This window comes from Haemophilus influenzae, assembly GCF_900475755.1.
Classification (GTDB): Bacteria; Pseudomonadota; Gammaproteobacteria; order Enterobacterales; family Pasteurellaceae; genus Haemophilus; species Haemophilus influenzae_D.
Window position 1 is genome coordinate 1,038,084 of sequence record NZ_LS483411.1, and the last position, 115,343, is coordinate 1,153,426.

General features: G+C 38.4%; 89 protein-coding genes, 3 tRNA genes, 3 rRNA genes, 1 other RNA gene, 9 pseudogenes and 1 riboswitch (2 of these 106 cut by a window edge). Of the genes and pseudogenes, 66 read left to right on the forward strand and 39 right to left on the reverse strand.

Annotated elements, in window-relative coordinates; all coding sequences use genetic code 11:
* From DQN24_RS05180 to DQN24_RS05230, 11 genes and pseudogenes are all read left to right on the forward strand, one after another.
* Window positions 1-1,030: ribosomal RNA gene (locus DQN24_RS05180) — 16S ribosomal RNA — on the forward strand (it extends 509 nt beyond the left edge of the window).
* A 79-nt stretch (window positions 1,031-1,109) separates the two neighbouring features.
* A tRNA-Ile gene (locus tag DQN24_RS05185) sits at window positions 1,110-1,186 on the forward strand.
* A gap of 85 nt (window positions 1,187-1,271) precedes the next feature.
* A tRNA-Ala gene (locus DQN24_RS05190) sits at window positions 1,272-1,347 on the forward strand.
* Between the two features lie 402 nt (window positions 1,348-1,749).
* Window positions 1,750-4,648 (forward strand): 23S ribosomal RNA (locus DQN24_RS05195).
* Between the two features lie 198 nt (window positions 4,649-4,846).
* A 5S ribosomal RNA gene (gene rrf, locus DQN24_RS05200) occupies window positions 4,847-4,962 on the forward strand.
* Together the 16S, 23S and 5S rRNA genes with 2 tRNA genes alongside form the textbook arrangement of a ribosomal RNA operon.
* Before the next feature lie 268 nt (window positions 4,963-5,230).
* A complete protein-coding gene (locus tag DQN24_RS05205) occupies window positions 5,231-5,458 on the forward strand; it encodes a hypothetical protein (RefSeq protein WP_111695492.1) in 228 nt (75 codons plus the stop codon).
* Window positions 5,459-5,467: 9 nt separating this feature from the next.
* On the forward strand, window positions 5,468-5,980 hold the full coding sequence (locus tag DQN24_RS05210) for a hypothetical protein (RefSeq protein WP_041175358.1): 513 nt from the start codon (window positions 5,468-5,470) through the stop codon (window positions 5,978-5,980).
* Between the two features lie 263 nt (window positions 5,981-6,243).
* Window positions 6,244-7,173 carry a LysR family transcriptional regulator gene (locus DQN24_RS05215; RefSeq protein WP_021035420.1) on the forward strand — a complete coding sequence of 310 codons (930 nt, stop codon included), beginning with the start codon at window positions 6,244-6,246 and terminating at the stop codon, window positions 7,171-7,173.
* Window positions 7,174-7,182: 9 nt separating this feature from the next.
* Window positions 7,183-7,902: pseudogene (gene azlC, locus DQN24_RS05220) on the forward strand (azaleucine resistance protein AzlC).
* Window positions 7,899-8,228 carry a branched-chain amino acid transporter permease gene (locus tag DQN24_RS05225; RefSeq protein ID WP_005670246.1) on the forward strand — a complete coding sequence of 110 codons (330 nt, stop codon included), beginning with the start codon at window positions 7,899-7,901 and terminating at the stop codon, window positions 8,226-8,228. The pseudogene azlC and the gene DQN24_RS05225 overlap by 4 nt, the downstream one beginning before the upstream one ends.
* Before the next feature lie 102 nt (window positions 8,229-8,330).
* Window positions 8,331-8,564: a YgjV family protein gene (locus tag DQN24_RS05230; RefSeq protein WP_005632089.1), complete on the forward strand. Its 234-nt coding sequence runs from the start codon at window positions 8,331-8,333 to the stop codon at window positions 8,562-8,564.
* A gap of 75 nt (window positions 8,565-8,639) precedes the next feature.
* Here the strand turns inward: DQN24_RS05230 and prfC are convergent, their stop codons facing one another.
* Entirely contained in the window at window positions 8,640-10,220 is a 1,581-nt protein-coding gene (prfC, locus tag DQN24_RS05235) for a peptide chain release factor 3 (protein ID WP_021035419.1), read from the reverse strand.
* A 230-nt stretch (window positions 10,221-10,450) separates the two neighbouring features.
* Between prfC and DQN24_RS05240 the strand changes: the two genes are divergently transcribed.
* From DQN24_RS05240 to DQN24_RS05270, 7 genes are all read left to right on the forward strand, one after another.
* Window positions 10,451-11,239, forward strand: a complete 789-nt coding sequence (locus DQN24_RS05240; protein WP_005667099.1) for an SDR family oxidoreductase — start codon at window positions 10,451-10,453, stop codon at window positions 11,237-11,239.
* Between the two features lie 79 nt (window positions 11,240-11,318).
* Entirely contained in the window at window positions 11,319-13,298 is a 1,980-nt protein-coding gene (gene rnb / locus DQN24_RS05245) for an exoribonuclease II (protein ID WP_021035418.1), read from the forward strand.
* A 426-nt stretch (window positions 13,299-13,724) separates the two neighbouring features.
* Entirely contained in the window at window positions 13,725-20,930 is a 7,206-nt protein-coding gene (locus DQN24_RS05250; protein ID WP_111695493.1) for a YadA-like family protein, read from the forward strand.
* Window positions 20,931-21,166: 236 nt separating this feature from the next.
* Complete coding sequence (gene pxpB, locus DQN24_RS05255) at window positions 21,167-21,808, forward strand: 5-oxoprolinase subunit PxpB (RefSeq protein ID WP_021035416.1); 642 nt, start codon at window positions 21,167-21,169, stop codon at window positions 21,806-21,808.
* Window positions 21,805-22,734 (forward strand): 5-oxoprolinase/urea amidolyase family protein, encoded by a 930-nt coding sequence (locus DQN24_RS05260; protein ID WP_021035415.1) that lies wholly within the window; start codon window positions 21,805-21,807, stop codon window positions 22,732-22,734. Before pxpB ends, DQN24_RS05260 begins: the two co-directional genes overlap by 4 nt.
* Window positions 22,721-23,458 carry a 5-oxoprolinase subunit PxpA gene (gene pxpA / locus DQN24_RS05265; protein ID WP_021035414.1) on the forward strand — a complete coding sequence of 246 codons (738 nt, stop codon included), beginning with the start codon at window positions 22,721-22,723 and terminating at the stop codon, window positions 23,456-23,458. The genes DQN24_RS05260 and pxpA overlap by 14 nt, the downstream gene beginning before the upstream one ends.
* A 43-nt stretch (window positions 23,459-23,501) precedes the next feature.
* On the forward strand, window positions 23,502-24,695 hold the full coding sequence (locus DQN24_RS05270; RefSeq protein WP_111695494.1) for an NRAMP family divalent metal transporter: 1,194 nt from the start codon (window positions 23,502-23,504) through the stop codon (window positions 24,693-24,695).
* A gap of 80 nt (window positions 24,696-24,775) precedes the next feature.
* Here the strand turns inward: DQN24_RS05270 and argG are convergent, their stop codons facing one another.
* From argG to erpA, 5 genes are all read right to left on the reverse strand, one after another.
* Window positions 24,776-26,110, reverse strand: coding sequence for an argininosuccinate synthase (gene argG, locus DQN24_RS05275; protein WP_021035412.1), 1,335 nt, complete (start codon window positions 26,108-26,110; stop codon window positions 24,776-24,778).
* A gap of 176 nt (window positions 26,111-26,286) precedes the next feature.
* Window positions 26,287-27,159, reverse strand: a complete 873-nt coding sequence (locus DQN24_RS05280) for a phosphoribosylaminoimidazolesuccinocarboxamide synthase (RefSeq protein WP_021035411.1) — start codon at window positions 27,157-27,159, stop codon at window positions 26,287-26,289.
* A gap of 165 nt (window positions 27,160-27,324) precedes the next feature.
* Window positions 27,325-29,673: a penicillin-binding protein 1B gene (mrcB, locus tag DQN24_RS05285; RefSeq protein WP_050949442.1), complete on the reverse strand. Its 2,349-nt coding sequence runs from the start codon at window positions 29,671-29,673 to the stop codon at window positions 27,325-27,327.
* A 6-nt stretch (window positions 29,674-29,679) separates the two neighbouring features.
* Entirely contained in the window at window positions 29,680-30,033 is a 354-nt protein-coding gene (locus tag DQN24_RS05290; protein ID WP_021035409.1) for a YacL family protein, read from the reverse strand.
* 1 nt (window position 30,034) lies between these two features.
* Window positions 30,035-30,379 (reverse strand): iron-sulfur cluster insertion protein ErpA, encoded by a 345-nt coding sequence (erpA, locus tag DQN24_RS05295; protein WP_021035408.1) that lies wholly within the window; start codon window positions 30,377-30,379, stop codon window positions 30,035-30,037.
* Window positions 30,380-30,515: 136 nt separating this feature from the next.
* Between erpA and map the strand changes: the two genes are divergently transcribed.
* Window positions 30,516-31,322, forward strand: a complete 807-nt coding sequence (map, locus tag DQN24_RS05300) for a type I methionyl aminopeptidase (protein WP_021035407.1) — start codon at window positions 30,516-30,518, stop codon at window positions 31,320-31,322.
* A 92-nt stretch (window positions 31,323-31,414) separates the two neighbouring features.
* A complete protein-coding gene (gene glnD, locus DQN24_RS05305) occupies window positions 31,415-34,006 on the forward strand; it encodes a bifunctional uridylyltransferase/uridylyl-removing protein GlnD (protein WP_021035406.1) in 2,592 nt (863 codons plus the stop codon).
* A gap of 101 nt (window positions 34,007-34,107) precedes the next feature.
* On the opposite strand, the gene DQN24_RS09090 is transcribed toward glnD, so the two are convergent.
* Entirely contained in the window at window positions 34,108-34,272 is a 165-nt protein-coding gene (locus DQN24_RS09090; protein ID WP_231902247.1) for a tetratricopeptide repeat protein, read from the reverse strand.
* A gap of 523 nt (window positions 34,273-34,795) precedes the next feature.
* On the opposite strand from DQN24_RS09090, the gene wecA reads away from it, so the two are divergent.
* Complete coding sequence (gene wecA / locus DQN24_RS05315; RefSeq protein ID WP_111695495.1) at window positions 34,796-35,863, forward strand: UDP-N-acetylglucosamine--undecaprenyl-phosphate N-acetylglucosaminephosphotransferase; 1,068 nt, start codon at window positions 34,796-34,798, stop codon at window positions 35,861-35,863.
* 127 nt (window positions 35,864-35,990) lie between these two features.
* Here the strand turns inward: wecA and DQN24_RS05320 are convergent.
* Window positions 35,991-36,066 (reverse strand) — tRNA-Gly (locus tag DQN24_RS05320).
* A gap of 93 nt (window positions 36,067-36,159) precedes the next feature.
* Window positions 36,160-36,708, reverse strand: coding sequence for an oligoribonuclease (gene orn, locus DQN24_RS05325; RefSeq protein ID WP_021035403.1), 549 nt, complete (start codon window positions 36,706-36,708; stop codon window positions 36,160-36,162).
* A gap of 70 nt (window positions 36,709-36,778) precedes the next feature.
* Between orn and rsgA the strand changes: the two genes are divergently transcribed.
* The 9 genes from rsgA (at window position 36,779) to DQN24_RS05370 (ending at window position 45,689) form a co-directional block, all read left to right on the forward strand.
* Complete coding sequence (gene rsgA / locus DQN24_RS05330; protein WP_021035402.1) at window positions 36,779-37,819, forward strand: small ribosomal subunit biogenesis GTPase RsgA; 1,041 nt, start codon at window positions 36,779-36,781, stop codon at window positions 37,817-37,819.
* A 158-nt stretch (window positions 37,820-37,977) separates the two neighbouring features.
* On the forward strand, window positions 37,978-38,235 hold the full coding sequence (gene ptsH, locus DQN24_RS05335; RefSeq protein WP_005654341.1) for a phosphocarrier protein Hpr: 258 nt from the start codon (window positions 37,978-37,980) through the stop codon (window positions 38,233-38,235).
* Between the two features lie 79 nt (window positions 38,236-38,314).
* Window positions 38,315-40,042, forward strand: a complete 1,728-nt coding sequence (gene ptsI / locus DQN24_RS05340; RefSeq protein WP_011272760.1) for a phosphoenolpyruvate-protein phosphotransferase PtsI — start codon at window positions 38,315-38,317, stop codon at window positions 40,040-40,042.
* Window positions 40,043-40,101: 59 nt separating this feature from the next.
* Window positions 40,102-40,602 carry a PTS glucose transporter subunit IIA gene (gene crr / locus DQN24_RS05345; protein WP_005688036.1) on the forward strand — a complete coding sequence of 167 codons (501 nt, stop codon included), beginning with the start codon at window positions 40,102-40,104 and terminating at the stop codon, window positions 40,600-40,602.
* A 137-nt stretch (window positions 40,603-40,739) separates the two neighbouring features.
* Window positions 40,740-40,835, forward strand: a complete 96-nt coding sequence (locus tag DQN24_RS05350; RefSeq protein WP_005688034.1) for a hypothetical protein — start codon at window positions 40,740-40,742, stop codon at window positions 40,833-40,835.
* A gap of 114 nt (window positions 40,836-40,949) precedes the next feature.
* Entirely contained in the window at window positions 40,950-41,315 is a 366-nt protein-coding gene (locus tag DQN24_RS05355; protein ID WP_005688032.1) for a YgiW/YdeI family stress tolerance OB fold protein, read from the forward strand.
* 63 nt (window positions 41,316-41,378) lie between these two features.
* Window positions 41,379-42,044 (forward strand): response regulator, encoded by a 666-nt coding sequence (locus DQN24_RS05360; protein WP_014550655.1) that lies wholly within the window; start codon window positions 41,379-41,381, stop codon window positions 42,042-42,044.
* Window positions 42,041-43,396, forward strand: coding sequence for a quorum sensing histidine kinase QseC (qseC, locus tag DQN24_RS05365; protein ID WP_021035401.1), 1,356 nt, complete (start codon window positions 42,041-42,043; stop codon window positions 43,394-43,396). The genes DQN24_RS05360 and qseC overlap by 4 nt, the downstream gene beginning before the upstream one ends.
* 265 nt (window positions 43,397-43,661) lie before the next feature.
* Window positions 43,662-45,689, forward strand: a complete 2,028-nt coding sequence (locus DQN24_RS05370) for a BCCT family transporter (protein WP_041175356.1) — start codon at window positions 43,662-43,664, stop codon at window positions 45,687-45,689.
* 36 nt (window positions 45,690-45,725) lie between these two features.
* On the opposite strand, the gene DQN24_RS05375 is transcribed toward DQN24_RS05370, so the two are convergent.
* Entirely contained in the window at window positions 45,726-47,201 is a 1,476-nt protein-coding gene (locus DQN24_RS05375; protein ID WP_021035399.1) for a leucyl aminopeptidase, read from the reverse strand.
* Window positions 47,202-47,308: 107 nt separating this feature from the next.
* On the opposite strand from DQN24_RS05375, the gene lptF reads away from it, so the two are divergent.
* From lptF to metE, 3 genes are all read left to right on the forward strand, one after another.
* Window positions 47,309-48,412 (forward strand): LPS export ABC transporter permease LptF, encoded by a 1,104-nt coding sequence (gene lptF / locus DQN24_RS05380; RefSeq protein WP_005664886.1) that lies wholly within the window; start codon window positions 47,309-47,311, stop codon window positions 48,410-48,412.
* Window positions 48,409-49,485 carry an LPS export ABC transporter permease LptG gene (lptG, locus tag DQN24_RS05385; protein WP_021035398.1) on the forward strand — a complete coding sequence of 359 codons (1,077 nt, stop codon included), beginning with the start codon at window positions 48,409-48,411 and terminating at the stop codon, window positions 49,483-49,485. Before lptF ends, lptG begins: the two co-directional genes overlap by 4 nt.
* A gap of 193 nt (window positions 49,486-49,678) precedes the next feature.
* Window positions 49,679-51,949 (forward strand): 5-methyltetrahydropteroyltriglutamate--homocysteine S-methyltransferase, encoded by a 2,271-nt coding sequence (metE, locus tag DQN24_RS05390; protein WP_021035397.1) that lies wholly within the window; start codon window positions 49,679-49,681, stop codon window positions 51,947-51,949.
* Between the two features lie 649 nt (window positions 51,950-52,598).
* On the opposite strand, the gene DQN24_RS05395 is transcribed toward metE, so the two are convergent.
* Both DQN24_RS05395 and DQN24_RS05400 read right to left on the reverse strand, forming a co-directional pair.
* Window positions 52,599-53,609: a phage portal protein gene (locus DQN24_RS05395; protein WP_021035396.1), complete on the reverse strand. Its 1,011-nt coding sequence runs from the start codon at window positions 53,607-53,609 to the stop codon at window positions 52,599-52,601.
* A 9-nt stretch (window positions 53,610-53,618) separates the two neighbouring features.
* Window positions 53,619-55,400: pseudogene (locus DQN24_RS05400) on the reverse strand (terminase large subunit domain-containing protein).
* Between the two features lie 168 nt (window positions 55,401-55,568).
* Between DQN24_RS05400 and DQN24_RS05405 the strand changes: the two are divergent.
* The 13 genes and pseudogenes from DQN24_RS05405 to DQN24_RS09100 all read left to right on the forward strand — a co-directional run bounded on the left by DQN24_RS05405 (window position 55,569) and on the right by DQN24_RS09100 (window position 61,457).
* Window positions 55,569-56,375 carry a GPO family capsid scaffolding protein gene (locus tag DQN24_RS05405; protein ID WP_111695496.1) on the forward strand — a complete coding sequence of 269 codons (807 nt, stop codon included), beginning with the start codon at window positions 55,569-55,571 and terminating at the stop codon, window positions 56,373-56,375.
* 21 nt (window positions 56,376-56,396) lie between these two features.
* Window positions 56,397-56,579, forward strand: a pseudogene (locus tag DQN24_RS05410) (P2 family phage major capsid protein); the annotation flags it as partial.
* Window positions 56,578-56,715: pseudogene (locus DQN24_RS09230) on the forward strand (terminase); the annotation flags it as partial. The pseudogenes DQN24_RS05410 and DQN24_RS09230, both read left to right, overlap by 2 nt.
* 292 nt (window positions 56,716-57,007) lie before the next feature.
* Window positions 57,008-57,514, forward strand: coding sequence for a head completion/stabilization protein (locus DQN24_RS05420; protein WP_111695497.1), 507 nt, complete (start codon window positions 57,008-57,010; stop codon window positions 57,512-57,514).
* Window positions 57,514-57,723, forward strand: a complete 210-nt coding sequence (locus tag DQN24_RS05425; protein WP_042603529.1) for a tail protein X — start codon at window positions 57,514-57,516, stop codon at window positions 57,721-57,723. Before DQN24_RS05420 ends, DQN24_RS05425 begins: the two co-directional genes overlap by 1 nt.
* Window position 57,724: 1 nt before the next feature.
* Window positions 57,725-57,946, forward strand: a complete 222-nt coding sequence (locus tag DQN24_RS05430) for a phage holin (protein WP_048949896.1) — start codon at window positions 57,725-57,727, stop codon at window positions 57,944-57,946.
* Window positions 57,939-58,457 carry a lysozyme gene (locus DQN24_RS05435; RefSeq protein WP_111695498.1) on the forward strand — a complete coding sequence of 173 codons (519 nt, stop codon included), beginning with the start codon at window positions 57,939-57,941 and terminating at the stop codon, window positions 58,455-58,457. The genes DQN24_RS05430 and DQN24_RS05435 overlap by 8 nt, the downstream gene beginning before the upstream one ends.
* Window positions 58,442-58,787 (forward strand): annotated as a pseudogene (locus DQN24_RS05440) (chemotaxis protein). Before DQN24_RS05435 ends, DQN24_RS05440 begins: the two are co-directional and overlap by 16 nt.
* Window positions 58,702-58,965: an Rz1-like lysis system protein LysC gene (lysC, locus tag DQN24_RS05445; protein ID WP_041175355.1), complete on the forward strand. Its 264-nt coding sequence runs from the start codon at window positions 58,702-58,704 to the stop codon at window positions 58,963-58,965. Before DQN24_RS05440 ends, lysC begins: the two are co-directional and overlap by 86 nt.
* Window positions 58,962-59,174, forward strand: a pseudogene (locus DQN24_RS08990) (TraR/DksA C4-type zinc finger protein); the annotation flags it as partial. The gene lysC and the pseudogene DQN24_RS08990, both read left to right, overlap by 4 nt.
* 83 nt (window positions 59,175-59,257) lie before the next feature.
* A pseudogene (locus DQN24_RS05455) lies at window positions 59,258-59,678 on the forward strand (phage virion morphogenesis protein).
* Between the two features lie 91 nt (window positions 59,679-59,769).
* Window positions 59,770-60,165, forward strand: coding sequence for a hypothetical protein (locus tag DQN24_RS09095; protein ID WP_227894314.1), 396 nt, complete (start codon window positions 59,770-59,772; stop codon window positions 60,163-60,165).
* A 278-nt stretch (window positions 60,166-60,443) separates the two neighbouring features.
* Window positions 60,444-61,457: pseudogene (locus tag DQN24_RS09100) on the forward strand (phage tail tape measure protein).
* A gap of 383 nt (window positions 61,458-61,840) precedes the next feature.
* Here DQN24_RS09100 and DQN24_RS05465 read toward each other — a convergent pair.
* The 9 genes from DQN24_RS05465 to sohB form a co-directional block, all read right to left on the reverse strand.
* A complete protein-coding gene (locus DQN24_RS05465) occupies window positions 61,841-63,214 on the reverse strand; it encodes a sodium-dependent transporter (RefSeq protein WP_041175354.1) in 1,374 nt (457 codons plus the stop codon).
* A gap of 58 nt (window positions 63,215-63,272) precedes the next feature.
* Window positions 63,273-63,908 carry an endonuclease III gene (nth, locus tag DQN24_RS05470; protein WP_005631918.1) on the reverse strand — a complete coding sequence of 212 codons (636 nt, stop codon included), beginning with the start codon at window positions 63,906-63,908 and terminating at the stop codon, window positions 63,273-63,275.
* Window positions 63,909-64,087: 179 nt separating this feature from the next.
* Window positions 64,088-64,795: an electron transport complex subunit E gene (locus DQN24_RS05475; protein WP_021035384.1), complete on the reverse strand. Its 708-nt coding sequence runs from the start codon at window positions 64,793-64,795 to the stop codon at window positions 64,088-64,090.
* Between the two features lies 1 nt (window position 64,796).
* On the reverse strand, window positions 64,797-65,420 hold the full coding sequence (rsxG, locus tag DQN24_RS05480; RefSeq protein WP_021035383.1) for an electron transport complex subunit RsxG: 624 nt from the start codon (window positions 65,418-65,420) through the stop codon (window positions 64,797-64,799).
* Window positions 65,420-66,496, reverse strand: a complete 1,077-nt coding sequence (gene rsxD, locus DQN24_RS05485; protein ID WP_041175353.1) for an electron transport complex subunit RsxD — start codon at window positions 66,494-66,496, stop codon at window positions 65,420-65,422. The genes rsxG and rsxD overlap by 1 nt, the downstream gene beginning before the upstream one ends.
* A 4-nt stretch (window positions 66,497-66,500) precedes the next feature.
* A complete protein-coding gene (gene rsxC, locus DQN24_RS05490) occupies window positions 66,501-69,107 on the reverse strand; it encodes an electron transport complex subunit RsxC (protein ID WP_111695499.1) in 2,607 nt (868 codons plus the stop codon).
* The gene (gene rsxB / locus DQN24_RS05495) at window positions 69,108-69,689 is read right to left on the reverse strand and encodes an electron transport complex subunit RsxB (protein ID WP_005631904.1); all 582 of its coding nucleotides are present in this window, start codon (window positions 69,687-69,689) and stop codon (window positions 69,108-69,110) included. It lies immediately after the preceding gene.
* An 87-nt stretch (window positions 69,690-69,776) separates the two neighbouring features.
* Window positions 69,777-70,355: an electron transport complex subunit RsxA gene (gene rsxA, locus DQN24_RS05500; RefSeq protein WP_005631902.1), complete on the reverse strand. Its 579-nt coding sequence runs from the start codon at window positions 70,353-70,355 to the stop codon at window positions 69,777-69,779.
* A 283-nt stretch (window positions 70,356-70,638) separates the two neighbouring features.
* Window positions 70,639-71,700 (reverse strand): protease SohB, encoded by a 1,062-nt coding sequence (sohB, locus tag DQN24_RS05505; protein ID WP_021035375.1) that lies wholly within the window; start codon window positions 71,698-71,700, stop codon window positions 70,639-70,641.
* A 199-nt stretch (window positions 71,701-71,899) separates the two neighbouring features.
* Here sohB and DQN24_RS05510 point away from each other — a divergent pair, with 199 nt between their 5' ends.
* Window positions 71,900-72,565 (forward strand): curli polymerization inhibitor CsgI-related protein, encoded by a 666-nt coding sequence (locus tag DQN24_RS05510; protein ID WP_105894267.1) that lies wholly within the window; start codon window positions 71,900-71,902, stop codon window positions 72,563-72,565.
* A gap of 67 nt (window positions 72,566-72,632) precedes the next feature.
* Entirely contained in the window at window positions 72,633-74,789 is a 2,157-nt protein-coding gene (gene yccS, locus DQN24_RS05515) for a YccS family putative transporter (RefSeq protein ID WP_111695500.1), read from the forward strand.
* A gap of 97 nt (window positions 74,790-74,886) precedes the next feature.
* Here the strand turns inward: yccS and DQN24_RS05520 are convergent, their stop codons facing one another.
* A complete protein-coding gene (locus DQN24_RS05520) occupies window positions 74,887-75,429 on the reverse strand; it encodes a KdsC family phosphatase (RefSeq protein ID WP_111695501.1) in 543 nt (180 codons plus the stop codon).
* A gap of 9 nt (window positions 75,430-75,438) precedes the next feature.
* Window positions 75,439-76,374 carry a KpsF/GutQ family sugar isomerase gene (locus DQN24_RS05525; RefSeq protein ID WP_012054716.1) on the reverse strand — a complete coding sequence of 312 codons (936 nt, stop codon included), beginning with the start codon at window positions 76,372-76,374 and terminating at the stop codon, window positions 75,439-75,441.
* A gap of 170 nt (window positions 76,375-76,544) precedes the next feature.
* Here DQN24_RS05525 and rnpB point away from each other — a divergent pair.
* Window positions 76,545-76,921, forward strand: an RNA gene (gene rnpB, locus DQN24_RS05530) — RNase P RNA component class A.
* 76 nt (window positions 76,922-76,997) lie between these two features.
* Here rnpB and ytfE read toward each other — a convergent pair.
* A complete protein-coding gene (gene ytfE / locus DQN24_RS05535; RefSeq protein ID WP_111695502.1) occupies window positions 76,998-77,669 on the reverse strand; it encodes an iron-sulfur cluster repair protein YtfE in 672 nt (223 codons plus the stop codon).
* A 315-nt stretch (window positions 77,670-77,984) separates the two neighbouring features.
* Window positions 77,985-78,125: riboswitch (molybdenum cofactor riboswitch) on the forward strand.
* On the opposite strand from ytfE, the gene moaA reads away from it, so the two are divergent.
* From moaA to moaE, 4 genes are all read left to right on the forward strand, one after another.
* Window positions 78,114-79,127, forward strand: a complete 1,014-nt coding sequence (gene moaA, locus DQN24_RS05540; protein ID WP_105892996.1) for a GTP 3',8-cyclase MoaA — start codon at window positions 78,114-78,116, stop codon at window positions 79,125-79,127. It overlaps the preceding riboswitch by 12 nt.
* A gap of 90 nt (window positions 79,128-79,217) precedes the next feature.
* Window positions 79,218-79,700, forward strand: coding sequence for a cyclic pyranopterin monophosphate synthase MoaC (gene moaC, locus DQN24_RS05545; RefSeq protein WP_005642378.1), 483 nt, complete (start codon window positions 79,218-79,220; stop codon window positions 79,698-79,700).
* A 1-nt stretch (window position 79,701) separates the two neighbouring features.
* Entirely contained in the window at window positions 79,702-79,947 is a 246-nt protein-coding gene (gene moaD, locus DQN24_RS05550; protein WP_005654167.1) for a molybdopterin synthase sulfur carrier subunit, read from the forward strand.
* Window positions 79,948-80,400 carry a molybdopterin synthase catalytic subunit MoaE gene (gene moaE / locus DQN24_RS05555; protein ID WP_111695503.1) on the forward strand — a complete coding sequence of 151 codons (453 nt, stop codon included), beginning with the start codon at window positions 79,948-79,950 and terminating at the stop codon, window positions 80,398-80,400.
* Between the two features lie 54 nt (window positions 80,401-80,454).
* On the opposite strand, the gene DQN24_RS05560 is transcribed toward moaE, so the two are convergent.
* The gene (locus DQN24_RS05560; RefSeq protein WP_111695504.1) at window positions 80,455-83,100 is read right to left on the reverse strand and encodes a PqiB family protein; all 2,646 of its coding nucleotides are present in this window, start codon (window positions 83,098-83,100) and stop codon (window positions 80,455-80,457) included.
* Window positions 83,084-84,334: a paraquat-inducible protein A gene (locus tag DQN24_RS05565; RefSeq protein ID WP_111695505.1), complete on the reverse strand. Its 1,251-nt coding sequence runs from the start codon at window positions 84,332-84,334 to the stop codon at window positions 83,084-83,086. The genes DQN24_RS05560 and DQN24_RS05565 overlap by 17 nt, the downstream gene beginning before the upstream one ends.
* 183 nt (window positions 84,335-84,517) lie before the next feature.
* Between DQN24_RS05565 and proQ the strand changes: the two genes are divergently transcribed.
* From proQ to odhB, 9 genes are all read left to right on the forward strand, one after another.
* Window positions 84,518-85,156, forward strand: coding sequence for an RNA chaperone ProQ (proQ, locus tag DQN24_RS05570; protein WP_038439689.1), 639 nt, complete (start codon window positions 84,518-84,520; stop codon window positions 85,154-85,156).
* Between the two features lie 27 nt (window positions 85,157-85,183).
* Window positions 85,184-87,265, forward strand: a complete 2,082-nt coding sequence (gene prc, locus DQN24_RS05575) for a carboxy terminal-processing peptidase (protein ID WP_172453977.1) — start codon at window positions 85,184-85,186, stop codon at window positions 87,263-87,265.
* A gap of 73 nt (window positions 87,266-87,338) precedes the next feature.
* Window positions 87,339-88,808, forward strand: a complete 1,470-nt coding sequence (locus DQN24_RS05580) for a L,D-transpeptidase family protein (protein ID WP_111695507.1) — start codon at window positions 87,339-87,341, stop codon at window positions 88,806-88,808.
* 15 nt (window positions 88,809-88,823) lie between these two features.
* Window positions 88,824-89,384, forward strand: a complete 561-nt coding sequence (locus DQN24_RS05585) for a YcbK family protein (RefSeq protein WP_005632553.1) — start codon at window positions 88,824-88,826, stop codon at window positions 89,382-89,384.
* Window positions 89,385-89,435: 51 nt separating this feature from the next.
* Window positions 89,436-90,191: a TatD family hydrolase gene (locus DQN24_RS05590; RefSeq protein ID WP_111695508.1), complete on the forward strand. Its 756-nt coding sequence runs from the start codon at window positions 89,436-89,438 to the stop codon at window positions 90,189-90,191.
* Between the two features lie 9 nt (window positions 90,192-90,200).
* A complete protein-coding gene (locus tag DQN24_RS05595; RefSeq protein ID WP_111695509.1) occupies window positions 90,201-90,869 on the forward strand; it encodes an MBL fold metallo-hydrolase in 669 nt (222 codons plus the stop codon).
* Window positions 90,870-91,217: 348 nt separating this feature from the next.
* Window positions 91,218-92,303: a YadA family autotransporter adhesin gene (locus DQN24_RS09115; RefSeq protein WP_021035359.1), complete on the forward strand. Its 1,086-nt coding sequence runs from the start codon at window positions 91,218-91,220 to the stop codon at window positions 92,301-92,303.
* A gap of 196 nt (window positions 92,304-92,499) precedes the next feature.
* On the forward strand, window positions 92,500-95,307 hold the full coding sequence (gene sucA, locus DQN24_RS05605; RefSeq protein ID WP_041175350.1) for a 2-oxoglutarate dehydrogenase E1 component: 2,808 nt from the start codon (window positions 92,500-92,502) through the stop codon (window positions 95,305-95,307).
* Between the two features lie 106 nt (window positions 95,308-95,413).
* Window positions 95,414-96,643, forward strand: a complete 1,230-nt coding sequence (gene odhB / locus DQN24_RS05610) for a 2-oxoglutarate dehydrogenase complex dihydrolipoyllysine-residue succinyltransferase (protein WP_021035357.1) — start codon at window positions 95,414-95,416, stop codon at window positions 96,641-96,643.
* Between the two features lie 114 nt (window positions 96,644-96,757).
* Here the strand turns inward: odhB and nrdB are convergent, their stop codons facing one another.
* From nrdB to DQN24_RS05640, 6 genes are all read right to left on the reverse strand, one after another.
* Complete coding sequence (gene nrdB, locus DQN24_RS05615) at window positions 96,758-97,888, reverse strand: class Ia ribonucleoside-diphosphate reductase subunit beta (RefSeq protein ID WP_005650087.1); 1,131 nt, start codon at window positions 97,886-97,888, stop codon at window positions 96,758-96,760.
* Window positions 97,889-98,030: 142 nt separating this feature from the next.
* Entirely contained in the window at window positions 98,031-100,301 is a 2,271-nt protein-coding gene (gene nrdA, locus DQN24_RS05620; RefSeq protein ID WP_041175349.1) for a class 1a ribonucleoside-diphosphate reductase subunit alpha, read from the reverse strand.
* A gap of 254 nt (window positions 100,302-100,555) precedes the next feature.
* Entirely contained in the window at window positions 100,556-101,137 is a 582-nt protein-coding gene (gene dolP, locus DQN24_RS05625; RefSeq protein WP_021035355.1) for a division/outer membrane stress-associated lipid-binding lipoprotein, read from the reverse strand.
* Between the two features lie 56 nt (window positions 101,138-101,193).
* On the reverse strand, window positions 101,194-101,778 hold the full coding sequence (locus tag DQN24_RS05630) for a D-sedoheptulose-7-phosphate isomerase (RefSeq protein ID WP_021035354.1): 585 nt from the start codon (window positions 101,776-101,778) through the stop codon (window positions 101,194-101,196).
* Window positions 101,779-101,790: 12 nt separating this feature from the next.
* Window positions 101,791-102,150: a YraN family protein gene (locus DQN24_RS05635; RefSeq protein WP_054249404.1), complete on the reverse strand. Its 360-nt coding sequence runs from the start codon at window positions 102,148-102,150 to the stop codon at window positions 101,791-101,793.
* Entirely contained in the window at window positions 102,150-103,877 is a 1,728-nt protein-coding gene (locus tag DQN24_RS05640; RefSeq protein WP_021035352.1) for a penicillin-binding protein activator, read from the reverse strand. The genes DQN24_RS05635 and DQN24_RS05640 overlap by 1 nt, the downstream gene beginning before the upstream one ends.
* Window positions 103,878-103,948: 71 nt before the next feature.
* Between DQN24_RS05640 and rsmI the strand changes: the two genes are divergently transcribed.
* From rsmI to DQN24_RS05655, 3 genes and pseudogenes are all read left to right on the forward strand, one after another.
* Complete coding sequence (rsmI, locus tag DQN24_RS05645; protein WP_111695510.1) at window positions 103,949-104,800, forward strand: 16S rRNA (cytidine(1402)-2'-O)-methyltransferase; 852 nt, start codon at window positions 103,949-103,951, stop codon at window positions 104,798-104,800.
* Between the two features lie 101 nt (window positions 104,801-104,901).
* Window positions 104,902-106,350: a metalloprotease TldD gene (gene tldD / locus DQN24_RS05650; RefSeq protein WP_111695511.1), complete on the forward strand. Its 1,449-nt coding sequence runs from the start codon at window positions 104,902-104,904 to the stop codon at window positions 106,348-106,350.
* A 115-nt stretch (window positions 106,351-106,465) separates the two neighbouring features.
* Window positions 106,466-107,017 (forward strand): annotated as a pseudogene (locus DQN24_RS05655) (NlpC/P60 family protein).
* A 69-nt stretch (window positions 107,018-107,086) separates the two neighbouring features.
* On the opposite strand, the gene fbp reads toward DQN24_RS05655, so the two are convergent.
* Window positions 107,087-108,088 (reverse strand): class 1 fructose-bisphosphatase, encoded by a 1,002-nt coding sequence (gene fbp / locus DQN24_RS05660; RefSeq protein WP_111695512.1) that lies wholly within the window; start codon window positions 108,086-108,088, stop codon window positions 107,087-107,089.
* Between the two features lie 234 nt (window positions 108,089-108,322).
* Between fbp and truA the strand changes: the two genes are divergently transcribed.
* Window positions 108,323-109,132 (forward strand): tRNA pseudouridine(38-40) synthase TruA, encoded by an 810-nt coding sequence (truA, locus tag DQN24_RS05665; RefSeq protein ID WP_111695513.1) that lies wholly within the window; start codon window positions 108,323-108,325, stop codon window positions 109,130-109,132.
* Between the two features lie 92 nt (window positions 109,133-109,224).
* Here truA and DQN24_RS05670 read toward each other — a convergent pair whose 3' ends face one another.
* The 6 genes in view from DQN24_RS05670 to DQN24_RS05695 are tightly spaced (at most 3 nt apart) and all read right to left on the reverse strand, a layout consistent with a single transcriptional unit that may run on beyond the window.
* Window positions 109,225-110,241, reverse strand: coding sequence for a YeiH family protein (locus tag DQN24_RS05670; RefSeq protein ID WP_111695514.1), 1,017 nt, complete (start codon window positions 110,239-110,241; stop codon window positions 109,225-109,227).
* Window positions 110,238-111,062 (reverse strand): ATP-binding cassette domain-containing protein, encoded by an 825-nt coding sequence (locus DQN24_RS05675; protein WP_050847548.1) that lies wholly within the window; start codon window positions 111,060-111,062, stop codon window positions 110,238-110,240. The genes DQN24_RS05670 and DQN24_RS05675 overlap by 4 nt, the downstream gene beginning before the upstream one ends.
* Window positions 111,062-112,111 carry an oligopeptide/dipeptide ABC transporter ATP-binding protein gene (locus tag DQN24_RS05680; protein WP_005657080.1) on the reverse strand — a complete coding sequence of 350 codons (1,050 nt, stop codon included), beginning with the start codon at window positions 112,109-112,111 and terminating at the stop codon, window positions 111,062-111,064. The genes DQN24_RS05675 and DQN24_RS05680 overlap by 1 nt, the downstream gene beginning before the upstream one ends.
* Window positions 112,112-112,114: 3 nt before the next feature.
* A complete protein-coding gene (locus DQN24_RS05685; RefSeq protein WP_021035345.1) occupies window positions 112,115-113,002 on the reverse strand; it encodes an ABC transporter permease subunit in 888 nt (295 codons plus the stop codon).
* Window positions 112,992-113,957 (reverse strand): ABC transporter permease, encoded by a 966-nt coding sequence (locus tag DQN24_RS05690; protein WP_005653118.1) that lies wholly within the window; start codon window positions 113,955-113,957, stop codon window positions 112,992-112,994. Before DQN24_RS05690 ends, DQN24_RS05685 begins: the two co-directional genes overlap by 11 nt.
* On the reverse strand, window positions 113,957-115,343 hold the 3' portion of the coding sequence (locus DQN24_RS05695) for an ABC transporter substrate-binding protein (protein ID WP_111695515.1). 308 nt of this gene lie beyond the right edge of the window; the window shows 1,387 of its 1,695 coding nt (coding positions 309-1,695); its start codon lies off the right edge, out of view; it ends in the stop codon at window positions 113,957-113,959. The genes DQN24_RS05690 and DQN24_RS05695 overlap by 1 nt, the downstream gene beginning before the upstream one ends.

The following is a 115,343-nucleotide window of genomic DNA, read 5'->3' on the forward strand; positions in this document are numbered from 1 at the left end:
CTCCGTGCCAGCAGCCGCGGTAATACGGAGGGTGCGAGCGTTAATCGGAATAACTGGGCGTAAAGGGCACGCAGGCGGTTATTTAAGTGAGGTGTGAAAGCCCCGGGCTTAACCTGGGAATTGCATTTCAGACTGGGTAACTAGAGTACTTTAGGGAGGGGTAGAATTCCACGTGTAGCGGTGAAATGCGTAGAGATGTGGAGGAATACCGAAGGCGAAGGCAGCCCCTTGGGAATGTACTGACGCTCATGTGCGAAAGCGTGGGGAGCAAACAGGATTAGATACCCTGGTAGTCCACGCTGTAAACGCTGTCGATTTGGGGGTTGGGGTTTAACTCTGGCGCCCGTAGCTAACGTGATAAATCGACCGCCTGGGGAGTACGGCCGCAAGGTTAAAACTCAAATGAATTGACGGGGGCCCGCACAAGCGGTGGAGCATGTGGTTTAATTCGATGCAACGCGAAGAACCTTACCTACTCTTGACATCCTAAGAAGTTTGCAGAGATGCGAATGTGCCTTCGGGAACTTAGAGACAGGTGCTGCATGGCTGTCGTCAGCTCGTGTTGTGAAATGTTGGGTTAAGTCCCGCAACGAGCGCAACCCTTATCCTTTGTTGCCAGCGATACGGTCGGGAACTCAAAGGAGACTGCCAGTGATAAACTGGAGGAAGGTGGGGATGACGTCAAGTCATCATGGCCCTTACGAGTAGGGCTACACACGTGCTACAATGGCGTATACAGAGGGAAGCGAAGCTGCGAGGTGGAGCGAATCTCATAAAGTACGTCTAAGTCCGGATTGGAGTCTGCAACTCGACTCCATGAAGTCGGAATCGCTAGTAATCGCGAATCAGAATGTCGCGGTGAATACGTTCCCGGGCCTTGTACACACCGCCCGTCACACCATGGGAGTGGGTTGTACCAGAAGTAGATAGCTTAACCTTTAGGAGGGCGTTTACCACGGTATGATTCATGACTGGGGTGAAGTCGTAACAAGGTAACCGTAGGGGAACCTGCGGTTGGATCACCTCCTTACAGAAGACGAGAGACAGCGAGTGCTCACACAGATTGGCTGATAGTTGTAGACAAATGAGCAGAAGAAAACATTACCCTTGGGTCTGTAGCTCAGGTGGTTAGAGCGCACCCCTGATAAGGGTGAGGTCGGTGGTTCAAGTCCACTCAGACCCACCACTCTGAGAGTGGATAAAGGCGTAATGGTCAATCATTTATTATAAAAATATTAACTAATTAATATAATAAATGATGAATGATAAATGGGGATATAGCTCAGCTGGGAGAGCGCCTGCCTTGCACGCAGGAGGTCAGCGGTTCGATCCCGCTTATCTCCACCACTTATCATCGTTAAGTAAATTAGAAAAAGACAAAGTAATAAGGTATTGAGATAGTATTAAGCTATTTTAAATATTAGGTTATTTTATTCTTAGTTTTAAGTTTAATTTTAAATTTAATTTTTTTAGTTTATTTAACGATGATAACTGAAAAGTTTTATCAACTGTTCTTTAAAAAATTGGAAACAAGCTGAAAACAAGAGATTTTCGAGAGAAAGTCTGAGTAGGCAAGACAGGAAAGTGAGAGGAGGGAACTGAGAAGGAAACTCTAAAAACAAAACCTGTTTTGCATAAAATCTTGATTGAACAAAAGCAATCAAGTGTTTAGTTGAATGAAAATACGCATCAAATTGACCGTACTTTGAAGTGAAAACTTAAAGTGATTGAAAACATTTGAGGTTGTATAGTTAAGTGACTAAGCGTACAAGGTGGATGCCTTGGCAATCAGAGGCGAAGAAGGACGTGCTAATCTGCGAAAAGCTTGGATGAGTCGATAAGAGGCGTTTAATCCAAGATATCCGAATGGGGAAACCCAGTAGATGAAGAATCTACTATCAACAAGTGAATACATAGTTTGTTGAGGCAAACCGGGAGAACTGAAACATCTAAGTACCCCGAGGAAAAGAAATCAACCGAGATTTCGTCAGTAGCGGCGAGCGAAAGCGAAAGAGCCAGTAAGTGATAACAGTATGGTTAGGAGAATGTGTTGGGAAGCACAATCAAAGAGGGTGATAATCCCGTATCTAAAAACCATATTGTGGTACTAAGCTAACGAGAAGTAGGGCGGGACACGTGATATCCTGTTTGAAGAAGGGGGGACCATCCTCCAAGGCTAAATACTCCTGATTGACCGATAGTGAACCAGTACTGTGAAGGAAAGGCGAAAAGAACCCCGGTGAGGGGAGTGAAATAGAACCTGAAACCTTGTACGTACAAGCAGTGGGAGCCCGAAAGGGTGACTGCGTACCTTTTGTATAATGGGTCAGCGACTTATATTTTGTAGCGAGGTTAACCGAATAGGGGAGCCGAAGGGAAACCGAGTCTTAACTGGGCGAATAGTTGCAAGGTATAGACCCGAAACCCGGTGATCTAGCCATGGGCAGGTTGAAGGTTGGGTAACACTAACTGGAGGACCGAACCGACTAATGTTGAAAAATTAGCGGATGACTTGTGGCTGGGGGTGAAAGGCCAATCAAACCGGGAGATAGCTGGTTCTCCCCGAAATCTATTTAGGTAGAGCCTTGAGGTGACACCTTTGGGGGTAGAGCACTGTTTCGGCTAGGGGTCCATCCCGGATTACCAACCCGATGCAAACTACGAATACCAAAGAGTGATACTCAGGAGACACACGGCGGGTGCTAACGTCCGTCGTGGAGAGGGAAACAACCCAGACCGCCAGCTAAGGTCCCCAAGTCTATATTAAGTGGGAAACGAAGTGGGAAGGCTTAGACAGCTAGGATGTTGGCTTAGAAGCAGCCATCATTTAAAGAAAGCGTAATAGCTCACTAGTCGAGTCGGCCTGCGCGGAAGATGTAACGGGGCTGAAATATAGCACCGAAGCTGCGGCATCAGGCGAAAGTCTGTTGGGTAGGGGAGCGTTCTGTAAGCGGATGAAGGTTAATCGAGAGGTTAGCTGGACGTATCAGAAGTGCGAATGCTGACATAAGTAACGATAAAACGGGTGAAAAACCCGTTCGCCGGAAGACCAAGGGTTCCTGTCCAACGTTAATCGGGGCAGGGTGAGTCGGCCCCTAAGGCGAGGCTGAAAAGCGTAGTCGATGGGAAACAGGTTAATATTCCTGTACTTGGTAAAGCTGCGATGTGGGGACGGAGTAGGTTAGGTTATCGCACTGTTGGATATGTGCGTTTAAGTTGGTAGGTGGGAAGTTTAGGCAAATCCGGGCTTCTATTAAACACTGAGAGATGATGACGAGGCTCTACGGAGCTGAAGTAACTGATACCACACTTCCAGGAAAAGCCACTAAGCGACAGGCTTTACTAAACCGTACTGAAAACCGACACAGGTGGTCAGGTAGAGAATACTCAGGCGCTTGAGAGAACTCGGGTGAAGGAACTAGGCAAAATAGCACCGTAACTTCGGGAGAAGGTGCGCCGGCGTAGATTGTAGAGATTTACTCTCGAAGGTTGAACCGGTCGAAGTGACCCGCTGGCTGCAACTGTTTATTAAAAACACAGCACTCTGCAAACACGAAAGTGGAGGTATAGGGTGTGATGCCTGCCCGGTGCTGGAAGGTTAATTGATGGTGTAATCGCAAGAGAAGCACCTGATCGAAGCCCCAGTAAACGGCGGCCGTAACTATAACGGTCCTAAGGTAGCGAAATTCCTTGTCGGGTAAGTTCCGACCTGCACGAATGGCATAATGATGGCCAGGCTGTCTCCACCCGAGACTCAGTGAAATTGAAATCGCCGTGAAGATGCGGTGTACCCGCGGCTAGACGGAAAGACCCCGTGAACCTTTACTATAGCTTGACACTGAACATTGAATTTTGATGTGTAGGATAGGTGGGAGACTAAGAAGTAGTCACGCCAGTGATTATGGAGTCATCCTTGAAATACCACCCTTTAACGTTTGATGTTCTAACGAAGATTGCGGAACGCGGTCTCGGACAGTGTCTGGTGGGTAGTTTGACTGGGGCGGTCTCCTCCCAAAGCGTAACGGAGGAGCACGAAGGTTTGCTAATCACGGTCGGACATCGTGAGGTTAGTGCAATGGTATAAGCAAGCTTAACTGCGAGACAGACAAGTCGAGCAGGTACGAAAGTAGGTCATAGTGATCCGGTGGTTCTGAATGGAAGGGCCATCGCTCAACGGATAAAAGGTACTCCGGGGATAACAGGCTGATACCGCCCAAGAGTTCATATCGACGGCGGTGTTTGGCACCTCGATGTCGGCTCATCACATCCTGGGGCTGAAGTGGGTCCCAAGGGTATGGCTGTTCGCCATTTAAAGTGGTACGCGAGCTGGGTTTAGAACGTCGTGAGACAGTTCGGTCCCTATCTGCCGTGGGCGTAGGAGAATTGGTTGGGGCTGCTCCTAGTACGAGAGGACCGGAGTGGACGCACCACTGGTGTTCCGGTTGTGTCGCCAGACGCATTGCCGGGTAGCTAAGTGCGGAAGAGATAAGTGCTGAAAGCATCTAAGCACGAAACTTGCCAAGAGATGAGTTCTCCCTGTCTTTAAGACAGTAAGGGTTGTTTAAGACGAAGACGTAGATAGGTCTGGTGTGTAAGTGATGTGAGTCATTGAGCTAACAGATACTAATTGCCCGAGAGGCTTAACTATACAACGCTCAAGTGTTTTTGAGAAAAGAGCGAAAGAGAAGAGTAGACAAACAACTTAAATATAGAAGACTTAATAGAAAGGAAAAATAGAAAGAAAATCGAGTTCAGCTTGTTGCCGATAAGAAGAAGAGAGACGAAAAGCGAAAAAAGTGAAGTCGTAAAAGAGAAGAAACAAAGAGAGAAGTTATTAAAGAATTATCCCGGCGGCGATAGTGCGGTGGAACCACCTGAGACCATACCGAACTCAGAAGTGAAACGCTGTAATGCCGATGGTAGTGTGGGGTTTCCCCATGTGAGAGTAGGGCACCGCCGGGTTATCAAATAAAAATCTAAATCACATAAAAAAAGAAGAACCCCAGTCGAAAGGCTGGGGTTTTTGTTTTTTACAAATAGATATACCTGAAAAGATTTTTCAAAACCCTATTTCTTTTTTACCCATGTCCTTTGTATCCTTCCCATTTTTATCATTCTAATCAGAACAAAAATAAAGTATTTTTCACTTTAGTATACTAAAGTCCTTAGATATTGACATATCTAAGGAAACATACTGCTAAGAAACAATTTAACTTTGGAGAGGTTTAGAATGGAAACGTCATACGAATTATTGAATCGAGTCGTGCAATCTAAAATTGTGATTTTAAAAGAAGAAGCCCATCTTTCAGACAAAGAAAAAAAAGCTAGCGTTTTGTTACATTACACAAAGCGAACGATTGATAAATCTATGAAAAGGATTATTGCTGAAAATCCAGATTATCATATTATTTATCGATGTGAAATCAATGCGGTTATTTTGCATATCAAGGTTAAATAAGGAGAAGTTATGAATAATAATCAAGGATTTGAAAATATTAAAACACAAATGTCTGAGTTTATTTCTCTTAAGAAAGAAATAGGCATAATAGAGTTTATTATTTATAGTACAATTTCCATTTCATTATTCTTTCTTCCTTGGAGTCAATCTTACCCACTGAAACACTATTTATTTGATGGTAATGTTAATTCAGTTATAGTTTGGGGATTGATGATTGTAATGATAGTTTCTGCTATTTGTTTTATTATATTTTCAATGCAACGTTTAAATTCATTAAAATTAAATAGAAATATTGCTTATATATTTCTATTTACCACTCTATTGCTTATGTTGATAAATATAATAAATCCTGCTCTGGGTATTAAAGCTTATTCAGGAGTGTTTAATCATGAATTTTGGAATGGAATATATAAGTTTGTTAGTAATATGACTGATTATTCTGAGATTCCTGCAACTATATTATCTTTTATTTCTACTATCTTGATTCTTCTATTATCCGTTTTAAAAGGTATTGATAAATGATTTTCATATCTCATGTATATCAGAAATGAAACGCTGTAATGCCGATGGTAGTGTGGGGTTTCCCCATGTGAGAGTAGGGCACCGCCGGGTTATCAAATACAAATCTAAATTACATAAAAACAGAAGAACCCCAGTTTAAGGACTGGGGTTTTGTATTTTAACTAAAATAATTATCCAAATAATTAATTTTATTAATTAGCATATTTCTAATTTTAAGGTATTATACTGATTCTCTAATTCTTAATTTTATATGAATATTATTAATGAAACCAACCTTTCTAGAATTTAGACATCTTAAAACTTTATTGGCTTTAAAAGAGACAGGCAGTGTTTCTCTAGCTGCAAAGCACGTATATTTAACCCAATCAGCACTTTCTCACCAAATTAAATTAATAGAAGAACAATTTGGCTTGCCTTTATTTGAGCGTAAAAGTAATCCACTTCGTTTTACTTCAGCGGGAGAGCGTTTAATTCGTCTTGCGAATGAAGTAATGCCGAAAGTGATTGATGCTGAACGTGATCTTGCACGGGTAAAACACGGCGATGCAGGACAATTACGTATAGCGGTGGAATGCCATACTTGTTTTGATTGGTTAATGCCAGCGATGGACGAATTCCGTCAGCATTGGGGGCTAGTAGAATTGGATATTGTATCTGGCTTTCATACGGATCCCGTTGGCTTATTACTTTCCCATCGAGCAGATTGGGCGATAGTATCAGAAGTAGAGCATAATGATGATGTTATTTTTAAACCGCTCTTTTCTTATGAAATGGTTGGAATTTGTTCAAAAAATCATTCTTTAGCAGAAAAAGACATTTGGGAAGCAGAAGATTTTATTGATGAAACTTGGGTAACTTACCCCGTACCTGACGATATGTTAGATCTATGGCGTAAAGTGCTTAAACCAAAAGGCATTAATCCTACTCGCCGTACAACAGAACTTACTATTGCAATGATTCAACTTGTTGCGAGCAAACGCGGTATTGCCACAGCGCCTTATTGGGCGGCCTTGCCTTATTTGGAAAAAGGTTATGTCGTAGCAAGAAAAATCACAAAAAGTGGCTTATACAGCAACTTATATGCCGCGATTCGCAAAGAAGACGAATCCCTTTCTTATTTGGAAGATTTTTATCAAACAGTCAAATCTCAAAGTTTCTCAACTTTACCCGGACTTTCTGTTTTAAATTTATAGACGTAATTAATGGATTTATCTCAACAAAATCAACAGCCTAACCCAATTACTGAAGCGGCTAAGGCTGCTTTTCCCTACAGCGTACCAATGATTGCAGGATTTTTATTTCTTGGCATAGCATATGGTATTTATATGAAAGCACTTGGTTTCGGATTTTTATATCCCACTTTAATGGCTTTACTGATTTATGCGGGTTCTGTTGAATTTATTGCGGCAGGCGCACTTATCGCACCTTTCTCTCCAATCAGCGTATTATTAATTACCTTAATGATTAGTGCCAGACAAATTTTTTATGGCATATCAATGTTAGAAAAATATGGCATACATATAGGAAAAAAACGCTGATATTTAATCACAACACTGGTAGATGAATCTTTTTCCTTAAATTATATGGCAAAAATCCCACCGCACTTAGATAAAGGCTGGTATATGTTTTTTGTGAGCTTATATTTGCATATTTATTGGGTGTTTGGTGCAGTAATGGGTAACTTATTTGGCACTGTTTTACCTTTTAATTTAAAAGGCGTGGAATTTTCAATGACCGCACTATTCTTAGTTATTTTTGCAGAAAATTGGCTAAAAGAAAAATCTCACGAAAGCTCTCTATTAGGTTTAGGCATTGCATTTGCTTTTTTACTTATTATAGGAAAAGAATATTTTTTAATTCCAACATTAATTAGCATTTGGTTAATTTTAACTATGCGAATAGCTAAATTAGAAACAAAATGACACTAACAGAACAAATTATTACCATCGGAATTTGTATAGTCGCGGTACAATTTACACGTTTATTACCATTTTTTGTGTTTCCTGTTAATCGCCCCATTCCACAATATATCCGTTATCTCGGAAAAGTTTTACCTCCAGCAATGTTTGGTATGCTTGTCGTTTATTGCTATAAAAATATTGATATTTTAACTGGCTATCACGGTATTCCTGATTTGCTTGCAGGGATAGTCGTGCTTGGCTTACATTTCTGGAAGAAAAATATGTTTCTATCTATTGCCGTAGGCACACTTTTCTATATGGCTCTTGTTCAACTTATTTTTATATAATTTTCCCTTGCAAACGGTTGCTTCTTTTTCTTATCTTTTCCTTGCATTAAAAATCTTTTATCATAGCCAATGTTTTTATTTTTAATCAAAGAGAACAACATAATGGACTTTAATTTTATTGAGTTTTTAGGTTATATGGCGACTTTTTTTGTTGCTGCATCTTTCTTATTTAAATCTATTGTGCATTTACGCATTGTAAATAGTATCGGCGCGATTTTATTTGTTATTTACAGCTTAATTATCACAGCATATCCCGTTGCATTATTAAATGCGTTTTTAGTTGTGGTAAATATTTATCAACTTTGGCGATTAAAACAAGAAAACCTCTCTAAATAAAAGAAAAGCGTTGAATTAAATTTCAACGCTTTTTTTCTGGAAAAGTGCGGTAGAATTTTACCGCACTTTGTTATTTTAATGCTCCCGCGTTTTATAAAACGCCACATCGGGATAACGTTCTTGGGCTAAATTTAGATTTACCATTGTTGGCGCAATATAGGTTAAATTATCGCCGCCATCTAAGGCTAAATTTTGCTCGTTTTTACGTTTAAATTCTTCAAATTTTTTCCCATCGGCACATTCCACCCAACGAGCTGTGGCAACGTTTACATTTTCATAAATTGCTTCTACGTTATATTCAGTTTTTAGACGAGAAACCACCACATCAAACTGCAACACACCCACAGCACCCACAATTAAATCGTTGTTTAATAATGGACGAAACACTTGCACTGCACCTTCTTCAGAAAGTTGCACCAGGCCTTTTAACAGTTGTTTTTGTTTAAGAGGATCTTTCAAACGAATGCGACGGAATAACTCTGGCGCAAAGTTTGGAATGCCTGTAAATTTCAGCGTTTCGCCTTGCGTGAAAGTATCGCCAATTTGAATGGTACCGTGATTATGCAAACCAATAATATCGCCTGCGTAAGCTTCTTCAGCGTGAGCGCGATCGCCCGCCATAAAAGTAAGCGCATCAGAAATAACCACATCTTTTCCAATGCGGACGTGTTTAAGTTTCATCCCTTTTTCATATTTGCCCGAAACCACACGCATAAACGCCACTCTGTCACGGTGTTTCGGATCCATATTAGCTTGAATTTTAAACACAAAACCACTGAATTTTTCTTCCGCACTTTCCACCGTTCTTGTATCCGCTTGACGAGATTGTGGTTTCGGAGCCCAATGCGTTAAGCCATCAAGGAAATGATCCACCCCAAAATTGCCTAATGCCGTCCCGAAAAATACTGGAGTAAGTTCCCCTTTAATAAACGCATCTTGCTCAAATTCATTACTCGCGCCTTGCACCAATTCTAATTCATCACGAAGCTGTTGTGCCAAATCATCGCCAACAGCAACGTCTAATTCAAGATTATTCAAGCCTTTAACAACACGAACTGCCTGAATGGTTGAACCCTGCCCTGATTGATATAAATAGGTTTCATCTTTTGCAAGATGATAAACGCCCTTAAACAACTTCCCACAGCCAATTGGCCAAGTAATTGGCGCACAACGAATTTTCAACACATTTTCCACCTCGTCCAACAATTCCATCGGATCACGAATATCACGGTCGAGTTTATTCATAAACGTGATAATTGGCGTATCACGTAAACGTGTGACTTCCATCAACTTAATCGTACGTTCCTCCACCCCTTTGGCAGAGTCAATAACCATCAAACAGCTATCCACAGCTGTTAAAGTGCGGTAAGTATCTTCAGAGAAATCTTCGTGTCCGGGGGTATCGAGCAAATTCACTAAACAATCATTATAAGGAAATTGCATCACAGAAGTGGTAATCGAAATTCCACGTTGTTTTTCCATTTCCATCCAGTCAGATTTTGCGTGAGCCGCCGAGCCTTTGCCCTTGACCGAGCCAGCGGTTTGAATTGCATTGCCGTATAAAAGTACTTTTTCAGTAATCGTTGTTTTGCCCGCATCAGGGTGGGAAATAATCGCAAAAGTGCGACGTTTATTCACTTCTTGAGGATAAGCCATAATCTTCTCTTATTCATTCAAATTGTATTAAAAAATCGGCGTATTATCCTTGAAAATAGCGTGTTTTGCAAAAACACCTTATATAGAACCCTACAATTTTACAAATTTATAATGGAACACCGCGTGGGTTTTAGCCCACGCGTTTAATTTAAAAATTGGTCGGCTTTGTATAAAAACAAATTTTCGCTTATACTACGCAAGTTTTTTACGCTAACAACATAGGAAAAATTATGGGTTTCTTAACAGGTAAACGCATTTTAGTCACAGGTCTTGCAAGCAATCGTTCCATCGCTTACGGGATCGCAAAATCAATGAAAGAACAAGGCGCAGAACTTGCTTTCACTTATTTAAACGAAAAATTACAACCGCGTGTAGAAGAATTTGCCAAAGAATTTGGTTCTGACATCGTGCTTCCTTTAGATGTGGCAACTGATGAAAGCATTCAAAATTGCTTCGCAGAATTAAGCAAACGTTGGGAAAAATTTGATGGTTTTGTTCACGCAATCGCATTTGCACCGGGCGATCAACTAGACGGCGATTACGTCAATGCCGCAACCCGTGAGGGCTACCGCATCGCACACGACATCAGTGCATACAGCTTCGTCGCAATGGCACAAGCGGCACGCCCTTATTTAAACCCAAATTCAGCATTATTAACCCTTTCTTACTTAGGTGCAGAACGTGCAATTCCTAATTACAACGTAATGTGCCTCGCAAAAGCCTCTCTTGAAGCCGCAACGCGCGTAATGGCAGCAGATCTAGGCAAAGAGGGCATTCGCGTAAACGCTATTTCAGCAGGCCCAATCCGCACTTTAGCTGCATCAGGCATTAAAAACTTCAAGAAAATGCTTTCTACCTTTGAGAAAACCGCTGCATTACGTCGCACTGTGACTATCGAAGATGTGGGTAACTCAGCGGCATTTTTATGCTCTGATTTAGCCTCTGGCATTACAGGCGAAATTGTTCACGTTGATGCAGGTTTCAGCATTACGGCAATGGGTGAATTAGGCGAAGAATAATTTTTCTTTCATTCATTTTAGGCAGGCTTTCAGTCTGCCTTTTCGCTTTTTTAAAATATAACTATGTTTCAAAATACCTATGTTTCAAGATAATCCTCTACTCGCACAACTTAAACAACAAATCCACGACAGCAAAGAACAGGTTGAGGGCGTGGTAAAAAGCACAGATAAAGCCTACGGCTTTTTAGAGTGCGATAAAAAAAACTATTTCATCGCACCGCCATCAATGAAAAAAGTGATGCACGGCGACAAAATCAAAGCCACCATTGAAAAACAAGGCGACAAAGAACAAGCCGAGCCAGAAGCCTTAATTGAGCCAATGCTCACACGTTTTATCGCAAAAGTGCGGTTCAATAAAGACAACAAATTACAAGTGCTGGTCGATCACCCAAGCATTAATCAGCCCATTGGCGCGCAACAGGCGAAATCCGTTAAAGAAGAACTGCAAGAGGGCGATTGGGTCGTCGCAAATTTAAAAACCCATCCATTGCGTGACGATCGCTTTTTCTACGCCACCATTAATCAATTTATTTGCCGAGCTGATGACGAATTTGCCCCTTGGTGGGTCACATTAGCACGTCACGAACAATCCCGCTATCCCGCGCAAGGCGTAGAACATTATGAAATGTTAGATCAAAAAACACGTGAAAATCTGACCGCACTTCATTTTGTAACCATTGATTCCGAAAGCACAATGGATATGGACGACGCTTTATATATCGAACCCATCACACAAAACAGCGTGCAAACAGGCTGGAAACTCGTGGTCGCCATTGCCGATCCCACCGCTTACATCGCCTTAGATTGCCAAATTGAACAAGAAGCGAAACAGCGTTGCTTCACAAATTATTTACCGGGCTTTAACATTCCAATGTTACCCCGTGAATTATCAGATGAATTATGCTCTTTAATCGCCAATGAAACCCGCCCCGCACTGGTTTGTTATATCGAAACCGATCTTGCAGGCAACATCACAGCCAAACCGCATTTTGTTTCCGCTTATGTGCAATCTAAAGCCAAACTGGTTTACAACAACGTCTCAGACTACTTAGACCAAACCCAAAACGTGTGGCAGCCAGAAACGCCAGAAATTGCACAACAAATTCATTGGTTACATCAATTTACCAAAGCACGCATACAATGGCGTAAAACCCATTCCTTACTCTTTAAAGAAAAGCCTGATTACGCCTTTGTGCTGGCAGAAAACGGCAAAGTGCAAGAAATCAAAGCAGAATATCGCCGCATTGCCAATCAAATTGTGGAAGAAGCAATGATTATCGCCAACATCTGTGCTGCCCAATTTTTACACGAACAGGCAAAAACAGGCATTTTCAACACCCACAGCGGTTTTGATAAAAAATACTTAGAAAATGCGCACAATTTCTTAATGGCAAATTTAGCCAATGAACAAAATCAAGCAGAACTGGCAGAACGTTATTCAGTAGAAAACTTAGCAACATTAAACGGCTATTGCCAAATGCGCCACGACATCGACCATCTAGAAAGTGATTATGTAGCCCTACGCCTACGCCGTTATTTAACCTTCTCCGAATTTAAATCAGAATTAGCACCGCACTTCGGGCTGGGGCTAGAGGGCTATGCCACTTGGACATCCCCAATTCGTAAATATTCTGACATGGTTAATCATCGCTTAATCAAAGCCGTGCTGGCAAAACAGCCTTGCGAAAAACCACAAAATGAAGTTTTAGCACGTTTGCAAGAAGCACGCCGCCAAAATCGCCTCGTCGAACGTGATATTGCCGATTGGCTATATTGCCGTTATCTTTCGCCGAAAGTGGCTGAAAATGTGGAATTTAATGCAGAAGTGCAAGATGTAATGCGGGCAGGCTTACGCGTACAACTGCTCGAAAATGGTGCATCGCTATTCATTCCTGCTGCCACCTTGCACAACAACAAAGAAGAAATACAACTAAACCCTGATGAACTCGCTCTTTACATAAAAGGCGACCGCACTTATAAAATCGGCGACATGGTAAAAGTGAAACTCACAGAAGTGAAAGAAACCACACGCAGCATTGTCGGCGAAATCGTTCAATAAATTGCCGTTCCCTTTTGCCTAAAACCTGCTTTCAATGCCAGAAAGCAGGTTTTTCTTTTAATTTTTACCGCACTTTTCAACAAAAAACACCTAAAATGAGTCATGATTAATCTTTTTTCTTGCTAAAAAGAAATAAAAGATAAATAAACCTAAACCTTATTTTAAATAAAAAATAAATTAACTTATCTGAAAAGATTTGATTTTTGTGTAAATATTTGTTTTTTTATTTTTTTATTTTATTTTATTTTATTTTTTTTTTTTTTTTTTTTTTTTTTTTTTTTTTTTTTTTTTTTTTTTTTTTTTTTTGAGGCTAAATTTTTCGCAAAATATCACTTTTTTATTCTCCAAATATAGAATAGAATGTGCGCGATTTCACTAAGAAAAGTATATTTATCATTAATTTTATTAAATATAAGGTAAATAAAAATGAACAAAATTTTTAACGTTATTTGGAATGTTGTGACTCAAACTTGGGTTGTCGTATCTGAACTCACTCGCACCCACACCAAATGCGCCTCCGCCACCGTGGCAGTTGCCGTATTGGCAACCCTGTTGTCCGCAACGGCTGAAGCGAACGATACTTTAACGATTGGCGGAAATACACCTGCTACGGGTGGTACTGCAACGCCAAAAGTAAATGTCACTAGCACGGCAAATGGCTTGAATTTTGCACAAGAGGGTAAAACAGGTAAGGAAGCTTACGTTCATTTAAATGGCATTGGCTCTACCTTGGCTGATACTATCACGGGTACAACAAAAACTGCAACTAACGGTGTGGCTGTTGAAAATCATAATCGTGCTGCGAGTGTAGCTGATGTGTTGAATGCAGGTTGGAACATTAAGGGGGTTAAACCTAACGAGACAACTTCTGATAATGTTGATTTTGTCCGTACTTACGACACGGTTGAGTTTTTAAGTGCAAATCCAGAAACCACGACTGTTACTGTAGAAAGTAAAGATAGCGGAGTTAGAACTGAAGTTAAAATCGGTGCGAAGACTTCTGTTATCAAAGAAAAGGACGGTAAGTTGGTTACTGGTAAAGAAAAAGGCGAGAATGGTTCTTCTACAGACGAGGGCAAAGGCTTAGTTACTGCAAAAGAAGTGATTGATGCTGTGAACAATGCTGGTTGGAGAATTAAAACAACAGCTAATGGTCAAGCTGATAAGTTTGAAACTGTCACATCAGGCACGAATGTAACCTTTGCTGATGGTAATGGTACAACTGCGGAAGTGACCAAAGATAACAATGGCATTACTGTTAAATATAATGCAAAAGTTGGCGATGGCTTGAAGATTGATAACATTAGCAAAAAAATCGTTGCAGATACGACCGCACTTACTGTGAATGATGGTAAGGACGTTAATAATCCGAAAGGTAAAGTTAAAGAGCTTGCTTCTGATGACGAGAAGAAAAAACTTGTTAAGGCAGGCGATTTAGTTGATGCGTTAAATAAATTAAGTTGGACTGCAAAAGCTGATAAAGAAGACGGCGGCGAGGTAGATAATACAAAAGCTGCAAACGGTCAAGAAGTCAAAGCGGGCGAAACGGTAACCTTTAAAGCGGGCAAGAACTTAAAAGTGAAACAAGATGGTGCGGACTTTACTTATTCACTGAAAGATACTTTAACGGGCTTAACGAGCATTACTTTAAATGACGCTACAGCTAATGGCGGAAATGGTGCGAAAACCGAAATTACCAAAGACGGCTTAACCATCACGCCAGCAACTAACGCAGGTGTAACAGCTAAAGAAGAAGATAAAATCAGCGTAACCAAAGATGGCATTAAAGCGGGTGGTAAAGAAATTACCAATGTTGCGAGTGCTTTAAAAACTTATGGGCAAGCTAATGCACAAGCTCAACCTCAGCCTGCAGATAACACTGTTGATAAAGCTAAACAAAATTTAGTTGATTTGAGTAGCGTTACAACACCTGCAGTAGGTGGTGCTACAACAAATGACGAGCTAGCTAAAAAAGCTGCCACTGTAGGCGACTTGGCAGGCTTGGGCTGGGTGCTTTCAGCTGATAAAACCACGAAAGATGGCGGCGGTGTTGAAGATAAGGCATTCCACGCAGCGGTTAAAAACGCCAATGAAGTTGAGTTCAAAGGTAAGGGTGCGGCGACTGTATCTGCGAAATCTGATAACAACGGAAAATATACTGTAACTGTTGATGTAGCAGAAACCCAAGTTGGCGACGGTCTTGAGAAAGCTGATGGCAAGATTAAACTCAAAGCAAGCACGGATACCAATAATGTTTTAACGGTTAATGGTAACGGTGCGTCTGTTACTAAAGGTAGCTTTGAAACTGTGCAGACTGATGCAACTGCAGCTGCAGGTCAAGCTGCAGATGCCAACCGCGGTAAAGTAGTTGTAACTGGTGTGACAAATGGCACACCAACTGATGATGACAAGAAAAAAGTCGCGACAGTGGTTGATGTAGCTAAAGCGATTAACGACGCCGCAACTTTCGTGAAAGTGGAAAATGACGACACTGAAATTAATGATAAACCAACAGATGATGGTAAAAATGATGCTCTCAAGGCAGGCGACACCTTAACCTTGAAAGCAGGTAAAAACTTAAGAGTTAAACGTGACGGTAGTAACGTAACCTTTGCTTTAGCGAAAGACCTTGATGTGAAAACTGCGACTGTGAGTGATACCTTAACGATTGGTGGGGGTATGCCTGCTGCAGGCGGTGCTGCAACACCAAAAGTGAATGTGACTAGCACGGCTGACGGCTTGAAGTTCACTAAAGAGCCTGCGGGTGCTAATGGCGATACTACGGTTCACTTGACTAATATTGCCTCAACCTTGGCTGATCATCGTATAGGTAATACAGCTCATCTGGATAACCAAGTTGATGACGCTCATCGTAATCGTGCAGCGACTGTTGGCGACGTGTTGAGTAGTGGTTGGAATATTAAAGGTGCTAAGACTGCAGGTGGTACTGTTGAGAATATTGATTTTGTTGCAACCTACGATACGGTAGATTTTGTAGATGATGGCAAAACAACGACTGTAACGGTAACTCAAAAAACTGACAAGAAAGGTGCCGAAGTTAAAATTGGTGCGAAGACTTCTGTTATCGCTGAAAAAGATGGTAAGTTGCTTACTGGAAAAGATAACAAAGCAAATGGTGGTACAAACACCACTCCTGCAACTGATGATACGGATGATGGCAAAGGCTTAGTGACTGCAGAGACTGTGATTGAAGCAGTGAACAAAGCTGGTTGGAGAGTTAAAACAACAGCAACTCCTCAAAATGGAGATGGTTTTGAAACTGTCGCATCAGGCACAAATGTAACCTTTGCTAGTGGTAATGGTACAACTGCGATTGTAACTAAAGATATCAACGGTATTACCGTTAAGTATGAAGCGAAAGTTGGAGATGGCTTGAAACTAGACGGCGATAAAATCGCTGCAGATACGACCGCACTTACTGTAGAAAACGGTAAGGTAAAAACCCCTGATACAACTAATGGTGGTAATGGTAATAAACTTGTTAATGCAAGTGGTTTAGCGGAAGCGTTAAATAAATTAAGTTGGACTGCAAAAGCTGAAGCAGATACTGCTAATGGCGGAGAGCTTGATGGACAAGCGACAGATAAAGAAGTCAAAGCGGGCGACAAAGTAACCTTTAAAGCGGGTAAGAACTTAAAAGTGAAACAAGAGGGTGCGAACTTTACTTATTCACTGAAAGATACACTTAGTGATTTAACAAGTATTACTTTAGGTAAAACGGGAGCTGGTGCAAACGGTGCAAGCACTAAGATTACCAATGAGGGCTTAACCATCACGCCAAATGGCGGTACGACAGGTGCTGACACTGCAAACACCATTAGCGTAACCAAAGATGGCATTAAAGCGGGTAATAAAGCTATTACTAATGTTACAAGTGGTTTAAGAGCTTATGATGATAAGAATTTTGATCTTAACAATAACTCTATAACTGATTTAAATAGACACTTTGAAGATGCTTATAAAGGTTTATTAAATCTAAATGAAAAAGGTGCGGATCAACAGCTGTTGGTGGCTGACAGCACTGCAGCAACTGTGGGCGATTTGCGTAAATTGGGTTGGGTAGTATCAACCAAAAACGGTACTGACGAGGAAAGCTATAAAGTTAAACAAGCTGATGAAGTTCTCTTTACTGGATCTGGTGCTGCAACTGTTACTTCTGCTTCTGAAAATGGTAAACATACGATTACTGTTAGTGTGGCTGAAACCAAAGCAGATAGCGGTCTTGAAAAAAATGGCGATACTATTAAGCTCAAAGTGGATAAAAGCACTAATAATGTTTTAACTGTTAGTGAAAACGGCACAGCGGTAACTAAAGGCGAATTTAATACAGTGGATACTTCAGTTCCTGCTGATGATGCAACTACTGAAACTAAAAATAATCGTGGTAAGGTTACTGTAAAAGATGCTGATAAGGCAGATAAATCAGTTGCAACTGTAAAAGATGTTGCAACAGCAATTAACAGTGCGGCAACCTTTGTGAAAACAGCGAATTTAGATACCGCACTTAATGAAGCTGATGCGACAGATAAGGGAGATGATGCACTTAAAGCAGGCGACACCTTAACCTTTAACGCGGGTAAAAACCTGAAAGTTAAACGTGATGGAAAAAATATTACCTTTGACTTGGCAAAAAACCTTGAAGCGAAAACCGCGACCTTTAGTGATAAGTTGTCGATTGGTTCTGGTGCGAATGCAGTTGATATTACGAATGAAAATGGCGGATTGAAGTTGGCGAAAGGTGCTGCTGATATTCAATTACGAGGTATTGGTTCAACCTTAACTGACACTATCACAGGCACAACAACAAAAGCTGAAAATGGTGTAGATGTTAAAAATCATAACCTTGCAGCAAGTGTGAAAGATGTGTTGAGTGCTGGTTGGAATATTAAGGGTGTTACAACTGGTTCCGCAACAGGTAAGTCAGAAAATGTTGATTTTGTCCGTACTTACGACACAGTTGAGTTCTTGAGTGCGAGTGCAGATACAACAACAGTGACTGTAGATAGTAAAGATAATGGAAAAACCACTAAAGTTAAAATCGGTACGAAGACTTCTGTTATTGCTGAAAAAGACGGTAAGTTAGTTACTGGTAAAGGTAACAAAGATGCAGGTGGCACAAATGCCAATACAGCTGATGATACAGATGCAGGTAAAGGCTTAGTGACTGCAGAGACTGTGATTGAAGCAGTGAACAAGGCTGGTTGGAAAGTCACTGGCGAGGGTACAACTGTTGGTAATAATGAAACTGCATTAACCAAAGACAACGCCCAAACCGTTACATCAGGCACAAGCGTGAACTTCAAGAACGGTAAGACAACTACTGCGACTGTAAGTAAAGATGATCAAGGTAACATTACGGTTAAGTATGATGTAAATGTTGGCGAAGTCTTGAAAGACAATGAATTCCGCGCACCAGATAACACAAAACTTGTGAAGATCGGCGATGAATACTTCAGTGAGGAAGATATTGATCCTGCGACAGGTAAACCAAAAGAAACTAATGGTAAGAAAGTTGCTGCTAAATATAAAACAGTGGGTAATGAAGTCTTTGCCGTTAATACTGATGGAACTACCACTATGGGCAATGCCGTTACTTTAACTAACCAAAATCAAGGTGTGGTTACAGGTAAACAGGTGGCAGAAGCCATTGCGAAGTCTGGTTGGAATTTAGGTTTGGCGAATGCTGATCAAGCTGTTTCTGCCTTTACGACTGGTGGCAAAGCCTTATCAGATGTTATGCTTGAGCGTGTTAATGCAAATGATAATGTGCGTTTTGCAAATGGTAAAAATACCGTAGTGAAAGCGGCTGTAGTGGAAGATGTGGATAAAGATGGTAATAAAGTTACCAATACTTATGTCCGCACCGATGTAACAGGTTTGCCTGTTCAATACACAACAGAAAATGGCAAAGCGGTAAGTAAAGTGGGGGATAAATACTACACTTTAGATGATAAAGGCGAGCCGTCAGCAACTGCATTGACTGATGAACAAGTTGGTAAATTAAGTGTGAATTTGGTAAGCCCAACTGCAGATAGCAATAAGCCAACGGCTTTAGGCAATCTTGCAAATGGTGCGAAAACCTTTGCCGCTCCAACAGTAGATGGTAAGGAATTAGCATTAGCAAATGATGGCAAGTATTATCCGAAAGATACATTGGGGGCAAATAATGCCGCACCAACGGATGGTACAGCCTCTGTTAAAGTAGCCAACCCAGGCAAGGCAGGATTGGCAGACTTGGCAAATTCAACATCAAGCAATGCGGCAACTGTGGGCGATTTGAAAAACTTGGGCTGGCAGATTTCTGTAGGCGATGGCTACAATGACCAAGTGAGAAATGCCGATAAGGTTAATTTCAAAGGTAGTAACGGTATTAGCGTTTCTGGTAAAACACTAGATGGCGGTAGGCGTGAAATTACTTTTGAATTGGCTAAAGGCGAAGTGGTTAAATCGAATGAATTTACCGTCAAAGAAACCAATGGAAAGGAAACGAGCCTGGTTAAAGTTGGCGATAAGTATTACAGCAAAGAGGATATTGACTTAACAACTGGTAAACCGATGGCAGGTAAAACTGAAAAATATAAGGTTGAAAACGGCAAAGTCGTTTCTGCTGACGGCAGCAGCAATACCGCTGTTACCCTAACCAACAAAGGTTCTGGCTATGTAACAGGTAACCAAGTGGCAGATGCGATTGCGAAATCAGGCTTTGAGCTTGGTTTGTCAAATGAAACAGAAGCGAAAGCAGCGTTTGGCGATAAAGAAAAAGCCTTGTCTGATACTAAACTGGAAACTGTAAATGCCCACGACAAAGTCCGTTTTGCTAATGGTTTAAATACCAAAGTGAGCGCGGCAACGATGGAAAGCACCGATGCAAACGGCGATAAAGTGACCACAACCTTTGTGAAAACCGATGTGGAATTGCCTTTAACGCAAATCTACAATACCGATGCAAACGGTAAGAAAATCACTAAAGTTGTCAAAGATGGTCAAACTAAATGGTATGAACTGAATGCTGATGGTACGGCGAGTAACAAAGAAGTGACACTTGGTAACGTGGATGCAAACGGTAAGAAAGTTGTGAAAGTAACCGAAAATGGTGCGGATAAGTGGTATTACACCAATGCTGACGGTGCTGCGGATAAAACCAAAGGCGAAGTGAGCAATGATAAAGTTTCTACCGATGAAAAACACGTTGTCCGCCTTGATCCGAACAATCAATCGAACGGCAAAGGCGTGGTCATTGACAATGTGGCTAATGGCGATATTTCTGCCACTTCCACCGATGCGATTAACGGAAGCCAGTTGTATGCTGTGGCAAAAGGGGTAACAAACCTTGCTGGACAAGTGAATAATCTTGAGGGCAAAGTGAATAAAGTGGGCAAACGTGCAGATGCAGGTACAGCAAGTGCATTAGCGGCTTCACAGTTACCACAAGCCACTATGCCAGGTAAATCAATGGTTGCTATTGCGGGAAGTAGTTATCAAGGTCAAAATGGTTTAGCTATCGGGGTATCAAGAATTTCCGATAATGGCAAAGTGATTATTCGCTTGTCAGGCACAACCAATAGTCAAGGTAAAACAGGCGTTGCAGCAGGTGTTGGTTACCAGTGGTAAAGTTTGGATTATCTCTCTTAAAAAGCGGCATTTGCCGCTTTTTTTATGGGTGGCTATTATGTATCGTTTCAACCAAATGAATTTGTGTTAAATTTCCTTTTGATGGTTAAAGTGCGGTGTTTTTAAATTGAATTAAAAGATGAAAATAAAGACTTGACAAAACCTATAAATATCCTTTAAAAGAGATCTGTAACAAAAAAATAACAAATTACATAACATCATATAAAGGGTATATTATGAATATCGTTCCGATCAGTGAGTCGGCGGTGGTTTGCTCTTTGCCACCCCCAGCTTCCATTCAACAACAACGCCAATTATGGGCGTTGGCTCGTCAATTGCAATCAGAACAAGATATTGTAGAAGTTGTCTTGGGAATGAATAATCTTACGGTTTTTACCGATTTTTTCGTAGATTTTAAGCCGCTTGTGCAACGTTTAGAACAACTTTGGGCTGAATTGAAAGTATCGGATTTTCAAGGACGCCATATTGAAATTCCTGTTATTTATGGGGGAGAGCGAGGTCAGGATTTATCTGATGTAGCGAAATTTCATCAGACAACACCAGAGCGGATTATTCAGATGCACAGTGAGCCTATTTATACTGTGTATATGATTGGTTTCCAAGCAGGCTTTCCTTATTTGGGTGGTTTACCTGAAAACTTACACACGCCACGCCGTGCCACGCCAAGAACGGTTGTTCCTGCTGGTTCTGTTGGTATTGGTGGTGTGCAAACGGGGATTTATCCTTTTTCTTCGCCAGGTGGGTGGCAGTTGATCGGTTATACTAAGCAAGCACTTTTTGATAAAAATCAAGTGCAACCAACCTTATTACAAGCTGGCGATACTGTGAAATTTATTGTGGAGGGGATTGAACTATGATTGATGTGCTTGATGTGCAATCCCGTGCGACTATTCAAGATTTAGGACGTTTTGGTTTACGCCGATTTGGTATTAGCCATTGTGGGGCAATGGATAAATTAGCCTTACGTGCAGGCAATATTTTATTGGGCAATGCAGAGAATGTTCCTGTTATTGAAGTGCCTTTAGGCGGCATTACATTGCAATTTCAGCAAGATATGAATTTTTGTGTGACTGGTGCTTTTTATGAAATGACGTTAGATGATAAGCCTGTTTTTGCTTATTGGCGTTATCAAGCACGTGCCGGTCAAATATTAAAAATGACTCGTGCAAAAATTGGAATGTATGGTTATTTATGTGTTCAAGGCGGTTTTGTTTTGCCTCAAGCATTGAATTCTTGTAGTACGGATTTGAGAGCGAAAATAGGGGGTATTGAGGGACGTTGTTTGCAGACAGGCGATCAGCTACAAACGGCAAATGATCATATTTTGCGTAGCGAAATTGGTGTTGCGCCCATTCCGCTTAGTGATGTTATTCGTGCTTTGCCATCTTCTGAATATCAGGCGTTTAAACGAAAATCCCAGTATTATTGGTGGCGAAATGAATGGACGTTGCAAAGTAATAGTGATCGTATGGGGTATCGTTTTCAAGGTCAGACATTAGAATTAAAGCAGCCGTTGGAAATGCTATCTCACGCCATTCAGTTTGGTAGTGTGCAAGTTCCACCAAGTGGTCAGCCTATTATTTTGATGGCGGATGCACAAACCACAGGCGGTTATCCTAAAATTGCTAATGTGATTGATGCCGATCTTGGGGCTTTGGCACAGGTGCGTTTAGGTTCAACGATTAAATTTGAAGCGGTTAGCTTACAAGAGGCGGCTAAATTACGCCGTAAAAATGAAATATACCTTGATCAAATTAGGAGAATTGTTGATGAAAAAAATTGATTTAAATGCAGATATTGCAGAGGGTTTTCCTTTTGATGAAAGTTTGTTGCAGTTGCTTTCTTCTGCAAATATTGCCTGTGGCTTACACGCTGGGGGCGCAAAGGAAATGCAAAGTGCGGTCAAATTTGCGAAAGAAAATAAGGTGCGTATTGGTGCGCACCCTAGTTTTCCTGATCGAGAAAATTTTGGTCGTACGGCAATGGCGTTGTCTTCACAGGAATTAATCGCACATTTGCGTTATCAATTAGGCGCCTTAAAAGCAATTTGTGATGGCGAGGGGGCGGTAATTAGTTATGTTAAGCCTCACGGTGCGTTATATAACCAAGCGGCAAAAGATGAAAAAATAGCGCGTGTAATTGCACAAACTGTTTATCAATTTGATCCGAATTTGAAATTAATGGGGTTAGCGGGTAGTTTAATGTTGCGTATCGCAGAGGAAGAAGGGCTGCAAACTATTTCTGAAGTGTTTGCCGATCGACATTATATGCCTGATGGGAGTTTAGTGCCTCGTTCTCAACCAAATGCAATGGTAAAATCTGATAAGGAAGCTATTCAACAAGTGTTACAAATGGTAACAAAGGGGCAAGTCAATGCCATTGATGGAAGCCTCGTGCCTGTAAAAGCAGAAAGTATTTGCTTACACGGCGATAATCAACATTCTTTGCAATTTGCTAAACGCATTGTGGAAGAATTAGAAAAAAATCATATCAAAATAACGGCATAAGCCGAATAAACACATAACATCAACTTAACAATGGAGGTGCTTTATGGCATCAATTACTCACAGACGAAATGCGGTTTTAGGGGCGGCTTTCTTAATGGCGACATCCGCCATTGGGCCCGGGTTTTTAACTCAAACCGCAACCTTTACAAATACTTTATTATCGAGTTTTGGCTTTGTTATTTTATTATCAATTTTGTTAGATATTGGTGCTCAACTTAATATTTGGCGAATTGTTATTGTGTCTGGCAAACGCGCGCAAGATATTTCTAATGCGGTTTTTCCGAAAGCAGGGTATTTTCTTGCTGCGCTGATTGTGATGGGCGGACTGGCTTTTAACATTGGTAATGTTGGCGGTGCGGGGCTTGGTTTAAATTCTATTTTTGGCATAGCACCAGAAATAGGTGCAGTGATTAGCGGTATTATTGCTATTTTGATTTTTTTGCGTAAAGAAGCGGGCTTATTAATGGATCGTTTTGCACAATTAATGGGCTTTATTATGGTCGCACTCACGTTTTATGTAATGTTTAAAACTGAACCGCCTGTGGCTGAAGCGGCATATCATTCCTTTATTCCAGAACAAATTGATCCCATTGCTATTGTCACATTAGTGGGGGGAACCGTAGGTGGTTATATTACTTTTGCAGGCGCGCATCGCTTATTAGATGCTGGCATTCAAGGCGAAAAAGCAATAGCTGAAGTGAGCCGTAGTTCTGTTTCAGCCATTTTAATTGCTTCAACGATGCGTATTGTATTATTTCTTGCGGTACTTGGCGTGGTGTCAAAAGGTGTGTCTCTTAATCCTAAAAATCCAGCTGAAACGCCTTTTGAATATGTAGCAGGCAATTTTGGTCAAGTGTTATTTGGGGTAGTTATTTGGGCAGCGTCTATTACATCGGTTATTGGTGCGGCTTATACTTCAGTTTCTTTCTTAACGACCCTTTGTCCAACTATTGAACGCAATCGTAATCGTTGGATTATTGCCTTTATTGTGATTTCTACCGTTGTTTTAGTCACAGTGGGAAAACCTGCTGCGGTATTAGTTTTTGTGGGAACATTAAATGGCTTAATACTGCCGATTGCATTGGCATTAATTTTGTTAGCCGCTTATCGAAGCGATATTGTTGGCACTTATAAACACCCTGTTTTTTTAGCTTTTTCAGGCTGGTTTGTTGTGATTATTATGGCAATATTAAGTGGAAAAACGATTATTTCTTATATTTCTAGTTTTTTTAGCTAACTACTATTTTTGTGAAAGGATCTGCATTTCAAAGTGATGTTAAATAATCAATCATTGAAATGCAGATTTTATTTTATGATTTATTTTTTGCCTAATTGTGGCAATACGGAATCTTTAACTGCGTTTAATAAACCTGTTTGCGCATAGATACCAAGTTTACCTCGGGTATCAGACACATCTAAATTACGCATTGTTAATTGACCGATACGATCAATAGGATCAAATGGCGCATCTTCCACTTTTTCCATACTTAAACGCTCTGCTTCGTAGGTTAAGTTTGCTGATTCGGTATTTAAGATAGTTAAGTCGTTACCACGACGAAGTTCAAGGGTTACTGTGCCTGTAATTGCTTTTGCCACCCAACGTTGAGCTGTTTCACGCAGCATTAATGCTTGCGGATCAAACCAACGACCTTGATATAATAAACGACCTAAACGGATGCCATTAATACGATATTGTTCGATGGTATCTTCATTGTGAATACCTGTGACTAAACGTTCGTAAGCAATATGCAATAATGCCATCCCCGGTGCTTCATAAATACCACGAGATTTGGCTTCAATAATACGGTTTTCGATTTGGTCAGACATTCCTAAACCGTGACGCCCACCAATACGATTGGCTTCTAGAATAATATCAACTGCATTATCAAAATATTTGCCGTTTAATGCCACAGGGACGCCTTCTTCAAAAGTAACTGTGACTGTTTCAGGTTTAATTTCTACCTTTTCATCCCAAAATGCGACCCCCATAATTGGTTTCACAATTTTCATTCCTGTGCTTAATTGTTCTAAGTCTTTTGCTTCGTGGGTTGCACCGAGCATATTGGAATCAGTGGAATAGGCTTTTTCAACAGACATTTTGTAGTCAAAACCATTTTCAATAAGGAATTGAGACATTTCTAAACGACCGCCAAGTTCTTCAATAAATTGTGCATCCAACCAAGGTTTATAGATTTTTAAATTCGGGTTCGTTAATAAACCATAACGATAGAAACGCTCAATATCATTCCCTTTGAAAGTTGAGCCGTCGCCCCAAATGTTTACATCATCTTCTTTCATTGCTGCAACGAGCATTGTGCCTGTTACTGCGCGACCAAGCGGTGTGGTGTTAAAGTAGGGAATGCCGCCTGTCGAAATATGGAATGCGCCACATTGAATTGCGGCAATACCCTCGTGAGCAAGTTGTGCACGGCAATCAATTAAGCGCGCATTTTCTGCACCATACGCCATTGCTTTTTTAGGGATTGCGTTGTAATCGTCTTCATCGGGTTGCCCTAAATTGGCAGTGTAGGCATAAGGTACAGCACCTTTTTGACGCATCCAAAGTAATGCTGCACTGGTATCTAAGCCGCCAGAGAAAGCGATTCCCACTTTTTGACCTTTAGGTAAGCTCTGTAAAATAGTATTTGACATATATTTTCCTTACTAATAATTAGGATTGAATAAATAATCGATTTTTGTGAATAAAAAATCGATAAAATATAACCGCACTTTTCCTGTTTGTCTAGTATTTTATGCATTAAGGCTAAAAATCTTTATTTGTAATAATGCATAAAAATCCCTGCTGTAAAAAGCAGGGATTTTGATCTCTATTTTGTTAATAAATCCAGTGCTTCTTGATATTTATCAACGGTTTTCTGAATAATATTTTCTGGCACTTTTGGTGCGGGGGCTTGTTTATTCCAGCCGCTATTTTCTAACCAATCGCGTACAAATTGTTTATCGAATGATGGAGGATTTGTTCCTGCTTGGTAAGTATCCACAGACCAAAAACGGCTAGAATCTGGCGTTAATACTTCGTCCATTAAAGTGAGCGTGCCATTTTCATCTAAACCAAATTCAAATTTTGTGTCGCAAATAATAATTCCTTTAGTCAGTGCATATTCTGCAGCCGTGGTATAAAGTGCAATAGCTTTTTCTTTTACTTGTGCGGCTAAATCAGAGCCGATAAGTTTTTCACATTCTGTATAGCTGATATTTATATCGTGATTACCAACTTCTTCTTTGCTTGATGGTGTGAAAATAGCTTCGGGTAATTTGCTGGCCTCAACTAAGTTTTCAGGTAATTTTAAACCGCAAATCGTGCCTGTTTGTTTGTAATCTTTTAAACCACTGCCAGTTAAATAGCCACGTACAATAGATTCAATTTTAATCGGGGTTAAACGTTTACACACGACGGCACGATCTTTGATTAAATCCGCTTCTTCTTTGGGTAGTACATCATAAACGCTGTCGCCAGTGAAATGATTGGGCATAATGTGAGCAAGTTTATTAAACCAAAAATTGGAAATTTGCGTGAGAATTTCGCCTTTTCGTGGAATGGGATCATCTAAAATAACATCAAAGGCAGATAAGCGATCAGAAGCAACCATTAGCATGCGTTTATCATCGATTTCATAGAGATCACGTACTTTACCTGAATAGATTTTTTTTAGACTTAGCGTGAGGGATTGTTGTGTCATCCTTTTGCACCTGTATGAAAAAAACTGGCGAATATTATACCGCACTTTTAACGCAAATAAAGCAAACGTTTGCTATTTTTAAAAAGAAATAAAAATTCCCTGAAATTTCAGGGGAAGTATAGGGGGTAAAATGTTTATTATTGGAAATTCAGTAAATCCTATTAATTATTGAGCGGGTGGATTGGGATTATCCAATACGTCCCACAGGCTTTCTTGTGGTGGTGTAGTTGTTTCTGCTTCAGTTGGCGTAAAAGACGGAGATGCTATTTCGCCACAGAAATTCTGACCATTATTTAGCCAAACAGGAATTGTTCGATAACTCTCACAATCCCAGCCACCGTATTGATTTATCCCCACCCATTTCACTGTTGCAGGAGGCGTAATTGCTAATTTTTCAATATTCGTACGGTTTAAATAATCTTTATAAATTTGCAATGCGCCAGAAGCACCAGTCAGTTTTGTTTCGCCATTATCATCGCGACCAAGCCAAACTGTGCTGATATTTTTTCCGTCAATTCCCACAAACCACGTATCGCGAGCTTCATTGGTTGTGCCTGTTTTGCCTGCTAAATGTAAATCTGCGTAATCTTTTTGCAAACTACGTGCAGTGCCTCGTTCAACAGTTTGTTGCATTGCAAATAATGTTTGGAATGCCGCTTCTTGTGGCACCACTTGTTTTACGCTTTTATCGTGTTGAAAAATTAGGTTACCTTGACGATCAGTAATGCTATCTACGGTTGTGAGCGAAATTCGCCCCCCTTGATTGGCAATAGTTTGATAAAGTTTTGTGACATCATAAGGCGAGATGGTATAAGAACCGAGTAACATCGCAGGCACTTTAGGAATTTCTACATTATCCCAGCCCATCGCTTTTTGTGTGTCAATAACTTTACTCAAGCCGACTTTCATTCCAATATTCACTGTCGGAATATTTAAAGAACGGGCTAAGGCATCCATTAACATTACCGAACCGCTATATTTTTTGTCATAGTTGCGTGGCTGCCAAGGTGGGCTACCTTTAACATTAATCGTAATTGGCTGGTTATTAATTAGGGTATTTAAACGGAACTGTTCTGGATTAGAAAGTGCGGTCAAATAAATAGAAGGTTTTACTAAAGAACCAATCTGACGTTTTGCCATTAATGCACGATTAAAGCCTGCATATTGGGTTTGTAAACCGCCAACCACGGCACGAATTTCGCCTGTGCGATAATCCGTTATAATCATTGCACTTTCTAAATGGGGATTTTTCGTTTTCAGTTGTAATTGCGAAACGGTATTGACCACTGCATTTTCTGCTTGGGCTTGTTGTTTTAAATCCATTGTGGAAAAAATACGTGCACCAAGTAAGCTCGACATTTTGTGTTCGCCCAGTTCACGGCGTAAATCTGCCTGTAAAGTTTGAATAAATGCAGGGTATTTACGCGAGATTTGCCCTTTCTTTTGCACACCTAAAGGTCGCTGACTTAATAATTGATAAAGTTCATCGCCGATCATTTTATGCTCAAGCATTAGCTTTAAAACAATGTTGCGACGTTCGAGGGCGTTTTGCGGATTTCGCCACGGATTATAAAGTGAAGGCCCTTTGACCATCCCCACTAAAAGGGCAATTTGATCTAAGCTAATTTCACGAATCGAACGACCAAAATAAAATTGGCTGGCTAATTCAAAACCGTGAATTTGCGTATCGCCATTTTGTCCGAGATAAATTTCATTGAGATAGGTTTCGAGAATGCGGTTTTTATCGTAACGCCAATCTAACACCAATGACATCAAGGCTTCGTTGGCTTTGCGTGTAATGGTGCGTTCACGTGATAAAAATAAATTTTTGACTAATTGTTGAGTGAGCGTACTGCCGCCCTGTACCGTTTGACCTGCACGAATATTGGCAATTAATGCGCGTAAAATCCCCACTGGATTAATGCCATTATGTTCATAAAAGCGGCGATCTTCCGTTAAAATTAATGTATCAATTAATAAACGGGGATAATTTTGTAAAGGAATAGCTAAACGATCTTCGTTGTCTGATTGCAACATCGCAATCAATTTTGGTGCAAGACGAAATTCATCAACAGTTTTGACTGTGACTAAATCTTCAATGCGAGATAACTTATTATTGCTAAAACGCAAACGTAAAACTCGTTGTGGTTCTGCTTTATCGGGGAAAGGAAAAGCACGGCGAAGCACTACAATGCTATCATCTTCTAACTTGAAATCGCCAGGGGCGGCAACCATTGTGGTTTGGCGATATTCGTTATCTAATAAAATTTGAATGACTTCATCAAAAGCGAGATTATCGGCAATTTTCACACTTTCTAATCGACTATAAACTTCCGCAGGCAAATGCCAAATTTGTCCATCCATTTTAGAACGAATTTGCCAATCGAGATAACCGCCGTAAAAAATCGTTAAGACAAGCACAGTGAAACTAAATTTCAGTAAAAAACCTTTAAAAGTGCGGTTATTTTTTGGCGTGTTTTTCGATGATTTTTTAGCGGAGTGTTGAGAAGTCATAGTGAGTTAAGCAATAAAATCAACATAAGATTGGAGAAAATGAATAAAATCTTGCGTACCGCAAAAAGCAAGGCTTTCTTCATCATAATAGTGGAAATCTTGTTCTAAAATTTCATCTGATTCAATGGCGAGATTGTTGGCGCGCACCATTACTTCATCAGCATTTAAAAATAACGTATATTCCGCACCGATTAAGATTTTTTCTTGATTTTCAATAAGTGATTTTGCAGAGGAAAGTGCGGTTAAAATCTTGTCTGAATTTGACCGCACTTCTGTATTGAACCAGTTAGCAAGGGCAATGTGTTCCATTGAACATTTTACGGATACATTGCCTTGATAATGTGTAAATTGGAAATCCATCTTAGATACTAAAGGATGAACCACAGCCACAAGTGCTGGTGGCATTTGGATTATTTACAGTAAAGCGTGAACCCTCTAAACCCTCAGTATAATCGACTGTACCGCCGATTAAATATTGTAAACTCATCGGGTCAATCACAAGTTGAACACCTGATTTTTCAATGGTTAAATCGCCGTCATTGACTTTTTCATCAAAGGTAAAACCATATTGGAAACCGCTGCACCCCCCCCCTGTGATATACACGCGTAATTTCAAATTAGTATTTTCTTCTTCGCTGATTAAACTTTTTACTTTATTTGCTGCTGCATCAGTAAATGTCAGTGGCACTGCAATATCATCTATCATAACTATTTCCTACTTTCCTAAAATTTCAATCCTGCCATTATCTAATAACCCTTTACTCCATTCAAGTGTAATCCAGTTTTTTCCTAGAAATCGTGCTATAATCTCGCAAAGTTTTTTTCAAAAAAGTGAGATAAAAATGGCTATTCCAATTAGAACTGAAAAAGAAATTGTAAAATTACGCGAGGCATGTAAATTGGCTTCCGATGTGCTTGTGATGATTGAACCTTACGTAAAAGCAGGCGTAACCACAGGCGAGCTTGATCGCATTTGTCACGAATATATGGTAAATGAACAAAAGGTTATTTCCGCCTGTTTGAATTATCACGGTTTCCCAAAGGCAACCTGTATTTCCATTAACGAAGTCGTTTGTCACGGTATTCCAAGTGACGATAAAGTGCTTAAAAATGGCGATATTGTGAATATTGATGTTACCGTAATTAAAGACGGTTATTTTGGCGATAACTCAAAAATGTATATCGTGGGCGGCGAAACGAATATTCGTAGTAAAAAGTTAGTGGAAGCCGCACAAGAGGCATTATATGTTGGGATACGCACTGTAAAACCCAATATTCGTTTAAATGAAATAGGTAAAGCCGTGCAAAAATATACGGAAAGCCAGACTTTCAGTGTTGTGCGTGAATATTGCGGACACGGCGTTGGTACAGAATTTCACTGCGAACCTCAAGTATTGCATTATTACGCAGATGATGGCGGTGTGATTTTAAAACCCGGAATGGTGTTTACCATTGAACCAATGATTAACGCAGGTAAAAAAGAAGTGCGTGTGATGGGAGATGGTTGGACAGTAAAAACCAAAGATCGTAGTCATTCAGCACAATATGAACATCAACTTGTTGTCACGGAAAGTGGTTGTGAAGTGATGACTATTCGTGATGAAGAAATTGCAGAAGGTCGAATTTCACGGATTATGATTAATATGTAATTGACATTAAATTGTAAGTAGGGGCGTAGATATACGCCCTTTTTGTTTTTCTTTATAATAAAGCCACTTCTAACCACTAAAGGGCAATCAAAATGCTGTTTTCTCCGACACTATCTTCTCCTTTAACGCCAAGTGCGGTCAAAATTGAGCGAGAAAATCTCAAGCAATTTGAGCTTGAGAATTTTTCTCGTTATTCCATTTTTGAGCTGATTGAAAATCGCAGTGATTTTTATGATGCCTTATTGATTCAACTTTGGCAGGAAATGGGATTAAGTGAACAACTGGGGATTTCTTTAATTACGGTGGGCGGTTATGGACGGCGTGAGATGTTTCCTTTGTCGGATTTAGATTTTTTAATTTTGGTCGAGCAAACACCAATCCCAGAAATTGAAGAAAAGATTACCCAATTTATCCAATTTTTATGGGATTGTGGCTTTGAGGTGGGACATAGCGTCCGAACCTTACAACAATGCGAATTGGAAGGAAAACAAGATATTACGATTGCCACTAATTTATTAGAAGCCAGATTTCTCATTGGAAATCGACCGCACTTTGATGCGCTAAATGAATTGGTAAAACGTGCTGATTTTTGGTCGAAAGAAGATTTTTTTAATGCCAAAGTGCAAGAGCAAATAGAACGTTATCAGCGTTATCACAATACGGCTTATAACCTTGAGCCAGATATTAAGTTCAGCCCAGGCGGTTTGCGTGATTTGCATTTGTTGTATTGGGTGGCGTTGCGCCATTCGGGGGCGCTGACTCTTGAGGCCATTTTACAAAGTGGTTTTATTTATCCTCAAGAATATCAGCAACTACAAGAAAGTCGTGCTTTTTTATTTAAAGTGCGGTTCGCTTTGCATTTGATTTTGAAACGTTACGATAATCGTCTGTTGTTTGATCGCCAAATTAAAGTCAGTGAATTGTTAGGTTTTCGAGGGGATGGCAATCAAGCTGTGGAAAAAATGATGAAATGTTTTTTCCAAGCATTGCACCGCATTTCGCTGATTAGTAATTTGTTGATTCAGCATTATCGAGAAAATGTGCTTTCATCAAATCAGGCTACTGTGATTGAGCAGTTAGACGATGATTTCCAACTGATTAACCAATGCTTATGTTTGCGTAATAGCCGTGTTTTTCAAGAAAAACCAGCGCGAATTTTAGATCTATTCTTTTATTTAACGCAGTACGAACAGGCTAATATTCATTCTGATACCTTGCGTCAATTACAAATTTCCTTAGAGCAATTACCACAAAAATTATGTGAAATTCCTGCGGCTCGTGAAAAGTTTTTACGTTTATTTAATCAACCCAATGCAATTAAGCGTGCGTTTATGCCGATGCACCAATATGGTGTATTAACTGCGTATCTTCCCCAATGGCAAGCCATTGAGGGCTTAATGCAATTTGATTTGTTCCATATTTATACGGTGGATGAGCATACATTACGCGTGATGTTGAAATTGGAAAGTTTTCTGTCACAGGAAAGTGCGAAAGAACATCCCATTGCCCATCGAATTTTTAGCCAACTTTCTGACCGCACTTTGCTTTATATTGCGGCGTTATTCCACGATATTGCAAAAGGGCGGGGCGGTGATCACGCAGAACTTGGTGCTGTGGATGTTGCAGATTTTGCGCAATTACATGGTTTAGATCGTCGAGAAATTGACACCCTTGCTTGGCTCGTAAAATCCCATTTGCTGATGTCAATTACTGCGCAACGTCGTGATATTCATGATCCTGAAGTCATCATGAATTTTGCGGAAGCCGTGCAAAATCAAGTTCGATTAGATTATCTCACTTGTTTAACGGTGGCGGATATTTGTGCAACCAATGGTAATTTATGGAATAGCTGGAAACGTTCGCTTTTTGCCTCTTTATATGAATTTACTGAACAGCAATTTGCACAAGGTATGAAAGAATTGCTTGATTATTCAGAAAAATCGGCAGAAAATCGAAAACTTGCACAACAAATTTTAACGCAGGATTATTCCAATATTACACTAATCGCGATTGAGCAATTATGGGAGCGTTGCCCTGAAGATTATTTTGTGCGTAATACGCCAAAACAAATCGCATGGCATACAAGTTTGCTGGTGGATTTAGTTGAGGCATTATTAGTGAAAATTAGTAATCGCTTTTCACTTGGTGGCACGGAAGTGTTTATTTATTGCCAAGATCAACCGCACTTATTTAATAAAGTCGTGAGTACCATTGGAGCAAAAAAATTCAGTATCCACGATGCTCAGATTATTACAACACAAGACGGTTATGTTTTTGATAGCTTTATCATCACAGAACTTAACGGAGAATTAGTAGAATTTGATCGTCGCCGAGAACTAGAGCAAGCACTCACATTAGCCCTTCAAAGTGAAAAATTATCCGCACTTTCTATTACGCCGAATCGTCAGCTTCAACATTTTACTGTGCAAACCGACGTGCGTTTTTTACACGAAAACAAAAAAGAGCATACTGAAATGGAACTGGTTGCCTTGGATAAACCAGGGTTATTAGCCCAAGTTAGCCAGATTTTCACTGAGTTAAATCTCAATTTATTGAATGCAAAAATTACCACGGTGGGCGAAAAAACCGAGGATTTTTTTATTTTGACGAACCAATTTGGGCAAGCACTTGCAAGAGAGGAAAGGGAAATATTAAAACAAATTCTTGTGAAAGAAATTAACTAACTAATAGTATAGTTTTACGATGATATATTCGTTGTAGAAGATTAGGTCTGATTTTCTACAAAAAAGGACGCTTTCAGCGTCCTAATTTCAAAATGATTTCGCTACATTTTTAAAGTATCACGAGCCTTTTTATTATCCTTATCACAAGCCTTACGGAGCCATTCTTTAGCTTTTGAAAGGTCACGTTTAACACCTTCTCCATTGTGATACATCGTCCCCAAATTAAATTGAGCCTTTGCATGTCCCTGTGCAGCTAAAGGTTGCAAAAGTTTGAGGGCAGTTTGATAGTCTCCTTTATTAGCAGCTTCCAAGCCTTGTTGAAATTTCTGTTCTGGCGTATCTGCCTAAGCCGTAGATTGAACAGAAAAAATTGAAGTAGCTAACAATGCGCTAGTGAGAAATGTTTTTGTCAGTTTCATATAATAATCTCTAGATTGATTTATAGAAGACGCCAAAATTTTTGTTTGGCAATATATTTTTAGTATCTACTGAATTGTCAAACTAAAAACGAGTCGTCATTATACTTTGAATTTATAACCTAACTGAAACACTTTCTTGATTTTTTAACGTTTAAATAAGGCAATATGTGTAGCTATTCATAAGGTTGATATCTTTCTTGTTGTACTAAACAAATTATATTTGATGTCCTTATAAACTACTTGGGGGGAGCTGTTAAATTTAAATATAAAAACAGTGGCGTTAAAGTGAAAAATAGGGCTTCTTGAAAAATATATTTCTAGGTAAATTTGCCTTATGTTATCCTTTGCAAAAAATTTTTAGGATCACATTATGTTGAGTATTTTTGTTACTTTTCTTGGCTCGTTTTTAACATTGATTGTGATGCGACCCGTTGCCAATTGGATTGGATTAGTCGATAAGCCAAACTATCGTAAACGTCACCAAGGCACAATTCCGCTAATCGGTGGCGTATCGCTTTTTGTTGGTAATCTTTGCTATTACCTGATGGAATGGGATCAGCTTCGATTACCGTATCTCTATTTGTTCAGTATTTTTGTTTTATTGGCGATTGGGATTTTAGATGATCGCTTTGATATTAGCCCTTTTTTAAGAGCAGGCATTCAAGCGATATTGGCGATTTTAATGATCGATCTAGGCAATATTTATCTCGATCATCTTGGTCAAATTTTAGGGCCTTTCCAATTAACGCTAGGTTCTATTGGGCTGATTATCACTGTATTTGCCACTATTGCGATTATTAATGCCTTTAATATGATTGATGGTATAGATGGATTGCTTGGTGGGCTTTCTTGCGTTTCTTTTGCGGCAATTGGTATTTTAATGTATCGAGATGGGCAAATGGATATGGCACATTGGAGCTTTGCTTTAATCCTGTCGATTTTACCTTATTTGATGCTAAATCTAGGGATTCCATTTGGACCGAAATATAAGGTGTTTATGGGCGATGCGGGGAGTACATTAATTGGTTTTACCATTATTTGGATTTTGTTATTGAGTACGCAAGGAAAAGGGCATCCTATGAATCCAGTAACCGCACTTTGGATCATTGCGATTCCTTTGATTGATATGGTTGCGATTATTTATAGCCGTGTACGTAAAGGCAAAAGTCCATTCCGCCCAGATCGTTTACACGTTCATCATTTAATGGTGAGAGCAGGTTTAACATCAAGACAAGCCTTTTTATTGATTACGCTTGTTTCGGCAGTTTGTGCAACTATCGGTATTTTAGGGGAAATTTATTATGTGAATGAATGGGCGATGTTTGTCGGCTTTTTCATTTTATTTTTCCTTTATGTCTATTCAATTACGCGTGCGTGGCGAATTACCCGTTGGGTCAGAAGAATGAAACGCCGTGCAAAACGGTTGAAAAAAGCATAAAAATAAAGGCTTGTGTTATTAAATCACAAGCCTTTATTTTTTGAGAAAATTCACCGCACTTTAGAGTTTGGGCGATATGTTTTGTAGATAGAAAAAGTCCCCAGCCTTTTGGCTAGGGATTGAAATCTGGAGCGGGAAACGAGGCTCGAACTCGCGACCCCAACCTTGGCAAGGTTGTGCTCTACCAACTGAGCTATTCCCGCAGTTCACATCAGTGAATGGGGTGGTATTATACAAATATTTTTAGGGCTTGCAAGGGCAATTTCATAAAAAGCAATTTTTTGTTGAAGTTTTCATCAATCTAATTTTATGAAATGTTCGCGATAATAAGCCAGCTCTTTAATGGATTCTCGAATGTCATCAAGCGCCAAATGGGTATTTTCTTTTTTAAAGCCTTCTAAAATTTCAGGTTTCCAATGCGCTGCAAGTTCTTTTAATGTGCTTACATCTAAATAGCGATAATGAAAATAATCGGCTAAATCAGGCATATATTTCACTAAGAAGCGTTTATCTTGGGCAATGCTGTTACCGCAAATTGGCGATGCACCTTTCGGCACCCATTTTTTTAAAAAGTCTAAGGTTTGTAATTCTGCTGCACGTTCGGTAAGTTTACTGGCTTTTACGCGTTCAATTAAGCCGTTTTCACTGTGAGTTTTTTGGCACCAATCATTCATTTTATTGAGTAATTCATCAGACTGATGAACAGCCAATACTGGGCCCTCTGCCAAAATATTCAAATTTTTATCTGTCACAATAGTCGCAATTTCAATAATACGTTCTTTTTCTGGATCTAAACCGGTCATTTCTAAATCAATCCAAATAAGATTTTGTTTATCGAATGGCATAATATCAGGTATCCTATGCAAAAATTTTTTTCATTTTACCAAAAACAAGGGAAAAAACGACCGCACTTTTATGGCTAAACGTAAATTAACTCAAAACCAAACCAGAAGAATTCAATCGAATAATGCGAAAACATTACATCGCCATAAGAAAAAAGACATTGAATGGTCAGATGAAATGTTGGGCGAACCGCAAGAAGGCGTTGTGGTCACACGTTATTCTATTCACGCAGATGTTGAAAATGAACAAGGCAAAATTTATCGTTGTAATTTGCGTCGTACTTTGTCGAGTTTGGTGGTGGGAGATAAAGTTGTTTGGCGTAAAGGTAATGAACAATTACAAGGTGTGAGCGGCGTGATTGAGGCGATTCACCCTCGAGAAAATGAAATTTCCCGCCCTGATTATTATGATGGTTTGAAACCCATCGTGGCGAATATTGATCGTATTATTATTGTATCAGCAGTATTGCCAACGCTTTCCTTAAATATTATCGATCGTTATCTTGTTGTGTGTGAAATTGCGGGAATTACGCCTCTCATTGTTTTGAATAAAGTGGATTTATTGACGCAGGAACAGCGTCAAGAAATTGAAGAACAACTTAAAATTTACCAAGATATTGGCTATGAAATTTTAATGATTTCAGCAAAGAGCGGTGAAAATATGGAAAAATTGACCGCACTTTTGGCACAAGGCACGGCGATTTTTGTTGGGCAATCTGGTGTTGGTAAATCGAGTTTAATTAATCATATTTTGCCTAGCGTAAACGCTCAAGTAGGGGATGTGAGCGAAACATCAGGGTTAGGGCAGCATACTACGACATCGTCACGTCTTTACCATTTGCCACAAGGCGGTAATTTAATTGATTCGCCCGGAATTAGAGAATTTGGGCTTTGGCATTTAGATGCGGAGCAAATCACAAAAGGCTATCGAGAATTTCAATATGTATTAGGCACCTGTAAATTCCGTGATTGCAAACATTTGAGCGATCCAGGGTGTGCGTTACGTGAAGCCGTTGAGCAAGGGAAAATTTCGCCTGTTCGTTATGATAATTATCATCGATTAATTGAAAGTTTAAGTGAAACAAAATCACAACGTCATTTTTCAGTAGTTTAACGATTGAGATTGTGAATAATAAATAAGCTATTTAGCTTATTTTTATGATTTAATTAGGGCTTTTTGGTGTTTATTCTTGATTATTTTGTTTTGAAAAAGGATACTAGGGCAACTTTCTGGTTTTATATTTTTAATCATTGATTAGTCGAGGTAGCATTATGTATTCAAAAGATGTGGAAATTATTGCGCCAAACGGTTTACACACGCGCCCTGCTGCACAATTTGTGAAAGAAGCGAAAGCATTTTCTTCTGAAATTACAGTAACCTCTGGGGGAAAAAGTGCAAGTGCAAAGAGCTTGTTTAAGTTGCAAACATTAGCTTTAACGCAGGGAACAATACTTACCATTTCTGCTGATGGAGAAGACGAGCAACAGGCAGTTGAACATTTAGTTGCGTTAATTCCTACTTTAGAATAATTCTTACTTAGCCATAAAATTGTGAAATTTTATGGCTATTGTTTATTTATTACTTTGTTAATTGTTTCGGAAGGTATCTATGATTTCTGGCATTCTCGCATCCCCAGGTATTGCCTTTGGTAAGGCACTTGTTCTTAAAGAAGAAAAGATTGTTCTTGATACGCAAAAAATTACAGATGATCAAATTGATGAAGAAGTTGCTCGATTTTATGAAGGGCGTGCTGCGGCGGTAGAACAACTTAATTCAATTAGAGAACGTGCATTAATTTCTTTAGGCGAAGAAAAAGCCGCAATCTTTGAAGGTCACTTGATGATTCTTGAGGATGAAGAATTAGAAGAAGAAATTCTTGATTATCTTCGTTCAAATAAAGTGAATGCAGGGGTTGCAGCGAGTAAAATTTTAGATCAACAAGTGACAATGTTATCTGAAATTGATGATGAATATTTGAAAGAACGTGCAGGCGATATTCGGGATATTGCTAACCGTTTAGTTAAAAATATTTTGGGCATGCACATTGTTGATCTTGGCGATATTCAGGAAGAATCTATTCTTGTTGCTTATGATCTGACTCCCTCAGAAACCGCCCAACTTAATCTCGAAAAAGTATTAGGGGTTGTCACTGATATTGGTGGCAGAACTTCCCATACTTCGATTATGGCACGTTCTTTAGAATTGCCAGCGATTGTCGGCACAAATAAAGTGACTAAATTAGTCAATACGGGCGATTACTTAATTTTAGATGCGATAAATAATCAAGTTTATATTAATCCAACGGCATCTCAAATTGATGAATTAAAAGCACTTGAAGCGAAAATTTCTGAGGAAAAAGCAGAGTTAGCTAAATTAAAAGATCTTCCAGCTATTACATTGGATGGACATAAGGTTGATATCGTCGCGAATATCGGGACGATTCGTGATTGTGACGGCGCAGAACGTAATGGAGCGGAAGGGATTGGGCTATACCGAACTGAATTTTTATTTATGGATCGTGAACAGCTTCCCACAGAAGAAGAACAATTTATTGCCTATAAACAAGTGGTAGAAGCAATGAACGGACGCTTAACTGTGCTTCGTACGATGGATATTGGCGGCGATAAAGAGCTTTCATATTTAGATTTACCAAAAGAAATGAATCCATTCTTGGGATGGCGTGCAATTCGCATTGCGTTAGATCGTCGTGAAATTTTAAATGCACAATTACGTGCGGTATTGCGTGCTTCAGCTTTTGGTAAATTGGCAGTGATGTTCCCGATGATTATTTCGGTAGAAGAAATTCGAGAATTAAAAGCGGTTATTGAAACATTAAAGGCGGAATTACGTGAAGAAGGGAGAGTTTTTGATAATAACATACAAGTGGGTGTCATGGTTGAAACTCCCTCTGCGGCGGTAAATGCAAAATTTTTAGCAAAAGAAGTAGATTTCTTTAGTATCGGAACTAATGATTTAACTCAATATACTTTGGCTGTAGATCGCGGTAATGAGTTTATTTCCCATCTTTATAATCCAATGCACCCTTCTGTGCTTGGTTTAATTAAACAAGTGATTGATGCCTCTCACACAGAAGGAAAATGGACGGGAATGTGTGGGGAATTAGCAGGGGATGAACGCGCGACTTTATTGTTACTTGGTATGGGATTAGATGAATTTAGCATGAGTGCGATTTCTGTACCTCGCATTAAAAAATTAATCCGTAATGTAAATTTCCAAGATGCAAAAGCGCTTGCTGATGCCGCATTACAAAAACCGACCGCTGCAGAAATTGATCAATTAATTGAAGAATTTTTGCTGGAAAATTCATTAAATTAAACAAAAGTATTTGATTTTACGTTAAAATAGCAGCCATCTTGAATGGATAGGAGATTAAAATGGGCTTATTTGACAAGTTATTTGGTTCAAAAGAAAACAAATCTGTGGAAGTTGAAATTTATGCACCGATCTCTGGCGAGATCGTTAATATTGAAGATGTTCCTGATGTGGTTTTCTCTGAAAAAATCGTTGGCGATGGTGTTGCTGTTCGTCCTATTGGTAACAAAATCGTTGCGCCAGTGGATGGTGTGATTGGTAAAATTTTTGAAACCAATCACGCTTTTTCAATGGAATCAAAAGAAGGCGTAGAATTATTTGTACACTTTGGTATTGATACTGTTGAGTTGAAAGGCGAAGGCTTTACTCGTATTGCACAAGAAGGTCAATCTATTAAGCGTGGTGATACCGTGATTGAATTTGATCTTCCTTTATTAGAATCAAAAGCAAAATCTGTCTTAACACCAATCGTAATTTCAAATATGGATGAAATTTCTTGTATCGTAAAAAAATCAGGCGAAGTAGTGGCTGGAGAATCAGTAGTATTAGCCTTAAAGAAATAATTTGTTTACGATAAAAAAAAGTCCGCCTTTGTGCGGATTTTTTATTTATTTTAGTTACCTAGGGTAAGCATACCCTAGGCTAATTTAAATGCGACCCCATTGGGGTAGTTTTACGCTCAGAAACGACCGCACTTTCATTGAAACAAGGTGAGGCTGCTTTTATTACTGCAAATGCTTCTTATGAAGTGGATGGCTTAATTGAAGGCTATGCAGTGGTCGCAAAATTGCCTTGATAAAGTCTTTTAGAAAAAGTATAGTCCTCTTAATTTTTTATTAAGATTTATTTGTTTTAATACACACATCCAAGCAATGGTGCTTGAAATTAACTAACTTAAAAAGGAAACGTCATGAAAAAATTTGCATTAGCAACAATCTTCGCATTAGCAACCACTTCAGCATTTGCTGGTTTTAATGGCAATAATAGTCAAGGTGGTTTTCAACAAACAGCCCCTGCTGCAATTAGCGTAAAACAAGCTTTATCTGCGGCTGATAATTCAATGATTACTTTGGTGGGTAATATTACACAACAAATTGATGACGATGAATTTTGGTTTACTGATGGGACAGGGCAAATCAAGATTGAAATCAAAAAACGCGTTTGGAATGGTTTAAACGTAGATTCAAAGGATAAAGTGAAAATTTATGGAAAATTGGATAACGAAGCCTTTGAGAAAGCAGAACTTGATGTATTGCGCGTTGAAAAAGCAGAATAATTATCTTTGAAGATAGCGGGCGTTAGCTCGCTATTTTTGTTTATAAAGTGCGGTCAATTTTTTATGAGAATTTTATTGATAGAAGACGATAATCTAATCGGCAATGGGTTGCAGATTGGTTTAACTAAACTTGGTTTTGCGGTGGATTGGTTTACCGATGGAAAAACAGGAATGGCTGCTTTAACCTCTGCGCCTTATGATGCGGTGGTATTGGATTTAACCTTGCCTAAACTTGATGGATTAGATGTATTGCAACAATGGCGATCTAATCATCAAGATGTTCCCGTATTAATTTTGACTGCTCGTGATACTTTAGATGAACGAGTTAAAGGTTTACAAAGTGGTGCAGATGATTATCTTTGCAAGCCTTTTGCTTTGGCTGAAGTCGCCGCACGTTTACAAGCCCTTATTCGTCGTCGTTATGGACATCATCATTCTGTGATAGAACAGTCTGGGGTTAAGCTCGATCAGAATCAACGTTCCGTTTGGCTGAATAATCAACCCATTTCTTTAACAAGCCGTGAATATAAATTATTAGAATTATTTATGTTGAATAAAGATCGGGTGTTGTCTCGCACATCGATTGAAGAAAAATTATCCAGTTGGGATGAAGAAATTAGCAGTGGCGCATTGGATGTGCATATTTATAATTTACGCCAAAAATTGGGGAAACAATTTATTCGAACAGTACACGGTGTTGGTTATGCGCTGGGACAAGTTGAAAAATGAAAAATAGAAGTCTCACTTTGCGTCTTATTTCCGTGCTTTCTTTAACCGCACTTTTAGTTTGGTTTGGTTCTACGCTTATGGCTTGGTGGCAAGTACGTCACGATGTGAATAAAGTTTTTGATGCACAACAAGTTCTCTTTGCCGAACGGCTCGCTAATTCTGATTTAAGTGCTATTTTGTTGGAATCTAGCACAAAGCTAGATAAAAATTCACAGTCGGCATTAAAAAAAAGTTATGACGATGATGCCTTAGCCTTTGCTATTTTTTCTAAAACAGGGAAACTTTTATTTAGTGATGGGCGAAATGGAAAGGATTTTATTTTTAATTATAAAACGGGGTTTTATAACGAGAATATTTATGATGATGACGATAAATGGCGAATTTTTTGGCGTACGGCAGCTAATGGAGAATTATTTATCGCAGTAGGGCAAGAATTAGATTACCGTGAAGATTTAATTGAAGAAATGATTTTTGGGCAAATGTGGATTTGGTTTGCCAGTTTGCCTATTTTGATCATTGTTTTAGGATGGTTGATTCATAAAGAACTTCGACCGATTAAACGTTTAAGCCAAGAAGTGCAAAGGAGAAAATCTGGCGATGTGTCATTGCTGAATACGGAGGGGCTACCCGTTGAGATTTTACCCTTAGTAAAAAATTTAAATCAATTTTTTGACCGCACTTCAGCTATGTTGCAACGAGAACGCCGTTTTACTTCTGATGCAGCTCACGAATTGCGTAGTCCATTGGCGGCATTGCGTATTCAAACTGAAGTTGCACAACTCGCAAATGATGATGCGTCTTTGCGTGAGCAAGCCCTTATCCATTTAACGCAAGGCATTGATCGGGCTTCGCAATTGATTGAACAATTATTAACGCTCTCTCGTTTGGATAATTTGCAAGCCTTAGAAACACTACAGCCGCTTGATTGGGAAGCCATTGTTCAATCATTAATTTCTGAGCGTTATTTTGTGGCAGAAAAACGTAAAATTACCTTGGTTTTTGAGAAAGAATCTGAACCAAAGCAAAAACAAGGGCAATCAATTTTAGTTTCATTGATGCTTAGAAATTTACTCGACAATGCCATTAAATATTGTCCAGAAGAAACAACCGTTTCAGTAAAAATTGCATCTTCTCAGATTATTATTGAAGATAATGGTGGCGGCGTTGAGCCTGAAGATTTGAAAAAACTTGGTCAGCGTTTTTATCGCCCAGCTGGGCAAAATGAAAAGGGAAGTGGCTTGGGGCTTTCTATTGTTATGCGAATTGCTGAATTGCACGGATTTAAAGTGTGGTTAGAAAACGTTGTAAAAGAGGGGAGAAGAATTGGTTTAAAAGCAATAATATCTTTGTAGAAATGGCTTTAAAATAAATGATATTTGTGCGGTAAATTATTTTGTAAATTTTACCGCACTTTTCACTTTAGCTTTCACTAATTTGAAATAATGACTGTATTTTGTTAATATACACAAGTTTTTGGAAACAATCCTTCAATTCCTACTGAACGTTTCCTTCAAAATCGCACTTCTATGTGCTGTCCTTTGTAGTGGTTCCATTACACATTTTTGCCTCTAGGCAATTTTTATTAAATCTATTCACTTAATCGTTAAGGGGAAAAGTTTGTCTTTATCTCAATTTATGACAAAGAGAACGTCATTTAATCCTTTGGTAATTGGCGTTACATTATTTTTTGTGCTGTTACTGATGGCAATGATTTTTATTGCGCCAGAGCAAACACAGGCATTATTGAATCAAGCTAAAAGTGGTATTTTTGCTAATTTTAGTTGGTTTTATGTACTCACTTTTTCAGTGTTTTTAGGATTTTTATTAATTTTATCAGTCAGTAGTCTTGGCAATATAAAACTAGGGCAGGATGAAGAAGAACCTGAATTTAGTTTCTTATCTTGGCTTGCGATGTTATTTGCCGCTGGAATGGGAGTTGGGCTGATGTTTTTTGGCGTAGCAGAACCATTAACCCATTATCTTTCTGACATTACAGCAGGTTCTGCAGAACATAAACAACAAGAGGCTTTACTTCATACTCTGTTCCACTGGGGCATTCACGCTTGGGCAGTATATGGCACCATTGCTTTAGCATTAGCTTATTTTGGGTTTCGTTATAAATTACCTTTAGCGTTGCGCTCTTGTTTTTATCCTTTATTAAAAGATCGTATTAATGGCAAAATCGGCGATGCGATTGATGTTATGGCATTACTTGCCACATTGTTTGGGATTATTACTACATTAGGTTTCGGTTCATCACAGCTTGGTGCAGGACTTGAACAAATAGGTTGGATAAGCCAGAACAGCTTTGCTTTACAAGTTGGCGTTATTGTTGTGGTGATGTGTTTAGCGGTGTTTTCTGCTATTTCTGGTGTTGGAAAAGGCGTGAAAATATTAAGTGAAATTAACTTAACTTTAGCATTTTGTTTACTTCTCTTTGTTTTAGTTGCAGGACCTACGTTATACCTTTTATCTGCATTTAGCGATAATATGGGGAATTATTTCAGCAATTTAGTGCAACTCAGTTTTAAAACCTATGCTTATGAACAAGAACATACTAGCTGGTTTAGTGGATGGACTGTGCTTTATTGGGCTTGGTGGTGTTCTTGGGCGCCGTTTGTGGGTTTATTTATTGCCCGTATTTCTAAAGGACGAACTATCCGTGAATTTATTTTTGGTGTATTAGTTATTCCAAGTTTATTTGGTATTTTATGGTTTACTGTTTTTGGTAATACAGCAGTATGGCTAAATGATGGCATTGCTGCGGGCGGGCTTGGCGAATTTATTTCTTCCCCAGAAATTTTATTATTTAAATTTTTAAATTATCTGCCTTTGCCAACAGTAACAGGCTTTGTGAGTTTATTAGTGATTTCATTGTTTTTTATCACTTCAGCGGATTCAGGCATTTATGTGTTAAATAACATTGCATCTCGTGATAAAAGTTTAGCTTCGCCTGCGTGGCAAGCCATAATGTGGGGAACTTTAATGTCTGTTGTTGCAATTGTGCTTATGCAGTCTGGTGGACTTGCTAATTTGCAAACAATGACATTAATTGTTGCCTTGCCTTTTGCTTTATTAATGTTGGTAATGTGTTTTAGTTTATGGAAAGGCTTAATTGCGGATAAAAAATATTTTTCTACTAAAGTCAATCCAACTAGCATTTTCTGGAGCGGCGATAAATGGAAATCACATTTAGAGCAAATGATGAACCAAACGCAAGAGAAAGATATTTTACGTTTTCTTAAAAATACGGCGTTACCCGCTATGCGAGAATTACGTCAAGAATTAACAGGAAAATATAATTTAAGTGTAGAAATCAACAGATTATTTGAACAAGAAGAGCCAGCTTTGGAATTGGTAATTCATAAAGAATCAATGAGAGATTTTATGTATGGTATTAAATCTGTTGGGCGAGAAGTGTCAGAGCAATTAATTAACGATGAAAATTTACCGCACATTCAGCATAGCACTACTTATGAACCTTACGCTTATTTTTTTGATGGACGAGTAGGTTACGATGTTCAATATATGGATCAAGATGAATTGATTGCTGATATGTTGAAACAATATGAACGTTATTTAAGTTTGCTTGATGATGTGGGTCAGGAACTAATGGCACACGAGCAAACCGAACTAGCAGAGTAATCGATTTAAAGGTGCAACGTGTGCCTCGTTTTTTGGTTATTTAACCTGATTAATCAAAAATTGGGTTAATAGCGAAACAGGGCGACCTGTTGCACCTTTATTTGCGCCTTGTAACCAAGCCGTACCTGCAATGTCTAAATGTGCCCAGCGATATTTTTTCGTGAAGTTAGACAAAAATGCACCGGCAGTAATTGCGCCACCCCAGCGACCCCCAATATTGGCAAGGTCGGCGAAAGGCGATTTCAGTTGCTCTTGATATTCTTCGCTTAATGGTAAACGCCACGCTTTGTCAGTAGTTTCTGTTGAGGCTTGGAGTAGTGCATTGGCAAGAGCGTTATCTGTAGAAACTAATCCGCTATTGTGTTGCCCAAGGGCAACCACACAAGCCCCCGTTAAGGTTGCAACATCAATAACAAGCTCAGGTTCAAAACGTTCAACATAAGTAAGGGCATCACAAAGGACTAAGCGACCTTCTGCATCGGTGTTGAGTACTTCTACGGTTAAACCATTCATAGTGTTAAGAATATCGCCTGGGCGATAAGCATTGCCATCAGGCAGATTTTCGCAACCAGCTAAAACACCAATAACGTTTAATGGCAAATTCAACTCTGCAATGGCTTTCATTGTGCCGAAAACAGAAGCTGCACCGCACATATCATATTTCATTTCATCCATATCTGCGGCAGGTTTAAGTGAAATACCGCCTGCATCAAAGGTTAATCCTTTGCCGACAAGTACAATGGGTTTTGCGTTTTTATCTGGTGCATTATTGAGGGTCAAAATAGACATATAAGCACGGTTTTCAGAGCCTTTTGAGACGGCAAGATAAGCATTCATTCCAAGTTTTGCCATTTCTTCTTCATCCACAACTTTTAATGAAAGTGCGGTAGAATTTTCGGCTAAATTTTTTGCTTGCTCAGCAAGATAAGCGGGGTTGCAGATATTGGGTGGCATATTTGCGATGTCGCGTGCTGCTTTTATGCCTGAGCTAATGGCATTGGCGTGAGCAATGGCTTGTTGTGCTTGATCACAATCCGTATTAAAGATGAAAGATTCTAAAACAGAGGCTTCCGTTTTTTGAGATTTGAAATGATCAAATTGATAATTGGTGTGTTCAATCGTTTCAATGGCAAAGCGGATATTCCAATAAAGATCGCGATCTTTTAATTCAATTTCAGTTAAATAAGAAACAACTTCACGCGTGTTGGTTTCTTTTAGCGTTTTTAATACAGCTTGGATGATTTGTTTATATTGACGCTCCGTGAGTTCTCCTTTTTTGCCACAGCCAACGATTAATACGCGTTTAGCAGATAAACCTTGAAGATCACGAAGTAAAACGATTTGGGCTAATTTTCCAGTTAGCTCACCTGATTTCACTAAATCGTTTAAATAGTCTTGGGTTAATTGATCGATTTCATTAAAACTTTTTGAAAATTCATTATTTTCATAGACGCCTAAAACAATGCAATCAGTGGTTTGAGAAAGTGCGGTATTTTTTGCTTGATATTTCATTTGTTGTCCTTAAATTTCTGTTTAATTCAGCGAAAATAAGTTATCATACGCGACCGATTTTATCCAGTTTTCCTCCGTTTTAGATTTAGAAAAACAAACGAAATAAGATGATTTTAATTCGATATTTAATAAAAGAAGTTTTCAAAAGCCAAATCGCAATTTTACTAATTTTGCTATTAATTTTTTTTAGTCAGCAGTTTGTACGTGTATTAGGTGCGGCGGCAAATGGGAATGTGCCAGCTGATTTGGTTTTCTCTTTATTAGGCTTAGGAATGCCGACAATGGCTCAGTTGATGTTGCCACTATGTTTATTTATTGCAATTTTACTGACTTTTGGTCGTCTTTACGCTGAAAGTGAAATCACAGTGATGCGCGCATGTGGTGTAGGGCAACGGATTTTGGTTAAAGTGGCATTGATTATGTCTTTATTAACAGCAGGTATTGCCGCTTATAACGCATTATGGCTTTCGCCTTGGGCAATTCAAAAACAAGTGAATATAGTGGAAGATGCAAAGGCTAATCCAACCGTTGGCGTGCTGTCTTCAGGTCAGTTTATTTCTACCAACAACAATAACGTTGTGTTATTTATTGATAAGATTAAAGATAACCAAATCCGCAATGTTTATTTATTTCAAATGACACCTCAAAAACAAACAAAACCTTCAGTGGTAACGGCTGAAAAAGGGGAATTAATTGCGTTACCAAATGGTGATCAAGTATTAAATTTGAAAAATACAAAAAGGGTTGAAGGAACCTCTGTTTTGCCAGATTTTCGCATTACACATTTTGATGAATATCGCGCCTATTTAGGTTATCAAGCAGCAGAAAATACCAATGATGAAGCAGCAGAATTAACATTATCTCAACTTATCGATTTAGATTCTTCTTCTGCGAAAGCTGAATTGCATTGGCGTATTACCTTAATTTTGGCAGTGCCATTAATGGCATTGATTGCTGTACCATTAAGTCGCGTAAATCCTCGACAAGGTAGATTTGCCAAAATTTTACCCGCACTTTTACTCTATTTAATTTATTTCTTGTTACAAAGCTCTTTTAAATCTGCAGGTGCAGCGGGAAAATTAGAGGCTGAACTCTTAATGCCGCTTGTTAATATCGGATTTTTCTTACTTGCGGTGGTGTTGAATAGCTGGGACAGTAAAATAATGTATAAATTTCGCTATTTATTTAGTCAGAAAGGATCGGCAAAATGATAAATACCCTTGATCGTTATATTGGAAAAAGTATTCTTGGCGCGATTTTTGCTACTTTAATGACTTTAGTGGGGTTATCGGCGATTATTAAATTTGTCGAACAATTTCGTAGTGTAGGTAAAGGCACTTATGATATTTGGCAAGCGGTAATTTTTACTGGTTTAACTATGCCTAAAGATATTGAAACTTTCTTTCCTATGGCAGCATTGCTTGGTGCATTAATTGCACTAGGTAATCTTGCTAGCAGAAGCGAACTTGTTGTTATGCAATCAGCAGGATTTTCTCGCTTTAAAATTGGAATGGCCGTGATGAAAACTGCATTACCATTAGTAGTATTTACAATGATTATTGGGGAGTGGGGAATTCCACAAACAGAACAATTTGCACGAGATATGCGCGCTAAGGCTCTTTCTGGTGGTTCTATACTTTCAATAAAAAATGGCGTGTGGGCGAAAGATGGTAATAATTTTGTATTTGTTAGGCGGGTAACGGATGATGCAAAATTAGACGATATTTATATTTATACCTTTGATCAACAGCATAATTTAACAGAATTAAAACATTCAAACCAAGCGAGTTATTCTGAAGATGAAGCTAAATGGACATTGCATCAAGTTAATCATTCAACGATTACAAAAGATGAAATCATTACAACGAATCATTTATTAGAAACTTGGGAAACTAGTTTAACGCCAGATAAATTAGGTGCGGTTTCTTTGCGCCCGACATCATTATCTATCTCTGGTTTATATCATTACATTTCATTTCTGCGTGAAACAGGGCAAGATGTGAGTCGTTTTGAACTCACGTTTTGGCGTAAAATTTTCCAGCCTATATCCGTTGGCATAATGATGTTATTAGCCTTATCTTTTATCTTTGGATCGCTACGCAGCGTGACAGCAGGCGCAAGGATAGTTACTGGGATTTGTGTAGGATTCTTATTTTATGTTGTTAATGAAATTTTAGGACAAATGAGCGTAGTTTACGGTATTTCTGCTATTTTTGGCGCATTGATCCCGAGTTTGCTTTTCATTGTGATGATTTGGTGGTTGTTAAGTCATAAGCGAGATTAGCTTTAAGGGGATAAATTAGTTGAATTGATTCATTGTTATTTAATAAATAGGGGAATGTTTAATTATGAATTTATTTAATGCAAATCCTGAAAATAATAAGTTTGCATAATAAATAAAGATCAAGCATTCTATATTGGTATAGACGTTTAGCCGTCTAAATGATTAAGAAAATTACTTTAAAGTGGGAGTTATTATGACAACAGCACACATCTTAGGCTTTCCTCGTGTAGGGGCAAAACGTGAATTAAAATTTGCACAAGAACGTTATTGGCGTAAAGAATTATCTGAACAAGATTTATTAGATTTAGCGAAAGCATTGCGTGAAAAAAACTGGAAACATCAAGCTGCGGCGAATGCAGATTTCGTTGCAGTGGGCGATTTCACGTTCTACGATCATATTTTAGATTTACAAGTGGCAACAGGGGCAATTCCTGCTCGTTTTGGTTTTGATAGCCAAAATTTAACCCTTGATCAATATTTCCAACTTGCACGTGGTAACAAAGATCAATTTGCAATTGAAATGACCAAATGGTTTGATACAAACTATCACTATCTCGTGCCTGAATTTCATAAAAATACACAATTCAAAGCTAATCCAGCACATTATGTAAATCAAATCCGTGAAGCAAAAGCGTTAGGCTTAAACTTCAAACCAGTGATTGTTGGTCCATTAACATTCTTATGGTTAGGTAAAGAAAAAGGCGAAACATTTAACCGTTTCGATTTATTAAATCAATTAGTGCCTGTTTATGTTGAAATCTTAAACGCATTAGTGGCTGAAGGGGCAGAGTGGATTCAAATTGATGAACCTGCATTAGCATTAGATTTACCAGCAGAATGGGTTGAAGCCTATAAATCTGTTTACGCTGAATTAAGCAAAGTGAACGCGAAATTATTATTAGCTACTTATTTTGGTTCCGTCGCAGAACACGCTGAGTTATTAAAAGCTTTACCTGTTGCGGGCTTGCATTTAGATTTAGTTCGTGCACCAGAACAACTTGCAGCATTTGAAGATTACAGCAAAGTATTATCAGCTGGCGTGATTGAAGGCCGTAATATCTGGCGTGTAAACTTAAACAAAGTGTTAGATGTATTAGAGCCATTAAAAGCAAAATTAGGCGAGCGTTTATGGATTGCACCAAGCTGTTCACTATTGCACACCCCATTTGATTTAGAAGTGGAAGTACAATTAAAAGAAAAAAATACCGCACTTTATAGCTGGTTATCTTTCACGCTACAAAAAGTAGAAGAATTAAATGTATTAAAACAAGCCTTAAATCATGGTAGAGCGTCTGTACAAGCGGCATTAGATGCAAGCCAAGCGGCAACAGATGCACGCGCAACATCAAAAGAAATTCATCGCCCTGAAGTGGCAGAACGATTAGCAAACTTGCCAAAAGGTGCGGATCAACGTAAATCGCCATTTGCAGAACGTATTGTTAAGCAAAATGCATGGTTAAATTTACCGCTTCTACCAACCACAAACATTGGTTCATTCCCGCAAACGACTGAAATTCGTCACGCCCGTGCGAGCTTTAAAAAAGGTGAATTATCCCTTGCAGATTACGAAGCGGCAATGAAAAAAGAGATCGAATATGTAGTGCGTCGCCAAGAAGAATTAGATTTAGATGTGTTAGTTCACGGCGAAGCAGAACGTAACGACATGGTGGAATACTTTGGGGAATTATTAGATGGTTTTGCCTTCACTAAATTTGGTTGGGTACAAAGCTACGGTTCACGTTGTGTAAAACCACCAGTAATTTACGGTGATGTTACCCGCCCTGAGCCAATGACAGTACGCTGGTCACAATATGCACAAAGCCTCACAAACCGTGTAATGAAAGGAATGCTTACTGGTCCTGTAACTATTTTACAATGGTCATTTGTGCGTAACGATATTCCACGTTCAACCGTATGTAAACAAATCGGCGTAGCGTTATCTGATGAAGTGTTAGATTTAGAAGCAGCAGGCATTAAAGTCATTCAAATCGATGAGCCAGCAATTCGTGAAGGTTTACCACTTAAACGTGCAGATTGGGATGCGTATTTGCAATGGGCTGGCCAAGCGTTCCGCTTAAGCTCAATGGGCGTGCAAGATGATACGCAAATTCACACTCATATGTGTTATTCCGAATTTAACGACATCTTACCAGCGATTGCTGCATTAGATGCGGATGTGATTACCATCGAAACTTCACGTTCAGATATGGAATTATTAGATGCCTTCGTGAAATTTAACTACCCGAATGACATCGGTCCAGGTGTGTATGATATTCACAGCCCACGTGTACCAACAGCAACGGAAGTGGAACATTTATTACGCAAAGCATTAAATGTCATTCCAAAAGAACGCTTATGGGTAAACCCAGACTGCGGTTTAAAAACACGTGGTTGGACAGAAACCATCGATCAATTAAAAGTGATGGTGGATGTAACCAAAAAATTACGTGCGGAATTAGCGTAAGTCATAATACAGAAAGTATAATTTTCAAACACAATATAATTAAAGCCGAATCTCTATGGGATTCGGTTTTTCTTATAGATAAATAAACGTTGAATATAATAAAAAAGCCTTGATTTTAGTAAAATCAAGGCTTTTTAATGTCTTATAGTGATGTATGATTTTAGTTTTTGGTGGAGCTGGGGGAAACTGATCTAGATATATATCAACTTGTTTTTAATAAAGATATTTTACAAGTCAATAAGCTTTACTACTACGCTTACTACCATAAAAACAAGACGCTAATTCAGATGATATTTTGTCTTTTAGGGACGGCGATTGTATCATCAAAACTTGCATTTACTTGAGTAATTTTGCGTTAAAGAATTTGATAATAAAGATCTGAATGGCGGTAGATCTGAAAAGGGTTAGGAAAAGATCTAAAATTGCGTTGAAATCGACATCTTTAGTGTGCGAGCGTGGCGAGGTTTGACTGCGATTTTTTATGCGTACAATTGGGCGAAAAATCGGGCTGAAATAAGGATTTAAGATTTGTCATATTGATTGATTTGATATAATACACTGAGGCAGTGCTAATACTATACAGGACAAAAATAGCTCTTTTAGCAATAAAAAACCCGCATTTCTGCGGGCTGTTTATTTTTGAAAGGATCTAATTTAGCAATTTGTAATCGGAGAATGTGATCACTTCTTCCCCCACCCAACTATTAATCTCTTTCAATCGTTCTTGCAATGGGATTATCTCATTGATAAAGAATACTCGCGTTGCTTTTTCTACATCACCAAAACCGCCTGTATTATTAGGCACAATGCCCATTAATTGCGGTGGCACACGGTGCGCAGCTAACACATCATCACGGCTTGCGTTCTTAATGTTTAGGAAATCATCTTTAGCAATAGCATCAGACAGAGGAATAACTTGCATTCCATCTTTCTTTCCATTTGGAATATACACAAATAAATTTTTAAAGTTGCCAGTGCCTTTTGTTTGTCTGATTTGCGTTTTGATTGCTTCAATATCGTCTTGGTTCTGTGTTGGGTCAGTCATATAAATGATTGACCCAGCATGCGCACCGTTCAAATAATATTTACGGCGGAACAATGTGGCACTTTCATTTAAAAAAGCAGATTGTAACGCTGCCAAATATTCTGGCACGCCATAAATCTTTTGATTCACATCGGGATTAATCAAGTTAAAGACAGCACCTTTTTTAAATTCATATTCATCAAATCCATTCACAATCTGATAAAACACGCCTGTTTCAACACCGACACGCATATATTTAGCAAGAGGGGATTTTAACGAGACAACCTTACCAAACGAATTTACAGTTTTTTCAATATAAGCATTGCCAAAGACCAAGTAATCTTGCACCAGTTTTTCTAATTGGGTACGAGGTAAAAGTGCGGTGGTTTTACACGTCGAAAGTAAAATGTTTTTCTTCACAGTGATCGCACTGTTATGATGGGCTGAGGCATTTAAGGCTTTAGCCAAGTAACTTAAATTAATTGGCGGATTGTAATATTTTTCATACATCACCACGCTTTCGAAATAATTCAGTATTTCTGCACGGTCAATCACTGGAATAGGCTCTCCAAAGCTGAACGCCTGTGCTTGATTTCCAGTAGAAAGTGCGGTGGATTTTTTTGTGTTTTTGCTCATTGGATTATCCTATTCAAAAGTAAATATTGTTGATTTGTTGCTTGATACATCGCCGCCGAAACCATAAGGCACATTTAAAATGCAGTTCATAATCGCCCATGATAAATCGCCATGGCTTGCATCTTCCGAACGATCCGAAACATAAGTAATTTTCCCTGTGCCAGTAATGCGTTTTTTCACCGTCATAAAACTACTCACGATGTCATTGTCTCCACTATCAAATTTCAGGCGACGTTTTTGAATTAAGTTTTGTGTTTTTAATACCATTTCATTTTTTAGATCGGCGTTATACTCTAGGCCTTGCGCCATTGGATAAAATTTTCTCACTTCCTGATAAACGCCCGACCCCATCCCCGTTTTATCAATCACGATACGAGTCACATTGTAATCATCACAAAACTGCTTAATGCGGCTTGCTTGTGTTTCGTAATCCATACCGTGAAAAGTTTGTTTATGTAAAACGCGATAATCGCCCCCTTCCACTTTCGGCGGTACAACAATCACTAAGGCTGCACGGTCGCCAGTAAAAGCAGGGTCATAACCTAACCACACTTCACGATTGCCGAATGGGCGTTGATAAAATGGCTTGTAATCGTGCCATTCTTCCAAGCTATCCACCTGGCAGAGTTGCAAATCGGAAAACTTGAAAGCAGAACTATTATCATCGGCAAATTGACACAAAAACAACTGTTCAAATTCTTCTTTGCTGTTTTCTGCGATTAGGTCATCAATGTTGAATAGATTGCACCCACCTTCCATTGCATCATAAATACTCACAATCTGCTTCCATTGACGGTCGGCACAAAGTTTTCCGCTTTTTAAATTCTCGTGCGAAATGTCAATTTCAACTTTGTCCGCCTTAGCCCGATTTTTATTAAATGCTTTTCCAGAGAAAAACGCATAAGCAGGATGTGCAATCGTGGTCGGCGTTGAAAAATAGGTTTGGCGATACATTTTTTGCGCCGCCATACCTGATGCCACTTTTCGCATCACATCAAATTTAGGCACTCAAAACACTTCATCAAAATATAAATTGCCGTGGTAGGATTGAGCTGTAGCGGAGTTCGTCCCAAGGAAAATCAATTCTGCCCCATTTGGCATTTTGATGGTTTCGCCTTTTAAATCTACATCTGCCGTCTGCTTGGCGTAATTCACAATGTACGATCGAAACTGTAAGGCTTGTTTTTTACTGGCAGACAAAAAGATTTGATTGTGTCCCGTCGTCAAGGCGTCAATAAAGGCTTCATGGGCAAAATAGTAAGTCGCACCGATTTGTCGGCTTTTTAAAATATTTCTGATTCGATGTTCTTTCGCCTTGTGCCAAATTCGCTGATAATTAAACATCCCATCAAGAAAGCCATTAATCAGCAATTCCTCTTGTTCCTGATCAATGGCATTGGGTTCGGTTTTCTTGCGATCACCCTTGTTGCGGTTCGCCAGTTTCGGGTTTAAATCTACTTCGTTGCCATCGCCAAAAGAATATTTTTTTACACTCGCCATCCGTTCCATTTGGCGACCAAGCAAATCAATTTCTTTGTAATCTGAACTGCTCTTTTCTTCTTTCGCAATCAGCAAATTTAATCTTGTCTCAAGTGCCAATTCCACCCGACCGACAGGCGCAATATCGTCCCACTTTTCTCTGTCTTTCCAACTGGCAATCGTTGATGCAGGAATATCAAGCTGACGAGATATTTCAGCGATTTTATAGCCACTGAAATACACCTGCTGTGCTTTACGTTTGATTTCCGCCGTTACTTCGGGGGAAGGTTGATTAATAACTTGTTCGTCCATTCCTAATCCTTTCTATTTACAACCGCATAATAGAAAGGGGGCGAATGTTAGTCTTTCCGCTTGCTCTGTGAATCGGCATACAACAAAAGCAACTCATAGACCACCAAAATTAAACCTTTCAGAATAATGGCAATCTTTGAATCAAACCAACCATCGCAAGGATAACCAATGGCAAAAAAATCTAAATGGGTCATTGTTGCAACTGAAGGGGCAACAACTGACGGCCGCACAATTCAACGCAACTGGATTGAAGAAATGGCCGAAAGTTACGATCCAAAAAACACCTATGGTGCACGTATCAATCTCGACCACATCAAATTCTCTTTATACATGCCAGAACTAGCAAATTCTCATTGCTTTGGTGATGTATTAGCCGTGAAAGCAGAAGAACGTGAAGACGGCAAATTACAACTTTTAGCTCAATTACAGCCAACTGATGCACTTATTGCATTAAATAAAGAAGGGCAAAAAGTTTACACCTCCGTTGAAATCGACCCCAATTTTGCCGACACGGGCAAAGCCTATTTGGTCGGTTTAGCCGTTACGGATAATCCAGCAAGCTTAGGCACAGAAATGTTAAGTTTCTCACACAATGGTTTAAATGCTCGCAAGCTAAAAACAGATAACCTTTTCACTGCCGCTATTGAAACTGAATTGGAATTTGTGGAAGAAACACAAAGCATCTTTGAAAAAATCAAAGGCTTGTTTGCGAAAAAAGAAAAATCAGACGATGAACGCTTTTCTGATCAAACACAAGCCATTGAGCTTTTAGCCGAGCAAACCAAAGAAACCTTGGAAAAATTAACCGCACTTTCTGACGATTTAGCCAAACAACAAGCCGAAATCGAAGAAATGAAAGCAGGTAATGAGGAAATCCAAGCAACCTTTGCAGAACTCAAAAAGCCGGTTGAACCCGAAAATCCTCGCCCTTTAGTTTACGGTGAACAACCTGAAACTGACGGCCGCTTCTTTTAATTTATCTTAGGAAAAAACCAAATGAATAAATTTACCCAACAAAAATTTAATACTTATGTAGCTGGTGTTGCAGCAGATAACGGCGAAGATGTGGCATTCGTTGCAAATGGCGGTCAATTTACCGTTGAGCCAACTATCCAACAAAAATTAGAAAATGCCGTGCTTGAAAGTTCTGATTTCTTGAAACGCATCAATGTAGTAATTGGGCTTGTTATTGGTTGAAAAGCACCCTGAACAAGCACTGGCATATTTAGAACGTGCTTTGGGTTTAGATCAAAAAATTGGCGTAAAAGGCGACATCAAGAAACTAAAAAAACAATTATCAACGACTGAATGTTGATGTTGTTTTAATGCCCCGTCTAAATCGCCTGACCGACTTGGCATTTTTAGGAAAATTTTTCTTGTTTGAGCGTAGCGAGTTAAAAATTTTCCGTTAAGAAAATGACAACAAAGGGCAGAAAAGCGATTTAATCGGGGTGTGTTCTTTGGTTCTTTCTTGCACAAGCAAGAAAGAATATAAACCGAGCAAACCACGCAGCCGTCGGGCGGATTAAAAGTGCGGTCAAATTCTGACGGATTTATTGGCCGTGCTTAATTTAATCCTCACCCGACTTTTTTATAAGGGTAAATCAATGAGCGACGGCGCAATATCAGTCAAACTTGCCCCTGATTATGAAATGGGCGAAGTACAGCAACAGTTAAATGATTACGATACGTCAGATGACATTATCAGTAATGATGGTTTCTTCCCCGATATGTCACTTGCTCAATTTCGTAATCAATACCGTGCAGACGGCACTATTACCACACAACGCTTACAAGATGCCTTAATTGAAGGAATGGCAAGCGTCAATGCAGAACTCTCTATGTTTAAAACACAAAGTAAACACGACAGTTTAGAACAGATCACTGCCCCATCAATCAATGGCGAAAGCGTACTGGGTTATCGCTATAAACGTGCGGTAAGTTGCTTGGCACTGGCAAACCTTTATGAACGCTATGCAAGCTATGACAGCACTAACGATGGCGAAAAGAAAATGGCACAACTCAAAGACAGCATTGATGAATTACGCCGTGATGCTCGCTTTGCGATTAGCGACATATTGGGCAGAAAACGCGTCGATGCGGAGTTAATCTAATGCAAGTTTACGCACAACAAAATGACAATTTAGATGCCATCCTTTATCGACATTTTGGACGAAGTGAAGGCTTGCTCGAAATAACATGCGAACTCAATCCGCATTTAATGGATAAGCCCATTATTCCCATTGGTACCCCAGTCATATTGCCAGATGCCGATATAGCAAAAATCAGTGTAGCAAATGACACGATTCAACTTTGGAGCTGATATGCACGACACACCATCAAGAGCGTCTTACACATCAGGAATATTCGCTTTCTTAATTGGACGCATTGCCGATATGTTCTCAAATGTAAATTGGGCTGATGTCGCATCGATTACAGGTATTGTGATTGGTGTCGCCACCTTTCTTGTGAATTGGTATTACAAGAAAAAAGATTTTGAATTAAAAGAAAAAGAACTTAAACAACGGATCCATCATCATGATTAAACGTTCTGCTAAATACATCTGCGCCATATCCGCCGTTGTTGGACTGGTGATTGCCACTCATGGGAATGAAATTCGAACATCAGAAAAAGGCTTGTTACTGATTGGCAATGCAGAAGGTTGCATGAAAAAGCCCTATCAATGCCCTGCCGATGTTTTAACAGTCGGCATAGGCATAACTGATGCTGTTGAAAAAATTGACCGCAATAAAATTTACAGCTTACAAGAAATTGCCGAATTATACGTAAAAGGCATTAAACAATCAGAAAAATGCGTTAATCAATACGCCAACGGGCAAACTATGCCACAAGGTGCATTTGATGCCTTAGTGTCCATTACCTTTAACGTAGGATGTGGCAAATTAAAAAATAGCTCACTTTTTAAAATGGCACGCCAAGGCTACAGCAAAGCCATGTGCGGTCAGTTTGAGCGTTGGATTTATGCCGCAGGAAAAGTGCTAAAAGGCTTAATCGAACGCCGACAAAAGGAGAAAAACCTATGTTTAATTTCTTAACTGCCAAAGAAAGAAGCATTTTACTTATCGGGCCAATACTACTTGTACTCTTGATTATGTTTCTGGGATTTGAGGCTAATTATTGGCGAAAAGAAATGCTCAAAGAAGAACAGCTAAAACTGAAATGGCAAAACGCTTACATTGAGTTAAATCATAGTGTTCAAAATTTTGCCGAACAGCAAGCACAACTTATTCAAGCCGTAAACAACCTCAAAGCAAAATCAACAAACACAGGATTTAAAAAATGTACTTAAATCAAATCAAGATTGGGCTGATAGCCCTTTGCCTGATGATGTTAAACGCCTGCTCAACTCAGCAGGAAATCATTAAGTCGCCGATTCTTTGTCCGCAAACCACAGAGTGCAGTGCCTATTCGCCACAAATCCGCACCAATGGCGAATTAGCCGAAGCCTATTTACGGACACTGCACCACCTTGATTTGTGCATTATCGAGAACTCAAGTTTAAAAAAATGCATGGATGAATTTAATAAAAAGGAACAGCCATGACAGATCAATTCGACCGAGCACAACAGCTTGAAGAAATGCAACGCGAAATCGCCCTGAAAAAACACCGCACTTTTAAAGCAGTAAGTCGCCTTTATTGTGAAGATTGCGATGCACCCATCCCAGAAAAACGCAGACAAATGATTCAGGGCGTAACACGTTGCGTGGTTTCTAAAAAAGAGGGTAATAACGTACAAATTCATTACGCAAAAGAACCAGTATGGGATGAACCACCCCGAGTAAAAGTCTACTTGGAAAACTGGGATTCGCCAATTTTTGAGGGGGATATAGTCTAATGGCAACAGTAGAAGAAGTTCAGGCAAAATTGACCGCACTTATTGCCAATCTTTCTCTGCAGGCACGTAGACAACTTGGGCGAAAAATCGGGCAAGCCTTACGAAAAAGACAATCGAACCGAATTGCACGCCAACAAAACCCCGATGGTTCTGCCTTTGAACCGAGAAAACCACGTAAAGAATTTAGAAAAAAAAGGGCGAATCAAACGCAAAGCCATGTTCGCTAAACTTCGCACCGCCCGACATTTAAAAGTGCGGTCAAATGGTAACGAAGTTTCAGTGGGTTTTAATGGCTCAAGTGCCGCCATTGCTACAGTGCATCAATACGGTTTAAGCGCTAGCCCATCTAAATATAAAGATTTCAAAGTGCAATTACACCAAAATCAATTGCAAGCCCAAGTAAGCCAACAGACAGAATAAATAATGAAAGTATCGCAATCATATTTCCCCCTTTTGCTTGCTCGATTATTGAGCTAAATAATTAATCTTGTTAATAGAAAAGTGAATAAAAATGAATAATTTACAACTTACCGTTTTATTAAATGCCATTGATAAAATTTCTGCTCCAGTTCGCAGTGCATCTAAAAGCGTTAATGAGCTATCGGCAAAACTAAAAGAAAGCAAATCGATTCAGCGACAACTAAATCAGCAAAATAAACAGCATCAAGCTGCAATGAAACAATATGCTTCTGCTATCAACCCATTGAAATCAAAATTAGATTCACTAAATCAAGAATTAGAGCAAGCCAAACAAAAAGCAGCGTCTTATGCTCAATATATGAAGAATGCTCAACATCCTACTGCAGGACTTCAAAAGGAAGTAGAGAAAGCGAAAAGTGCGGTAAAAAACTCAAGCAAGAACAAATTGATGCAGCAAATAAATTACAGCAAGCACGCCAAGAATTAGCAAAATCAGGCATTTCTGCAGAAAAACTCGCGCAAAAGCAAAGAGAACTGCAGAAAAATACCAAAAGCGTAACGGATCAAATTAAAAATCAAGAAGCCGCATTGAAGAAACTCAACGCTAAGCAGGCTGCTTATAATCAATATCGTGGGCAAGTTGAAACTCTCAAAAGTATTAGTGGAAAAGCACAAATTATTGGCGCTCAAGCCTCTGCTGCGGGTACAACGATCACTGCACCAATTGTCAATTCCATTCGAGATTTTATGTCGTTTGAAGATGTTATGGCGGGGGTCGCTCGCCAAGTTCCAGGGCTAAAAGACAAATTTGGGCAATTTACTCCTAAATACGATGAATGGAAAAATAAGATTAAACAGCTTTCAACTGAATTACCTCTTACCACAAATCAAATTGGTGACATGGTTACTGCTGCAGCGAGAATGGATATTCAGGAAAATGAATTGGAAGATTTTATTCGCTTAAATACCCAAATGGCGACAGCATTTGATGCAGAAAACCCCGATGAATTAGTAGAGTTATTTGGTAAAGTACAGAAAAACTTTAAATTAACCACCAAAGATGCCAAAGAGCTAGCCGATACTATTAACTATTTAGATGATAATGCCATTTCAAAGGGGACAGATATTATTAATTTTCTAAATAACACATCAGGAATTGGTAATTTAGTCAAAATTAGTGAAAAGAATCTTGCTGCACTTGGTTCAACTTTATTAACGGCAGGAAACGAAGCCAGTACATCAGCCAAAGCAATCGAAAGTACGTTCAACCGTCTAAGTAAAGCCACTAGAATAAAACCCGTTAATAACGGACTAAAAGCGTTAGGTTTAGATCCAAAAGCGATTCAAAAAGCAATGGTAAAAGATGCTCAAGGCACATTAATGATGATTGTTGAAAAAATAAAAAAATTGCCTAAACATTTATAGGCTGGCGTAATTAGCGATATTGCAGGCGGAAATTATAATACCCAATTAGCAGGGCTTGTTGCCAATACCGAAGAATGGCGCAGACAAATTGAACTGGCAAATAGTGAAGAAGCTAAAAATAGTATGGCTAGGGAATTTCAAACCCGAATGACTACTTTATCAGCAAAATGGCAATTATTTAAAAATCGTTTATTCAATGTAAATAGTTCTGTAGGAGCCAGTTTAAAAGATACGATGACTAGCTTAATGGACGGAGTTGGCTATTTGCTTGATAAAATCCAGACGTGGATTGATAAACATCCTAAATTAACCTCTACTATAGCAAAAACAGCAGCTGCAGTTGGGGAAGTTTAAGCCTATTAGGTGCATTAAGCCTTGCTTTAAGTTTTATACTTTACCCCGCCGCACGGCTATTTTTAGGCTTATCCAAATTAAACGTAATTCTTCCTAAATTTTCAGGACATTTATCATCTGCAGGGCGGCTAATATTAAGAGGATTACTTTCTCCGCTAAAATTAATTGCACTGGCTATCAGTCCACTAGGGATAGTTAAATGCGTGGGCTTACGACCAACCTACATTGGATTATATGTTGTTATATCAATAACCAAGCTAAAACAAGCATAAAGTGCGGTTAAAAAAGCTAATAAAAGAAAGACAAGGAATTAGCTTAAAACTAATAATATTTTGTAGAAATTTTAAAAAATAAAACCGAGCATTTACTCGGTTTTTTCTTTTTTAGAACAGATTGCTAATAAAAATCACTAAGATGATCACGGGGACAACAAATTTCACGTAGTTAAACCAAATTTTGATAAAAGTTGAATATTTTGTTGAAGAAAGTTCTTTTTTGGCTTCATCTTTTAATACAAAACCAACGAAAATAGCACAGCCAAGTGCGGTCAGCATAAAGAGAATATTTCCACTGGCGTAATCATAGAAATCAAAAATGCTTTTGCCGAAGATGGTTACGCTTTTCCATAGATTATCCCCTAAAATTGCTGGAATATTGCCTAATAGAAAGATCCCTCCAAGCGTAAAAATAATGGCTTTACCACGACGCATTCTGAGTTTTTCTTGCAATGCCGTGATGATTACTTCATAAATTGTGATGGAAGTCGTTAGTGCGGCAATTAATAATAAGCCGAAGAAGATAATCGCAAAGAATTTACCTGCCCATAAGTGAGAAAATACGATAGGTAAACTTTGGAATACTAAAGTTGGCCCTGCGTTTGGTTCAATCCCAAAAGTGAAAAGTGATGGGAAAATCATAAAGCCAGCAAGTACAGCAATAATTGTGTTGGTAAAACCTGTGATTACGGCGGTGTGGATTAAGTTTTCTTCTTTATTGAGGTAACTGGAAAGGGTAATTAATACGCCAAAACCAAGGCTTAATGCGAAGAATACTTGACCTAAAACGAAGATAAATAATTGTGGGGTAATTTTGCTGAAATCAGGTTTTAAATAGAATGTAATGCCTTCCATTGCGCCCGATAATGTTACGTTGCGAATAACCATTCCAATTAAGAAGATAAATAGCAGTGGCATTAAATATTTTACCGAACGTTCAATCCCACCAATGATACCCTTTGCCAAGATAATGTAATTCACGACAACAAATAAGAATGTGTAGAACATAATTTCATAAGGGCTGTTGCCGATATGAAGATCGTAGAAATTTTTGGCAATGTCTTTTGTGATGGGGCTTGAAATGTCCAATGTACCGTTAATTAGGCTGATGATATAAGAAATAACCCAACCACCAAGCACCATATAATACGCCATAATGCCAAATGCACCGAGTAAGCCCATATAACCTAATATTTTCCAATATTTAGAAATGCCTTTTCCTTTGTCGAGAATTTTATCGCCGAAGGCATCAATAGAATTTACACGTAAGCGGCGACCTATCACGTTTTCAACTAAAATCATTGGGATACCGATTACAATCATTGCGATGCAGAAAAGTAGAACGTAGGCACCGCCACCATTTTCCCCCACGAGATAAGGGAAACGCCAAGTTGCACCGAAACCGACAGTTGCACCTGCGACCGTCATAACATAAGTTAGGCGGCTCGACCAAGTTTGTCGCTGTTTATTATTTGTTGTCATTTTTTATCCTATTTTTAATAAAAAGTGCGGTAAATAATTAGGCTGTTTTACCGCAAAATTAAAATTCAACTTTTTCTTTATATTCACAAAGATCTTCAATAATGCAAGATCCACAACGTGGTTTGCGTGCAATACAAGTGTAGCGTCCGTGTAAAATCAGCCAATGATGAACATCTACTTTAAATTCATTAGGTACGACTTTAAGCAGTTTTTCTTCCACTTTTACCACATCTTTACCCGCTGCAAAATTAGTACGATTGCAAACACGGAAAATATGGGTATCCACGGCAATGGTTGGGTGACCAAATGCTGTATTTAGTACAACATTGGCTGTTTTTCGCCCAACACCTGCTAATGCTTCTAAGGCTTCACGATTTTCGGGGATTTCGCCGTTGTGCTTTTCGATTAAATCACGGCAGGTTTTGATAATATTTTCTGCTTTACTATTAAAAAGCCCGATAGTTTTAATATAGCTTTTTAAACCGTCTAATCCTAAGTCTAAAATCGCTTGAGGCGTGTTTGCCACGGGGAATAGTTTCTCTGTTGCTTTATTCACGCCTTTATCCGTTGCTTGTGCCGATAGAATGACCGCAATTAATAATTCAAAGGGCGAGTTATACTGTAATTCTGTGGTTGGGTGGGGATTTTGCTCCCGTAATCTTGTGAGTATTTCGATTCTTTTTGTTTTGTTCATATTTTGTAGAAATTAGTCTATTTTATTTATTGAAATTATTTGTTTAGAAGGTTGCAAGCCCCCTTCCGTCACTTCGTGGCACCTTCCCCCGCAAGCAGGGGAAGGCAAGATTTTTTTGAACCTCTTTTTGTCACTTTGTGACATCGCCCTGTAAGTAGGGGAAGCAAGATTTGGTTGCCTTATTTTTTTACATTATCAATTCGATTTTTTATGGCGAGGAGCAAGCCTAAGCCTATAAATGCGCCTGGTGGCAGAATGAAAAGTAAAAAGCTACTGTCTGTATGGTAAATATGGTGCGTTAAAAATTTTGCTTGTTCGCCGAATAGATTTTCGATGCCCTCAAAAATCGTGCCTTGCCCAATAATTTCACGCAATGCACCGAGTACTGTTAAGCTAAGTACCATTCCTAATCCCATTGAAAATCCATCCCAGATCGAATGGAGTAAGCTGTTTTTTGAGGCGAATGCTTCTGCACGACCGATAATAATGCAGTTAGTCACAATTAATGGAATAAAAATCCCCAGTGATTGATAAAGCGTATAAGTGTAAGCATTCATTAAAAGTTGAACCGCGGTTACTGTTGTCGCAATAATCATCACGTAGATTGGAATACGGATTTCCTTAGGAATATATTGACGGAAAAGGGAAATGACCGTATTTGTGCAAGTGAGTACAAGCATTGTTGCTAAGCCCAAACCAAGCGCGTTGGTGGCGGTGCTAGACACCGCTAAAAGCGGACAAAGCCCGAGAAGTTGGACAACCGCAGGGTTATTTTTCCAAATTCCTTGAGTAAAAATATCTTTCCAGATGGATTTTTGTTGATTTTCAACCGCACTTTCTATTTTTTCTTCTTCAAGTGCGGTATTTTTTTCAGTTAAATCTGTCATATTATTTCACTTGTGTTGAAAGCTGTTGTAACAAGGCTCGATTATTTAGCATGATTAATGCTGAGCGTTTAGTTTGATTAACCACTGCGCGAGGTGTAATGGTTGCGCCAGAAAATTGATCAAATTTTCCGCCATCTTTTTTGACTGCCCATTCGCTTAAATTATGTTCATTAATCGATTGATTTGTGAAACCTAAAATCCAGTTAGAAATTCGGCGTTCAATTTTATCGCCTAAGCCTGGTGTTTCGTGATGTTCAATTACTCGTACTCCTAACACTTCGCCTTTCGGATCTAATCCTACAAGCAAGCGAATATCGCCAGAATAACCATCGGGCGCGGTGGTTTCATAGGCATAGGCAGAAACATTTCCATCTTTTTTCGCAAAATAAATTTTCTGAATGCCCAGCAAATTTTTATCTTGAGGAATAACCGCACTTTCTAGCAAATTATTGTTGAAATAATCTTGTGGAATAACTTGTAGAAGTAATTCTCGCTGTTGTGCTGCGATTACCGCATCAATTTTATCTTTTGTTAGGAAGAAAATTCCTGCAGAAATTATTGTGCAAAGTAGGGCAATAAAGCCTAATAATATGCCGTAACGCGATGTGATTTTTACTGTACCCATTATTTTTTTCCTTTTATTGGATAACCAGATACGCGAGGACGTGTGTAATGATCGATAAGTGGAACGCAAATATTACTTAATAAAATAGCAAATGCCACGCCGTCGGGATAATTTCCGTGATAACGAATGAGATAGACAAATAATCCCACTAATGCACCAAAAAAAATTTTTCCTCGTGGTGTAATGGAGGCTGTGACAGGATCTGTGGCAATAAAAAATGCACCAAACATCATTGCACCGCTCACGAGTTGGCTAATTGCACTTAAATGCGTGAAACCAGTGAAAGCGGTGGCTGTGGCTAAACAGAAAAAGGTTACGATCATTGCCACTGGAATTTGCCAGTGAATGATGCGTTTTAAAATAAGGAAAATTCCGCCCACTAAGAAAGCCACATTGACTTGCCACCAGCCTTGAGCAAAGTCGGTTCCATTACCCATAAAAATCGGTAGTTTAATTAATTCATAAAAATCATTTAATTGAGTGTGACTTTTATAGAAAATTTTTGCGCTATCTAAGGGGGTGGCTTGGGTAATACCATCAATGTTATGCGTAAGTTGTGAAAGCGTAAACCCATCAGTGGTTAAGCCTGAAAATATTAATGAAAAGGCATCTGAAAAAGTTGGTGTTTCCTGTAATAAATTAATTGGTGGCATCCAAGTTGTCATTGGTAATGGGAATGAAATTAGAAGAATTACATAGCCAATCATCGCAGGATTGAATGGATTTTGCCCTAAACCCCCATAAACTTGTTTACCTAATAAAACTGCACAGAGTGTTCCAATAATGATGACCCAATAAGGTGCATAAGGTGGAATAGCCATTGCCAAAATTAATGCAGTCAGGGCTACGCTGAAATCTGAAAGATAATTGAGCGGCTTTTTGCCGCGTAATTTTATTGCAATAAATTCCGCAATAATTGCCGTGCCAATGGCTAATGCGGATTGAATTACCACGCCAAATCCAAAATAATAAATTTGCGTGAAAAAAGCGGGCATCATTGCCAATATTACCCAAAGCATAATACGCGCTGTGAGTTTCCCCGAATGGGTATGTGGAGAGCTAACCATTTTAAACATTATTTTATTCCTGATTATTTTCTAATGTTGCTTGTGTTTTTGCTAATTTCTTTGCTTTTGCTCGAGCAATAGCAGCGGCTACGGCGGCTTTTTTAGGGTCAAGTGCGGTTGAATTTTCTTCTGTTTTTTCTACCGCATTTTTTGTTTTTTCTTCATCATTTTCTACGGTTTTTGAATTTGAAATAGCTTCGGCGGTGCTATTTGCTTGCGCAAGTTTTTTCGCTTTTGCACGCGCAATAGCAGCGGCTACGGCGGCTTTTTTAGGGTCAAGTGCGGTTGAATTTTCTTCTGTTTTTTCTACCGCATTTTTTGTTTTTTCTTCATCATTTTCTACGGTTTTTGAATTTGAAATAGCTTCGGCGGTGCTATTTGCTTGCGCAAGTTTTTTCGCTTTTGCACGCGCAATAGCAGCGGCTACGGCGGCTTTTTTAGGGTCAAATGCGGTTGAATTTTCTTGTGTTTTTTCTACCGCACTTTTTGTTTTTTCTACTTCATTTTCTACGGTTTGAGAATTTGAAATAGCTTCGCTAGTGCTATTTGCTTGAGCAAGTTTCTTCGCTTTTGCACGGGCAATAGCAGCAGCTATAGCCGCTTTTTTAGGGTCAAGTGCGCTTGAATTTTCTTGTGTTTTTTCTACCGCACTTTTTGTTTTTTCTACTTCATTTTCTACGGTTTGAGAGTTTGAAACAGCTTCGCTGGTGCTATTTGCTTGCGCAAGTTTTTTCGCTTTTGCACGCGCAATCGCTGCAGCTACAGCTGCTTTTTTCGGATCAAGTGCGGTTGAATTTTCTTGTGTTTTTTCTACTTCATTTTCTGTGGTTTGAGCGTTTGAAATAGCTTCGGCGGTGCTATTTACTTGCGCAAGTTTTTTCGCTTTTGCACGGGCAAGTGCGGCTGCAACCGCTGCTTTTTTCGCATCGGTTGGCTGAACAGATTGTTCTTGATTTTCGACTTGAGATGCTGCTTGCTGACGAGCTAAACGGCGAGCCTTACGTTGTGCCATTAAATCTGTGTTATCCGGTAAAACTTCCCCTTTTTCTGAGGTTAGTGTTTTAATCTGCGTTGATTCTGTTTCATTGGCTTTTTTCGCTTTCAAGCGTTCGAGTGCCGCCTTGACTGGATCTTCCCCTTTAGTTTGGGCTAATTCTTCACGGCGAGCCTGTGCTGCACGTTGTGAACGTGCTTTACGCTCTTGTTCTTCACGTTCCATCCGTGCTTGTTTTGCTTCAAAGCGAATTTTGGCTTCATCTGATTTCTTTTGTTTTTCTTTGATTTGCCAAATTTTTGCTTTTTCTTGGCGGAAATACTGAATTAGAGGAATATGGCTTGGGCATACGTAGGCGCAAATCCCACATTCAATACAATCTTTGAGGGCGTATTCTTCCGATTTTTTGTGATCTTCACTGCGCGCAAACCAATAAAGTTGTTGTGGCATTAAATTTACTGGGCAGGCATCAGAACAGCTAGAACAGCGAATACAAGCCTGTTCTGCTTCAGGTTCGGCATATTCAAGATAATCTGGAGCAAGTAAACAATTGACAATTTTTGTCACAGGCGCATTGAAGTTTGGAAGCTCTAGTCCCATCATTGGCCCACCCACAAATACAGGAAAATACTTGTCAAATTGATAGCCAACATCGCTCAATATTTGGGAAATGGGTGTGCCAAGACGAACCCAATAATTACCTTTTTCAGCGATTTTATTTCCAGTAAGGGTAACGACACGTTCAATTAAAGGCTCGTCATTTATAACTGCTCTTTTTATTGCAAACATTGTTCCCACATTTTGCATTAATACGCCAATGCTGGACGAACGTGCACCACTTGGCACTTCTATCCCTGTGAGCAAATAAATCAGTTGTTTGGTAGCACCTGAGGGATATTTTGTTGGAATGATCCGAACGCTAATGTCATTTGCTCCCTGTAGTGCTTTGCGGATTGCCTCTATGGCTTCAGGCTTGTTATCTTCAATGGCAATGACAACTTTTTCAGGACGCAATATATAACGTAAAATACGAATGCCTTCTATTATTTCATCAGCGCGTTCACGCATAAGACGGTCATCACAAGTGATATAAGGCTCACATTCTGCACCATTGATAATTAAGAGTTTGACTTTTTGCTCTGCTGACTGAATTTTGGCAGCAGTCGGGAATACCGCACCGCCTAAACCTGCTATACCTGCTTGATAGATTTTGTGGATAAGTTGTTCTGGTGATAGCGTTGAAAAATCATCAATAGGATTACGTTCGATCCATTGATCTAAACTATCTGCTTGTAAATGAATTGTGGGTTCATCAAGACCTGAAGGATGGGTGGCAACATAAGGTTTAATCGATTTAATTGTGCCAGAAGTGGGCGCGTGAACTGGCAACATACGCAAGCCATCGCCTTTTGTTAAGGCTTGTCCTTTTAAGACGTAATCGCCCTCTTTTATTAAGAGATTGCCTGTTGTTCCTACGTGCTGTTTGAGTGGAATGTAAAAATCCGTGCCGAGAGGCAGATGGCGTAATGGCTGTGAATTAGATTGAGATTTCATTTCTGGTGGATGAATGCCACCTTTGAAATCCCATAATTTACCGGAATTGAAACGAGATAATACGTCCGCCATTTATTCCCCCACAACCAATTTTTTTTCAGAGCCATCGACATTCATTACTGGAATAACAAGTTTTGCATCAAATTTCCAATCCCAATTATCGATATTTTTTTTCACGGGAATCATTAAAATACAATCTGTCGGGCAGGGAGCAACACAAAGCTCGCAACCTGTACAAAGATCGGGAATAATCGTGTGCATTGCTTTATTTGTACCAATAATGGCATCAACGGGACAGGCTTGGATGCATTTTGTGCAGCCAATACACATATTTTCATCAATAAAAGCGACTTTCTCGATAGGTTCTTCTACGCCATCCATTGTTGGCACATCAACCCCTAGAATTTCGGCAATTTTTACGATAGTTGTTTGACCACCTGGAATACATTTTGTGATTTCATCGCCATTGCAAATGGCTTCAGCATAAGGCTTACAACCAGGATAACCACATTGCCCACATTGGCTTTGCGGTAAAATAGCATCAATTTTCTCTACGACAGGATCAGCTTCCACTTTGAGCTTAATTGATGCAAAGCCCAAAATTGCACCGAAAATTAAAGCAAGTAGCGTAATTACGATGAATAAAAAAGTCATTATTTCTTTCTTTTTCCTGAAAAATACTGAGACAGCCCAATAAATAAAATTAAGAGAGTTATTATCATTAAAAAGTAAATCATTTTATTACTTTACAAGTCCTGTAAATCCCATAAAAGCGAGGGACATTAAGCCTGCAGTAATTAAAGCAATGGCTGAACCGCGAAAAGTGACTGGTACATCAGCTGCGACTAAACGTTCACGAAGTGCGGCAAAAAGTACCAATACTAAGGAAAAGCCGAGAGATGCACCAAAACCATAAACGACAGATTCTGTTAAATTATGAGCAAGATTTATATTTAATAGTGCGACACCAAGTACTGCGCAGTTTGTGGTTATCAAAGGCAAGAAAATGCCGAGTAAACGATATAATGTTGGACTTGTTTTGTTTATTGCCATTTCGGTAAATTGCACCACTACAGCAATAACTAAAATAAACACTAATGTACGTAAAAAAGTGGCATTTAAGGGAATTAGAATATAATGATCAACTAAATATGCACAAAGGGAAGCAACGGTTAAAACAAACATTGTTGCTAATCCCATTCCCACAGCCGTTTCAATTTTTTTGGATACGCCCATAAAAGGGCAAAGTCCTAAGAATTTTACCAATACAAAATTGTTAATTAATGCGGTTCCGATAATTAATAAAATATAGTGCGTCATTATTTTTTGCCTTTTGAATAGGGGCGTTATTATCCCTATTTATGGAAGCAAGAACAATAGAAAATTTTGCTAAGGGGAAATGCTAAATAGCGATTTTGGTCTTTATTCATACCACTTTCAATCATTCGGAGATTGTCCCAATTTGGCCAAGAACCAAATTGACTGCCATCTTTTTATGAATTAAATATAATAAAACCCCTAAAGATTGGAGAGTGTCTTAATGACAAAGATTTGTCTTGTAAACATAGAAATAAAAACTTCTGTCTTTTTTGTGAATAAATGTTTAGTACATAAAGTCTTTAGACTGTTTTGCACTATAACGATGAATGATATTTATCGCACTTTCTTCAGCTTGTCGTCCGAATTTTTTTATTAGGGATTTTTTTAAACGGTATTTAACATTAAGCACCTGTTTTTCTTTCATTTTTTCCAAAATTAAATCATCACTCGTTGAGATTTCATCGACAAGTTGTAATTCAATGGCTTGTTGTCCAAACCAATGTTCGCCTGTTGCGATTTTATCAATATCTAGGCAAGGGCGATTTTGTGAGACAAACTGTTTGAATAATTTATGTGTTTCTTCCAATTCTTGTTGAAATTTTTGTTTGCCTTTTTCCGTATTTTCGCCCAATACGGTCACTGTACGTTTAAATTCGCCCGCAGTCATTACATCTACATCGACATCGTGTTTTTTCAATAGTCGATGAACATTTGGAATTTGAGCGACAACGCCAATAGAACCGATAACAGCGAAAGGTGCGGATACAATTTTATCGGCAACGCAAGCCATCATATAACCGCCACTTGCAGCCACTTTATCAACGGCAACGGTTAATTTTATGCCTTTTTGTTTTAAGCGAGACAATTGAGAGGCTGCAAATCCATAATTATGCACAATGCCACCAGGACTTTCTAAACGTAGTAATACTTCATCTTCAGGTTTGGCGACATTTAAGATAGCTGAAATTTCTTCGCGAAGTGCGGTTGTTTCTGAGGCTGAAATATCGCCGCAAAAATCTAATACATATACGCAAGCTTTCTTTTCATCTTCTAAAGTATCGCCTTTTTTCAATTTTTCTTTACGTTTTTTAGCATTTTGTTTTTCAGCTTTTTTTTCTGCTTTGGCTTGCTGTTTTAGTTCTTCTTCAGAAAGATTAAAATCACGTAATAAACGAACTTGTTCATTAAATTCTTTTGATAAATCTTTAATTTCTAATTCTCCCGTTTTAGACTTCTTATGTTGGCGATAAGAAATAATCAAACCAACAATAGCAAGAATGAGTAATAAAATTGTTAAAATTTCCAAAATAAAAATTCCATAGCCTGTTAAAATATCGTTCAACATTGTTACTCCCGTTGATATTTAATGGATTAAATTTTCACGACACTGGTTTAGTGTGTAGATCGCCAACATAATAAAACATTGTGATTGTTTTTGCTATTTATAACAAAAAATTTTAAATTAATTCTTACTTTTTATATTTTCATTTTGCTTAATTTGGCATAGCATAAGCGAGTATTTCATTTATACCAAAGGAGCAATTATGAAATTACGTGCTGTTGTATTAGGTCTTGCCACTTTATGCGCAAGTACGGCAACCTTTGCTGGAATGGTTTCTACGTCATCTAACCTTGAGTTTTTAGCGATTGATGGTCAAAAAGCCTCTAAATCTCTCGGAAAAGCTAAGACATTTACTGTAGATGATACTCAAAGCCATCAGGTTGTTGTGCGTCTAAATGAAATTGTTGGTTCAGGATCGAATCAATCTCTTTTTGAATCTAATCCTGTGATTGTGACATTTCAAGGTAATGCTGAAGATTTAGTTATTTCTGCACCAGTTATTCGTAATCTTGACAGTGGCGATAAATTCAATCAAATGCCAAATATTACTGTGAAAACAAAATCAGGTAATGCTATTTCAGCGAAAGTGGATGTGTTAAAACAAGAAGGTTTATTCCCAAGTGCTAATGTGCTAAATGATCTTGCTGAATATAATGCGTCTGGTGCAGCTGCATCAGTTTCTGCATTTGCTGCAACAACTTCTGCTAATTCAATGGTTGCTGCTCCAGCAGGTAATGCAAAAGCGAATAAAGGCAAAGTGGTTGTTCAGGGCGAAAATGTTGCAGAGCAACAGCTTCAATATTGGTTCCAACAAGCGGATAAAGAAACTCAAACACGTTTCTTAAAGTGGGCAAAATCCCATAAATAATGACCGCACTTTATACAATAAAAAGTGAGCCTTGTTGCTCACTTTTCTATTTTGATAAGGATTTGAAATGAATATTCGGTTAAATGCTAAAGTAATTTCTACAATTCCTGTTTTTATTGCCGTAAATATTGCGGCAGTGGGAATATGGTTTTTTGATATTTCTTCGCAATCAATGCCTTTGATTCTCGGCATCATTGCAGGTGGTTTGGTGGATTTGGATAACCGTTTAACTGGACGATTGAAAAACGTATTTTTTACCCTTATTGCCTTTTCTATTTCTTCCTTTATTGTGCAGTTACATATTGGTAAGCCTATCCAATATATTGTGTTAATGACGGTGCTGACATTTATTTTCACTATGATTGGTGCCGTGGGGCAGCGTTATAGCACCATTGCTTTCGGTTCATTAGTGGTTGCGCTTTACACCACATTAACTTATATCCCAGAGGTAAATGTATGGTTTATTAACCCTGTAATGATTTTATGCGGTACCTTGCTGTATAGCGTGGTAACTCTGATTGTTTACCTGTTTTTCCCAAATCGCCCCGTGCAAGAAAGTGTCGCTAAAGCGTTTTGTGCGTTGGGCGAATATTTAGATACCAAATCCTGTTTTTTTGATCCTGACGAAGTGGCTGAGATTGAAAAAAAACACCTCAATTTTGCGATGAAAAATGCGAATGTTGTCACGGCATTTAATATTGTGCGTACCGCACTTTTTTACCGTATTAGAGGGCAACATCGCCATCCTCGTACCCAGAGAATGTTACGTTATTATTTTGCTGCGCAAGATATTCACGAACGCGCCAATTCTACGCATTTTGATTATCAACAAATAACGGAAAAACTAAAAAATACAGATTTGATTTTCCGTATTCAACGTTTGTTAGAACTACAAGCACAATCCTGTAAAGAAATCACGGCGAGTTTACGTGAAAATAAACCTTATCATTTTAATGAACGTGTGGAACGTGCGCTTTTAGGCACCTTGCATTCCTTTGAACTATATAAAGTACAGCATCTAAATGCTCAAGATGAACTGATTGATATCCAAACCTTGTTAGATAATTTACAAAGTATTAACTGGCAACTTCGCCAGTTAGCACAAGACACGACGGTTACAGAACAATTAGCTCAAATTCATACGGAACAAATCACTGGGTTAAAAAATATCAGTGCGGTGATTTTTAGCCATTTTACTTTTGAGTCACCGTTGTTCCGTCATGCGGTACGATTATCTATTGTGGTATTTTTATGTTGTGCAATTGTTGAGTTTTTCCAATTTAATCTGGGTTATTGGATTTTATTGACTACTGTATTTGTGTGTCAGCCAAACTATTCTGCAACTAAAGTACGTTTACGTCAGCGTATTATTGGCACGATATTAGGCGTAGTGGTGGGATCTCTATTACCTTATTTAAATCCAACTTTAGAATTAAAACTGGGTCTTGTGGTGCTTACAAGCACGTTGTTCTTTTTCTTTCGTAGTAATAATTACAGTTTCTCGACCTTTTTCATCACACTGCAAGTATTGCTCAGTTTTGATGTCATGGGATTTGATACGGCAGCCGCCTTAATGCCTCGTTTACTTGATACATTACTTGGTGCCGCGATTTCATGGTTTGCCGTATCTTACTTATGGCCAGATTGGAAATATTTGCAACTTGATAAAGTGAGCCATCAAGCATTGCGTAGTGATGCGGTGTATTTATTGCATATTATTAGCCAATTGCAATTTGGTAAAAGTGACGATCTTAAATATCGCATAGCACGTCGCAATGCGCATCAATATGCAGCCGCACTGAGTACAACGCTTTCTAATATGAATAATGAGCCAGTGAAATATAAGGCATATTTACAGAAAGGTTTTGATTTGCTCAAGCTTAATTATTCTCTATTAAGCTATATTTCAGCACTGGGAGCTTATCGCGACAGAATGAAAAATTTGCAACAGACCGCACAGTTTTTATCTGGTTTTTATCCTGTGGCAAAGAAAATTATTTATACCTTAGAACATATTGAAGAAATACCTGAAGCTATTTTTAACCAACAGCAAGAAAGTATCGAAACACATTTAAAAGAATTGGAAAAACAAGAGATGACCGCAGAAGAACGCGCCGTCTTTAGTTTGCCGTATCAACAATTGAATTTGATTACCCAACTATTGCCACAATTTTATGGGTATTTTAAGAAAGAGATAAACTGTCAGAGTGCGGGAGCGTTATAAATATAAAAGTGCGGTTGATTTTTGAGAGATTTTAAAACGCTTTGAAAATTGACCGCACTTTATTTTTTATTAAGCAATAACATTGACGAATGAGTTATTACTGCCCCATGTTTTTCACTGATTTCAGGAAACCTTGGGCGGTATCAAACACTGAGGATTTTCCCTGAGCTTGTAAAATCATATCAGACATTTCACGGAAAGCACCTTTGCCGCCATTGGTGGAAAGTACATGATCAACAGTATTCTTTACATAAATAGGGGCATCAGCCACCGCAAAAGAAGTTCCACACGCTGCAAAGGCGGGGAGATCTACGCTATCATCGCCAATATAAGCGGTTTGTTCGGCAGTGACGCCTGCTTGTTTCATGAGTTCAAAACAAGCCGTTTCTTTTTCAAGTTTGCCAAGAAAGAATAATTGAATACCAAGATCGGCAATGCGGCGACGTAAAATAGGGGAGTCGCGACCAGAAAGCACTGCCACTTGAATACCTGCATCCATCAGCATTTTTATGCCTAAACCATCGCGAACATGAAAGCTTTTGAGGGCTTCACCATTGGCATCATAATGAAGTTGTCCATCGGTAAGCACGCCATCTACATCAGTAATGACAAATTTAATATTTTCTAATTTTTGTTGCATTGAAATTCCTTAGCTTGAAAATTCCACTAAACCCACCACGTGATTTTCATCATTAACAACGACTAGCGAGTGAATTTTTTTCGCTTTCATAAAGTCTTCTGCTTTTGATAAAAATTCGTCTTGATGAATAGTTTTTGGTGAACTTGTCATAAAGTCTTTGGCTGTTTTATTCAGCGTTTCTGCACCATTGGCTGTAAGCGCACGGCGAATATCGCCATCCGTGATAATACCTTTAAGTTGCTCATTTTCCATCACTAAGGCAACGCCCATTCGCCCTTCATTCATGACTGTGAGGCAGTCAGTAAAATTGGTGGTGGGTAAAATTGTTGGTAGGCGAGTTTGCATTTGATCTTTCACTTTACATAATAAACGACGACCAAGACTGCCACCTGGATGGAATTTAGCAAAGTCAGCTGGTTGGAAATTGCGTGCAGTAATGAGCGATACGGCGAGTGCATCACCAAGTGCCAGCGTGACAAGTGCGGATGTTGTTGGCGCAAGATTATTTGGACAGACTTCACGCTCAACAGTTATATCTAGAACATAATCTGCATGGCGTGCGAGCGTGGAATTTTTGTTACTCGTCACAGCAATAATTTTATTACCAAAATTTTTTAAACTTGGAATCAGTTTATTGACATCATCGGTTTCGCCGCTATAGGAAATTAACATTACGATATCAATTGGTTTTAACATACCTAAATCGCCGTGGAAGGCTTCTGTTGGATGTAAAAAGAAACTTGGTGTACCCGTAGAGGCAAAGGTAGCTACCATTTTTTTGCCGATTAAACCCGATTTTCCTATCCCTCCGATTACCAAACGCCCTTCGCAGGCTAAAATAAGATCGATGACTTGATTAAAATCGTCGCCTAAGCGTTGGCTGAGTTGCAAAAGTGCGTTACTTTCCACTGAAAGGGAATCCTGTGCAATTTTTAGATAGTTCATTCTTCTTCCTAAAAGAGCGGTTGAAATTGGCGTTATTTTAGCGAAATCCTAAAAAAATACGAATGAAAAATTCGCTATAAGCTAGGTATTATTGTTTATAAGATTGCCGTAAAAAATGTAAAAATAGGGATTTTATTGACCGCACTAGTGATTGCCCCTATACTACGCGCCGAGTTGGTTAGACAATCGCTGGTTTATTGAAGCCCTTAACCGTATTTATACGACCTAGTGGGACAAGTAAACGAGAGGAAAGTCCGAGCTACACAGGGCAGAGTGCCGGATAACGTCCGGGCGGCGTGAGCCGACGACCAGTGCAACAGAGAGCAGACCGCCGTGTAAACGGTAAGGGTGAAAGGGTGTGGTAAGAGCGCACCGTGCCGTTGGTAACAACGTGCAGCAGGGTAAACTCCACTCGTAGCAAGACCAAATAGGAACTCAATGGGTGGCCCGTCCAGAGTTCGGGTAGGTTGCTTGAGCGGCAGAGCAATTTGTCGCCTAGAGGAATGATTGTCCACGACAGAACTCGGCTTATCGACCAACTCAAAATTTTTATAGAAATGACCGCACTTTAGTTTGTTTTTCAGAATAGATTAAAGTGCGGTTATTTTTTGACGAAAATTAAATTATTTTTCGTTTAATACACGTGGAAATAAAATATTATTTTCCAAATGAATATGGTGCATTAAATCATCAATAAATTCATTAATACCGCTATATAAGGCTTTCCAACTGAAACAAGCATCTGCTGGTGGTGTGCAGTTATTAGTAAGTGATTTGATCACTTCCACATCTTGTCCTGCTTCATCGTGTTCCATTTCCATTACACGAATTGGCATTGAGGCCATAGCATAATTCCCCATTTTGATCATTGGGAACAAAATTTGTTCTTCTTTCATTAAATGCTGGCTAAGTTCAGCATAAATTTTTTCTAACTGTGCGGTTACGCCTATAGGACAGTCATCACGATCACCATGTACATTTTCTACTTTCTCCGCCAATGTAATTAATTCAGGGAGTTGTTCACGGTGGCGATTATGAAAACGAGTAATAATGTGATCGATCATCTCCGCATAAGATGCTGAAGTCCAATCTTTATCATTATTTTCTGCTTTACTTTGTTGTAAATCAGTTAAATGTTTTTCAATTTCAGCAAGGTTAAGATTCTTTTGTTGTGCTGCGACTTCTAATAATACAGAACCTCCGCAGCAAAAATCTAAATCATATTCACGAAAAATTTTAGTTGCACCTGGAATTGAAACAGCCAGCTCGCTAAGTTTTTTTTGGGCAAAAGACATAAATCACTCCTATATTGATTAAGTAAAAATAAATCCGATAAAAATAGTAGGATATTTTTCTGATTATGAAAAGTAGAGAGATTTATTTATTGATTAAATTATGATTTAAATCAATAAAAATACCTCATAATAATCAGGTTAAAATTTATGGTTATTTGCATAAATAGGATTAATTATCACTAATGAGCTGGTCTCAAATTCATTATGTATTTTTTTATATAATTGATTTTTAAGAATTTAGGAAAATACTGATTTTCATCAATATTATTGATTGTGTTTATGAAGTGAAATCTTTTAGAATGACGACAAATCAAATTTAACGCATAACTCCGAGCTTGTTTAGCCTAAGTTTCATCGAAATACGGCGACAAGCCAATAACGCAGTGTGTTATTCAGGGATACGCTGGAAACGGTTTATCCTCTCCGTATTTAGAAAGGTGTAAAATGCAATCCATTCCTATTAAAAACGTAGGGGAGTCTCGCTTAGTCGATCCTTTCCAACGCCAATATTACTATCTACGACTGTCGATTACCGATCAGTGTAATTTTCGTTGTACTTATTGTTTACCTGATGGTTATCAACCCGAAGCTAACAAACCAAGTTTCTTAACTTTAAAAGAAATTACCCATCTTGCTCAAGCGTTTGCTGAAATGGGCACAGAGAAAATCCGTTTAACGGGTGGCGAACCGACTTTACGCAAAGATTTTATTTCTATTGCTGAAAGCATCGCTAACATTGATGGAATCCGTCAATTAGCTGTCACGACAAATGGCTATCGCATGGCAAAAGATGTGGCTGATTGGAAGAAAGCAGGGATTACGTCCATTAACGTCAGTGTTGATAGCTTAGATCCAAAAATGTTCCACCAAATTACGGGTATCAATAAATTTGATGACGTGATGCGTGGTATCGATCGTGCATTTGAAGTGGGCTACAACAAAGTCAAAGTCAATTCAGTTTTGATGAAAAATTTGAATGACAAAGAGTTTGAGCAATTCCTTGTTTGGGTTAAAGATCGCCCAATTCAAATGCGCTTTATCGAACTCATGCAAACGGGCGAAATGGATAGTTTCTTTGATAAATTCCATCTTTCAGGACAAGTATTAGCGGATAAATTGCTGAAAAATGGTTGGACATTACAACACAAATCCCATACTGATGGTCCTGCTAAAGTATTCACGCATCCTGATTATGCAGGCGAAATTGGCTTAATTATGCCTTATGAGAAGAATTTCTGCGCAAGTTGCAATCGTTTAAGAGTGTCAGCAAAAGGTAAACTTCATCTTTGTTTATTTGGCGAAGAAGGCATTGAATTACGTGATTTATTGCAGTCGCACGAACAGCAAGGTATTTTACAGGCTCGTATTTTTGCCGCACTTCAAGGCAAACGTGAACATCATTATTTGCATATCGGCGATACTGGTGTAAGAAATCATTTAGCTTCTATTGGTGGCTAAAAAGCAAAGTGAGATGAATGGTAATATTCATCTGCTTCCTTTTGTCGCTTATTTAAAACATTCATATTTTAACCGCACTTTTATTATATTATGACTACATTTACACATATCAATTCTCAAGGCGAAGCCAATATGGTGGATGTTTCTGCTAAAGCGGAAACTGTTCGTGAAGCTCGTGCTGAAGCCATTGTAACTATGTCAAAAGAAACTCTTTCCATGATCGTGGAAGGTAAACATCACAAAGGCGATGTATTTGCTACTGCTCGTATTGCGGGTATTCAAGCGGCAAAACGCACTTGGGAGCTTATCCCACTTTGCCATCCATTGTTACTTTCTAAAGTAGAAGTGAATTTAGAACCGTTACTTGAAACCAACCAAGTTCGCATTCAATCTCTTTGCAAATTAACTGGAAAAACTGGCGTAGAAATGGAAGCACTAACTGCGGCAAGCGTAGCAGCCTTAACCATTTACGATATGTGTAAAGCCGTACAAAAAGACATAGTGATTGAGCACGTTCGCCTGTTAGAAAAGAGCGGTGGAAAATCAGGCCATTTTATTGCGGAGGAAAAATAAGATGTTAAATGTTTTATTTTTTGCTCAAACTCGTGAATTAATTGGCGTTGATGCCATTCAATTAGAAGATGATTTTGCCACTGCGGAAGCGGTGCGTGAACACCTTGCTCAAAAGGGTGATAAATGGGCATTGGCACTGGAAAAAGGTAAACTTTTAGTGGCAATTAATCAAACCTTAATGCCTTTAGAAAGTGCGGTAAAAAATGGCGATGAAATTGCCTTTTTCCCACCAGTAACAGGAGGCTAAATGACGGATATTCAAATTGCGGTACAAGAACAGTCTTTTGATCAAAATGCCGTTTATCAATGGCTTTCTGAGCTACATTCGGTTGGCGCAACGGTTATATTTGTGGGCAAAGTACGCGATCTTAATTTAGGCGATGCAGTATCTAGTTTGTATTTAGAACATTATCCCGCAATGACTGAAAAAGCGTTGAATGAAATTGTTGCACAAGCGAAAGCGCGTTGGGATATTCAACGTGTATCGGTAATTCATCGTGTTGGGCTTTTACAAACTGGCGATGAAATTGTTTTAGTGGGGGTAAGTTCCGCACATCGTGGAGATGCCTATCATGCCAACGAATTTATTATGGACTTCTTAAAATCCAAAGCACCATTTTGGAAAAAAGAACAAACCAATCAAGGCGAGCGTTGGATTGAAGCAAGAGAGAGTGATAGAGAAGCATTAGAAAAATGGTAATCGCTTACCTGCACCCTAATTCATTAAGGTGCAGATTAAATATTTTCATTTATGTTATTTTGATAACGCGCCACTTCCCCAAGTTTGCACTTCTTCAGGGCGGTTTATTTGAAGCAAGAAACGTTTGTTTGGCTGTGCTTGCGGTTGAATTTCTTTTTCTGCTGGTGTGGAGAAAGAAATCCCACCTTTTAGCAACTGCTGAACACTACCTGTATTAAATACCGCACCTTTCCAGCCTAAGCTAAAGTCGTAGCCTGATGCGATCCAAAATTCTGTGTTTTGTCGAACAAGATGGCTATATTTCGGCATAATGGCAATATGCACTAATACACGATCACCAAGACTATTAAGTTCAAATTTCTTCACTGTGCCAACTTCTACACCTCGATAAAGAATTGGCGAACCTTCACTTAAATTCATCGCATCACGCGTTTCTAAAATAAACGGCGTGCCATTGCTAAATTTATTACGTTGTGGTGCTGTTTGCGCTAAATTAAATTGTGTTTTTGTGTTGCCATTACCAATTTCAATATCAATATAAGGTTGTAATAAACTATCAAGGTTATCTATTCCACCTGCTGAAATTTGTGGCGAGATTATCGTAAAATTAGCCCCCTCTTTTGCAATTATATTCATATAATTTGGATTTATTAGGGCTTTTGCAGTGATGCGTTTCGCTTTTGCATCAAGCTGAATGCTGTCAATTTGCCCCACATCTAAGCCTAAATAACGCAGATTCATTCCTTTGCTAAGATTAGTTGCATCATCTGTGATTAACGTGATGACAAACCCGATGGATTTTGCATAACTTTCATTTGCATAAAGTGTTCGATTATTGCCTGAACCACCATTATCAAAGCTAATCGCCCCTTTTAAGGAACGTGCAAGTGGTGTTGCTTGAATACTAATACCTTTTGGACTGACATCAATCTTCGCCGCACTTTCTACCCAAAAACGGCTTTTATTTGTCAATAAATGTTGATAGGCAGGATAAATATAAATTTCTACATCAAAGCTATTCGTTTTAGGTTTAATACTTAAAATTTTTCCTACTTCAAATTGACGATATAGGACGAGAGAGCCTTTATCAATACTTGGTAATGTTTGGGTATGTAAGGTTATTGTTGGCGTAAGAATATCGCCTGTGATACCGTGTTCTGCATTGCTAATATTTTGATAAAGTGGATAACTGGTTTTAGCTTTTCCCTGAGCTTGTTTTGTTAGTACTCGAACACCACCTTGTAACCATTTTTCTGGTGTCGCGGATTCAAAACGCAATCCATCTAATCCAATGCTTATATCGAAATTGGTTGCAGCCACAAATTGAGTATCTTCGTGAATTAAATTACGGTATTCAGAGGCAATTGCTGCTTTAAATTGCACGCCATTTACATCAATTGTTTGTGAAACAATTTGCCCAATTATCATATTGTTATAAAACACATTTTGCCCTTCGCTGACGCCGTAATTCTCTGGCGCAGTGAGGGTTAAAACCAACGTGTTAGGCGCATTGAGTAATAATTCATTTTCTTTAATCACGTTAAATTGATGTTTAGTTTCGCCGTCTCCCGCAATCACATCAAAATATTCGTCACGAAAGAATTTTTTTGGTTCTGCTAAATTGCTTAGATCCATTTTTTTATTGCGTAGGACAATTTTACTATTTGCTTTAAACAAAGAGGCTTGGTTTGGATCGATCAATAAACTGCCTTCTAAAATTTCATCGTTATTTTCCACCGCACTTAGCTTGGCGAGAATCCCTATAGCATTATCTTGAGAATAAACTTCCGTTTGCCCTGCAATAAGAGCGGTAGAGGCAGGAATAGTTACCTTAATTTCAATCCCACGTTTAGCCGCTTTTAAATTGGTATAGAGCGTGAAATGACTATTTTCATCTGCTTTTGGGCTGTCAGCTGGAGAGTCAAAAGAAACCGCCCCCTGTACAACGGCATTTAAACTTTCTACATTTAGGTTTAAGCCTGACGGGCTAATATTAGCGTTAATGCCACTAATATTCCAAAAGCGTGAATCTTTTTTCACAAACTTGGCATAGGCTTTATCAATGACCACATCTATTTCTACTTTATTGTTTTTATTAATACGGTAATCATAGATTTTTCCTACAGGTAATTTTTTAAAATACACGGACGCACCAATAGAAATCGAACCTAAATCATCAGAAATTAAGTGGATCAACAAGTCTCCTGCTGAAACTTGCGCAATAGGCCCTTGTTCTTCTGCTATAAATTCATCTTCACGATCGCCATCACCCGGTTGAAGAGTGATGTAATTACCTGACACGAGAGAATCTAATCCTGAAATGCCTGCAAGGGAAACATTTGGTTGTACAAGCCAAAATTTTGTGTCTTCACGTAAAATATTTGAAGCCTCAGGATTGATATTTGCAATAACTTCTACTTTTTGTAGGTTATCAGTGAAATGAACTTCTTTTACTATGCCAATTTGTAATCCTTGATAACGAATTTGAGTTTTATCTGCCACAATGCCAGAACCATTGGTAAAAGTAATTGTAATGCTAGTACCGCGTTCTTTCACAATTTGGAAGAATAAAATTGCCCCGATACATAATGCGATAAAAGGCAATAGCCAAAAAGGCGAAATGCGTTTTGTTTTACGTAAGTTGGCTGTTATTTCTTGATATTTTTCTTCTATTGAGGAGGAATTATTTTTCTCTGTCATAAATTTTCCAAATTAATTTGCTATCAAATTGAGAGGTGGAAAGCATAGTGCAAAATACGGCTGCGCCAAAATAAAATGCGCCTGGCCCTACGGTAAAATTAATGATTTCTCCGCGTGTGACAAGCGACATCATTAAGGCTAATACAAATAAATCGAGCATAGACCAGCGTCCAACAAAATGTACTAGATGTAATAAACGCATTTGCCATTTAATAGAATGTTGCCATTTAAAATGCACGCAAGCAAGTAAGTAAAGCATAATAAAAATTTTGCTGATAGGCACGAAAATACTGGCAAAAAACACAACAAAAGCAACAAAATAACTACCTGATTTAACAAATGAAATAACCCCAGAAATTAACGTATCTTCAGATAATGCACCTGTTAAATAAATGCCAGATATAGGTAATAAATTTGCAGGAAAAAGCATAATAATCCCTGCAATTAAGGTTGCCCAAGTTGCTTGTAATTTTAGCTTATCCGATGTATTAAGAGGCGATTGGCAGCGGGGACAATAAATTTTTTGTTGATTATCGTATTGGATAGATTTTTGCGTAAATGTGTAATGGCAAGCAGGACATAATTCAACAGCTTGTTTTGTATAAACTGGAGTACATTCAGGATAAAATTCCTGCCATAAGGCGGAAAGATTAAGTTTGATAAAAAGCAGCGTGGTTAAAAGTGCGGTAAAAATAAAAGGAATTAAATAAATATTAATTTCTAATGTTGCATATTCGCGTACTTTAAATATGGTTACCCCAAGTGCCACTAAATAAACATCAAACATTACCCAAGCTTTAATGTAACCAAGAAATAGTAAAACACTACGTGGTTTTATCTGAAAAATCTTAGCCAGCCAAAGCATAATAACTAAAAGTGCAAAAGTAATCGGCATTACTACTGCACAAATAAAGATCATAAACGCGGTGTATTCATAACCACCCACTGCCATTTTCCAAATGCCATCCCAAATAGAGGCGTCAATTTTAATGCCTAATAAATGTAAACTTAATAAGGGGTAGTTCAAGGAAAAGGGCATTAATATCAAAATAGATAATGCAATCATTGCACAACGATGTAATGACCACCTCGTACCACTTGCTAACAGATGATGACAACGTGGACATTCGGCTTGTTCATTCGATTGAAGAATAACAGGCACGTTAATGCAAGCATTACATTCTGTGCATTTTAAAATTTGAAATGAAGGCGAAGTTAGCTTTGTTTTAGGCACGTTTGTGGTCTTTCTTTATGAATTAAAGCACGCCATTCTATCGTTGTTTTAACGTATTTGTGAAGTCTTGGCGTTATTTTTGTGTGAAATTTATTCAGCATAACGGGATCCGTTGTTAATTTTGTAAAAAGTGCGATAAACTAGGCAAATCTTTATTTTATTAATAGCCTCAAGGATATAAATATGACTGACACACAATTATCATCTCAAGTTACAGATGTGCAAACGGAAGTGCAAAAATTAACCAATGCAAAAGCTATCATTGCTTATTTAGCAGAAAAATTTCCTCTTTGCTTTGTTTTAGAGGGCGAAGCAAAACCATTAAAAATAGGTTTATTTCAAGATTTAGCTGAAGCATTACAAGATGATGAACGCGTAAGTAAAACCCAATTGCGTCAGGCTCTTCGCCAATACACATCAAATTGGCGTTATTTATATGGCTGTCGTGAAGGTGCAGTGCGTGTTGATTTACAGGGTAATCCTGCAGGTGTATTAGATGCAGAACACGTTGCTCACGCTGCACAGCAACTTGCTGAAGCGAAAGCACGCTTTGCGGAAAAACGTAAAGCAGAAGCCGCAGCTAAAAAAGCACAACAAAAACAGCGTCCACGTAAACCAGCGAATAAAAACTTTAAAAAAGAGAGTAAAGTATCACTAAGTGCGGTTGATTTTTCACAAATTTCTGTTGGTTCTGTTGTGAAAGTTAAAGCTGGAGATAATGCTAAAAAAGCAACAGTGGTAGAAGTATTAAAAGATTCAGCACGTGTTGAACTTGAAAACGGTTTGATTATGAACGTTGCTGCAGATCGTTTATTTGCTTAATAAATGAAAATTGACTCGGAAATGGTTATGAAATTTAAAATGTCAAAAAATGTGATTTGTTATGCGTGGTTATCGGTATGTTTGAGCAGTGCAATTCCTGCATTTGCTGTACAACCTAAGTTAAAGCCAAGTGACATTAGTATTCCAGCGATAAGTGAAGAAAACCAGCTGGCAACTAAGCGTGCAACGACGAGATTAACTCAATCCCATTATCGTAAGATTAAATTAGATGATGATTTTTCCGAGAAAATTTTTGATCGTTATATTAAAAATTTAGATTTTAGCCACAATACTTTTTTGCAGTCTGATATAGACGAACTTCGTCAAAAATATGGTAATAAGTTAGATGATCAGTTAAATCAAGGCGATCTTTCTGCTGCGTTTGAGATTTATGATGTAATGATCAAACGTCGTTATGAACGTTATACTTATGCGTTATCTTTATTAGATAAAGAGCCTGATTTAAATGGTCAAGATCAAATTGAAATTGATCGTGAAAAAGCGGCTGCTCCACAAACTGAAGCTGATGCGAATAAACTTTGGGATGCTCGCGTAAAAAATGACATTATTAATCTTAAATTAAAAGATAAAAAATGGTCAGAAATCAAAGCAAAACTTACAAAACGCTATAATTTAGCCATTCGTCGTTTAACGCAAATAAAAGCAGACGATATTGTTCAAATTTATTTGAATGCTTTTGCGCGTGAAATTGATCCTCACACCAGTTATCTTTCCCCAAGAACAGCGAAAAGTTTTAATGAAAGTGTGAATCTTTCCTTGGAAGGCATTGGGGCTACTTTACAATCAGAAGATGATGAAACTAGCATAAAATCTCTTGTACCTGGTGCGCCAGCGGAACGTAGTAAAAAGCTGCATCCTGGGGATAAAATCATTGGCGTTGGGCAAGCAACAGGCGATATTGAAGATGTTGTTGGTTGGCGTTTAGAAGATTTGGTAGAAAAAATTAAAGGGAAAAAAGGCACTAAAGTTCGCTTGGAAATTGAGCCTGCTAAAGGGGGAAAATCACGTATTATTACTTTGGTGCGTGATAAAGTCCGTATTGAAGATCAAGCGGCTAAACTAACTTTTGAAAAAGTGTCAGGAAAAAACATTGCGGTAATAAAAATTCCAAGTTTTTATATTGGATTAACCGAAGATGTCAAAAAACTACTGGTTAAATTAGAAAATCAAAAAGCTGAGGCTCTAATTGTTGATTTACGTGAAAATGGCGGTGGTGCATTAACGGAAGCCGTAGCGTTAAGTGGTTTATTTATTGCTGATGGCCCTATTGTGCAGGTTCGCGATGCTTATCAGCGTATTCGTGTTCACGAAGATGATGATGCTACGCAACAATATAAGGGGTTATTATTTGTGATGATTGATCGTTACAGTGCTTCCGCATCAGAAATTTTTGCTGCAGCAATGCAAGATTATCGTCGAGGTATTATCATCGGGCAAAATACTTTTGGTAAAGGTACGGTGCAACAGAGTCGATCGTTAAATTTTATCTATGATTTAGATCAGAGTCCGTTGGGTGTTTTGCAATATACTATTCAAAAATTTTATCGAGTTAATGGTGGTTCAACCCAATTAAAAGGTGTTGCAGCCGATATTAATTTCCCCGAAATTATAGATGCGAAAGAATATGGGGAAGATAAAGAAGATAATGCGCTTGCTTGGGATAAAATCCCATCAGCGAGTTATATGGAAGTAGGAAATATCGATGATATTAATAATGCAGTAAATATTCTAAATGAAAAACATCTTGCTCGTATTGCTAAAGATCCTGAATTTGTTGCATTGAATGAAGAATTGAAAGTGAGAAATGAACGCCGAGATCGAAAATTTCTATCATTGAATTATAAAATGCGTAAAGCAGAGAATGATAAAGATGATGCAAGACGTTTAAAAGATTTGAACGAACGTTTTAAACGTGAGGGTAAGAAAGCGTTGAAAGATATTGATGATTTGCCGAAAGATTACGAAGCACCAGATTTCTTCTTAAAAGAAGCTGAAAAAATGGCAGCTGATTTTGTTATCTTTAATTCAGATCAGAAAATTAATCAAGCAAATAGCTTATCTGAAGAAAAAACGGAAAGTAAAAAATAAATACTAAATGGTTTTGACCGCACTTTGTTTGAGAAAAGCAACAAGTGCGGTTATTTTAATAAAGGTTTAGGAAATGGTCGTGTTTAAAAGCACCTTAAAGTTATCATTATTCGCCTTATCATTATCTATGATGATGTCGGGTTGTGTTTTAGCCGATTTGAGCAAAAATGACCAATCTAAATCATTGAACGGCATTAATTTCTCCCATTTGTCACTCGCAGAAAGAAAAGAGCTTGAAGAAGCCATTTATGCGGATCAGCAACGTTTAACGGAAGAAAAACAAGCATTGCTTAATATGACGCTAACACACGAAATAGGCGATCATAAGTTACAATTTAAGTCCTTACTCGCACGTTTATATGCTTCTCGTAAATATGCACCATTATGGACTGACTATTCGGCAGCTCGTCAATTGTTACGTGATTATGCAGCAATGGTGGCAAGTGGTATTTCAAAATCGTCGGCAAATTCACTAGAAACATTGGCATTGGTAGAACAACAAGGCGGATTGGCTTATGATGTGTTATTAAGTGATATTTTGTTAGATTACTTATATTACACAAAAAATGTTCGTTCTCAAGCATCAAATTGGTTGTATTCATCTGATCAATATCAAGCAAAACAGCCTGAAAATGATCATATTCAACGCTGGTTAAGTGCGGTGGAAAATAATCAACTTCTTGATTTCATACAAAGTTTAGCGGGAGAAAATCATTTATATCGCCAAACAGTTCAAGCATTGCCGATGTTTATTCCGACTTCTAAAGAATCAAATATTGCTCAAAAACTGGCAATGAATGCACAGCGTTTACGCGTAATTCCTGATTTTCATAATGGGATTTTTGTGAATATTCCAAGCTATAAATTACAGTATTATCGTGATGGCGATTTAATTTTAGAATCTCGGGTAATTGTTGGCAAAAATTCGCGTCGAACCCCCGTGATGTATAGCAAATTAAGTAATGTGGTTGTAAATCCGCCTTGGAATGCGCCAATTCGCTTAATTAATGAAGATTTACTGCCAAAAATGAAAGCCGATCCAAATTATATTACGGAGCATAATTATTCAATTTTAGATAATCAAGGCAATGTTGTTGATCCTGCTTCTATTGATTGGGAATCTATTGGTAATAAATTTCCTTATCGAGTTAGACAAGCGGCTGGCGATAGTGCATTAGGTAATTATAAATTTAATATGCCAAGTTCTGATGCAATTTATTTACACGATACGCCAAATCACGGCTTGTTTAATCGTAAGAATCGTGCGTTAAGTTCTGGCTGTGTACGCATTGAAAAATCAGATCAATTGGCAAGTATTTTATTAAAAGAAGCAGGTTGGACAGAAACTCGAAAAAATACAGTATTAGCAAGTAAAAAAACCACTTCTGCGCCGATACGCTCGGATAATCCTGTCTTTTTATATTATGTTACTGCGTGGATTGAAAACGGAAATATTGTAAATTTACCTGATATTTATGGTTATGATCGTCAGATTAATCTTACTGAGATTAATTGGGATCTCGTAAAAAAATATCTTCAATAAAATAAGGGAGCTATAATGAATTATGTGGATCAAAATAAACGAAAATGGTTATCGCTGGGCGGTATTGCGTTAGGAATATCTATTTTACCAAATTCTGTATTAGCAATGGTTTCAACGCCTAAACCTCGTATTTTAACTTTCCGCAATATTAATACAGGCGAAAGATTAAGTGGCGAGTTTTCTTTAGCAAAAGGTTTTTCGCCAGCGATGTTAAAAAAATTGGATTATTTAATGCGTGATAAAAGGACAAATCAAGTGCATAAAATGGATCCAAATTTATTCCATAAATTTTATAATATTCAAACTAATTTAGGTTTACGCAATGCTGAAATTGAAGTAATTTGTGGTTATCGTTCAGCCGCCACTAATGCAATGCGTCGTCGCCAAAGTCGTGGCGTAGCGAAAAATAGTTATCACATTAAAGGAAAAGCCATTGATTTTCGTATTGCGGGTGTGCCTTTGATTAAAGTGAAATCTTCTGCGGAAAGTCTTAGAAATGGTGGCGTGGGTTATTATCCAACCAGCAATTTTATTCACGTAGATACAGGCCCTGTAAGAACTTGGAAAGGCGTGTAAAACAAATGTAAAATTAACCGCACTTTTGTGCGGTTTTTCATTGGAAAAGATATGTTATTTGACAGCCATCTTCATTTAGACCAACTCTCTGACGAGAATATTCAGCAAACACTTGGTCATTCAAAGATTATAGGTATGCTTGCGGTAAGTATGAATCTTGCAAGTGCTAAAAAACTGCTGAATTTAAAACAGACTTACCCAGAGAAACTTTATATTGCAGCTGGTTTTCATCCTGAACAGCAATTACCTAGTTTAGAAGAACAAAAAGAATTATTTCAATGGATTGACGAACATCATTCATCGATTTCTGCCATTGGCGAGGTGGGCTTGCCACATTATTCTAAACGAGAAAATCCGAATTTAGATTACGCGCCTTACATTGAATTACTTGAACGATTTATTCTGATAGCGAAAAAAAGGGATTTACCGTTAAATTTGCATATTGTACATAACGATGTAGAAATTGCCCTTGAATTATTGCAGAAACATAATATTCAACGTGCCCATTTTCATTGGTTTAAGACAGATGAAAAATCTTTTCAGAAATTTTTCTCTACGCCCTATTTTGCAAGCCTAACCCCTGATATTTTATGGAACCCTAAAACCCAATATGTCGCACAACATTTACCCTTAAATCGCTTGATGATTGAAACGGATAGCCCTTGGCAACACGAGGGATTTGAACGTGCGGGCATTTCTGAACAATTATTGGCAGTCTTGCAAAAACTAGCTGAATTAAAATCTTTGCCATTACATTCTGTTCAAAAGCAAATCCTTTTGAATACTCAACAGTTTTATCGATTATAAGGAGCAAACATGAATATCGAAATTATCCCCGTCACCGCATTCCAACAAAATTGTTCTTTGATTTGGGATGATGAAAAAAATGCCGCAATTATTGACCCGGGTGGCGAAGCCGAACGCCTAATTCAACGCATTGAAGAACTGGATTTAAATCTCAAAGTGATTTTGATTACCCATGGTCATTTAGATCATGTTGGCGCAGCCATGCAGTTAAAACAACATTTTGGCGTTGAAATTTGGGGCTCTCATGAAGAAGATAAATTTTTATTTGAGAGTTTACCAGAACAGGCTCAACGCTTTGGTTTGCCAAATATTGACGCTTTTTTACCTGATCGTTGGTTTAATCAAGAAGGTGAAATCTTAAAATTAGATGGCTTTAATTTCGAGATTTTACATTTACCAGGGCATACACCTGGGCATATTGGTTTTATTGAACATGAGAAAAAAGTGGCATTTACAGGCGATGTATTATTTCAAGGTGGCATCGGTCGCACCGATTTTCCTCGTGGGGATTATGATGCATTGATTTCTTCAATCCGAACAAAATTACTCTCATTAAATGACGATCTTATTATTATCGCTGGACACGGATCTTACACAACCATAGGGCAAGAAAAGCAGACCAATCCATTTTTAAATCCTAAATCCTTGGAGGTTATTGATCGCTCAATTGCTAACTGAAAAATGAATGATCAATTAGCCTAAAAGTGCGGTAAATTTTTCCACGTTTTTTTATTTAATTTCAAAAATGTGAAGTAGCTCACATTTTTGAAATTATTTTCTGTTACAATCAACGTCCTCAATTATTTTCTTGACAAAGGAGCAAAACAATGAAAATCATTAAGCAAGCAAGCAAGCAAGCAAGCAAGCAAGCAAGCAAGCAAGCAAGCAAGCAAGCAAAATAGTCTAATTCGCCTTTCTTTAATCAGTCTACTTATTTCCACTTCTTTTTATTCTGTTCAATCTTTTGCTGACGATCCAAAATGGACACCAGAGTATGGAACTGTTCCTAGTGGTACAGCTTTTGGTGTGGCATTGGGTGATGAAAGCCAAGTATTAAATCAATCTAACGGGAAACCGTCTCACGCTTCCGTAGCAATTGGAGGTTTGGCTAAAGCTCAAAATTTGGGTTCAATAGCAATTGGTTATAAAGCTGAAGCTGGACTGGATAATACGACAACAGGCGAACAAGGCGATGCGTTTAGTTATGCTATTGGGCGTGAAGCTAAAGCACCAAAAAGTGGTTTAGCATTTGGTAGTGAAGCTGAAGCTTTAGGTAATGAAGCTATTGCTATTGGTACATATTCATATAGTAAAGATGGGATTGGTGCAATGGCTATCGGTGTTGGTAGCCGAGTGGCTGTTTTGGAAAAAGGAAAAAGTAATAAAATTGATAATCAAAACAGTAAAGTGTTAGAAGTAGATGCAGAAGGTTGTGTAAATAAAATTAGTGTAGATCGAACTTCTGAAGCTGATATTATCAAAAAAAGTGGAGCAACTTACGGTGCATTAGCATTTGGTTGGAAAGCATCTTCGCATAATTTATTTGCTACCTCAATAGGTGCATTTTCTACGGTTGCCGCGATTGAAGGCACTGCTGTTGGTGGCGGAACTCAGGTAACCGGCTATCGCGGTTCTGCTTTCGGTATGCACAGCAAGGCGCAAGCAGAAAAAAGTTTGGCTTTGGGTTATGAAAGTGAAGCCGCCGCTTACAACTCTGTTGCTTTAGGTGCTAGTTCTCTTGCTAACCGCCCTAACACCGTTTCTGTTGGCGATGGCAATTATAATCTTTACCGTCAAATCACTAATGTCGCCGATGGTACTCAAGAAAATGATGCAGTAAATGTTCGTCAGCTAAAAGCTCAAGCTCAACGACTGAAAAAAGAATACCGCTCAGGGATTGCAAGTGCGATTGCAATTGGAGGACTGCAATCTGCTTCCATACCCGGTAAACAAGGTGTTTCTGTCGGGGTAGGGAATTTTAAAGGGGCAAATTCACTCGCAGTAGGGTATTCACGTTTATCTTCTGATGGTTCAGTGAGTTTGAAAATTAACGCAGCTCTTTCATCTAGTGGCTATTCTGGCGGTGGAGCAAGCGTAGGATTTATGTGGTAATTTAAAAACACAAGTAAAAATAACCGCACTTTGTTTAAGAGATGAAGTGCGGTTTTTTATATACAAAGAGTTTGAACTAGATCACAAATTTGTAACAATTTCTTATAAGAGGCTTATTTCCTTTTTAATCCTATGTATAATGCGTAAAAAAATGGAGCGAAAATATTGCTTCAAATATCATAATAAAGAGGTAATTATGCAGCAAAACAAGGCATTTGATGATTGGTTAGCCAGCACAGCTTTAGGTGGTGCAAATCAATCTTATATAGAAGAACTTTATGAAAGCTATTTGAGTGATCCACAGTCGGTGGAGGAAAGTTGGCGAGCCACTTTTGATTCTTTACCAAAAACTACCGCACTTGAACAGCCCCATACACCAGTGCGAGATTATTTCCGTCGTTTAGCGCGGGAAAATCATAATGAAGCAGTGACAGTAATAGATCCTGAAGCTGGCGCAAAATTAGTGAAAGTTCTACAATTTATCAATGCCTATCGTTTTCGTGGCCATTTAGAGGCTAATCTTGATCCTCTCAATTATTATCGTTGGAAAGTATCTTCCGTCCCTGAATTAGATTATCGCCATCACGGTTTTACTGAACAAGATCTCAACGAAACTTTCAATATTAATCAGTACGTTTACAAACGCGATACCATTAAACTTGGCGAATTAGCTCAAATGTTGAAAGAAACATATTGTGGCTCAATTGGCTTGGAATTTATGCACGTACAAGATATGGAGCAGAAAATGTGGCTTCAGAGTAAAATGGAAAGTGTGTTAGAGAAACCGCTTTTTACATCTGAAGAACGTGTTAATTTTCTGCGTGAACTTACGGCAGCAGATGGTTTAGAGCGTTATCTTGGTGCGAAATTCCCTGGTGCGAAACGCTTTTCCTTAGAAGGAAGTGATGCCTTTATTCCATTGATGAAAGAAATTATTCGTCATTCTAGTCGCCAAGGGGTAAATGATGTGGTAATGGGAATGGCACACCGTGGACGTTTGAATATGCTTGTGAATGTATTAGGTAAAAAGCCTGAAAATTTATTCGATGAATTTGCAGGTAAACATTCCAGTGAACGTACGGGGGATGTGAAATATCATCAAGGTTTTTCTTCTGATTTCGCAGTAGATGATAAGCGAGTTCACTTAACTTTGGCATTTAATCCTTCCCATTTGGAAATCGTAAGCCCTGTTGTAATTGGTTCTGTTCGATCTCGACAAACTCGTATGAATGATACAGAACATAGCAAAGTGCTTGCTATTACTGTTCACGGAGATTCAGCTGTGGCAGGACAGGGGGTTGTTCAAGAAACATTGAATATGTCAAATGCCCGTGGTTACAGTGTGGGCGGTACCATTCGTATCGTGATTAATAACCAAATTGGTTTTACCACATCTAACCCGAATGACACACGTTCCACAGAGTATTGCACCGATATCGCGAAAATGATTCAAGCGCCGATTATTCACGTTAATGGCGATGATCCTGAAGCGGTGGCATTTGCTGCGCGTATGGCGGTGGAATATCGTAATTTATTCAAACGAGATATTTTTATTGATTTAATTTCTTATCGTCGCCACGGTCATAACGAGGCAGATGAACCATTAGCCACTCAACCAATGATGTATAGCATCATCAAAAAACATCCTACACCTCGTAAAGTTTATGCTGATCGTTTAGTTTCAGAAGCTGTAATAACTGAAGAACAAGTTATTGAAATGGCAAATAATTATCGTGATGCGCTAGATAATGGCGATCGCGTGGTATCTGAATGGCGTGAAATGGATGCGGCAAAAATGGATTGGTTGCAATATCTCAATTATGATTGGACTGCACCTTATGAAAGCAAATTTTCGCAGGAACGTTTTTTAACCCTTGCCAAACGTGTGTGTGAATATCCCGAAAGTTTACGTGCGCATCCTCGCGTAGAAAAAATCTATAATGATCGTAAAGCAATGTATCAAGGCGAAAAATTGCTCGACTGGGGTATGGCTGAAACCATGGCTTATGCAACCTTACTTGATGAAGGTGTTAATGTTCGTTTATCAGGCGAAGATGCGGGACGAGGTACTTTTTTCCATCGTCATGCCGTTGTGCATAATCAAAATGATGGTACGGGATATGTACCATTAACACATTTGCACGCCAATCAAGGTCGTTTTGAAGTATGGGATTCTGTACTTTCAGAAGAATCTGTACTTGCTTTTGAATATGGTTATGCAACGACAGATCCAAAAACTTTAACTATTTGGGAAGCGCAATTTGGCGATTTTGCTAATGGTGCGCAAATTGTTATTGACCAATTTATTAGCTCTGGCGAACAAAAATGGGGCAGAATGTGCGGTTTGGTAATGTTGTTGCCACACGGCTATGAAGGACAAGGCCCAGAACATTCTTCCGCACGTCTTGAACGTTATTTGCAACTTTGTGCCGAACAAAATATGCAAGTTTGCGTGCCATCAACGCCAGCGCAGGTGTACCATATGTTACGCCGTCAGTCTTTACGTAAAATGCGCCGTCCGTTGATTGCTATTTCTCCAAAATCTTTGTTACGCCATCCATTAGCCGTATCCAGTTTAGATGAATTGATTAATGGAACTTTCCAAACGGTAATTGGAGAAATTGACGAGCTGGATCCTAAAGATGTAAAACGTGTGGTAATGTGTTCAGGTAAAGTTTATTACGATTTACTTGAACAACGTCGTGCCAATAATCAGAAAGATGTGGCGATTATTCGTATTGAGCAGCTTTATCCATTCCCTCACGAGGATGTGAAGAATGCACTTGAGCCTTATGCGCACGTGACTGATTATGTTTGGTGTCAAGAAGAACCACTTAACCAAGGTGCGTGGTATTGCAGCAAACATAATTTTGAATCAGCAATTCCAGAATCCGTTAGACTAAAATATGCAGGGCGTCCAGCTTCTGCTTCGCCTGCTGTGGGCTATATGTCGCTTCACACTAAGCAGCAAAAGCAGTTAGTGGAAGATGCACTGAGTTTTTAAAGTGCGGTTAATTTAATAAAGGTTTTTATATCTTTGCTTTCCTCTGTAAATAGGGGAGCCAAGATAATTAAGATATAGAGTAAAAAAGAAGAAAAGGAAAAATAAAATGACTATCGAAATTCTTGTTCCAGACCTACCTGAATCAGTTGCAGATGCAACTGTTGCCACTTGGCATAAAAAATTGGGCGATACTGTGAAACGTGATGAAGTTATTGTGGAAATTGAAACGGATAAAGTCGTGCTAGAAGTCCCAGCACTTTCTGATGGTGTACTGGCTGAAGTTGTTCAAGCTGAGGGCGAAACTGTCGTCAGTAAGCAGTTGCTAGGCAAAATTTCTACGGCTCAAGAAGGAGATGTCAGTTCAGCGACGTTAAAAGCAACGAATGAACCCACACCATCTGATCGTCAAAATGCAGCGATTGAAAATAGTCATAATCATAATGCGGATCATAGCCCAGCAATTCGTCGTTTATTGGCAGAATATGATTTACAAGCAGATCAAATTCAAGGTTCGGGTGTAGGCGGTCGTTTAACACGTGAAGATATTGAACGTGAAATCGCAAAACGACAAGCTCAGCAAGTGAAACAAGAAGCTGCCACTGAGCAAAATACAATTAGTACGGTGGCTTATAGCGCACGTTCTGAAAAACGTGTGACAATGACCCGTTTGCGTAAACGTATTGCTGAACGTTTACTTGAAGCCAAAAATAGTACAGCAATGCTTACTACTTTCAATGAAGTGGATATGCAGCCAATAATGACTTTGCGTAAAACCTACGGGGAAAAATTTGAAAAACAACATTCAGTGCGTTTAGGATTTATGTCTTTTTATATCAAAGCGGTTGTGGAAGCATTAAAACGCTATCCTGAAGTTAATGCTTCTATTGATGGGGATGATGTTGTTTACCATAACTATTTTGATATTAGTATTGCGGTTTCGACCCCGCGTGGATTAGTCACACCAGTGCTTCGTGATTGCGATAAGCTTAGTATGGCTGATATTGAAAAACAGATTAAAGCATTAGCTGAAAAAGGTCGTGATGGCAAATTGACAGTAGAAGATCTCACTGGCGGCAATTTTACTATTACAAATGGCGGCGTGTTCGGTTCTCTTATGTCCACTCCAATTATCAATCCACCACAAAGTGCGATTTTAGGGATGCACGCAATTAAAGAACGCCCAATTGCGCTTAATGGTCAAGTTGTGATTCGTCCTATGATGTACCTTGCTTTATCTTATGATCATCGCCTAATTGATGGCCGTGAATCTGTTGGTTTCTTGGTAACGATTAAAGAATTATTGGAAGATCCAACAAGATTGTTATTAGAAATCTAAGAAATAAAAGGCTTTCTGTATTAGAAAGCCTTTTAAAATGAACAAAAATTTAACCGCACCTTAAATATTTAAAAAGTATATTCCAAAGTGCGGTTAGTTTTTATGTGTTTTTAATTAGAGAGAAAAATCGTCAAAATCATTCGTATCAACTTTTGAGTCAATTTGACCTACAAGGTAAGAACTTACTTCTACTTCTTGTGGTGCAACCTGTACGTTATCTGACACTAACCAAGCGTTAATCCAAGGAATTGGATTTGAACGTGTTTGGAATGGTAGTGGCAATCCAACAGCTTGCATACGGATATTGGTAATATATTCTACGTATTGAACTAAAATATCTCTGTTGAGACCGATCATTGAACCGTCTTTAAATAGATAATCAGCCCAGGCTTTTTCTTGTTCTGCCGCTGCAACAAATAAATCATAGGCCTCTTGTTTACATTCTTCCGCAATTTCTGCCATTTCAGGATCGTCTTGACCTGCTGCCATAATATTTAAAATATGCTGTGTACCTGTTAAGTGTAAGGCTTCATCACGTGCGATAAATTTAATAATTTTCGCGTTGCCTTCCATTAAACGACGTTCAGCAAAAGCAAATGAACAAGCGAAAGAAACGTAGAAACGAATAGCTTCAAGCGCATTAACACTCATCAGGCAAAGGTAAAGTTGTTTTTTCAAACTACGTAAAGTCACGACGCATTCTTTGCCATCTACGGTATAAGTTCCTTCGCCGTATAAGCCATAAAGTTGGCTATCACGGATTAAATCATCGTAGTAAGATGAAATATCCTGTGCGCGTTTGATGATTTCTTCGTTGGTCACGATGTCATCAAACACGATAGAAGGATCGTTCACAATATTACGAATAATATGTGTGTAAGAGCGAGAGTGAATGGTTTCAGAGAAGGTCCAAGTCTCAATCCAAGTTTCTAATTCAGGAATAGACACTAAAGGCAATAATGCTACATTCGGGCTACGACCTTGAATAGAATCTAACAAGGTTTGATATTTTAAGTTACTGATGAAAATGTGTTTTTCATGTTCAGGTAACGCGGCATAGTCAATACGGTCTTGCGACACATCTACTTCTTCCGGACGCCAGAAGAAAGAAAGTTGTTTTTCAATAAGCTTCTCAAAAGTCTCATATTTTTGTTGATCGTAACGTGCAACATTAACATTTTGACCAAAGAACATCGGTTCTTTTAATTGATCATTTTTATTTTGGGAAAAAGTGGTATACGCCATTTTATTTATCCTTTTAAATAGAAGTTATCATTTATTTAGCTTTCCCTGTTTATCAGGAGAAACTATCGAAGACTGAGGAAAGTATCCTAATTCATTATGTCGTGCTATCTTCCCCATAAGTTGGGGAAGACAATAGGGGCGTTTAAATTTTGCAAGCACCACCAGCACAGCCGTCATCAAGATCTTCTTGAACATCTTCGGCACCGTCGCGGGTGTTTTGATAGTAAAGGGTTTTTAAACCGTATTTGTAAGCGGTTAATAAATCTTTTAATAATACTTTCATTGGTACTTTACCGTCTTCAAAACGTTTTGGATCATAGTTTGTGTTTGCAGAGATCGCTTGATCCACGAATTTTTGCATAATACCAACTAAGTGTAAGTAACCGTCATTACTTGGAATATCCCAAAGTAATTCATAGTTATCCATTAAATTTTCATATTCAGGCACAACCTGTTTTAAGATACCATCTTTTGACGCTTTAATACTTACGTGACCGCGTGGTGGCTCAATACCATTAGTCGCATTGGAAATCTGTGATGATGTTTCTGATGGCATTAAGGCCGTTAATGTTGAGTTACGTAAACCAAATTCTTGAATATCTTTACGTAAACTTTCCCAATCATAATGTAGAGGCTCTTGTGTTAAAGCATCTAAATCTTTCTTATAGGTATCAATCGGTAAAATGCCTTTTGCATAAGTGGTTTCATTGAAGTATTCACACGCACCTTGCTCTTTTGCTAAGTTCATAGAGGCTTTCAATAAATAATATTGAATGGCTTCAAAAGTGCGGTGAGTTAAATCGTTGGCTGAACCATCAGAATAGCGAACACCATTTTTCGCAAGGTAATAGGCATAGTTAATGACCCCAATACCGAGTGAACGGCGTGCAAGTGAGCTACGTTTTGCTGCCACAATAGGGTAATCTTGATAGTCTAATAAGGCATCAAGAGAACGAACCGCAAGATCCGCAAGTTCTTCTAATTCATCTAAGTTTTCAATTTTACCTAAGTTAAAGGCGGAAAGCGTACAAAGTGCAATTTCCCCATTTTCATCGTTAATGTGTTGAAGCGGTTTAGTTGGTAATGCAATTTCTAAGCACAAGTTAGATTGACGAACTGGTGCCACTTGCGGATCAAACGGAGAGTGGGTATTACAGTGATCCACGTTTTGAATGTAAATTCGACCCGTTGATGCCCGTTCTTGCATCAATAAAGAAAAGATTTCAACTGCTTTAACAGTACGCTTACGGATAGTTGGATCTTGTTCGTATTTTACGTAAAGTTCTTCAAATTTATCTTGATCCGCAAAGAATGCTTCATAAAGTCCTGGCACATCTGATGGGCTGAATAAAGTAATTTCGCTGCCTTTAATTAAGCGTTGATACATTAGTTTGTTTAATTGCACGCCATAATCCATATGACGAACGCGGTTGTCTTCCACACCACGGTTATTTTTTAATACGAGCAAGTTTTCTGCTTCTAAGTGCCAAATTGGGTAATAAAGTGTTGCTGCACCGCCACGAACGCCACCTTGTGAGCAAGATTTCACTGCAGTTTGGAAATATTTATAGAATGGAATACAACCTGTATGGAATGCTTCTCCACCACGAATCTCACTACCTAATGCACGAATAGCCCCTGCATTAATACCAATCCCCGCACGTTGTGAAACATATTTTACAATAGCTGATGCCGTTGCATTGATTGAATCTAAACTGTCATCACATTCAATTAATACGCAAGAGCTGAATTGACGAGTTGGAGTACGCACACCCGCCATAATTGGCGTTGGTAAGGAAATTTTGAAAGTCGATGTTGCATCGTAGAAACGTTTTACATAATTCAAACGTGTTTCTTTTGGATATTTAGAGAATAGACTTGCGGAAACGAGCAAATATAAGAATTGTGCAGACTCGTAGATTTCTCCCGTCACACGGTTTTGTACTAAATATTTACCCTCCAATTGCTTCACGGCTGCATAAGAAAACGTCATATCACGCCAATGGTCGATGAAATTGTCCATTTCATCCCATTCTTCGCGAGTATAATCATCTAATAACGCTTGATCATATTTTCCCATACGTACTAATTTTTTGACGTGATCGTATAAACGAGGGGGATCGAAATGACCATAGGCTTTTTTACGTAAATGGAAAATCGCTAAACGAGCAGCTAAATATTGATAATCTGGCGAATCTTTGCTGATTAAATCTGCGGCTGCTTTAATGATGGTTTCGTGGATGTCTGAAGTGCGAATGCCTTCATAAAATTGAATATGTGAACGAAGTTCTACTTGGGAAACAGAAACATTGTCTAGTCCTTCAGCAGCCCACGTAATCACACGATGGATTTTATCAAGATTGATTTGTTCTTGCGTACCGTCACGCTTTGTAACCATTAAACTTTTATTCATTGTATTAGCCTTCTTGTTGTTATTTAAAACAGGATTTAAAACACAAGATATAGTGTTTTTATGAAAACGATGCACAAGATAATGTGTTTGAGAAAAGATCGCAAGTAATAAATTTTTTGTTTTAATTCTTGACAATAGATAACTTATTTAAAAATAAACGGTTTTTGTGAGAATAAAAATTAAAATTTTTTATTTATAAAAATAAGAAAAAGTGCGGTAAAAATTTGTTGAATTTTTCACCGCACTTTGAAAGATTAGTCTAGGTATTTGAATACTTTAATTACTTTTTTTACCCCGCTGATTTTGCTGGCAATGTCGGCTGCCGCATTGGCTTGGGATTGTGTGACGTTACCCAGTAAAAATACTTCTCCATTTTCACTAATCACTTTGATATCGGTGGCTTTAACTCGACCATCAACGAACATCTTAGATTTGACTTGCGTTGTGATCCAACTATCTTTACTTATTTGTGCAAAGGAAATTTTAGGGCCTATAGTGAGTTGGTTATAAGTATCATTAACGCCTTCAACGCCACGTGTTAAGTCCGTTGCTGTTTCCTTGACGTTATCATTTGGTACTTGACCGATTAAAAGTACTCGACCATTGTAAGATACGGCATTTACACGGCCTTCAGCCTTAATTTGGGCATCTTTTTCTACAGCATTTTCGACTTTAAATTCTAGGGTTTCGTCATCAATTTGTGTCCCTGTGGTTCGGGGATCTGTACCTACTTTAGCTGCGACAGCACCACCTCCAATCACAGCTGCAACACAGCCTTGTAGAAAAATAGTCGCCCCAAGCAGGATAGCGAGTTTTTTTAACGGGGATAATGTCATAATTAACTCCTTTTTAGATTAAATTACTATTAGTTTGAAAGTGATTTATTTTCCTGTCAAGCACTTGGGAATAAAGTCTGATCAACTAATTCACAAAGTGCATTAATCACAAAAAGATGGTTCTCTAAGATACGACTTTCTTTGCTGGCTGGGATTGATATTTCTAAATCCTTGTCTGCTAAAATTCCTTGAATGGCATCATTGTTAGAGCCAGTCAGCGCAATAACATTAATTTCTTTGCTGACAGCGTGGGAAATCGTATTTAGCACGATTTTTTCTGTCCCCAAAGGTGCAAAAGCAATAAGTAAGTCGCCCGATTTTGCAACAGCATTAAATTGATGACAATACAATTCTTCTGGCGATTGTTCAAAAACAAGTGAAGAACCCACCGCACTTTCTAAACTCAATAGTACAGAAGGGAAGCTCGGTCTAACTAACTCGTATCGATTCAGCAAGTTAGATACAAGAAACTGTGCATTAGCATAAGAACGTGACACGCCACAGGCGATAACCTTATTACCGCCTAATAAACATTGCATTACCATTTGTGTGGCGTTGGTAATATTTTCAGAAAGCATACTTGATGCTGCAATTTGAATTTGAATACTTTCGCTATAAATATCTTTTACTTTTTGTAACATTATAAAAAGCCGTTAATCGAGAAAATTAGGAATCCATTGAATATCTTGGGGCGTTTTGCCAAAGGCGATTAAATCAAAGCGGCAATTAGCATCTTCTAAGCTCATATTTTGTTTTGCAAGCCATAAATTTGCGGCATCTAACCATTTTTGTTGTTTTCGCCAATCTACGCTTTCTATAGCAGAACCAAAGGCGGAATGACTTCGTTGGCGAACTTCAACAAAGACGATAGTTTTTTTGTCATTCATTATTAGATCAAGTTCACCACATTTGAGATTTTGATTAGCCGCAATAAATGTTAAGCCTTTTGCTTCTAAAAAAAGGCGAGCTTGATGCTCAAAGCTCGCCCCTTGCTGACGTTTTAAAGAAAACATTAGTTTGCAACTGGTACAATTGCACCATCTTGATATTGATACCAAGTCATATCGCGTTCAACATTACAGTTGGTATCAGCACTTAAAATCCCTGTTAAGCCACTTAAGCGATAGCCTGGCACTTGGCGTAATTCATTGAATTGATTAATTAGCAACCACGCATCCGCACCCATTGCATATAAACGCATCAATTGATATTCGCCCCCCGTGGATTTTGCCAACTTCTGATATTGTGGAGAATTGGTATCTTTAAAAAATGGAATATCACTAAACTGTACACCGTTCATCTGTGCGATGAAGTCAGCATTAGTGTTTGTTGCACTTGCGCTTGCTCGAGAGCTGGCATAAATCGCTAAATTAGGCACGATATTTGTTAAATAACCTTTCATTTCTGCCAGTTCAGTTGGACTTGCTACGGCATAAAGTGCGGTTGTATTTGAGTTATTTTCTTGAACGAAATAAGTCACATCCGCAGGCAAATTGTAGTAACGGATATTCGCATCAGTACCTGCTAATTGTTGCCAACGTACATTAAAGGCATTGCCTACGCGTTGTCCTAAATCATTTTGTGGCATTGCGACAAGTGGATTACGCACGCCATCGTTCCACATTTTATTGGCAGCAGATTCAGCTTCATCTTCTGGAGAAAGTCCGTAATAACAAAGTTGAGGAATCGCACGAGAATTTGGTGTGGCATTTAATGCAAGCACATCCATACCTTGAATTTGAGCAGGATCCGCTAAAATCACATCAAGATTTTGTTTTAGTAATGGGCCAACTAAGGTTTTAATACCCGCCTGTTTTGCCTGCACAATAATATCTTGAACAGAATTCATTGAGGTATCAAATACTTGCACTGGAACGGTTGAGTTACCTTTTGCATCGTTGAAACCCGATTGAATGGTTGTACCAAGAATTTGTCCATCACCACTTAATGGCAGTAACAAACCAATTTGTGAAAGAGTTGTTTGCTGGAAATTTAATAAAGAAAGTAATTCTTTTGGAAATAAAATTGCGGCTGAATGATTTGGATAGGCATTTTTCCAGCTTTGTAGTGTTTGGCTTAATTGCACAGGCTGACGAATATAATCGTTGTAAGCTTTGATTAAAGTGAGCCAGCCACCTAAAGCCGCGCTGCCTTCATCAGAAGCATTATTGATTACGCCAGTATTAGCTGAACGCAATAAAGCCCAAGTTTTATCAATGTTATCTTGACGGCGTTGTACATCCGTTAAATTTTTATCCATTTCTATCCGCGCTTTTACCGCTTCAATAATGTCTTTACGGTTTTCGGCAACAATAGCTAAGATTTCGTAATAACGAGATTTTTGTGACGGGCTTAATTTATTCAAATCTAATACACGTAATTGATTTTGAGCGACCTCATTAGCATTTTTTGCAGCAGAAATTCTCGCTTCAATTAATGCTCGATCTAATTTTTGCGCATCATTTAATTCGCCTAATTCCCTTAATAACGCTTCCGATTGTTCAACTTTATTTTCACGGATTAACACGCGAGCTGCGAGCAATTTATAGGTTTGTTGATCTTCAAGTTCTTGTGTTTGCCCTAATTTGTTTATATAAAATTCAGAACTTGCATTTGCATCTTGTTGTAAGGTTTGTGTGAAATTGCTACCAAGTAGATTTGAACAGCCAGCTAAAGCCATTGACAATAAAATTGGCATTAAACGTTTTTTAAAACGTCCACCTTGTAATAGAATAGACATCTTTGCTCCATCATAAACAGACAATAGTTGTAGCAGATCTTACTTATCTCATAACTTAAAAGCAAACAAAAATGACTGATTTAACCGGAATTTTATACATTGTTGCCACGCCCATTGGTAATTTACAGGATATTACCCAGCGTGCTTTAGAGACTTTTGTGCAAGTGGATTTAATTGCAGCAGAGGATACTCGCCATAGCGGATTTTTATTGAGTCATTACGGCATTAAGAAGCCATTTTTTGCTTTGCACGATCATAACGAACAAGAAAAAGCCCATATTTTGGTGGAAAAGCTTAAGCAGGGGAGTAATATTGCTTTGATTTCTGATGCGGGGACGCCATTAATCAGTGACCCTGGTTTTCATTTAGTACGTCAATGCCGTGAAGCTGGCATTCGAGTTGTGCCTTTGCCTGGAGCCTGTGCGGCAATTACCGCACTTTGCGCATCGGGGATTGCTTCTGATAGATTTTGTTTTGAAGGTTTTTTACCTGCGAAAAGTAAAGCGCGCAAAGATAAATTAGAAAATATCGCCGAAGAAGACCGCACTTTGATTTTTTATGAATCTACCCATCGTATTTTAGATACGCTAGAAGATATGCAATCGGTGCTAGGAGAAGAACGATATATGGTGTTAGCCCGTGAAATGACTAAAACTTGGGAAACGATTACGGGCAACACGATTAAAAATTTACGAGAATGGCTTTTAGAAGATCCAAATCGTACAAAAGGCGAGATGGTTTTGATTGTGGAAGGCAAACCAAAGTCTGACAATAACGATGAAATTTCGCCGCAAGCGGTAAAGGCACTTGAATTAATTGCAGAAGAATTGCCACTAAAAAAAGCAGCAGCTATTGTTGCGGAATTGTATGGTTATAAGAAGAATGCTTTGTATCAATTTGGATTAGCGCATTTGGAAAAATAACCTCAAAATCAACCGCACTTTATTAATCCGATTTTAATCTGTGTTGTTGTACTAAACGGATATAAGCACTCACAAGATATTTACTTTAGACTGGAAAAAATATGTTAAACCAAGTTTCAAATACATTACTCACACCAAGCAATCTTTCAACTAAAACATTACTCAATATTTTTGATGTTATGTCGCATCGCAATATTGATTATGCCGATCTGTATTTTCAACTTAGCCAAGATGAAAGTTGGGTATTAGAAGATGGCATTATAAAAGAAGGCGGTTTTCATATTGATCGTGGCGTTGGCGTGCGGGCAGTTTCTGGCGAGAAAACAGGCTTTGCTTATGCCGATCAAATTAATCTTGCTTCTTTGCAGCAATGTGCAGAAGCTGTGAAAGGAATTGCGCAAGTCAAACAGGGAAATTTGATTTCGCCATCCGCTTTTAATGTTGTAAATCCTATTGCTCGTTATGCAGCGATTAATCCTTTGGAAAGTTTAACCAAAGAGAAAAAAATTGAGCTATTACATTTGGTTGATCGTACGGCTCGAGCTGAAGATCATCGTGTAACCAAGGTTTCAGCAAGCCTCAGTTCCGTTTATGAAGAAGTATTAGTCATGGCGACGGATGGTACACTAGCAGCAGATATTCGTCCTTTAGTTCGCTTATCTATTTCTGTGTTAGTAGAAGAAAATGGCAAACGTGAACGAGGCAGTTGTGGTTCTGGTGGACGTTTCGGTTTAGATTGGTTCTTTGAAATTGTTGATGGCGATATTAGAGCTGTAAGATTTGCTAAAGAAGCGGTTCGTCAAGCACTTGTAAACCTTAGTGCAATTGCAGCACCAGCTGGATTAATGCCTGTTGTATTAGGTGCTGGTTGGCCGGGTGTGTTGCTACACGAAGCAGTAGGTCACGGTTTAGAAGGCGATTTTAACCGTAAAGAAAGTTCACTTTTTACAGGCAAGATTGGCGAACAAGTAACTTCTCCATTATGTACAATTGTAGATGACGGCACCATTGAAAATCGTCGAGGATCATTGACTATTGATGACGAAGGTGTGCCAAGCCAGTGCAATGTACTTATCAAAGATGGAATCTTGCAAGGTTATATGCAAGATAAAATGAACGCCCGTTTAATGGGCGTCTCGCCAACAGGGAATGGACGACGTGAGTCTTATGCACATTTGCCAATGCCTCGAATGACTAACACCTATATGCTTGCGGGACAAAGTCACTTTGATGATTTGATTGCTTCTGTAGAACAGGGGATTTATGCACCGCACTTTGGTGGTGGGCAAGTGGATATTACCTCTGGTAAATTTGTATTTTCTACTTCAGAAGCTTATTTAATTGAAAAAGGGAAAATCACGAAACCAGTGAAGGGTGCAACTTTAATCGGTAGCGGCATTGAAGTGATGCAAAAAATTTCTATGGTTGCAGATAAATCAGAACTTGATTTAGGTATCGGGGTTTGTGGTAAAGAGGGACAAAGTGTACCCGTTGGCGTAGGGCAGCCAGCATTAAAAATTGATGAAATTACTGTTGGTGGAACAAATTAAGTCGAATTTGTGTGAAAGATCACAAAATGCTTATCAAAATTGGATTTTTACTGGTAATTCTATTCAAATTTTTATAGCCTCTGCTAGATTTTATTTCTTTTAATTATTTGAAATTATGTTGAAAAGAATTTTAGTTATTATTGGTTTAGCTGTATTAGCAACGGCTTGTTCTAATACACCACGAACGGCAAATCATCAGATTATTTCGGAAAATGATGATGTTCAATTAACGGGTTTAATTAATAATTTAGAAAAAGATAATCGAACAGGTATTTTTCACAAAGTGAGAACAAACCGCTCCTCGGCTTTGATGGGCGATAAGGCTCTCGCTAGTGTATATAATGAATGGGTTGGCACTCGTTATCCTATGGGCGGTACGACTAAACGTGGTATTGATTGTTCAGCATTTATGCAAACAACTTTTTCTGAAGTTTTTGGTATTGAATTGCCTCGTTCTACGGCTTAACAGCGTCATTTAGGTAGAAAAATAAATAAATCCGAACTTAAAAAAGGCGATTTAGTTTTCTTCCGTAAAAATAATCACGTTGGTGTTTATATTGGTAATAACCAATTTATGCACGCAAGTACAGGGCAAGGTGTGACGATAAGTTCCCTTGATGAAAAATATTGGGCTAGAACCTATACTCAATCGCGTCGTATTATGTAATATAAAAAAACCGAACATTAAGTTCGGTTTTTTGATAAAAATTTCCTCTTTTAGTCGAGGGGATTTTTATTATTCTTTAAATTCTTCCATCATTTCTTGTGCTTTTTTTACCATATCTTCTGAACCCACAAATAATGGAGCACGTTCATGAAGTGCGGTTGGTTCGATATCTAAAATTCGACGATAACCATCCGTTGCGACACCACCAGCTTGCTCCGCTAAAAATGCAATAGGATTGCCTTCATATAATAAACGGAGTTTTCCATTTGGATAGTTGGTTGCATTTGGGTAAATATAAATGCCGCCTTTTAATAAATTGCGGTGGAAGTCTGCTACAAGTGAACCAATATAGCGAGAGGCGTAAGGGCGATTGGTCGCTTTGTCTTCTTCTTGGCAATATTTAATATATTTTTTCACACCTTGTGGGAATTTGAGGTATTGTCCTTCGTTGATGGAATAAATACGCCCCGTTTTTGGCATTTGCATATTTTCGTGGGAAAGACAGAATGTACCGATTGATGGATCATAAGTAAAACCATTGACTCCGTTACCTGTGGTATATACCAACATAGTTGATGAACCGTAAACAATATAACCTGCGGCAACTTGTTTATTCCCTGGTTGTAAGAAATCTTCTAAGGTTACAGGCGTTCCAATTGGAGATATGCGACGGTAAATGGAGAAAATTGTACCGACGGAGACATTTACATCAATATTTGAAGAACCATCAAGGGGATCCGTTAAAATAATGTATTTTGCATTGCGTCCACGTTCCGTATCAAACGCAATAAAACTTTCTTCTTCTTCAGATGCAAACCCTGCCACTTCTTCACGTGCCATTAATGCCGCTTTCATCGTGTTATGGGCGAATAAATCAAGTTTCATTTGACTTTCGCCTTGTACGTTTTCAACACCAGATTGACCTAGAATATTTGTTAAACCTGCTTTGTTAATATCTCGATGAATAATTTTTGCTAAAAGACGAATTGACGACAAAATACCACTCAATTCCCCTTTTGCGTTTGGATATTCAGCTTGGCGTTCAACGATAAATTCACTCAATGTTTTCATAATTTTCCTTTTAGTTTTTCATAATGCGTAAGTTAATTATAGGAAGTTTGGAGTGTAAACTCTAATGGCAGATTATCAGAATGGGATCTTTATCACAAAAAATTCACATTTATTACTGCAATTTTTAGAAACTATCGCTTATTTTTGAATAAATTTTGGAGTGTTTTTATGCATTTGCGCTCCAAATAAACTTGAGCTACCATAACCGCACTTTATTAAGCCAAAAGGTAAAAAATGAAAATTGCATTAGGCATTGAGTATAACGGGCAAAATTATTATGGTTGGCAGAGACAAGAAAAAGTCCGCAGTGTACAAGAAGAATTAGAAAAGGCACTTTCTTGTATTGCGAATGAAAAAATTGAAATATTTTGTGCGGGTCGAACGGATTCTGGCGTAAGTGGAACGGGGCAGGTTGTTCATTTTGAAACCAATGTGATTCGTCCTGAGAAAGCTTGGGCTTTTGGCACTAATGCTCATTTACCTGATGACATTGCAGTGAGTTGGGCAAAACAAGTTGATGATGAATTTCACGCCAGATTTTCCGCAACAGCACGCCGTTACCGTTATATTCTTTATTGTAATAAATTACGCTCTGCGATTTTAGCGGGAGGAATGACACATTGTCATTTAGATTTAGATGCGGAAAAAATGCATCAGGCAGGACAATGTTTACTTGGCGAACATGATTTTTCCTCTTTCCGTGCAGCACAATGTCAATCCCATACCCCTTGGCGTAATGTGCATCATTTGAATGTGTCTCGTATCGGGCAATATATTATTGTTGATATTCAGGCGAACGCTTTTGTGCATCATATGGTGCGTAATATTGTGGGAAGTTTGATTGAGGTCGGTGCTGGAAATAAGCCGATTGAATGGATGCAATGGCTACTTGAGCAGAAAAATCGTCAGCTTACTGCACCAACAGCAAAACCCGATGGATTGTATTTGGTTGATGTGATTTATCCGCAGAAGTTTGATATTCCTAAACGCCCAATTGGCCCTTTATTTTTAGAGGATGGTTTATTAAATCGTACTTTGAAGTAAAGCGTAATTTCATGTTTTAAATAATCATATCTGAAAATATTCTTCATAAAAAAAGACCGCACTTTAAAAGTGCGGTCAATCTTAAGTGAATTTTATATTAATTTTGATATTCCATAATTCACTAAAAATCCACCAACCACTAGCCATAAATAAATTAGTGTTCCTAAAACAAGCGGTTTTAATCCTGCCTTTTTGATTGCACTTGCTTGCGTCGTTAAGCCAAGGGCAGCCATCGCTGAAATTAATAAGAAAGAATCGATTTCAACTAATAATTTCACGAGTTCTTTTGGTAATAAATCAAAAGAATTAAAAATCGCAACGCCAATAAAAAGTACAGCAAACCAAGGAATTGTAATTTTGTGTGAGGTATTTTCTGATACCCCATCATTACGTGTTAATAACCAAGAAAGCATTAATAAAAATGGTGCGAGCATCATTACTCGGATCATTTTGGTAATGACGGCGGTATTTGCCACGATAGGATCAATATTTCCACCAATGGCATAAACTTGAGCCACTTCATGTACACTAGAACCAACATAAATACCGAATTGATGAGCATTAATTAAATCTTGTGACCAAGTGTAGAAAAATGGATAAGTAAAAATAGAAAGCGTCCCGAAAATGACCACTACGGCAATCGCCACTGAAACTTTATGAGATTCTGCTTTGGTAACAGGCTCTGCCGCCATAACCGCTGCCGCGCCACAAATGCTGCAACCTGCCCCAGTGAGATAAACCAATTGTTTATCCATTTTTAGATAACGAATACCTAAAAGTGCGGTAAAAAAGAACGTTGAAATTAGCATAATTGCATCGGTAACGACTGCATTTAATCCTACATCGGCAATATCGCCAAAAGTGAGGCGGAAACCATACAGCACAATGCCAGTGCGAAGAAGCGTGCCTTTGGCAAACAAAACGCCTTTTTCCATTTGTGTTGAAAATTGCGGATAAATGGTATTGCCGATTGCCATTCCCAGCAAGATAGCAATAATTAAAGCACTGATATGATAATGATGGGAAAAATCAGTATTTCCTAAATAGTTAGCAAGTATAGCGATAATCGCAATAAATATAAGTCCGAAATAAAAGGGACGAGTGTTCATTTTTCCTTTCCTTGGTGAGTGTTTTTGTCTTTTACCCAAGCGGTTTCATCTAAAATTTTGCCAAAATAGCTTTCGACTAAGCGACGAGTAACATCAGTTTGTGGATCAGTAAAAAGATTTTGAGGGCTGCCATATTCAATCATTTTTCCTTCATCCATTACGATAATCGTATCTGCAATATGTTTAATTACACCGAGATCCTGTCCCACATAAATATAAGAAATACCTAAACGTTGTTGTAAATCAAGGGTTAAATTAAGCAATTGAATACGTACAGAAGCATCTAAATTGCCAATTGCATCATCTATTATAATAATTTCTGGTGCTAAAATTAATGCGCGTGCTAGGGCAACTCGCTGCTTTTGGCTGATAGAGAGATGCTTAATATTGAGATTTGTGTAATCAGGATAAAGTCCAACGAGAGAGAGGGTTTCAAAGATTTTTTCATTACGTTGTGTCTCTGTCCAATCTGTTGCTAGGCTTAATGGTTCGTCTAATATTTGCCCAATATTTAAACGTGGGTTGAATGCAGAATTAGCATCTTGGAAAACCATACGAATATGTTTAGCTCTAGATTGTACATCCTGATATTGTAATTCTCGATCATTAAATAAAATTCGACCAGAAGTCGGCGGAATAATACCTGCTATCATTTTCACTAGGGTTGATTTACCAGAGCCATTATTGCCAATGATCGCTAGTGTTTGTTTGCGTTCAAGGGTAAAACTCACGCTATCCACTGCATTGAATTGACTTCGACCAAATAAACTGGCGTGACCTTTGAAAGTTTTAGTTAAATCTTCCACTTGTAGTAAGGGCATTATTCATTTCCTTTGCAATTAAGTATAAAAGGGGTGGCTGTTGTTTTTTCTTTAAAATTTTTTTCTCGTAAATTAATAGGATAATGACAAGAAAATTCGTGTTGTTTTATTTTCAATCGTCTTGGTTTTTCCATACATTTTTTTTGTGCAAAAGGGCATCTTGGGCCAAGACGACAGCCAATTGGCATTTGCTCTAAAATAGGAACGGTGCCTTCTAACGTACCCAATTTAGTTTTAAATCCTAAAGGTTGAGTAAAATCGGGTACAGCATTAATTAAGGCTTGGGTATAAGGATGATGGGGACTTTCGATTAATATTTCAGTCGGAGCGGATTCTGTATTTTGCCCACAATAAAGCACTGAAATTTGATCGCACCATTCACTAATACTTTTAATATCGTTACTCGTAAGTAAAATTGTTGTTCCCTGATTTTGGTTCATACTGGAAAGTAAACGAAAAACTTGTAGGGCAGTGGTTGATTCTAACGCATTTGTTGGTTCATCCGCGATTAATAAGCGTGGCTGATTAGCGACAGCCATTGCGATCATAACTTTTTGTCCTTCGCCTTCTGTCAGTTCGTTAGGATAGCTTGCCATAATATCACGATGATCTTTAATTCCTACGCGATGTAACAATTCAATAGCACGTCTTTTTTTCCACCCAAACCATTTCCACCATTTATTTTTAAATGTCCAATTAGGAATATTTTGGATGAGTTGTTTTCCTATTTTTCGACTTGGATCAAGGCAAGATAAGGGATTTTGGAAAATCATTGAAATTTCTTTGCCAACAATCTTACGTCGTTTATGAGGACTGAGTTTCAGTAATTCTACATCGTGAAAACGAAAGCGATCGGCAGTAATAATCCAATTTTCTTTGATTGCATTACAAATGACTTTAGCGATTAAACTTTTTCCTGAGCCTGATTCGCCAACTAATCCAGTGATTTCTCCTTCGTTAAGAGAAAGATTGACGCCATCTACAATTTTTATACGCCCATTGGAGGTTTGAATTTCAATATTGAGGTTACAAATGTCTAAAAGTGCCATAAGCTATTCTTGATGTTGATTGATGGCTTTAGTTAAGCCATTACTGAAAATAATACTTAATAAAATAGTAAAAATAATGGCGAAACCAGGTAAAAGTACTGTCCAAGGCGCAAGATAAAGTAGTTCCAAAGAGTCTTTTATCATTGCCCCCCATTCAGGTGTAGGTCGTTGTGCGCCAAGAGAAATAAAGCTTAATGCACTAATATCTAACACGGCTATAACAAAAGCATGAGCCACTTCTTGAATATAAATAACGGTAATATTCGGTAAAATAGTGCTTTTCAATAAGGCTTGATTGGAAATGCCTTCAAGTTTTAGCATTACAACATAATCTTTTTTTAATTCTTTTTGAATAGCGCGATATATGGTGTGAATGAAATAAGGCAAAATCGCTAATAGCGTAGCAAACATTGCATTCCATAAACTTGGTTCCATTAATGTTGAAATAACAACGGCAATTAATAGAATAGGTAACGATAAAAAAGCATCAAAAATATGCCCGACAAAACGAGCTTTAATACCTTTCAGTAGTCCTGCAATAATTCCTAGTGCGCCGCCTATTATTGCCACTGAAAAGACAACCAGTAAAGCAGAACCTAAGGTATAGCGAGTACCCATAATTAAACGACTTAATATGTCGCGACCTAAATCATCAGTACCAAAGAAAAAAGCAATTTTTCCTCTATCTACCCAAGATGGAGGCATTAATTCTTGCCCAATAAATTGTCGATTATCAGCATAAGGTGCAAGATAACTAGCAAAAAGTGCGGTAAAAATTAATGCGATTAATAAATAAAAGCTAAAAAGTGCGATGGTATTTTGACGAAAGCGTAACCAAATTTGAAAGATTGAGGTACTTTCGCGGAATTCATCAGGTTCTTTATTTTGCATACCAACCTTTCTTTTTAAATGGATCGAGTATAAAAGTGAATAGTTTAGTGAATGTATCAATTAGAATAATACATACACCAATAACAATTACACCTGCGGCAATGCTGTTGTAATCTTGTTCATTTACGGCATTAATTAACCAACGACCAATGCCTGGCCAGCCTAAAGCCGTTTCTACCAACATACATTGCGTTAATACTAATGTGAATACACGTGGTACTTGTGGAACAAGCAGGGGAAAAGTATTACGGAAGACATATTGATGGAGAATTTTCCATTTTGACCAACCTCGTGTTGCCGCTACTTTGGAAAAATTTTGATTCAAAATATATTCTGCTCGTTGATGAATAATGCGGATAATTTCCATTGTTGGCAAAATACACAATACCAGTGTTGGTAAGGCTAAATGTTGTAATATATTTTGTACAATTTTTGTGCGATAAGGCACTTCCATAAACCACATATCAATAACAGGAAATCCTGTAATGGATTTAATTTCGTAAAGTAAATTATATTGCCCAATAGCGGCAATTTCCCAATGTGAGAGTGCGGCAACATACAGTAAAATGGGGGCTAACCAAAATATTGGAATAGATAGTCCTACATAAGATAGGCTTTGTAAACTTTTTGCAAAAACTTGTTCAGAATTGACCGCACTTATAATGCCAAGTGGCAAACCAAAAATAAATGCTAAAAATAATGTAATGAAACAAAGTTCTAATGTGGGAGGAAGAACCGTGAGAATAAGGTTCATTAATGATTTTCCACCGTTATAGGTAATGCCAAAATCACCTTGTAACAAGGTGCCTAAATAATGAAAATAGCCGATATAAATGTTTTGTGTAACAAGATTCGCATTAAGAGGATCACGTAATAAAATGACAAAGCCTAATAACGATAGTACGAGTAATAATAATGCCACCCACAGAATATGGCGAAGAGCCGACCATAACATTAGTGTTTCTCCTGAATAAAATGTAAGGTGGAAAAATCTAAGCTACCAAAAGGTGTCATTTTTACTCCTTTCACACGACTATTTGCGACTAAAATACGTTTTACATTGGCAATAGGAATAATGGGTAATTCACGTAAAACGAGTTCTTGGGCTTCATTATAGGCTTTTGCGCGTGAACTTAAATGTGAGGTGGTAATGGCGCGATCCATAAATTGATCAAATTCTTCATTACACCAATTAGATAAATTAGTAAGTTCATTTTTTGTTCCACAGCTTAAAATTGGACGCATAAAACCATCAGGATCAAGATTACCAGCTAACCAACCAGATAGAATCAAATCATAATTTTCTGATTGATTGCGTAATTGCGCCGTTAAAAATGGACGAGTTACGGCACGCACTTTAACTTTTACACCCGCTTGGGCTAAATCCCATTTGATCATTTCAGCCATTTTAAAAGGTGCGGGATTATAGACTTGTTCTTCATTAATTACCCATAAATTTAACAAAAGGTTTTTATCTGTTAATTTATTTTTGGCGATTTTGGGATGGTAATCAAACTCAAATTCTGGCGTATTGACAGTTGAAGCCCAAGACACTTCAGGAATAATGTTATTAGCAACAGTTGCCGTGTTATGGTAAATGCTATGAATGATTCGAGCTCGGTTTAAACTTTGTGAAATAGCAGCACGGATTTCGTGATCTCGCATTAATGGCTTATCAAAATTAAACGCTAAATAGGCTAAATTCATCCCATCAGTAGATTGCATATAATAATGTTTGTCATCATTTTTTAATAAGCCAATTTGGCTTACTTCAGGATAAGAAGCGATTTGACATTCGTGATTGAAAAATTTGACTAAACGTCCGCTTCGATCAGTAGAAAGATCCACAATAATATGTTCTATCTTAGCTTCTTTTTTCCAATAATTTTCATTACGTACTAAGCGGACATATTGATTATATACATAATCTTTTACTTGATAAGGCCCTGTGCCTACTGGATGAGTATCTAATTGAGCAAGATTGTCATCTGCGCTTAATTGATAGGCATATTCTTGTGAAAAAATAATGGCATACTGGCTGGCAAGATGCGACAAAATGGAGGAATCTGGTTCAAATAATTCAATTTTTACTTGATAAGGTGAAAGTGCGGTCACAGATTTGATTTTTTCGTTAAGTTTAATGCTATCAAAATAAGGGAAACGCACTTTTCTTGCTTGTTCGTGAAACACTTTATATTGTGGATTACTATAGGTAACATTCGCCTCAGCTAGGGTTGGTAAATAAGTATTATGCCCTAATACACGATTAATCGAAAATACTACATCTTCCGCGTTAAAATCACGTGTTGGGGTAAACCAAGGGGTTTGGTGAAATTTTACG

Bases quoted from the DNA above. Each gene is read 5' to 3' on its own strand.
- DQN24_RS05205 (WP_111695492.1), top strand. From the start codon at position 5,231: ATGGAAACGTCATACGAATTATTGAATCGAGTCGTGCAATCTAAAATT.
- DQN24_RS05210 (WP_041175358.1), top strand. From the start codon at position 5,468: ATGAATAATAATCAAGGATTTGAAAATATTAAAACACAAATGTCTGAG.
- DQN24_RS05215 (WP_021035420.1), top strand. From the start codon at position 6,244: ATGAAACCAACCTTTCTAGAATTTAGACATCTTAAAACTTTATTGGCT.
- DQN24_RS05225 (WP_005670246.1), top strand. From the start codon at position 7,899: ATGACACTAACAGAACAAATTATTACCATCGGAATTTGTATAGTCGCG.
- DQN24_RS05230 (WP_005632089.1), top strand. From the start codon at position 8,331: ATGGACTTTAATTTTATTGAGTTTTTAGGTTATATGGCGACTTTTTTT.
- prfC (WP_021035419.1), bottom strand. From the start codon at position 10,220: ATGGCTTATCCTCAAGAAGTGAATAAACGTCGCACTTTTGCGATTATT.
- DQN24_RS05240 (WP_005667099.1), top strand. From the start codon at position 10,451: ATGGGTTTCTTAACAGGTAAACGCATTTTAGTCACAGGTCTTGCAAGC.
- rnb (WP_021035418.1), top strand. From the start codon at position 11,319: ATGTTTCAAGATAATCCTCTACTCGCACAACTTAAACAACAAATCCAC.
- DQN24_RS05250 (WP_111695493.1), top strand. From the start codon at position 13,725: ATGAACAAAATTTTTAACGTTATTTGGAATGTTGTGACTCAAACTTGG.
- pxpB (WP_021035416.1), top strand. From the start codon at position 21,167: ATGAATATCGTTCCGATCAGTGAGTCGGCGGTGGTTTGCTCTTTGCCA.
- DQN24_RS05260 (WP_021035415.1), top strand. From the start codon at position 21,805: ATGATTGATGTGCTTGATGTGCAATCCCGTGCGACTATTCAAGATTTA.
- pxpA (WP_021035414.1), top strand. From the start codon at position 22,721: ATGAAAAAAATTGATTTAAATGCAGATATTGCAGAGGGTTTTCCTTTT.
- DQN24_RS05270 (WP_111695494.1), top strand. From the start codon at position 23,502: ATGGCATCAATTACTCACAGACGAAATGCGGTTTTAGGGGCGGCTTTC.
- argG (WP_021035412.1), bottom strand. From the start codon at position 26,110: ATGTCAAATACTATTTTACAGAGCTTACCTAAAGGTCAAAAAGTGGGA.
- DQN24_RS05280 (WP_021035411.1), bottom strand. From the start codon at position 27,159: ATGACACAACAATCCCTCACGCTAAGTCTAAAAAAAATCTATTCAGGT.
- mrcB (WP_050949442.1), bottom strand. From the start codon at position 29,673: ATGACTTCTCAACACTCCGCTAAAAAATCATCGAAAAACACGCCAAAA.
- DQN24_RS05290 (WP_021035409.1), bottom strand. From the start codon at position 30,033: ATGGATTTCCAATTTACACATTATCAAGGCAATGTATCCGTAAAATGT.
- erpA (WP_021035408.1), bottom strand. From the start codon at position 30,379: ATGATAGATGATATTGCAGTGCCACTGACATTTACTGATGCAGCAGCA.
- map (WP_021035407.1), top strand. From the start codon at position 30,516: ATGGCTATTCCAATTAGAACTGAAAAAGAAATTGTAAAATTACGCGAG.
- glnD (WP_021035406.1), top strand. From the start codon at position 31,415: ATGCTGTTTTCTCCGACACTATCTTCTCCTTTAACGCCAAGTGCGGTC.
- wecA (WP_111695495.1), top strand. From the start codon at position 34,796: ATGTTGAGTATTTTTGTTACTTTTCTTGGCTCGTTTTTAACATTGATT.
- orn (WP_021035403.1), bottom strand. From the start codon at position 36,708: ATGCCATTCGATAAACAAAATCTTATTTGGATTGATTTAGAAATGACC.
- rsgA (WP_021035402.1), top strand. From the start codon at position 36,779: ATGGCTAAACGTAAATTAACTCAAAACCAAACCAGAAGAATTCAATCG.
- ptsH (WP_005654341.1), top strand. From the start codon at position 37,978: ATGTATTCAAAAGATGTGGAAATTATTGCGCCAAACGGTTTACACACG.
- ptsI (WP_011272760.1), top strand. From the start codon at position 38,315: ATGATTTCTGGCATTCTCGCATCCCCAGGTATTGCCTTTGGTAAGGCA.
- crr (WP_005688036.1), top strand. From the start codon at position 40,102: ATGGGCTTATTTGACAAGTTATTTGGTTCAAAAGAAAACAAATCTGTG.
- DQN24_RS05355 (WP_005688032.1), top strand. From the start codon at position 40,950: ATGAAAAAATTTGCATTAGCAACAATCTTCGCATTAGCAACCACTTCA.
- DQN24_RS05360 (WP_014550655.1), top strand. From the start codon at position 41,379: ATGAGAATTTTATTGATAGAAGACGATAATCTAATCGGCAATGGGTTG.
- qseC (WP_021035401.1), top strand. From the start codon at position 42,041: ATGAAAAATAGAAGTCTCACTTTGCGTCTTATTTCCGTGCTTTCTTTA.
- DQN24_RS05375 (WP_021035399.1), bottom strand. From the start codon at position 47,201: ATGAAATATCAAGCAAAAAATACCGCACTTTCTCAAACCACTGATTGC.
- lptF (WP_005664886.1), top strand. From the start codon at position 47,309: ATGATTTTAATTCGATATTTAATAAAAGAAGTTTTCAAAAGCCAAATC.
- lptG (WP_021035398.1), top strand. From the start codon at position 48,409: ATGATAAATACCCTTGATCGTTATATTGGAAAAAGTATTCTTGGCGCG.
- metE (WP_021035397.1), top strand. From the start codon at position 49,679: ATGACAACAGCACACATCTTAGGCTTTCCTCGTGTAGGGGCAAAACGT.
- DQN24_RS05395 (WP_021035396.1), bottom strand. From the start codon at position 53,609: ATGAGCAAAAACACAAAAAAATCCACCGCACTTTCTACTGGAAATCAA.
- DQN24_RS05405 (WP_111695496.1), top strand. From the start codon at position 55,569: ATGGCAAAAAAATCTAAATGGGTCATTGTTGCAACTGAAGGGGCAACA.
- DQN24_RS05420 (WP_111695497.1), top strand. From the start codon at position 57,008: ATGAGCGACGGCGCAATATCAGTCAAACTTGCCCCTGATTATGAAATG.
- DQN24_RS05425 (WP_042603529.1), top strand. From the start codon at position 57,514: ATGCAAGTTTACGCACAACAAAATGACAATTTAGATGCCATCCTTTAT.
- DQN24_RS05430 (WP_048949896.1), top strand. From the start codon at position 57,725: ATGCACGACACACCATCAAGAGCGTCTTACACATCAGGAATATTCGCT.
- DQN24_RS05435 (WP_111695498.1), top strand. From the start codon at position 57,939: ATGATTAAACGTTCTGCTAAATACATCTGCGCCATATCCGCCGTTGTT.
- lysC (WP_041175355.1), top strand. From the start codon at position 58,702: ATGTACTTAAATCAAATCAAGATTGGGCTGATAGCCCTTTGCCTGATG.
- DQN24_RS09095 (WP_227894314.1), top strand. From the start codon at position 59,770: ATGAATAATTTACAACTTACCGTTTTATTAAATGCCATTGATAAAATT.
- DQN24_RS05465 (WP_041175354.1), bottom strand. From the start codon at position 63,214: ATGACAACAAATAATAAACAGCGACAAACTTGGTCGAGCCGCCTAACT.
- nth (WP_005631918.1), bottom strand. From the start codon at position 63,908: ATGAACAAAACAAAAAGAATCGAAATACTCACAAGATTACGGGAGCAA.
- DQN24_RS05475 (WP_021035384.1), bottom strand. From the start codon at position 64,795: ATGACAGATTTAACTGAAAAAAATACCGCACTTGAAGAAGAAAAAATA.
- rsxG (WP_021035383.1), bottom strand. From the start codon at position 65,420: ATGGGTACAGTAAAAATCACATCGCGTTACGGCATATTATTAGGCTTT.
- rsxD (WP_041175353.1), bottom strand. From the start codon at position 66,496: ATGTTTAAAATGGTTAGCTCTCCACATACCCATTCGGGGAAACTCACA.
- rsxC (WP_111695499.1), bottom strand. From the start codon at position 69,107: ATGGCGGACGTATTATCTCGTTTCAATTCCGGTAAATTATGGGATTTC.
- rsxB (WP_005631904.1), bottom strand. From the start codon at position 69,689: ATGACTTTTTTATTCATCGTAATTACGCTACTTGCTTTAATTTTCGGT.
- rsxA (WP_005631902.1), bottom strand. From the start codon at position 70,355: ATGACGCACTATATTTTATTAATTATCGGAACCGCATTAATTAACAAT.
- sohB (WP_021035375.1), bottom strand. From the start codon at position 71,700: ATGTTGAACGATATTTTAACAGGCTATGGAATTTTTATTTTGGAAATT.
- DQN24_RS05510 (WP_105894267.1), top strand. From the start codon at position 71,900: ATGAAATTACGTGCTGTTGTATTAGGTCTTGCCACTTTATGCGCAAGT.
- yccS (WP_111695500.1), top strand. From the start codon at position 72,633: ATGAATATTCGGTTAAATGCTAAAGTAATTTCTACAATTCCTGTTTTT.
- DQN24_RS05520 (WP_111695501.1), bottom strand. From the start codon at position 75,429: ATGCAACAAAAATTAGAAAATATTAAATTTGTCATTACTGATGTAGAT.
- DQN24_RS05525 (WP_012054716.1), bottom strand. From the start codon at position 76,374: ATGAACTATCTAAAAATTGCACAGGATTCCCTTTCAGTGGAAAGTAAC.
- ytfE (WP_111695502.1), bottom strand. From the start codon at position 77,669: ATGTCTTTTGCCCAAAAAAAACTTAGCGAGCTGGCTGTTTCAATTCCA.
- moaA (WP_105892996.1), top strand. From the start codon at position 78,114: ATGCAATCCATTCCTATTAAAAACGTAGGGGAGTCTCGCTTAGTCGAT.
- moaC (WP_005642378.1), top strand. From the start codon at position 79,218: ATGACTACATTTACACATATCAATTCTCAAGGCGAAGCCAATATGGTG.
- moaD (WP_005654167.1), top strand. From the start codon at position 79,702: ATGTTAAATGTTTTATTTTTTGCTCAAACTCGTGAATTAATTGGCGTT.
- moaE (WP_111695503.1), top strand. From the start codon at position 79,948: ATGACGGATATTCAAATTGCGGTACAAGAACAGTCTTTTGATCAAAAT.
- DQN24_RS05560 (WP_111695504.1), bottom strand. From the start codon at position 83,100: ATGACAGAGAAAAATAATTCCTCCTCAATAGAAGAAAAATATCAAGAA.
- proQ (WP_038439689.1), top strand. From the start codon at position 84,518: ATGACTGACACACAATTATCATCTCAAGTTACAGATGTGCAAACGGAA.
- prc (WP_172453977.1), top strand. From the start codon at position 85,184: ATGAAATTTAAAATGTCAAAAAATGTGATTTGTTATGCGTGGTTATCG.
- DQN24_RS05580 (WP_111695507.1), top strand. From the start codon at position 87,339: ATGGTCGTGTTTAAAAGCACCTTAAAGTTATCATTATTCGCCTTATCA.
- DQN24_RS05585 (WP_005632553.1), top strand. From the start codon at position 88,824: ATGAATTATGTGGATCAAAATAAACGAAAATGGTTATCGCTGGGCGGT.
- DQN24_RS05590 (WP_111695508.1), top strand. From the start codon at position 89,436: ATGTTATTTGACAGCCATCTTCATTTAGACCAACTCTCTGACGAGAAT.
- DQN24_RS05595 (WP_111695509.1), top strand. From the start codon at position 90,201: ATGAATATCGAAATTATCCCCGTCACCGCATTCCAACAAAATTGTTCT.
- sucA (WP_041175350.1), top strand. From the start codon at position 92,500: ATGCAGCAAAACAAGGCATTTGATGATTGGTTAGCCAGCACAGCTTTA.
- odhB (WP_021035357.1), top strand. From the start codon at position 95,414: ATGACTATCGAAATTCTTGTTCCAGACCTACCTGAATCAGTTGCAGAT.
- nrdB (WP_005650087.1), bottom strand. From the start codon at position 97,888: ATGGCGTATACCACTTTTTCCCAAAATAAAAATGATCAATTAAAAGAA.
- nrdA (WP_041175349.1), bottom strand. From the start codon at position 100,301: ATGAATAAAAGTTTAATGGTTACAAAGCGTGACGGTACGCAAGAACAA.
- dolP (WP_021035355.1), bottom strand. From the start codon at position 101,137: ATGACATTATCCCCGTTAAAAAAACTCGCTATCCTGCTTGGGGCGACT.
- DQN24_RS05630 (WP_021035354.1), bottom strand. From the start codon at position 101,778: ATGTTACAAAAAGTAAAAGATATTTATAGCGAAAGTATTCAAATTCAA.
- DQN24_RS05635 (WP_054249404.1), bottom strand. From the start codon at position 102,150: ATGTTTTCTTTAAAACGTCAGCAAGGGGCGAGCTTTGAGCATCAAGCT.
- DQN24_RS05640 (WP_021035352.1), bottom strand. From the start codon at position 103,877: ATGTCTATTCTATTACAAGGTGGACGTTTTAAAAAACGTTTAATGCCA.
- rsmI (WP_111695510.1), top strand. From the start codon at position 103,949: ATGACTGATTTAACCGGAATTTTATACATTGTTGCCACGCCCATTGGT.
- tldD (WP_111695511.1), top strand. From the start codon at position 104,902: ATGTTAAACCAAGTTTCAAATACATTACTCACACCAAGCAATCTTTCA.
- fbp (WP_111695512.1), bottom strand. From the start codon at position 108,088: ATGAAAACATTGAGTGAATTTATCGTTGAACGCCAAGCTGAATATCCA.
- truA (WP_111695513.1), top strand. From the start codon at position 108,323: ATGAAAATTGCATTAGGCATTGAGTATAACGGGCAAAATTATTATGGT.
- DQN24_RS05670 (WP_111695514.1), bottom strand. From the start codon at position 110,241: ATGAACACTCGTCCCTTTTATTTCGGACTTATATTTATTGCGATTATC.
- DQN24_RS05675 (WP_050847548.1), bottom strand. From the start codon at position 111,062: ATGCCCTTACTACAAGTGGAAGATTTAACTAAAACTTTCAAAGGTCAC.
- DQN24_RS05680 (WP_005657080.1), bottom strand. From the start codon at position 112,111: ATGGCACTTTTAGACATTTGTAACCTCAATATTGAAATTCAAACCTCC.
- DQN24_RS05685 (WP_021035345.1), bottom strand. From the start codon at position 113,002: ATGCAAAATAAAGAACCTGATGAATTCCGCGAAAGTACCTCAATCTTT.
- DQN24_RS05690 (WP_005653118.1), bottom strand. From the start codon at position 113,957: ATGTTATGGTCGGCTCTTCGCCATATTCTGTGGGTGGCATTATTATTA.